This is a genomic window from Pseudoduganella sp. GW821-FHT11H04, assembly GCF_058807935.1.
Genome location: NZ_JBXARE010000003.1, coordinates 448,116 through 563,458 on the forward strand (window position 1 = coordinate 448,116; position 115,343 = coordinate 563,458).

At 61.8% G+C, this 115,343-nt stretch carries 98 protein-coding genes and 1 pseudogene (1 of these 99 only partly in view); 61 read left to right on the forward strand and 38 right to left on the reverse strand.

The features are described 5' to 3' along the window. The first annotated feature begins 391 nt into the window (after nt 1-391). Nucleotides 392-1,591: a PfkB family carbohydrate kinase gene (locus AC1RTP_RS09155; RefSeq protein ID WP_498606704.1), complete on the forward strand. Its 1,200-nt coding sequence runs from the start codon at nt 392-394 to the stop codon at nt 1,589-1,591. Continuing rightward, nucleotides 1,588-2,184, forward strand: coding sequence for a 7-cyano-7-deazaguanine synthase (locus tag AC1RTP_RS09160; RefSeq protein ID WP_498606707.1), 597 nt, complete (start codon nt 1,588-1,590; stop codon nt 2,182-2,184). Before AC1RTP_RS09155 ends, AC1RTP_RS09160 begins: the two co-directional genes overlap by 4 nt. A gap of 663 nt (nt 2,185-2,847) precedes the next feature. On the opposite strand, the gene AC1RTP_RS09165 is transcribed toward AC1RTP_RS09160, so the two are convergent. Further along, a complete protein-coding gene (locus tag AC1RTP_RS09165; protein ID WP_498606711.1) occupies nt 2,848-3,639 on the reverse strand; it encodes an 8-oxoguanine DNA glycosylase in 792 nt (263 codons plus the stop codon). Between the two features lie 259 nt (nt 3,640-3,898). Beyond that, entirely contained in the window at nt 3,899-4,081 is a 183-nt protein-coding gene (locus tag AC1RTP_RS09170; protein WP_498606714.1) for an H-NS histone family protein, read from the reverse strand. A gap of 42 nt (nt 4,082-4,123) precedes the next feature. Between AC1RTP_RS09170 and AC1RTP_RS09175 the strand changes: the two genes are divergently transcribed. The 3 genes from AC1RTP_RS09175 to AC1RTP_RS09185 all read left to right on the forward strand — a co-directional run bounded on the left by AC1RTP_RS09175 (nt 4,124) and on the right by AC1RTP_RS09185 (nt 5,725). Next, a complete protein-coding gene (locus AC1RTP_RS09175; protein WP_498606716.1) occupies nt 4,124-4,300 on the forward strand; it encodes a hypothetical protein in 177 nt (58 codons plus the stop codon). 90 nt (nt 4,301-4,390) lie between these two features. Continuing rightward, a complete protein-coding gene (locus tag AC1RTP_RS09180; RefSeq protein ID WP_498606718.1) occupies nt 4,391-5,236 on the forward strand; it encodes a type IV toxin-antitoxin system AbiEi family antitoxin in 846 nt (281 codons plus the stop codon). A gap of 117 nt (nt 5,237-5,353) precedes the next feature. Beyond that, the gene (locus AC1RTP_RS09185) at nt 5,354-5,725 is read left to right on the forward strand and encodes a hypothetical protein (RefSeq protein ID WP_498606721.1); all 372 of its coding nucleotides are present in this window, start codon (nt 5,354-5,356) and stop codon (nt 5,723-5,725) included. Nucleotides 5,726-5,759: 34 nt separating this feature from the next. On the opposite strand, the gene AC1RTP_RS09190 is transcribed toward AC1RTP_RS09185, so the two are convergent. From AC1RTP_RS09190 to AC1RTP_RS09200, 3 genes are all read right to left on the reverse strand, one after another. After that, on the reverse strand, nt 5,760-7,064 hold the full coding sequence (locus tag AC1RTP_RS09190) for a hypothetical protein (protein ID WP_498606722.1): 1,305 nt from the start codon (nt 7,062-7,064) through the stop codon (nt 5,760-5,762). Nucleotides 7,065-7,460: 396 nt separating this feature from the next. Then, the gene (locus AC1RTP_RS09195) at nt 7,461-7,649 is read right to left on the reverse strand and encodes a hypothetical protein (RefSeq protein ID WP_498606726.1); all 189 of its coding nucleotides are present in this window, start codon (nt 7,647-7,649) and stop codon (nt 7,461-7,463) included. 35 nt (nt 7,650-7,684) lie between these two features. Then, a complete protein-coding gene (locus AC1RTP_RS09200; protein WP_498606729.1) occupies nt 7,685-8,065 on the reverse strand; it encodes a hypothetical protein in 381 nt (126 codons plus the stop codon). Nucleotides 8,066-8,200: 135 nt separating this feature from the next. Here AC1RTP_RS09200 and AC1RTP_RS09205 point away from each other — a divergent pair, with 135 nt between their 5' ends. Then, on the forward strand, nt 8,201-8,434 hold the full coding sequence (locus AC1RTP_RS09205; protein ID WP_498606731.1) for a helix-turn-helix domain-containing protein: 234 nt from the start codon (nt 8,201-8,203) through the stop codon (nt 8,432-8,434). Nucleotides 8,435-8,567: 133 nt separating this feature from the next. On the opposite strand, the gene AC1RTP_RS09210 is transcribed toward AC1RTP_RS09205, so the two are convergent. After that, nucleotides 8,568-9,758, reverse strand: a complete 1,191-nt coding sequence (locus AC1RTP_RS09210; protein ID WP_498606733.1) for a hypothetical protein — start codon at nt 9,756-9,758, stop codon at nt 8,568-8,570. Nucleotides 9,759-9,929: 171 nt separating this feature from the next. Here AC1RTP_RS09210 and AC1RTP_RS09215 point away from each other — a divergent pair, with 171 nt between their 5' ends. Next, nucleotides 9,930-10,427, forward strand: coding sequence for a hypothetical protein (locus AC1RTP_RS09215; RefSeq protein ID WP_498606737.1), 498 nt, complete (start codon nt 9,930-9,932; stop codon nt 10,425-10,427). Continuing rightward, nucleotides 10,327-10,958 (forward strand): annotated as a pseudogene (locus tag AC1RTP_RS09220) (DUF7665 family protein). The gene AC1RTP_RS09215 and the pseudogene AC1RTP_RS09220 overlap by 101 nt, the downstream one beginning before the upstream one ends. A 277-nt stretch (nt 10,959-11,235) precedes the next feature. On the opposite strand, the gene AC1RTP_RS09225 reads toward AC1RTP_RS09220, so the two are convergent. Next, nucleotides 11,236-12,177: an AAC(3) family N-acetyltransferase gene (locus tag AC1RTP_RS09225; protein WP_498606740.1), complete on the reverse strand. Its 942-nt coding sequence runs from the start codon at nt 12,175-12,177 to the stop codon at nt 11,236-11,238. Nucleotides 12,178-12,368: 191 nt separating this feature from the next. Between AC1RTP_RS09225 and AC1RTP_RS09230 the strand changes: the two genes are divergently transcribed. From AC1RTP_RS09230 to AC1RTP_RS09245, 4 genes are read left to right on the forward strand one after another with little or no spacing between them, the layout of a single operon-like run. Beyond that, entirely contained in the window at nt 12,369-13,328 is a 960-nt protein-coding gene (locus AC1RTP_RS09230) for a polysaccharide deacetylase family protein (protein ID WP_498606742.1), read from the forward strand. Continuing rightward, nucleotides 13,325-14,275: a GNAT family N-acetyltransferase gene (locus AC1RTP_RS09235; RefSeq protein ID WP_498606744.1), complete on the forward strand. Its 951-nt coding sequence runs from the start codon at nt 13,325-13,327 to the stop codon at nt 14,273-14,275. The genes AC1RTP_RS09230 and AC1RTP_RS09235 overlap by 4 nt, the downstream gene beginning before the upstream one ends. Further along, complete coding sequence (locus AC1RTP_RS09240) at nt 14,272-14,838, forward strand: GNAT family N-acetyltransferase (protein WP_498606747.1); 567 nt, start codon at nt 14,272-14,274, stop codon at nt 14,836-14,838. The genes AC1RTP_RS09235 and AC1RTP_RS09240 overlap by 4 nt, the downstream gene beginning before the upstream one ends. Before the next feature lie 52 nt (nt 14,839-14,890). Beyond that, nucleotides 14,891-15,892 (forward strand): acyltransferase family protein, encoded by a 1,002-nt coding sequence (locus AC1RTP_RS09245; protein ID WP_498606750.1) that lies wholly within the window; start codon nt 14,891-14,893, stop codon nt 15,890-15,892. Here AC1RTP_RS09245 and AC1RTP_RS09250 read toward each other — a convergent pair. Continuing rightward, nucleotides 15,842-16,762, reverse strand: a complete 921-nt coding sequence (locus AC1RTP_RS09250) for an AAC(3) family N-acetyltransferase (RefSeq protein WP_498606754.1) — start codon at nt 16,760-16,762, stop codon at nt 15,842-15,844. The two genes, AC1RTP_RS09245 and AC1RTP_RS09250, sit on opposite strands and share 51 nt — an antisense overlap. Nucleotides 16,763-16,968: 206 nt before the next feature. Between AC1RTP_RS09250 and AC1RTP_RS09255 the strand changes: the two genes are divergently transcribed. The 11 genes from AC1RTP_RS09255 to AC1RTP_RS09305 all read left to right on the forward strand — a co-directional run bounded on the left by AC1RTP_RS09255 (nt 16,969) and on the right by AC1RTP_RS09305 (nt 32,885). After that, entirely contained in the window at nt 16,969-18,702 is a 1,734-nt protein-coding gene (locus tag AC1RTP_RS09255) for an asparagine synthase-related protein (protein WP_498606756.1), read from the forward strand. After that, on the forward strand, nt 18,699-20,141 hold the full coding sequence (locus AC1RTP_RS09260) for a lipopolysaccharide biosynthesis protein (protein ID WP_498606759.1): 1,443 nt from the start codon (nt 18,699-18,701) through the stop codon (nt 20,139-20,141). Before AC1RTP_RS09255 ends, AC1RTP_RS09260 begins: the two co-directional genes overlap by 4 nt. 142 nt (nt 20,142-20,283) lie before the next feature. Continuing rightward, entirely contained in the window at nt 20,284-21,726 is a 1,443-nt protein-coding gene (locus tag AC1RTP_RS09265; RefSeq protein WP_498606761.1) for a lipopolysaccharide biosynthesis protein, read from the forward strand. Between the two features lie 172 nt (nt 21,727-21,898). Continuing rightward, a complete protein-coding gene (locus AC1RTP_RS09270; protein WP_498606762.1) occupies nt 21,899-23,545 on the forward strand; it encodes a methyl-accepting chemotaxis protein in 1,647 nt (548 codons plus the stop codon). A gap of 329 nt (nt 23,546-23,874) precedes the next feature. After that, on the forward strand, nt 23,875-25,164 hold the full coding sequence (locus AC1RTP_RS09275) for a nucleotide sugar dehydrogenase (protein ID WP_498606764.1): 1,290 nt from the start codon (nt 23,875-23,877) through the stop codon (nt 25,162-25,164). Between the two features lie 35 nt (nt 25,165-25,199). Then, nucleotides 25,200-26,237, forward strand: a complete 1,038-nt coding sequence (locus AC1RTP_RS09280) for an SDR family oxidoreductase (protein WP_498606766.1) — start codon at nt 25,200-25,202, stop codon at nt 26,235-26,237. A 74-nt stretch (nt 26,238-26,311) separates the two neighbouring features. Next, the gene (locus AC1RTP_RS09285; RefSeq protein WP_498606767.1) at nt 26,312-27,715 is read left to right on the forward strand and encodes a TIGR03013 family XrtA/PEP-CTERM system glycosyltransferase; all 1,404 of its coding nucleotides are present in this window, start codon (nt 26,312-26,314) and stop codon (nt 27,713-27,715) included. 15 nt (nt 27,716-27,730) lie between these two features. After that, the gene (prsK, locus tag AC1RTP_RS09290; protein WP_498606768.1) at nt 27,731-29,755 is read left to right on the forward strand and encodes an XrtA/PEP-CTERM system histidine kinase PrsK; all 2,025 of its coding nucleotides are present in this window, start codon (nt 27,731-27,733) and stop codon (nt 29,753-29,755) included. Between the two features lie 17 nt (nt 29,756-29,772). Further along, nucleotides 29,773-31,134 carry a PEP-CTERM-box response regulator transcription factor gene (prsR, locus tag AC1RTP_RS09295; RefSeq protein WP_498606771.1) on the forward strand — a complete coding sequence of 454 codons (1,362 nt, stop codon included), beginning with the start codon at nt 29,773-29,775 and terminating at the stop codon, nt 31,132-31,134. Nucleotides 31,135-31,411: 277 nt separating this feature from the next. Continuing rightward, complete coding sequence (locus AC1RTP_RS09300) at nt 31,412-31,834, forward strand: PEP-CTERM sorting domain-containing protein (protein ID WP_498606773.1); 423 nt, start codon at nt 31,412-31,414, stop codon at nt 31,832-31,834. Then, entirely contained in the window at nt 31,827-32,885 is a 1,059-nt protein-coding gene (locus AC1RTP_RS09305; protein ID WP_498606776.1) for a hypothetical protein, read from the forward strand. The genes AC1RTP_RS09300 and AC1RTP_RS09305 overlap by 8 nt, the downstream gene beginning before the upstream one ends. Nucleotides 32,886-32,931: 46 nt before the next feature. Here AC1RTP_RS09305 and AC1RTP_RS09310 read toward each other — a convergent pair whose 3' ends face one another. The 12 genes from AC1RTP_RS09310 to AC1RTP_RS09365 all read right to left on the reverse strand — a co-directional run bounded on the left by AC1RTP_RS09310 (nt 32,932) and on the right by AC1RTP_RS09365 (nt 46,208). Then, complete coding sequence (locus tag AC1RTP_RS09310; RefSeq protein WP_498606778.1) at nt 32,932-34,047, reverse strand: TIGR03118 family protein; 1,116 nt, start codon at nt 34,045-34,047, stop codon at nt 32,932-32,934. Between the two features lie 54 nt (nt 34,048-34,101). Next, nucleotides 34,102-34,851 (reverse strand): TorF family putative porin, encoded by a 750-nt coding sequence (locus AC1RTP_RS09315; protein ID WP_498606781.1) that lies wholly within the window; start codon nt 34,849-34,851, stop codon nt 34,102-34,104. Further along, nucleotides 34,809-36,053 (reverse strand): S8 family peptidase, encoded by a 1,245-nt coding sequence (locus AC1RTP_RS09320; RefSeq protein WP_498606783.1) that lies wholly within the window; start codon nt 36,051-36,053, stop codon nt 34,809-34,811. Before AC1RTP_RS09320 ends, AC1RTP_RS09315 begins: the two co-directional genes overlap by 43 nt. Continuing rightward, complete coding sequence (locus AC1RTP_RS09325; protein ID WP_498606785.1) at nt 36,050-36,703, reverse strand: zf-HC2 domain-containing protein; 654 nt, start codon at nt 36,701-36,703, stop codon at nt 36,050-36,052. The genes AC1RTP_RS09320 and AC1RTP_RS09325 overlap by 4 nt, the downstream gene beginning before the upstream one ends. Continuing rightward, complete coding sequence (locus AC1RTP_RS09330) at nt 36,700-37,245, reverse strand: RNA polymerase sigma factor (protein WP_498606787.1); 546 nt, start codon at nt 37,243-37,245, stop codon at nt 36,700-36,702. The genes AC1RTP_RS09325 and AC1RTP_RS09330 overlap by 4 nt, the downstream gene beginning before the upstream one ends. Before the next feature lie 137 nt (nt 37,246-37,382). Beyond that, nucleotides 37,383-39,815 (reverse strand): hypothetical protein, encoded by a 2,433-nt coding sequence (locus tag AC1RTP_RS09335; protein WP_498606789.1) that lies wholly within the window; start codon nt 39,813-39,815, stop codon nt 37,383-37,385. Continuing rightward, nucleotides 39,812-40,546: a tetratricopeptide repeat protein gene (locus tag AC1RTP_RS09340; protein WP_498606791.1), complete on the reverse strand. Its 735-nt coding sequence runs from the start codon at nt 40,544-40,546 to the stop codon at nt 39,812-39,814. Before AC1RTP_RS09340 ends, AC1RTP_RS09335 begins: the two co-directional genes overlap by 4 nt. Beyond that, nucleotides 40,543-41,847, reverse strand: a complete 1,305-nt coding sequence (locus AC1RTP_RS09345; RefSeq protein ID WP_498606793.1) for a glycosyltransferase — start codon at nt 41,845-41,847, stop codon at nt 40,543-40,545. The genes AC1RTP_RS09340 and AC1RTP_RS09345 overlap by 4 nt, the downstream gene beginning before the upstream one ends. Continuing rightward, on the reverse strand, nt 41,829-42,728 hold the full coding sequence (locus tag AC1RTP_RS09350) for a hydrolase 1, exosortase A system-associated (protein WP_498606796.1): 900 nt from the start codon (nt 42,726-42,728) through the stop codon (nt 41,829-41,831). Before AC1RTP_RS09350 ends, AC1RTP_RS09345 begins: the two co-directional genes overlap by 19 nt. Continuing rightward, entirely contained in the window at nt 42,721-43,569 is an 849-nt protein-coding gene (locus tag AC1RTP_RS09355) for a hydrolase 2, exosortase A system-associated (RefSeq protein WP_498606798.1), read from the reverse strand. Before AC1RTP_RS09355 ends, AC1RTP_RS09350 begins: the two co-directional genes overlap by 8 nt. Further along, on the reverse strand, nt 43,566-43,814 hold the full coding sequence (locus tag AC1RTP_RS09360) for an acyl carrier protein (RefSeq protein ID WP_498606800.1): 249 nt from the start codon (nt 43,812-43,814) through the stop codon (nt 43,566-43,568). The genes AC1RTP_RS09355 and AC1RTP_RS09360 overlap by 4 nt, the downstream gene beginning before the upstream one ends. A gap of 96 nt (nt 43,815-43,910) precedes the next feature. Beyond that, nucleotides 43,911-46,208, reverse strand: coding sequence for a GNAT family N-acetyltransferase (locus AC1RTP_RS09365; protein WP_498606802.1), 2,298 nt, complete (start codon nt 46,206-46,208; stop codon nt 43,911-43,913). A gap of 164 nt (nt 46,209-46,372) precedes the next feature. Between AC1RTP_RS09365 and AC1RTP_RS09370 the strand changes: the two genes are divergently transcribed. The 8 genes from AC1RTP_RS09370 to AC1RTP_RS09405 all read left to right on the forward strand — a co-directional run bounded on the left by AC1RTP_RS09370 (nt 46,373) and on the right by AC1RTP_RS09405 (nt 58,019). After that, a complete protein-coding gene (locus AC1RTP_RS09370; protein ID WP_498606803.1) occupies nt 46,373-47,956 on the forward strand; it encodes an acyl-CoA ligase (AMP-forming), exosortase A system-associated in 1,584 nt (527 codons plus the stop codon). Further along, complete coding sequence (locus tag AC1RTP_RS09375) at nt 47,953-49,200, forward strand: pyridoxal-dependent decarboxylase, exosortase A system-associated (protein ID WP_498606805.1); 1,248 nt, start codon at nt 47,953-47,955, stop codon at nt 49,198-49,200. The genes AC1RTP_RS09370 and AC1RTP_RS09375 overlap by 4 nt, the downstream gene beginning before the upstream one ends. Nucleotides 49,201-49,212: 12 nt before the next feature. Beyond that, nucleotides 49,213-51,048 (forward strand): asparagine synthetase B family protein, encoded by a 1,836-nt coding sequence (locus AC1RTP_RS09380; RefSeq protein ID WP_498606807.1) that lies wholly within the window; start codon nt 49,213-49,215, stop codon nt 51,046-51,048. A 30-nt stretch (nt 51,049-51,078) separates the two neighbouring features. After that, nucleotides 51,079-53,835 (forward strand): XrtA/PEP-CTERM system TPR-repeat protein PrsT, encoded by a 2,757-nt coding sequence (gene prsT / locus AC1RTP_RS09385; RefSeq protein ID WP_498606809.1) that lies wholly within the window; start codon nt 51,079-51,081, stop codon nt 53,833-53,835. 332 nt (nt 53,836-54,167) lie between these two features. Then, nucleotides 54,168-54,935, forward strand: coding sequence for an N-acyl amino acid synthase FeeM domain-containing protein (locus AC1RTP_RS09390; protein WP_498606811.1), 768 nt, complete (start codon nt 54,168-54,170; stop codon nt 54,933-54,935). An 11-nt stretch (nt 54,936-54,946) separates the two neighbouring features. Further along, nucleotides 54,947-55,825 carry a ThiF family adenylyltransferase gene (locus tag AC1RTP_RS09395; RefSeq protein ID WP_498606813.1) on the forward strand — a complete coding sequence of 293 codons (879 nt, stop codon included), beginning with the start codon at nt 54,947-54,949 and terminating at the stop codon, nt 55,823-55,825. Nucleotides 55,826-56,008: 183 nt separating this feature from the next. Continuing rightward, on the forward strand, nt 56,009-56,878 hold the full coding sequence (locus tag AC1RTP_RS09400) for a PEP-CTERM sorting domain-containing protein (protein WP_498606814.1): 870 nt from the start codon (nt 56,009-56,011) through the stop codon (nt 56,876-56,878). Between the two features lie 64 nt (nt 56,879-56,942). Further along, nucleotides 56,943-58,019 (forward strand): nitroreductase family protein, encoded by a 1,077-nt coding sequence (locus AC1RTP_RS09405; protein ID WP_498606816.1) that lies wholly within the window; start codon nt 56,943-56,945, stop codon nt 58,017-58,019. On the opposite strand, the gene prsT (AC1RTP_RS09410) is transcribed toward AC1RTP_RS09405, so the two are convergent. The 8 genes from prsT (AC1RTP_RS09410) to AC1RTP_RS09445 form a co-directional block, all read right to left on the reverse strand. After that, on the reverse strand, nt 57,980-60,754 hold the full coding sequence (gene prsT, locus AC1RTP_RS09410; RefSeq protein ID WP_498606818.1) for an XrtA/PEP-CTERM system TPR-repeat protein PrsT: 2,775 nt from the start codon (nt 60,752-60,754) through the stop codon (nt 57,980-57,982). The two genes, AC1RTP_RS09405 and prsT (AC1RTP_RS09410), sit on opposite strands and share 40 nt — an antisense overlap. Before the next feature lie 130 nt (nt 60,755-60,884). Next, nucleotides 60,885-61,700: a lytic transglycosylase domain-containing protein gene (locus tag AC1RTP_RS09415; protein ID WP_498606820.1), complete on the reverse strand. Its 816-nt coding sequence runs from the start codon at nt 61,698-61,700 to the stop codon at nt 60,885-60,887. A gap of 64 nt (nt 61,701-61,764) precedes the next feature. Then, nucleotides 61,765-62,907 (reverse strand): nucleotidyltransferase family protein, encoded by a 1,143-nt coding sequence (locus AC1RTP_RS09420; protein WP_498606823.1) that lies wholly within the window; start codon nt 62,905-62,907, stop codon nt 61,765-61,767. Beyond that, on the reverse strand, nt 62,861-63,772 hold the full coding sequence (locus AC1RTP_RS09425) for an HprK-related kinase A (RefSeq protein WP_498607155.1): 912 nt from the start codon (nt 63,770-63,772) through the stop codon (nt 62,861-62,863). The genes AC1RTP_RS09420 and AC1RTP_RS09425 overlap by 47 nt, the downstream gene beginning before the upstream one ends. A 2-nt stretch (nt 63,773-63,774) precedes the next feature. Further along, complete coding sequence (locus AC1RTP_RS09430) at nt 63,775-64,008, reverse strand: HPr-rel-A system PqqD family peptide chaperone (protein ID WP_498606825.1); 234 nt, start codon at nt 64,006-64,008, stop codon at nt 63,775-63,777. Further along, on the reverse strand, nt 64,008-64,586 hold the full coding sequence (locus AC1RTP_RS09435; protein WP_498606828.1) for a hypothetical protein: 579 nt from the start codon (nt 64,584-64,586) through the stop codon (nt 64,008-64,010). Before AC1RTP_RS09435 ends, AC1RTP_RS09430 begins: the two co-directional genes overlap by 1 nt. Before the next feature lie 244 nt (nt 64,587-64,830). Beyond that, nucleotides 64,831-65,433, reverse strand: a complete 603-nt coding sequence (locus AC1RTP_RS09440; protein WP_498607157.1) for an XrtA/PEP-CTERM system exopolysaccharide export protein — start codon at nt 65,431-65,433, stop codon at nt 64,831-64,833. A 79-nt stretch (nt 65,434-65,512) separates the two neighbouring features. Continuing rightward, a complete protein-coding gene (locus AC1RTP_RS09445; RefSeq protein WP_498606832.1) occupies nt 65,513-66,274 on the reverse strand; it encodes a S1 family peptidase in 762 nt (253 codons plus the stop codon). Between the two features lie 190 nt (nt 66,275-66,464). Here AC1RTP_RS09445 and AC1RTP_RS09450 point away from each other — a divergent pair, with 190 nt between their 5' ends. The 16 genes from AC1RTP_RS09450 to AC1RTP_RS09525 are packed head-to-tail and all read left to right on the forward strand — an operon-like array spanning nt 66,465 to nt 86,602. Continuing rightward, complete coding sequence (locus AC1RTP_RS09450) at nt 66,465-67,988, forward strand: XrtA system polysaccharide chain length determinant (protein ID WP_498606836.1); 1,524 nt, start codon at nt 66,465-66,467, stop codon at nt 67,986-67,988. 28 nt (nt 67,989-68,016) lie between these two features. Further along, nucleotides 68,017-69,018 (forward strand): XrtA-associated tyrosine autokinase, encoded by a 1,002-nt coding sequence (locus AC1RTP_RS09455; protein ID WP_498606838.1) that lies wholly within the window; start codon nt 68,017-68,019, stop codon nt 69,016-69,018. Beyond that, complete coding sequence (locus AC1RTP_RS09460; protein WP_498606841.1) at nt 69,011-70,567, forward strand: TIGR03016 family PEP-CTERM system-associated outer membrane protein; 1,557 nt, start codon at nt 69,011-69,013, stop codon at nt 70,565-70,567. The genes AC1RTP_RS09455 and AC1RTP_RS09460 overlap by 8 nt, the downstream gene beginning before the upstream one ends. A gap of 15 nt (nt 70,568-70,582) precedes the next feature. Continuing rightward, nucleotides 70,583-71,614 (forward strand): XrtA/PEP-CTERM system-associated ATPase, encoded by a 1,032-nt coding sequence (locus AC1RTP_RS09465; RefSeq protein ID WP_498606843.1) that lies wholly within the window; start codon nt 70,583-70,585, stop codon nt 71,612-71,614. Further along, entirely contained in the window at nt 71,611-72,741 is a 1,131-nt protein-coding gene (gene wecB, locus AC1RTP_RS09470; protein ID WP_498606844.1) for a non-hydrolyzing UDP-N-acetylglucosamine 2-epimerase, read from the forward strand. Before AC1RTP_RS09465 ends, wecB begins: the two co-directional genes overlap by 4 nt. Before the next feature lie 2 nt (nt 72,742-72,743). After that, nucleotides 72,744-73,589 carry an XrtA system polysaccharide deacetylase gene (locus AC1RTP_RS09475; RefSeq protein ID WP_498606847.1) on the forward strand — a complete coding sequence of 282 codons (846 nt, stop codon included), beginning with the start codon at nt 72,744-72,746 and terminating at the stop codon, nt 73,587-73,589. Continuing rightward, a complete protein-coding gene (locus AC1RTP_RS09480; protein ID WP_498606849.1) occupies nt 73,586-74,812 on the forward strand; it encodes a FemAB family XrtA/PEP-CTERM system-associated protein in 1,227 nt (408 codons plus the stop codon). The genes AC1RTP_RS09475 and AC1RTP_RS09480 overlap by 4 nt, the downstream gene beginning before the upstream one ends. Before the next feature lie 3 nt (nt 74,813-74,815). Further along, nucleotides 74,816-76,060 carry a TIGR03087 family PEP-CTERM/XrtA system glycosyltransferase gene (locus AC1RTP_RS09485; protein ID WP_498606852.1) on the forward strand — a complete coding sequence of 415 codons (1,245 nt, stop codon included), beginning with the start codon at nt 74,816-74,818 and terminating at the stop codon, nt 76,058-76,060. After that, nucleotides 76,057-77,604, forward strand: coding sequence for an exosortase A (gene xrtA, locus AC1RTP_RS09490; protein WP_498606855.1), 1,548 nt, complete (start codon nt 76,057-76,059; stop codon nt 77,602-77,604). Before AC1RTP_RS09485 ends, xrtA begins: the two co-directional genes overlap by 4 nt. 8 nt (nt 77,605-77,612) lie before the next feature. Next, the gene (locus tag AC1RTP_RS09495; RefSeq protein WP_498606857.1) at nt 77,613-78,782 is read left to right on the forward strand and encodes a TIGR03088 family PEP-CTERM/XrtA system glycosyltransferase; all 1,170 of its coding nucleotides are present in this window, start codon (nt 77,613-77,615) and stop codon (nt 78,780-78,782) included. Then, on the forward strand, nt 78,770-80,665 hold the full coding sequence (locus AC1RTP_RS09500) for an XrtA/PEP-CTERM system amidotransferase (protein WP_498606859.1): 1,896 nt from the start codon (nt 78,770-78,772) through the stop codon (nt 80,663-80,665). The genes AC1RTP_RS09495 and AC1RTP_RS09500 overlap by 13 nt, the downstream gene beginning before the upstream one ends. A gap of 2 nt (nt 80,666-80,667) precedes the next feature. Further along, nucleotides 80,668-81,903 (forward strand): TIGR04063 family PEP-CTERM/XrtA system glycosyltransferase, encoded by a 1,236-nt coding sequence (locus tag AC1RTP_RS09505; protein WP_498607159.1) that lies wholly within the window; start codon nt 80,668-80,670, stop codon nt 81,901-81,903. Nucleotides 81,904-81,914: 11 nt separating this feature from the next. Beyond that, nucleotides 81,915-82,991 (forward strand): glycosyltransferase family 4 protein, encoded by a 1,077-nt coding sequence (locus AC1RTP_RS09510; protein WP_498606861.1) that lies wholly within the window; start codon nt 81,915-81,917, stop codon nt 82,989-82,991. Beyond that, entirely contained in the window at nt 82,988-84,337 is a 1,350-nt protein-coding gene (locus AC1RTP_RS09515) for a phenylacetate--CoA ligase family protein (RefSeq protein WP_498606863.1), read from the forward strand. Before AC1RTP_RS09510 ends, AC1RTP_RS09515 begins: the two co-directional genes overlap by 4 nt. Next, nucleotides 84,334-85,620 carry a putative O-glycosylation ligase, exosortase A system-associated gene (locus AC1RTP_RS09520; protein ID WP_498606866.1) on the forward strand — a complete coding sequence of 429 codons (1,287 nt, stop codon included), beginning with the start codon at nt 84,334-84,336 and terminating at the stop codon, nt 85,618-85,620. Before AC1RTP_RS09515 ends, AC1RTP_RS09520 begins: the two co-directional genes overlap by 4 nt. Further along, the gene (locus AC1RTP_RS09525; protein ID WP_498606868.1) at nt 85,607-86,602 is read left to right on the forward strand and encodes a polysaccharide deacetylase family protein; all 996 of its coding nucleotides are present in this window, start codon (nt 85,607-85,609) and stop codon (nt 86,600-86,602) included. The genes AC1RTP_RS09520 and AC1RTP_RS09525 overlap by 14 nt, the downstream gene beginning before the upstream one ends. On the opposite strand, the gene AC1RTP_RS09530 is transcribed toward AC1RTP_RS09525, so the two are convergent. After that, on the reverse strand, nt 86,599-86,910 hold the full coding sequence (locus AC1RTP_RS09530) for a hypothetical protein (protein WP_498606869.1): 312 nt from the start codon (nt 86,908-86,910) through the stop codon (nt 86,599-86,601). The genes AC1RTP_RS09525 and AC1RTP_RS09530 overlap by 4 nt on opposite strands. A gap of 62 nt (nt 86,911-86,972) precedes the next feature. Here AC1RTP_RS09530 and AC1RTP_RS09535 point away from each other — a divergent pair, with 62 nt between their 5' ends. Further along, entirely contained in the window at nt 86,973-87,230 is a 258-nt protein-coding gene (locus AC1RTP_RS09535; RefSeq protein ID WP_498606871.1) for a ubiquitin family protein, read from the forward strand. Nucleotide 87,231: 1 nt separating this feature from the next. Then, nucleotides 87,232-88,320 (forward strand): WD40/YVTN/BNR-like repeat-containing protein, encoded by a 1,089-nt coding sequence (locus AC1RTP_RS09540; RefSeq protein WP_498606872.1) that lies wholly within the window; start codon nt 87,232-87,234, stop codon nt 88,318-88,320. On the opposite strand, the gene AC1RTP_RS09545 is transcribed toward AC1RTP_RS09540, so the two are convergent. Next, on the reverse strand, nt 88,313-88,924 hold the full coding sequence (locus AC1RTP_RS09545; protein WP_498606875.1) for a TetR/AcrR family transcriptional regulator: 612 nt from the start codon (nt 88,922-88,924) through the stop codon (nt 88,313-88,315). The genes AC1RTP_RS09540 and AC1RTP_RS09545 overlap by 8 nt on opposite strands. 88 nt (nt 88,925-89,012) lie before the next feature. On the opposite strand from AC1RTP_RS09545, the gene AC1RTP_RS09550 reads away from it, so the two are divergent. Further along, nucleotides 89,013-89,999, forward strand: coding sequence for an MBL fold metallo-hydrolase (locus tag AC1RTP_RS09550; RefSeq protein WP_498606877.1), 987 nt, complete (start codon nt 89,013-89,015; stop codon nt 89,997-89,999). A 54-nt stretch (nt 90,000-90,053) separates the two neighbouring features. Further along, nucleotides 90,054-90,908: a TonB family protein gene (locus AC1RTP_RS09555; RefSeq protein WP_498606878.1), complete on the forward strand. Its 855-nt coding sequence runs from the start codon at nt 90,054-90,056 to the stop codon at nt 90,906-90,908. 22 nt (nt 90,909-90,930) lie between these two features. On the opposite strand, the gene AC1RTP_RS09560 is transcribed toward AC1RTP_RS09555, so the two are convergent. The 4 genes from AC1RTP_RS09560 to AC1RTP_RS09575 all read right to left on the reverse strand — a co-directional run bounded on the left by AC1RTP_RS09560 (nt 90,931) and on the right by AC1RTP_RS09575 (nt 94,890). After that, nucleotides 90,931-91,251: a hypothetical protein gene (locus AC1RTP_RS09560; protein WP_498606880.1), complete on the reverse strand. Its 321-nt coding sequence runs from the start codon at nt 91,249-91,251 to the stop codon at nt 90,931-90,933. Between the two features lie 86 nt (nt 91,252-91,337). Further along, on the reverse strand, nt 91,338-91,700 hold the full coding sequence (locus AC1RTP_RS09565; RefSeq protein WP_498606882.1) for a DUF4351 domain-containing protein: 363 nt from the start codon (nt 91,698-91,700) through the stop codon (nt 91,338-91,340). 5 nt (nt 91,701-91,705) lie between these two features. Beyond that, nucleotides 91,706-92,326: a hypothetical protein gene (locus AC1RTP_RS09570; protein ID WP_498606884.1), complete on the reverse strand. Its 621-nt coding sequence runs from the start codon at nt 92,324-92,326 to the stop codon at nt 91,706-91,708. Between the two features lie 131 nt (nt 92,327-92,457). Continuing rightward, a complete protein-coding gene (locus AC1RTP_RS09575; protein WP_498606886.1) occupies nt 92,458-94,890 on the reverse strand; it encodes a TonB-dependent siderophore receptor in 2,433 nt (810 codons plus the stop codon). Nucleotides 94,891-95,028: 138 nt separating this feature from the next. On the opposite strand from AC1RTP_RS09575, the gene AC1RTP_RS09580 reads away from it, so the two are divergent. From AC1RTP_RS09580 to AC1RTP_RS09605, 6 genes are read left to right on the forward strand one after another with little or no spacing between them, the layout of a single operon-like run. Beyond that, nucleotides 95,029-96,006, forward strand: a complete 978-nt coding sequence (locus tag AC1RTP_RS09580) for a LacI family DNA-binding transcriptional regulator (protein WP_498606888.1) — start codon at nt 95,029-95,031, stop codon at nt 96,004-96,006. Between the two features lie 51 nt (nt 96,007-96,057). Continuing rightward, complete coding sequence (locus tag AC1RTP_RS09585) at nt 96,058-98,370, forward strand: glycoside hydrolase family 65 protein (protein WP_498606892.1); 2,313 nt, start codon at nt 96,058-96,060, stop codon at nt 98,368-98,370. After that, on the forward strand, nt 98,367-99,038 hold the full coding sequence (gene pgmB, locus AC1RTP_RS09590; protein WP_498606894.1) for a beta-phosphoglucomutase: 672 nt from the start codon (nt 98,367-98,369) through the stop codon (nt 99,036-99,038). The genes AC1RTP_RS09585 and pgmB overlap by 4 nt, the downstream gene beginning before the upstream one ends. Beyond that, nucleotides 99,002-100,264: an MFS transporter gene (locus AC1RTP_RS09595; RefSeq protein WP_498606897.1), complete on the forward strand. Its 1,263-nt coding sequence runs from the start codon at nt 99,002-99,004 to the stop codon at nt 100,262-100,264. Before pgmB ends, AC1RTP_RS09595 begins: the two co-directional genes overlap by 37 nt. Next, on the forward strand, nt 100,261-101,268 hold the full coding sequence (locus AC1RTP_RS09600; protein WP_498606899.1) for a substrate-binding domain-containing protein: 1,008 nt from the start codon (nt 100,261-100,263) through the stop codon (nt 101,266-101,268). Before AC1RTP_RS09595 ends, AC1RTP_RS09600 begins: the two co-directional genes overlap by 4 nt. A 28-nt stretch (nt 101,269-101,296) precedes the next feature. After that, complete coding sequence (locus AC1RTP_RS09605) at nt 101,297-102,277, forward strand: CE1 family esterase (protein ID WP_498606901.1); 981 nt, start codon at nt 101,297-101,299, stop codon at nt 102,275-102,277. Between the two features lie 203 nt (nt 102,278-102,480). On the opposite strand, the gene icmF is transcribed toward AC1RTP_RS09605, so the two are convergent. The 3 genes from icmF to AC1RTP_RS09620 all read right to left on the reverse strand — a co-directional run bounded on the left by icmF (nt 102,481) and on the right by AC1RTP_RS09620 (nt 110,725). Then, entirely contained in the window at nt 102,481-105,774 is a 3,294-nt protein-coding gene (icmF, locus tag AC1RTP_RS09610) for a fused isobutyryl-CoA mutase/GTPase IcmF (protein ID WP_498606904.1), read from the reverse strand. A gap of 170 nt (nt 105,775-105,944) precedes the next feature. Next, the gene (locus tag AC1RTP_RS09615; protein ID WP_498606906.1) at nt 105,945-109,478 is read right to left on the reverse strand and encodes an indolepyruvate ferredoxin oxidoreductase family protein; all 3,534 of its coding nucleotides are present in this window, start codon (nt 109,476-109,478) and stop codon (nt 105,945-105,947) included. A 317-nt stretch (nt 109,479-109,795) separates the two neighbouring features. Next, nucleotides 109,796-110,725 (reverse strand): LysR substrate-binding domain-containing protein, encoded by a 930-nt coding sequence (locus tag AC1RTP_RS09620; protein ID WP_498606908.1) that lies wholly within the window; start codon nt 110,723-110,725, stop codon nt 109,796-109,798. Nucleotides 110,726-110,794: 69 nt separating this feature from the next. On the opposite strand from AC1RTP_RS09620, the gene AC1RTP_RS09625 reads away from it, so the two are divergent. Beyond that, nucleotides 110,795-112,021: an HD-GYP domain-containing protein gene (locus AC1RTP_RS09625; RefSeq protein ID WP_498606911.1), complete on the forward strand. Its 1,227-nt coding sequence runs from the start codon at nt 110,795-110,797 to the stop codon at nt 112,019-112,021. A gap of 10 nt (nt 112,022-112,031) precedes the next feature. Here the strand turns inward: AC1RTP_RS09625 and AC1RTP_RS09630 are convergent, their stop codons facing one another. Beyond that, complete coding sequence (locus AC1RTP_RS09630; protein WP_498606912.1) at nt 112,032-113,078, reverse strand: GGDEF domain-containing protein; 1,047 nt, start codon at nt 113,076-113,078, stop codon at nt 112,032-112,034. Nucleotides 113,079-113,376: 298 nt separating this feature from the next. Here AC1RTP_RS09630 and AC1RTP_RS09635 point away from each other — a divergent pair, with 298 nt between their 5' ends. The 3 genes in view from AC1RTP_RS09635 to AC1RTP_RS09645 are tightly spaced (at most 50 nt apart) and all read left to right on the forward strand, a layout consistent with a single transcriptional unit that may run on beyond the window. After that, entirely contained in the window at nt 113,377-113,553 is a 177-nt protein-coding gene (locus AC1RTP_RS09635) for a Flp family type IVb pilin (RefSeq protein WP_498606915.1), read from the forward strand. 50 nt (nt 113,554-113,603) lie between these two features. Further along, nucleotides 113,604-114,041, forward strand: coding sequence for an A24 family peptidase (locus AC1RTP_RS09640; protein WP_498606917.1), 438 nt, complete (start codon nt 113,604-113,606; stop codon nt 114,039-114,041). Nucleotides 114,042-114,075: 34 nt separating this feature from the next. Then, nucleotides 114,076-115,343 carry the 5' portion of a DUF8689 domain-containing protein gene (locus AC1RTP_RS09645; protein WP_498606920.1) on the forward strand. It continues 55 nt past the right edge of the window, so only the first 1,268 of its 1,323 coding nucleotides appear in the window; the start codon lies at nt 114,076-114,078; its stop codon lies beyond the right edge, outside the window.

Sequence of the window (115,343 nt, forward strand, 5' to 3'; positions counted from 1 at the left end):
AATAAAGTGGAGGAAGCATGACTGGAGGCGGTGGTGGTGGTGGTGATTGGCGTCCTGTGCCGAGAATACCTGTTCCTCCTCAAGTTGGGGACGGAATTGGTGGTGGTGACATCGGGCCTGGAAACCCTTGCGCAATTGACGAGCTGACTCAGCTCAACTCTGTTTCCCCCGTAGCGTTAAGAACTTTGTCGCCGGGCTCTGTGCTCGACGTCGTCTTCATTGTGGGGCCTCCGCAAAGGCTTGTCGTGCAAGATAGTACGGGGCAAATCGTTGGGTCGATTACGTCCCGGTCAATGCTCCAAATTATCGAATGCATTCAGAGTGGCCGGCGTTACGTCGCCGAGGTAGTCAGCATTCAAGGCGGCTCCTGCCAGGTGCGAGTCAGGCTGGCATGACGACGACTCAAATAAATGTTGTGGGTGGGGTCTACTACGAGCAATGCATTTGGCCAGCATGGGACCAACTGTTCGGCTCCGGCGGCCGCGCGGCGACAGCGCTCGTTAGTCACGTCAATCGGGTTAATTTATATACCTATGCCCACCCCGATGTCGAGCAAGACTTCGCTAAGGCGGCAAAGATTTACGGGTTCGGAGTGGTTACTACACCAGCGCCGGCGGGTATGTCGTTCGATTACGTTCATTGCATGTCGACACCCATAATCCGTCCTCCCCTGGCGCGAATCACGGCGTTGGAGCCCATTTTGGTGAGTGCTGACACAGTGCTCCGATTTGGGATGCTAGAAGGCTCTGGAAAGGTCGATGCAAAATGGTGCGTATACGACCCTCAATCGGCGTTTCGGCCAGAGTCCTTCTGGGAGAACGGTAGCCAAGCCGAGCACTTGGCCATTGTAGCTAACCGCAGCGAAATTATTGCGATGGGAGGTGACCCTGACTTTGAGATGAGTGCCAAGGCTTTGCTGGCTCGCGGGGCAGAGGTTGTCGTGGTGAAGTCGGGGCCGACTGGCGCGTATGTGTACACCTGTGACAGCGCAGTCGCTCACATACCAGCATATCGGAGTGAGCTCGTATGGACTATCGGTTCGGGCGATGTGTTCGCAGCGATATTTGCCGCGCAGTGGGCGGTGCACCGAAATTCCCCGGCTACCGCAGCTGAATTAGCGTCGAAAGCCGTTTCGCACTACGCCGAGACAATGGCCCTGCCTGCTCTTCTACCGCAGCAATTAATTGACACGCCGCGCACCGCATCATCGACAGTCAAGGGACGGGTCTACTTGGCGAGTCCGTTCTTCAATCTTGGACAACGATGGCTCGTCGACGAGGCTCGCCGCAGTTTGGGGGAATTGGGCATGGAAGTATTTTCCCCGGTTCACGACGTAGGGCCGGGGCCTGCGCAGGTCGTTGGTCCTGAAGATATCAAGGCGCTGAATGAATGCGACCGTGTATTCGCCATTCTCGATGGACTCGACGCCGGCACCATCTTCGAAGTGGGTTACGCGCGTGCACGCGGCATCCCAGTGTACGCGCTTGCTCAAGCGGTCAATGAGGAGGATTTGAAAATGGTGGTCGGTTCTGACTGTAAGGTTTTCTTCGACTTTGTCACCGCACTCCATCACACGGCGTGGAAAGCATGAAAACTGCACTGCTCATTTCCGGTGGAATGGATTCGGTCGCAATCGCCTATTGGCTGCGCCCCGAAGTTGGGATAACCGTGGCGTACGGTCAACGCGCAGCGACCGCGGAGGTTCGAGCGGCCGCTCAAGTATGCGAGGTCCTGGCGATTGAGCATCATGTAATCGAAGCGGACCTTAGTGCGTTGGGCAGTGGTGATATGGCCGGTAAAGCTCCTGCAGAACTCGCACCGGTTTCCGAATGGTGGCCGTTCCGCAATCAAATGCTGGTTACCTTAGCGGCGATGAAGGCTAGCGCTCTCGGAGTTGATAGGCTTCTTATCGGCACTCTTCGTACCGACGGCGTTCACGCAGATGGAAAGCCGGAATTTTTGGAAACCATGAGCGCCGTGCTTCGCTGCCAGGAAGGCGGGATTACCCTTGAGGCACCAGCCATCATGCTAAGCGGCGCCGAGCTCATCAAAACTTCTGCGGTTCCGAGAGATGTGCTCGCTTGGGCCCACTCATGCCACGTAGCAAACGAGGGATGCGGAATGTGTCGGGGCTGCAGGAAGCACTACGAGACGTTGGAGGAGCTTGGACTTGAGCCATACTGAAGACCCCACACCATTAGGAGACAGTGCGTTTCTGGAGTACAAATGGCGTGTGGTGTCCAGCGAGATATTTGCAGCAAGTGAGGTGGCACCGAAGAGAACGTTCGCTGACGTAATCGAGCATCGCCGTTCAAGTAGAGTGCTTGCGCCTGCTTCGCTCGAGCAGACGGTTGGTGCCCTACTTTTTGCACTCAGGCCCCGCTTCTGGAAGGAAGGGGATTCGCTGAGGCGTAGCCGACGTCCTTCATTGTCGGCTGGAGCACTTCACCCCATCACGGTCCTATTGTTCCACGAGCGTCAAACCTTCCGCCTCAATGCGGAGTCATCCACACTCGAAAGGCTTCAATTTTCGGATGAAGCATACGCTGCATGGGTAAGCAAGTGTCAAGGCTTGCTCCCAGAAGCAAACGGCACATTCCTAGCGCTAGTAGCAGATACGGCTCGGCCCAGCAGTGCGTACGCCAACATCGAATCAATTGTCTGGCGCGACGCCGGCGCTATGCTTCAGACAATTGCGCTTGTGTCCGAGCTTTTTGGTTTGGGGTTTTGTCCCTTGGGCATACTGGGTCACGAGGTCGTCGCAGAGCTGCACGCGGATGGGCAGCTATTGGCCGTCGGAGCGGCTGTGATTGGGTTGCGACCTGAAGCGCGAGCCGCTGATTCCGTCTAGTGAACGCTTTGGCCTTCGCTCTCGAAGAGTTGAAGCTGCTTGTCCTGGGTGTGTGATTTCCTCATAATTGCGGAAAGGCGCCGCACATGGTCCCACATCAACCCATCGAGCGTCGCGGCAGAGACGTCGATTGCGCGGGCGAATGCGACAAAGCGCTCCTCTAGTTCACGATAATGGGTTTCGGGGCGCCATTTTTTGGGGAACAATCCTAAGTGTTGCCCGACCTTGATGATGTGAATGTCCAGGATGGCCACCTCACTTTGAGGTCGCATATTTCGGACAATCCACGACGCCGTTTTAAGGCCAATGCCTGGCAGGTCCTTTAGTTTGTCCCGAAAAGCCACATCATCTTCTGGCTGCTCGAAGTCTGGCAGTCGTGCAAGGCATCCACTAAGGTAAATTGATTTCTGCCGAATGAACCGATATTTACGCGCGCGCCCTTGCAAGACGAAGGGTTCAGTTAAAGAGTCCTCCAGCTCGCTTGCGGTTGTACCTGGACGAAGCAGGTCGCGTTCGCGCAGGCGCGAGTACGCAGCTAGTGCCAGCTCCGCTGGCATTCCCCATCCACCGAGGAGGCAAGCGGCAACCTCTTCGGCAAGGGACCGGCCAAGCCGAAAATCGCAGAACATCCCAGATTCAATGTACTGCCAGGCTTGCCCACGCCAATATGCGGGAGTCATTATTTCATCGAATGCACCCCAGCAAATGCCCGGCAAAACCTCGTCCTGAGCCGCAGGTATGGTAAGCGTCCGAAGCTCGCCTGCAATACGTGAATACATGATTTGCATAGGTTCGGATGTCCAGTAATTTGTATGGTGAATAAAATGGCTCCAAATCATACAGCAGTCTTTGGGCCGACTATCCACCTTTCCATTGGCCATTGAGTAGTCCAGCTCCAAAGCTAGACGATTCCCTTTAGTCCGTGAGGGAATGGCAGTACGACATTCAGGGCGGGCTCGCGTCGATACCAGCTCGTGATGCGAGCTGCTGACTGGACGGCAGAATCGACTAGGCCTGCGAGGTGACTCCCGCGTCAGGTTGTTATATTTACTTGATGAGGAAGTCGTCCCTGTTTTTCCCCGCCAACCATCGAGGTGCACGGCCACGGCCTGTCCAAGTCTCGCCGGTAGCCGTATCACGATATTTAGCTAGTACCGGCTGGCGAGCCTTCGCGGCCTTCGGCTTCACGCTGTTTCCGATGTCATTAATGGTCAGGCCATACGTCCGCATGATTTCAGCAATCTGTGCTTTGGCGGATGCAATCTCCGTTAAGTGAACTTCATTCTGAAGCAGGCGAAAGTGGTAAGCGAATTCCGGCTCATCGGCCTGGCTGCGGAGAAATGGCTGCAGCGCTTTGCCAATCGTGAGGCTACGTTGCTCGACTATAAAGCCAAGCTCTTGCGTGAATCAAGGTTGACTCAAGAATCGGTGCTGACTCCCATCGGTTGAACTATGCCACCCGGCCAACGGACAAAGGTCGGCTGAACCTTTTGACCTAAATCATTTGCAGATATTGGTGTTTTACGCCAATATCTGCAAATGATTCAGGACAATTCCTCACCCTCGAAAATTGTTGCTCAGCCTAGAAACAGAAAGGCGGCGCAACGGTTTATTGAATCGTGCCAAGCAAGAGGAAAAATCGCCTTTACCTTAGCCGAGTTGCAACGGGCGACAGGTTTATCCTTTATCGCAGCGCGCGACCAAGTCAAACGCTTAGGCAAGCAAGTCACCAGAATATCGCCTCGGCAGGACTTCTTTCTAATTGTTAGTCCGGTACAAGTCCCTATGGGCGCCCCGCCAGCCTTCTGGTGGCTTGATGCGTATTTTCAATCAATCGGCCAGCCTTATTACGTGGGCCTGCTCACTGCGGCAGCCGAACATGGCTCTTCGCATCAAGCCGTGCAGGTTACCCAAGTCTTAACCAATAGCCCGCTACGAGAATTGAAGGTTGGCCGGATTCGCGTGCAGTTTTTTGTAAAGAAAACGGTAGTAGATGCACCTACTTCAGATTTGCCGGCAATGTATGCGCCGCTGAAAATCAGCCCCCCGGAAGTGACGGCACTCGACCTGATTCGCTATTCCCATCGCATTGGAGGTATGGGCCGGGCCGTACATGTAATACGTGATTTACTACCCAGATTTTCTAAAAGGCGTTTTCAAACTGCTCTTGCGACTGAAGCGGAAGTATCTAACCTCCAGCGTCTTGGTTTCATCCTGGAAGAACTCAAACGGCCAGACCTAAGCGAGTTGGTCCGGGCAAGGCTTCCCCAAAGACTTAACTGGGTCTATTTGGAGCACCATAATACGCATGATATGGACCTTAAATCCGAGGAGGCCAAACTTTGGTCAGTTCGCGTAAATTCAGACATTCAACAATTATCGTGACCCAAATGATGACTTCGAAGGCCCCGGACTCGCAGCAAGCAAAGCCCAAATTCATTCTTTGAAGCCTGTTAGTTTAGCCCGAATCCACCCGGGATTTGGTGACCTAGTGTTACAGCGTTGCGATGGCTCTCAGCTTACCTTGCCATCTACCTGAATGACGTGCTGGAAGAAGTGTTCGACGCAACGCAAATCGTTGTCGAAACCGAACACTCGAATGCTGACGGCATCCGCTTCCGCGCAGCGTATGAGAGTATCGAAATCGTGGTCGGCACGACCTACATCGGCGAGGTTGACCACAAGCGTGGCCTGGGCTCGCATCGCACCGTGTTCGCCTACGATGAGGACGTTGGCATCGTTTCCATTCGCAATGAAGTCGGCAAGAATCCGCCGGCGGCGTATGTAGAGTTGGCCACGATGTCCGTGGACGACTTCATGGACTGGGCAAAACGCGTGCAGCGCAAGAAAGACGACGCAACTCAACCTGCCTAAGCAGATTCTCAGAGCCCCTTGCGAGGGGCTCTTTTCATTTCAGTCGCTTGGAAGAATGAAAATCTCGCAGGAACTCAATGAAGCTACTGAGCGGAGCTAGGGGTGGATTTTCACGTTGCAATAGATAATCGTGCAACTCGCCAAATACAACGACATGCTTAATGCTTACGTTATTAGGATGGAAATTTCGCTCAAGATATAACAAGAATTGGGCCAAGTTGGTGAATCCGCCAAACTCAAAGTCACCGGCCCGTTCGCGCGCGTACTCTGACCTCTCCTTGCCATTCTTGTGTGCGTTCGCGAGCAAGTCTGCAGAAAGGGAGCTTTGAGGGAAGAATTTCGAGGCGTCTGCATGTGCGGCTGCCTGCCCCCAAAACAGCTCGTCTTCGGGTTCATTGGAGTAGCGTGCAAGCGTCCCGTCATAAGTTTCGTTGTACCGTTCATCATGGACTTTATGAAAGCTTCCGTCCGGCATGTCCTGAATGTAGGACGGCACCTCAGAACCGTAGTAACTGTTTTCCCAGTGCTGGTTAACAGTCGCCAAGGTCAAACTCCAAATTGAATCCGAAAAGTGTGGGGATTCATTTTTCCAGATGACCGCAAAGCCAGTCTGCTGCATACGCGCACACTTTGAGCCAAGCACGTGCGCTAGCTCAGTGAAGTAGCGGTCAATCTTTAGGCCCAGCTCACATGAGGGAATCGTTATGCCAATAGTCTGTGGCACCAGTGCATAAAGAGGAGGATAATTCTGGGAGAGGTCCAACTTGAACAAGTCCTGAACAATGCTCAGTCTGAACCCTGACACATCATCCCGTTGCCATCGAAGCGGTAGAACGTATTTGCCATCTAACATGAGCGCTTGAACGGCAGAGCGTAACAAAGTGTTCCAGTTTTTCGCTACAGCGACATACACAAACTCGTTGACGAAAGGAGCCTGCAGTTTTGCTGCCGCGCTGTAGGCAAGCAGCTCTTGAACACACTGCCGTTCAGTATTAACACTCACTTTAAGTTCAACGAGAATGTAATTCGCGGCCTCGGTACAGAGAATTAGGTCCGGCCGCATTTGCGTAACCGACTTGGGCGCAATGCTTTGGTTGGCAGCAAGTAATGCCGGTTCTTGGTCGAACATTTCACAAACCTGAAGCGCCCGGTGAACGCTTTCACGGGCCAAAGCGAAAGTGCTGAGGTCATTACTGCACAATTGCGAATATTCGGCCGCTAACTCGTCACGATTACCGATGCTACCACCAAAATCAGGCGACTTGACCGCCTTCTCAAACCACGCCTGAAGTTCAGCTTCCTCAGCCTTCTCTGCATCTGAAATTTCATGTTGGCTCATACTGTCCTCAATGCTTTTTCGCGATAGTATCAGAGCATCCTTGTGGTCGCCTTACTTGCTAAAGAGCCGGCGCGGCGCCCGAACTGCTGGCGCGGGGTCGCTGGTGTAGCGAACAACCAAGCCATCTTAGTCTGTCCCGCGGAATACCGGAGACGGATTCCGTGAGGTAGCCAGGGCTTTTTTCAGGACGCGCTCGACTTCGCAGACGACTCGAATTCCAGACGACCGCTTTGACTAAAGATTGCCCCGTTCAACAAAGCCTGCGCGAACTTGGGCAGGGCTCGTCTATTTGAAAAGCTTAAGTAGATGGACCGGTTGTTTTCGTCGATTTCAGTTTCTAAGCAATCGTGCTACAGGCTCAGTGCTTGCCTTGCAGTCGCGTCTTCGGTCATCAAATTATTCATCGCAGTTAAGTAAGGCTTTAATCTGAAGAAGCGTTCGTTCCGCTGCCTCAGCTCGTTCGCGATGCTGCTGAGCATTCTTCAAGAGTGTCGCGATTTGAAGCCAATATTCCGCACCAATATCACCGTCTTCGAGCTGTAGCTGGTGAAGTTTTTTCAGTGCGGTGGCGAGGTCAAGGCTCATCTTAATGTCTGGTGTCGTAATGTTAGGGTTGTAGCTTAAGGCGCGAGCGCATGAAGCAGCTTTTGAATTCTCGCATCGAAAGAATATTTATAAACCTCAAAAAACACGCGTTCGTCTTTAACATCTACCTCTCTGAGAATTTGCCAGCTGGCATATGGTGAGTCATCGGTATCTGGCTCACCCAACACAACCGTATCAATTATTCCCAAAGCCTTTCGCGCATTCAGAAGTAGCGCAACCATATCGCTTTCGCTTGTTGGGGGAAGGCCTGCACGGCGGCAGAAGTCGTCAAGTGGAACTATGTGCTTGCCAATATCAGCATTTCGAAATCCGTGAATTGCTGCAGCTTTCAACACCTTTAACGCTGAGACCGTTAGCGGGCTTACGTCGATTTCTGCAATTTCAATTTCTGCCATGTATATCCAAATTTTGGTAGTCAGCTCTGCCGAGCATCCACCGGAATCAGTCGCATCAGCTTGTATACTATAGTATAAAGACGCGGTTGTGTTGGTTCACTAGACTTTTCTACTCATTGTGAGCAAAGGAATGTCGTGGACCCTGCATTGGCATTTGGGATAGTTTTGCGGCAAAAGCGGTTAGCGGCCGAGTTCACCCAGGAGCAATTGGCGCTCGAAGCGGGACTCGAGCGTGTCTTCATTAGTTGGATGGAAAATGGGAAAAAGCAGCCAACCTTCGAAACTATACTTAAGCTAGCACGTGCCTTGGACTGCCCAGCCTCTACGTTGGTTGGTGAAGCAGAAGACTTAATTCAAGCAACTGGTTGAATCAGCCTCGACGTTCATGATGCCGGCTTATGGTTACAACTCAAGGATGGTCGATGTTCGTTCTTCTGTGGACGACGGGGCACCTGCAGGGCTAAGTGCTCCAGCCTTTGCTCAGGTCGGGACGATGGTTAAGCTAGAAAAAAGGCCGCTTAGGTTCAGGAGCGTCAAGTATGGGGTCCGAAACTAGCACAAAGGGGTCAAGCCAATCTGCTTTGGCCCGAGTCCAAGCAAGCCAGTTCGCTTGCCCTTCGGACAGAGGTCCTGCCGCAATTGCATTTTGCTCAAACGCGTCAGCGAACGCTCGCAGCTTGACAGCACGCTCCCAATTGACTGCGTCATTTTCTAAGGACTTGAATCGTGCCGCTTCAGATGCGCGTCGCTTCAAAACAAACTCGTAGCGAGCTTGAGCCAGACGAAGAGCCTCTTGTCGACGAATCTCTTCTTGTTCTTTGGCGAAGGTCTCCTGGGCCAGTGCCACAATTCCCGCAACCACTTCGCCAAGACGTTGTTCAAGATTCTTGTTCGGAGTGTCCTTCCAGGTGCGTTGAGGCCAGCGCCCGACTTGGATAGTGAGCACACCGGTGGGCGCATAGTCATACATTGGAATGTGCGGGTAGGTTGAGGTCCCATCCCATCGTGAACGCTCCCAATAGCGTTTTTGTGCTCGCTCTTCAGCGGGAGTGGCTTCATGCCTGGTTCGACGAATATGCTCAACCAAAGTGAATTCTAGTTTGGTGTCAGTCTCAACTCTGCGAAAGAGTGATGCGGCCCGCGCTTCGTCGACTTCAACTTCGAATCCCTGCCTGGCCATTGTCTTCAGAAGCAAATCAATGAATCCTAGGGAACGGTCGAGGGCAGACCGGGTTACTGCGATATTGAGAACTTCTTTCGGCGCCGAGCGAATCAAAGTGTCAGTTGGCCAACCATCTCTTTTACGCAGTCGTTTGGACGCCGCCCGAACCAGTGGATGTTCAGGAGATGCAGTCACTTCATCTAGCGGTACCGCGAGCACCTCCTCACGGATGCGTGCATGCACCTCTTTAGCGGCTTTTCGAGCAGCTAGCTGCTCCGGAGGAAGTTTGACCAAATTTGGGAAGCGTCGAACCGGTTGTTCAAGTGCCGGGAGAGGTATTTGTCTCATAATTCGCCCAGCGTTTACTTTCGCCCAATAGCCCCTGCTTGGTAGCGGAATGGCCCACGTACGGCAAATTTTCGCGAGTCCTACGTCGGAGAGCCCATAGCGAGCAGCGACAACCGAAACTGGCTCTAACCATACTTCGTTATAGAGCGATTCGCGGTCAACAGGCTTTTTCGTCTCTTGCATAACAATCCCGACAAGACATCGCTCAGTCATTCTTGATTGAGCGAAGAGACAGAACTTTTGGCAGGCTCATCGGCCCTCATTAGAGTGCTTTCCGATTTTTCAAAGCTTTTGCGACTTACCTGGTATGAGTCGCGCATTTCGCGCGGCGAAAATCCCGAAAGGACCGCAGAAATGCAAACCCGAGTATATATCCAATCCGAGCACTTCCCTGACGTGAAGCTAGTCGAAATTGACGACCATGCGACTATCGAAGAACTCAAACATGCCGTTATTGCGCTGCTGTCGCAAGGTACCGATGCAACCGACCTGACCTTGTCTGTTGAAGATGACGACGACGATGCTCAGAACCATGCGACCCACGTTAAGCACTTGAAGAAGGAGCATGGCGTCCGTGTTCATCTCCACCGCTGCAAACATGTGACCACGATGGTTCGCTTCAACGGCCAAGTGGTGGAACATGAGTTTCGTCCCGCAACGACGGTAGGTCGCGTGCGTGATTTGGCCGGACACAAGCTGCACATGCAGCCTGGCGACATCGCAGAGCACGTGCTGCAGATTGCAGGTACCAATGAGCAGCCAGACATCGACGTCCACATCGGCACGCTCACGAAGTGCCCGCAATGTTCGGTCACGTTCGACCTGGTCCCAGCCCACCGTATCAACGGCTAAAGGAGGAGGCGCGAAGGCACAGGATGAACTGTCGCTGCGCGCCGACCTCGTGTCGCCGCGCTTCCTCTCTGGCGAAGACCGTGGTCGCTGGCAGCTTAAAAAGCTCGAGTGGCCGTACCTTTACGTGAACGTCGTAGCGCGCGATGGACGCGAGTTCACGCTGCGGCTGAATTGCAGCGGCTTTCCTGCCTCCCCCCAACGGGCACCTTTTGGAAACTAGCCACCGAAAGCCGCCTGGAATTTGATAAATGGCCCACCGGTGGTGAACGCATCCAATTGGCTCTGAAACTGGGCTGGAAGAATGGCGACGCGCTATACATTCCCTGCGACCGAGAGAGCATTGGCATCAGTCTGAAGCTGTTGTGGAGCCAAAACAGATGCCGTGTCCGAGTCGGACACGAAGAATTCCCTGGTCAGGGAATCTGGGTGTTGTCGTGTCCGACTCGGACACGAAGTCTCAGGTCAGCACGCATGCCTGGCCTGGTAGCCAATATTTGGCGCGTTATACCAGTCGCGGATAATGCGGTATAACGCCGCAAATTGTGCGTTTGGAGCTATATTCTAAGAGGTCATCTTTCCGTGTTAGCGCCGGGGATTCTTGGGGAAAATCTTGGGGAAAATTTCCTTTGATTTTCTTCCCACATCTTCCTCATCTTGCCCAACACTGCCTGTATCGAATATGATGGGAATTCAAAGAGTTGCGGTAAAACGAGCTACTTTTCCAAAACGCGAAAACGGCCTCCGAAGCCGAGGGTCGTGGGTTCGATCCCCGCCAGCCGCGCCACATTCCCCTAATAAGAAGTCCCGCTCATGTGACTGGCATTGCGCCGCCATGTGGCCGTGCGGCCAGTTGCTCCGGACCGGAGTAGATGGTCAGGCCCTGGCAGGCCAGTAGCTGCAAGTGCTCGACGAAACCGCGTGCCGGAATCCACCATGACTGCGCTTCGCCAACCTGGCCTTGGCGCAGCAGGCCGACGCGCCTGAATTCTTCCTTGAAGTAGGCCCGCAAATCCTCGCGCGAACGATGGTCGATGCGTTGCGGCATAAGATCCGGATCGAAGGGACGCACCGGGACTTCGCACAGCTTGCCATCCTGGTCGATGCAAGGCAGGCGATAGTTATCCTCGGCCCAGACACGTACGGGAAAGTCGTCCCCCATGGCGTCTTCCAGCACATGGTAAAACGTGACCGGCCCCATCGAAATGCCCAAGCCCAGCACCTTGGCATTCGCCAGGCCGACAAAGCGCTGCCAAGGTGAGCCCTCGCCAAAAATCGATGGAGCGCGATGGTGGGCTTCAGTCAGGTAGGCGGCGTAGCGGCCCCAGGCTGACACGGAATGGGTCGGATGCACGCTGCGATGGATGCCGGGACTGTCGAGAAAGGCTTTCGGCAGGCGTCCGATATTGGTGCCATGTTGGCGCACATCGAAGACATACTCCGGCATGCGGCAGGTGGCGCGGGTCGTTCCACCGGGCATATAGTAGGTGGGCATCACGAGCGTACCCGTCGGGCCGACGGCTTCCTTCAAAGCCTGTACCACTGCTGCCGCGCCTCCTTCCACATGGCCCAAGCCCTTCAGCGAGGAATGGACGAAGACGGCATCGCCCTTGGCAATGCCGAGCTTGGCCAGTCCGGCCAACAGCTCAGCGCGGCCGATAGGGCGCTGTGTTTTCCTGGCCTGTGTCGCGTTGTTGCGGTTGTGTAATGATTCGATCAGCGCTTTGGCCAGTCGCTTGGCGGGTGTGAGCATTAATTACTTCCTGCAAGTCTCTTTCCGGAAGGTTAGCACTGATGCAGAAATTCGCCGCCCAATTGGCGATGCCGGCTGTGCCAAAAATTCCTCAAAATGTAAGCGTTTCCAACCGAAATGTAAGGGTTTCACTTGCAGCGACCCCTTGCTTTCGTTAATATTATGTAAATTTTGTTAACCCGGGTTCGTGCATGCTTGATGTATTCATAACAGTCGATGTGGAAATCTGGTGTGACGGCTGGCGCGATATCGACGCCCGCTTCCCAGACGCATTTCGACGCTACATCCACGGCCCCACTGCCAGCGGCGACTTCGGACTGGCCTATCAGTTGAAGGTTTTGTCCGATCACGGCCTGAAAGGCGTGTTCTTCGTCGAACCCCTGTTTTCTGCGCGCTTTGGGCCTGAGCCCCTTGCGGAAATCGTCGGCATGATCGAAGCGGCCGGGCACGAAGTGCAGCTGCATATGCATACCGAATGGGTGGACGAGGCGCGCGAACCGCTGCTGCCAAACGTCGACCGCAAACGCCAGCACCTGCGCTATTACTCCCGCGAGGAGCAAGCGATCCTGATCCGCAAAGGCAAGGCGATGCTGGAACGCGCGGGAGCTGGCCAGGTGAATGCCTTCCGTGCTGGCAGCTTCGGCTTCAACCGCGACACCTTGCATGCGCTAGCGGTCAATGGCCTGGAATTTGACAGCAGCTATAACGCCATCCTGTTTGGACCGGACAGCGGCGTGATGCCGGGCACCATGCTGACGGACCCGGTGCGCTGTGACAACGTCGAAGAATACCCAATGACCGTGTTCCGCGATGGACGCGGCCTGCACCACGCCCAGCTGACATCCTGTTCGTCGGCTGAAACGGAAGGCTTGCTGTGGCAGGCATTGCAGCAGGGCCGCGAGGCTTTTGTCCTGCTATCGCATAACTTCGAATTGCTCAACAAGGCTAAGACGCAGAGCGACCCGGTGGTTGTAGAACGCTTCCGCCGACTGTGCGCGTTTCTCGAACGAAACCGTGATAATTTCCGTACCAGCGGCTTTCGCGGCCGCCAGCAAGCAGCGGCCGGTGTCCAGCGCGGCCCACTGAGTTCCCCGTGGCACCGGACAGGTTTGCGTATGCTTGAACAGGCATACCGGCGGAGGTATGGATGAGTCACTGGGAGTTGCGCCAAGTTCCGTTCGAGTTCAAGCTCAGCGACCTGACACTCGGCAGCTTGGCGATGGAGTTGCAGGTCCGTCCAAAACGAATGGGCGCGCCGGTTCGAAACGCGCAGGCCTTGCATGACCCGGCTCTGGAGCTGCTGCCCGGCAGCCAGGGCTTTGTGGAGCGCGGCGTTCCGCTCGACGAACATGCGCCGGTATTCATGGCCGTTGGCCAATACCTGTACTACGTGCCGCATCATTACAGCCATTGCTTTATCGACCTGACCATGGGCTTTGAGGCGTACCAGGCCAAGTTCTCGTCGAAAACCCGCAGCACCATCCTGCGCAAGGTGCGCAAATTCGCCGAGCAGACTGGTGGCACCGCACGCTGGCAGCTGTACCGCACGCCGTCCGAGGTTGCAGAGTTCCTGAAGCTGGCCATGCCGCTTTCGCGCCGCACCTACCAGGATCGCTTGCTCGATGCCGGCTTGCCGGATACGGATGAATTCCGCGCCCAGGCCATGGGTTGGGCGGCGCATGACGCCGTGCGGGCCTACCTGTTGTTCGATGGCGACCGCCCCGTTTCCTACCTGTTCTGTCCTGGCAGCGAAGGGGTGTTGACCTACTCCTACCAGGGCTATGACCCTGATTACATGAAGCTTTCGGTCGGCACAGTGCTGCAATGGATCGCGCTGGAGCACTTGTTCAACGAAGGTAAGTTCCGCTTCTTCGACTTCGACGAGGGCGAGTCGGATCACAAGCGCTTGTTCGCCACCGAGCAGCGGCTGTGCGCCAATATCTATATGGTGCGGCGCAACTGGACCAACAGCATGGTGTTGCACGCGCATCACTCCATGAACCAGTTTTCCGCCTATATGGGCCGTGTCGTTGACCGTTTTGGCCTGAAAGCGCGCCTGAAGCGGGTGATGCGCCACGGCAGCGCCGGCATGCTATGAAGGCGCTGCTCAAGCGATTCGCCCACGCCGTTCTCGGCGACTATTCCATTTATCGCGTGCTGCAGCGGCCTGCAGGCGCAGGCCCTGTGTCGCTGCCGCCGCAGGCAGCCGGTTTCACGATCGGCCTGGTGCAGCGTGCCGAGATCGAGGCTTGCGCCGACCAGGTCCTGCGCGAACAGGCTTTCTACGCGGGCGAGGGCGCGCGTGCCTATGCTTGCCGTGATGGCGAGCGTATCGTCGGCTTGTGTTTCTATTGGTATGGCGAGCGTTACCGTCCGCGCGGCTTCTGGCCGCTTCAGGATGGCCAGGCCAAGCTGGTGCAAATCATCACTTCGCCCGATATGCGCGGCCGTAAGGTGGCGCCGGCACTGATCGCCGCGTCCAGCGCCGATATGGCGGCGCAAGGTTTCGAGACCTTGTTTGCACGCGTCTGGCATAACAACTATCCCTCCTTACGCGCCTTTGCAGCAGCCGGCTGGAGTCCCTGCGCCGTGGTGGTGGAACTCAATCCCATGCGCCGCGCGCGGCCGTGGCGCTGGCGCATGATGCAGCGCAAAGTGTAGGCGCTGGCCGTCGGGCAGACTAGAGTTCCTGCCCGCTGCGACCGGAGCCGACATGCTCAAGCCGAACCTCGACTTCCTGCGCGCGCTTGCCGTGCTGCTGGTACTGGCTGCGCATGTGGCCGGCTACACCATCCAGACCAATCGCATGACCTTTGCGCTCGGCCAGTTGGGCGTAATGATGTTCTTCGTGCATACCAGCCTGGTGTTGATGCAATCGCTGGAACGGCAGCAACTGGCAGGCGCGGCGCTGCTGCGTGCTTTCTACCTGCAGCGCGCTTGCCGTATTTATCCGCTGTGCGCTGTCATGCTGCTGGCGATCTACCTCTTCATGGATGCGCAATGGACGCCGTTTGAACTACTGGCCAACCTTCTGCTGGTGCAGAACCTGGTGTATGCGCGCTATATGTCCACGGTGCTGTGGTCCTTGTGCCTGGAAGTGCAGATGTATTTGGCGCTGCCCTTGTTATTCCTTTTCTTCCGGCGCCGTCCGCAGCGCTGGCTGCTCGCGCTGTGGTTGCTGTCGGTTCCGCTGGCTATGCTGCAGCCCCTGCTCAGCGCGCGGCTCAATGTGTTCGAGTTCGCCCCTTGCTTCCTGGCTGGCGTGATTGCGTGGCGCATGCAAGGGCGCCAGCATTTGCCGTCGTGGCTATGGCCAGTGCTGCTGGCGCTGGTCGGCGCTTTATTTGTCGCTTACGCCGAGCCGCGCGCGAATAACTATGGGCGCTGGTCGGCGTGCCTTGCCCTCGGACTGGCGCTTCCCTGGCTGCGCGAGCTGGCAACGCCGCGCCTGAATCGCGCTTGCCAGTTCATCGCCAAATATAGCTATGGTATTTACCTGTTCCACCCGCTGCTGCTGTGGCTGTCGTTCCGCACGCTGGCGGGTCTGCATCCAGTGTGGCAGTGGACTCTGTTCCTGGCGCTGCTGATTGGGTTGACTGGACTGGGCTATCACTTGGTGGAGTTGCCGATGATACGTCTGGGGGCGCGCTGGAGCGCTCGCGCCTCAGTTCAGCGGGCGAGCGGCCAGCTGGCTGGGCGTGGAGTAGATGGTTAAACCTTCGCTGGCCAATTGCTGCAGGTGCTGGTAAAAACCGCGCGCAGGAATCCACCAGGAGGGTGCGAGGCCGACCTGGCCGCTGTGCAGCAGGCCGGCGCGCCGGAATTCGGCCATGAAATAGTTGCGCAAGTCTTCGCGCGAAGGATGGTCGATGCGGCGTTGCGCGAGCGCCGGGTCGAAAGGTCGCAGTGGCACTTCGCAGCGCTGGCCCGCGCGGTTGATACATGGCAAGCGGAAAGTCTGCTCTCCCCATACCGGGAGCGGAAACGCTTCGCCCATTGTGTCTTCCAGCACATGGTAAAAAGTGACCGGCCCCATCGAAATGCCCAGGCCCAGCACCTTGGCCTGCTCCAGGTTGAGCAAGCGCTGCCAGGGCGAGCCTTCGCCGAATATCGACGGTGCTTGGTGATGAGCCTCGGTCAGGTAGGCCGCGTGGCGACCCCAGGCAGAGACGGAATGGGTCGGATGCACACTGCGCTCAATGCCGGCGCTGGCGAGGAAGGCTTCCGGCAAGCGCCCCGTATCGCTACCGTGCTTGCGCACATCGAAGACATAGTCCTGCATCGCGCACGTGCCGAGGACCGTCCCGCCCGGCATGTAATAGGTGGGCAGCAGCAGGGTGCCTTCGGGGCCGACAGCGTGTTGCAGCGCCTGCACCACGGTGGCGGCGCCACCTTCCACAAAGCCCAGGCTTTTCAGCGAAGAATGGACGAACACGGTATCGCCGCTGACAATGCCCAGCGTCGCCAGGCCGGCGCTCAGGTCTTTGCGGCTGAGGTGGGGCTGTGCCTGGCTTAATGCCTTGGCGCTGCTGTGCCGGCGCCAGGCTTCAGCCAAGGTTTTGAACGAACTGAACAGTTGGTGCATATTACCCCCTGACCAATGTTGCCAATTGCCCATCATCAGCGTGCCAGCAAGGCTTGCAGCTGTCAATTGAGTTTGCTTGATGTATGTCAATCAGATAATATAGTGGATGTTTTGACAATACCGTTCGGCAACATCGTGCGCTTGCGGCGGCAGGCCAACTCACATATGCTGAAGCGCGCCGAGAACCTCGCTTACCGATAACAACCATGTCTATATTTGCCGGAATTGTTGCCCGCGATCCCGCAGCATCCTTACCTGCCGACCTGATTGACCAGTTGCGCCGCCATCTGTCGCGCCACCCTGGCGACCAGGGGCGCGTACGTGAAATCAATACCGACCGCAGTTTTGTCGCCAGCCTGGAGCTTGGTGCACTGGGCGGTAGCGGCGCTTATGCGGCGGATGGCTTGCATGCCTTCGTGGCTGGCGCGCCACTATTGCAGCCCGCCGGTGAAAAGGCCAAGGGCCGTGATGAAAGCCTGGCGCAACTGGCGCGCGAACTGGCGGCGGGGCGGCTTGAAGGCTTGCGCGCCAGCCGCGGCACATACTGCCTGGTAGTGGCTGAAGACAATGGCCGCCTGCACCTGGCGACCGACAAATGCGGCGTACGCCCTTTGTATTGCTGGGTCCAGCGCGACTACGTGATCTTCGCCACCGCGCTGCGCATCCTGGAAGCTTTGCAGGGCATGCCGCGCGAACTCGATTTGCAAGGCGTGGCGGAATCGGCCTGCTTCGGTTTCCCGCTGGCCGACCGCACCCCTTACCGCGACATCGTGTGCCTGCACGCCGGCGAAGTGCTGACGGTGGATGGCGCCGAACTGCAACGCAAGCGCTACTGGCGCTGGGATGAAGTCGCGCCGCGCACCGACAGCGAGCCGGGCCCGCAGCGCCTGTACCGGATTTTCCGCGAAGCCTTGCGCTCACGCCTGGGCGACGATCATGCGGCCGCAGCCTTCCTGAGCGGCGGATTGGACTCGCGCGCCATCGTAGCCGCCCTGCGTGATGAAAACGTGGCTGTGGCGACCGCCAATTTCGGCTGGCCGAATAGCCAGGACGAGCGCTTCGGCGCCATGGTTGCCGAGCGCCTGGGCGCCAGCCATAGCCACCTGGTACAGCGTCCTTTGGTGGAAGGCGACGCCTACAGCAAGGCTACCGTGCTGGATTGGCTGGAACAGGCCCGGACTTCCGCCGGCGCGCTGCCGCGTCCAAAAGTGATCTGGTCCGGCGACGGCGGCAGCGTTTGCATGGGCGCGGTCTACCTTACCGAACCAATGTACGCGGCCCTGCGCGAAGGCAAGCCCGACCAGGCGCTCAGTATTTTCCGCGACTTTAACCGTTGCCACTTGTCGACGCGCCTGCTGAAGCCCGGGCTGGGCCGCCAGATGCAGCAGCAGGTGGAGCAGGGCATGCGCGCCGAACTGGACGGCCTCAAGCCGCACGACCCGGCACACAAGATGTACCTGTTCCTGCTGCTGAACGACCAACGCCGCCACCTGTCTAACCACTTCGAAACGCTGGACACTACGCGCGTTGAATTCGAGTTGCCGTTCTTTGATGCTGATTTGATCGAAGGGGTGCTGGCTGAAGCCGCCGATCCTTTCCTGCGCCATGTGTTCTATATGGACTGGCTGGTCTGCTTCGGCGGCGGCGTGCTGGAAGTCCCTTGGCAAGCGTATCCCGGCCATGTGCAGTGCCCGCTGCCGGTGCCGGAAGGCATCACCTACCAATGGCGCGGGGCCGACGATGAACAATTGCGCCAGCGCGCGCAGCGCGAGGCCGACAGCCTGCGCAAGCTGCTCAAGGCGCCCGGCTTTGCCGGCAAATACCTGAGCCTTTTGACCAGCTATGCCTTCCTGCTGGCGATGCGCCTGGGCCGCGGCCGCCTGAGTTTCCACCTGCAGTTGCCGAACAGCCTGCACCGCTATTGGGTACGTACGCAATGAATCTGCAGTCCGAAGTCGCGCGCGGCGTGAAATGGGTCGCCAGCGCCAAGTTGGGCAGCCAGCTGATCACCTGGGGTATCACGATTTATGTGATGCGCCTGCTGGCGCCGGCCGACTACGGCTTGCTGGCCATGGCCACCGTCGTGCTGGGCTTGCTGCTGATGTTTGCAGAAGCGGGCCTTGGCCCGGCGCTTGTGCAGCGCAAGGAAGTCAGCGAGCAGGAATTCCGCCAGGCGCTGGGCGTGATCTGGATGTTCAACCTGGTGCTGTTCGCGCTGACCAATGCCGTCGCACCGGCCCTGGCGGTGTTCTATCATGAGCCGCGCCTGCAAACTCTGGTGCATGTGCTGTCGCTCCAATTCCTCCTGTTGCCGCTGATCGTGCTGCCTGATGCGCAGCTGCAGCGCCGCCTGGACTTCCGCGTGCGCTCCCTGATTGAACTGGGTAGCGCGCTGGCAAGCAGCCTCACCACACTGGGCCTGGCCCTTGCGGGCGCGGGCGTGTGGGCGCTGGCGCTGGGCCAGCTGGCGACCCTGGTGGCGCGCGCGCTGGCGCTGAATATCTGTGCGCCAAGCTATTGGCGGCCGCGCTGGCCGGGCCAGGGCCTGGGCGCCTTGCTCGGCATGGGCGGCAGCATGGCGGCGGCACGCCTGCTGTGGTACTGCTTCACGCAGGCCGATATGCTGATCGTGGGCCGCACCCTGGGCGACCAGTTGCTGGGCCTGTATTCCGTCTCGATGCACCTGGCCTCGCTGCCAATGCAGCGCATCATGTCCATCCTGAACCAGGCCCTGTACCCGGTGCTGTCGCGCGCCCAGCATGATTTGCCGGCCATCCGCGCCGGCGCGCTGAAGATGCTGGGCTATGTCGGTTTGCTGGCCTTCCCGATGATGTGGGGCATGGCCAGCGTGGCGCCCGAACTTGTGCACGTGGTGCTAGGGGCGGACTGGGCAGGCGCGGTGCTGCCTTTGCAGGTGCTGTGCCTGATCATGCCGTTTCGCGCCCTGGCGCAGCTGTTGCCGACCGTCACCGATGCCTTGGGCAAGCCGAATGTGGGCCTGAACAATGTGCTTTTGAGCTGTATCGTAATGCCGCCCGCCTTCTACATCGGCAGCCGCTGGGGTATCGCGGGCATCGCTTATGCATGGCTGCTGGCCTATCCGCTGGTGCTGCTGACAAATATGCGCCGCATGCTGAAGGTGATCGGCATCGGAGCCGGCGATGTGGCGCGCCGCGCCGGCCCTGCCGTGCTGTGTTCTGCGCTCATGTATGGCGCGGTCAGCCTGTTGCGCGCCCCGCTGGCGGAGCAGCCGCGGGCCTGGGCTTTGATGGCGGAAGTGTTTACCGGCGTGCTCGCCTATAGCCTGGCCAGCCTGGTCCTCAATCGCACCCTGGTGGCGGAATTGCGCGGCATGCTGCGCGGCCGCGCCGCAACCTGATCATTTCACGCAACAGAAGTTCATTGAATTTCGCTATTGTGACTTTTGGTGAGTTTCATTTGCGCAGCGACTTCCTAAACTTCAACAGAAGGTTCCGTCGTTAAACTTGCCCTCGGGCAGTGGGTTTCTCGGAGCACGACTGATGAATCTGCAGTCCGAAGTCGCGCGCGGCGTGAAATGGGTTGCGGGCGCCAAACTGGGCAGCCAGTTGATCACGTGGGGCATCACGATTTATGTGATGCGCCTGCTGGAGCCGGCCGACTATGGCTTGCTGGCCATGGCCACCGTTGCCATGGGCTTGCTGCTGACATTTGCCGAAGCGGGGCTGGGGCCGGCGCTCGTGCAGCGCAAGGACGTCAGCGAGGAGCAGTTTCGACAAGCCTTGGGCTTTACCTGGCTATTCAACCTGGTGCTGTTCGCACTGACCAATGCCGCGGCGCCCTCCCTGGCTGCTTTTTACCGCGAGCCGCGCCTGCAAGCCCTGGTGCATGTGCTATCCATTCAATTTCTGCTCTTGCCTTTGATTGTGCTGCCGGACGCGCAGCTGCAGCGGAGCCTGGACTTCCGCAAGCGCTCGATGGCCGAACTGGGCGGCGCGTTGGCGAGCAGCCTGGCCACCCTTGGCCTGGCCATGGGGGGCGCCGGCGTGTGGGCGCTGGTTGCGGGTCCTTTGGCAGGCCTGCTGGCGCGCGCCCTGGTGCTGAACCTGAGCGCGCCTGGCTATTGGCGGCCGCGTTGGCCGGGACAGGGCATCGCTGCCCTGGTGGGCATGGGCGGCAGTATGGCGGCGACCCGCCTGCTGTGGTTCTGCTACGGGCAGGCAGACATGCTGATTGTGGGGCGGATGCTGGGCGAGCAAATGCTCGGCTTGTATTCGGTGTCGATGGACCTGGCCTCGCTGCCGATGCAGCGCATCATGTCGATTATGAACCAGGCCCTTTACCCGGTGATGGCGCGCGCCCAACATGACCTGCCGGCGATCCGCGCCGGCGCGCTGCAGGTGCTCGGCTATGTCGGCTTGCTTGCCTTCCCGATGATGTGGGGCATGGCCAGCGTGGCGCCGGAGCTGGTGCATGTCGTCCTGGGGCCGAATTGGGAAGGCGCCGTGATGCCATTGCAGGTGCTGTGCCTGATCATGCCCTTCCGCGCGCTGGCGCAGTTGCTGCCGACGGTAACGGACGCACTGGGCAAACCGAACGTTGGCTTGAACAATATGATCTTGAGCTGTGCCGTGATGCCGCCCGCCTTCTACTTTGGCAGCCGTTGGGGCATCCGCGGCATCGCCCTTGCCTGGCTGCTGGTCTATCCCCTGGTGCTGGTGTTGAATATGCGCTGCATGCTGAAGGCGATCGGGGTCAGCGCCGCCGAGGTGGCGCGCCGCGCCGGTCCGGCCGTGCTGTGTGCTGGATTGATGTTTGCGGCGGTTACCCTGTTGCGCAGCTCGCTCGAGGACCAGCCGCGTGCGTGGGCCCTGGTGGCCGAGGTACTGACGGGCGTGCTGGCTTACGGCCTGGCCAGCCTGCTGCTCAACCGCACCCTGGTGGCGGAAGTGCGCGGCTTCTTGCGTCCGCATGCCGTCACCTGATTGTATTTTCCTATTGAAACTTTTGGTGAGTTTCCCAGATGCACCAAGTTTCTATACTCAACACATGACATGGCTCGGGACGCCCCAACTCGCGTCCCATTTCGGCCATGCGGACCCCAATCCCCCGGTTCGTGCGACATCCTTTCCCCTATAGCTGACTAGGAGCACCGCCATGCGCCTGAACACCCCTGTCACCAGCCAGGAGTTCATCCTGGACGACGGCAAGACCATTGTTTCGACCACCGACCTCAAGGGCAAGATCACCTACGCCAATCCCTACTTCATTGAAGTGAGCGGATTTACCGAAGAGGAATTGATCGGCGCGCCGCAGAACATCCTGCGCCATCCCGATATGCCGGTGGAAGCGTTTGCCGACCTGTGGACCACCATCAAGGCCGGCATGCCCTGGAGCGGCATGGTGAAGAACCGCTGCAAGAATGGCGATTTCTATTGGGTGTATGCAAACGTGACACCGGTGATCGAAGCGGGGCGCCCGGTTGGTTATATGTCGGTGCGCACCAAGCCCAGCCGCGAACAGGTGTCGCAAGCCGATCAGCTCTACCGCGAAATCCGCGAAGGCAATCCGCGCCGACTGCGCCTTGAGCGCGGCCGCCTGCGCCAGCGCGGCTTGCGCAACTGGAGCGACAAGCTGCGCGATATTTCGCTGGCCAAGCACATCGGCATCGGCATGGGTGCGCTGACCAGCCTGCTGGTCTTCCTGGCTGTCTCAGGCGCTATCGCTGGTGCGCCGCTGTGGCTGACATTGACCAATGCCGGCTTCGTCGCTGCCGCCCTGTATTTCTGGTATTCGCTGCACCGCGCGATCATCCGGCCGCTGCGCCAGGCCACGACTTTTGCCCGCAAGATGGCGGGCGGTGACCTGACCGGCGCAATCGAGATTGGCGCCGACAATGAAATGGGCCAGTTGCTGGCCGCGCTGCGCCAGACCAACGTCAACCTGCACAGCATCATCGGCGACGTGCGCAGCAACTTCGACGAAATCCAGACCGCCACCAGCGAAATCGCCAGCGGTAACCTGGACTTGTCGGGCCGTACCGAATCGCAGGCATCCAGCCTGCAGCAGACCGCCGCCAGCATGGAGCAACTGACCAGCAATGTGCAGCAAAGCGCGGCCAGCGTGCACAGCGCTAATGAACTGGCTGGGCAGGCTTCGAATGTGGCTGCGGCCGGTGGCAATATCGTGTCGCAAGTGGTGCAGACCATGGACGATATCAGCCAGTCCTCGCGCAAGATCCTCGACATCATCGGCATGATCGACGGCATTGCCTTCCAGACCAATATCCTGGCCCTTAACGCGGCTGTGGAAGCGGCCCGCGCCGGCGAACACGGCAAGGGCTTCGCCGTGGTGGCCACCGAGGTGCGCAGCCTGGCCCAGCGCTCGGCCACTGCCGCCAAGGAAGTAAAGCAGCTGATCGACAGCTCGATCGCCAAGGTCGACGCCGGCGCCAAGCTGACCAATAATGCCGGCGCCACCATGAGCGAGGTGATTGAATCGGTGGGCCGCGTGACCCGCGTCATGGATGAGATCCACAACGCCACCCAGGAACAAAGCCGGGGTATCGGCCAAGTCAACCAGGCGGTGGTGCATATTGATGACATCACCCAGCAAAATGCCGCCCTGGTCGAGCAGGCTGCTGCGGCGGCCAACAGCCTGGCACGGCAGGCGGAGTGGGTGGCGCAGGCCATTGCGGTGTTCAAACTGCAGGAAATTGCTGAGCGCAGCGCCGGACCGGCGCCGGCGGCGCGGCCGCAGCCGCAAGTTCAATCCAAACGAACGGTCATGGCCTTGCCACAATAGTAATTTAATGTTTAGATAACGCAGGCGGCCCGCAGGCCGCCTTCGTTGCTTTATGGTGTAGCGCGATTGAAAGGCTGTGACAGCTTGGGGTGTTCCGTGTAAAATTGACAAGCCGTATCAAATCAACAATTTAATTGGCAAATAGTTCATACATCACTGTCGCATTTGACCAACGGCAAATCCAGCAAATTGTTACACGCGCCATAGGGCAGAGGTGTCTTTTTCCCTTCGGCAATAGGGGCGGATTGTGAACTGGACATTGTAGTTGCTGGGCTTCTGATATATATTATTAGCATAATGCAAATAGGTAATTCTCACTGGAACCGGACATGGAAGACAACAAAGTTGTAGCAGTCGTAGGCTTGGGCTATGTAGGCCTGCCGCTGGCGGTTGAATTCGGCAAAAAGCGCAAGACCATCGGGTTCGACCTGTCGCAGTCCAAGATTGAGAATTACCGCAAATTCTGCGATCCGACCGGCGAAGTCTCGGAAGAAGAACTGCGCGCTGCAACCCAGTTGCACGTGACCTACGACCCGGCCGCCCTGGCCGAAGCCGATTACATCGTCGTCGCCGTGCCAACCCCGGTCGACAACGCGCACTCGCCCGATTTCAGCCCGCTGGTCGGCGCCTCGACCACCGTCGGCAAGAACATGAAGAAGGGCGCCATCGTCGTGTATGAATCGACGGTTTATCCTGGCGCCACCGAGGAAGTCTGCATCCCCGTGCTGGAAAAGCATTCCGGCCTGAAGTGGAAGCAGGATTTCAACGTCGGCTACTCGCCAGAGCGCATCAACCCGGGCGACAAGCTGCACCGACTGACTACTATCCTGAAAGTAGTATCTGGAGATAATCCTGCAACTCTCGACGCAGTGGCTAAACTGTATGAATCGATAGTGACTGCTGGGGTGTACCGCGCGTCTTCCGTCAAAGTGGCGGAAGCGGCGAAGGTCATCGAAAACACCCAGCGCGACTTGAATATCGCGCTGATGAACGAGCTGGCGATCATTTTCGACAAGGTCGGCATCGATACGCTGGAAGTGCTGCAGGCGGCAGGCACCAAGTGGAATTTCCTGCCGTTCCGCCCCGGCCTGGTTGGCGGCCATTGCATCGGCGTCGATCCTTACTACCTGACCCACAAGGCCGACATGATCGGCTACCACCCGCAGGTGATCCTGGCGGGGCGCCGCATCAACGACGGCATGGCCAAGTTCGTGGCCGAGAAAACCGTCAAGCAAATGATCGCGGCGGGCTGCCACATCAAGGGTGCGAAAGTGAACGTGCTGGGCCTGACCTTCAAGGAAGACTGCCCGGACTTGCGCAATTCGAAGGTGGCGGACGTGGTGTTTGAGCTGCAGTCGTATGGCCTGGACGTGCATGTGCACGACCCTGTGGCCGATGCCGAGGAATCGGTTCACGAATACGGCATCCGCCTGGAAACCTGGAACAATCTGCCGCAAGCTGATGCCTTGGTGGCGGCCGTGTCGCACAAGGAATTGCTGGCGCTGTCGCTGGGCGAACTGTCTGCCAAGCTGAATCCGGGCGGCGTCTTCATCGACGTCAAGTCGGCATTTAATATGGCAGGCCTGGAAGAAGCTGGCTACAGCGTCTGGCGTCTGTAAAAAAAGAATATCAGGGAAACCTGGGAGGGGTTGAAGTGGGCAAGTTTGACGATGTACGGCTGCAATTGCGTGGCCGGAGCTACCATTGGCTGGTGACCGGTGCGGCCGGTTTTATCGGTTCCAATCTGGTGGAGACGTTGCTCAAACTTGGGCAGCAGGTGACGGGACTGGACAACTTTGCCACCGGCCACCAGCACAACCTGGACCAGGTGCACGAAGCAGTCGGCTCCGAAGCCTGGAGCCGTTTCAGTTTTATCGAAGGCGATATCCGCGACCTGGCGACCTGCCAGCAAGCCTGCGCCGGCATCGATTACGTATTGCACGAGGCCGCACTGGGTTCCGTCAGCCGCTCGCTCGACGACCCCCTGCTTAGCCACGGCACCAATGTCACCGGCTTCCTGAACATGCTGGTAGCGGCGCGCGACGCGAAAGTGAAGCGCTTCATCTACGCGGCATCCAGCTCCACCTACGGCGACCATCCGGCCTTGCCGAAAGTGGAAGACACCATCGGCCGGCCGCTCTCGCCGTACGCCGTCACCAAGTACGCCAACGAGCTGTATGCGGATGTCTTCTCGCGCAGCTATGGCATGGAAACCATCGGCCTTCGCTACTTCAACGTGTTCGGTCCCCGCCAGGACCCGAACGGCGCCTATGCGGCGGTGATTCCGCAATGGGTGTCAGCCCTGATCGACAACCGTCCCCTGTTCATCAATGGAGACGGCGAAACCAGCCGCGATTTCTGCTTCATCGATAACGTGGTGCAAGCCAACCTGCTGGCGGCCATGGCCGACAAGCCGGAGGCCGTCAACCAGGTGTACAACGTGGCGCTCAACGAGCGCACCAGTCTCAACCAGCTGTACCTGATGATGCGCGAGCTGCTGCAGGAACGCTTTCCGCAGCTGCGCGAGCACCAGGCGCAACACCAAGGATTCCGGGCCGGCGACGTGCGCCATTCGCAGGCCGACATCACCAAGGCGCGAGAGCTATTGGGATTCGAGCCGACTCACCGTATTGGCGAGGGCTTGAAAGAGGCCATGGATTGGTACGTTCGCAACCTGGCCCCGCAAAACTAACGACGCACGACACGGCCGGAAAGCTCCGCTCACTTTCGCGGCCGGCATAAGCAGTAAAGCGGGAGGGAATAAAAATGCTAAGAATTTCCAATCACTACATCTCCAAGGTGGTTTTCAGCCTGCTGTTTCTGGAGGTGGTGATCCTGATTGGCTCGTTCTACGCTGGCGCTGGTCTGCGTTTTTTCGACGGTGAGCAGTTTGCCATACCGAAGCTCGACCACTTCTTCATGTCGGCCTGTATTTTTGCGGCCGCTATCGTGTTCAGCATGTCAGCGCTGGGCATGTACCAGATCAATTTCCAGGAAGGCTTGCGCAATCCCTTCTTCCTGCAATTGATGCCTTCGTTCGCCATGGGTTTCTGCATCCTGACCCTGGTCTTTTACCTGGCTCCCGACCTGTATTTCGGGCGTGGCATCCTGGTCCTGGTGTTCATGATTGCCGGCACCGGCATCCTGCTGGCGCGCGCCATGTTCATGAAAACATCGCGCACGCATTTCCTGTCGACCCGCATTATTTTCCTGGGCGGTGGATCGATGGCCAAGGAGTGCGGCGAGCTGGCGACGCGCGACACCAATTACCGCCGTTATGACATCGCCGGCTACGTGGCGGTGCCGTCGGAAGAAACCTGCGTACCGCAAAACCAGCTGCTGCACCTGCCTGAAGGTGGTTCACTGGTAGCGCTGGCAAACGCCCAGCGTGTATCGGAAATCGTGGTCTCGGTGCAAAACCGCCGCGGCGGCGCCTTCCCGATCCGCGAACTGCTGGAGTGCAAGCTGTACGGCATCCAGGTCACTGACGCTTCGACTTTCTTCGAACGCGAGACTTACCAGATCCGTGTTGAATCGCTGCAGCCATCGTGGCTGGTGTTCGGCGGCGGTTTCGACCAGAGTTTCATGCGTACCTTCATGAAGCGCGCGGTCGACGTGGTCGCCAGCGTATCGCTGCTGATTGTGTCGCTGCCGGTGATGCTGATTACCGCGCTGGCCATCGTGATCGAAGATGGCGCGCCGATCTTCTACTCGCAGGAGCGGGTAGGCAAGGATGGCCATGTGTTCCGTGTCCTGAAATTCCGCAGCATGTTCAAGAACGCGGAAAAGAATGGCACGCCGCAATGGGCATCCCGTAACGACCCGCGCATCACCCGCGTGGGCAATATCATCCGCAAGCTGCGCATTGACGAACTGCCGCAAATCCTCAATGTGCTGAAGGGCGAAATGTCCTTCGTCGGCCCGCGCCCCGAGCGTCCTTATTTCGTCGAGCAATTGACGGAGCGCGTGCCCTACTACAACGTGCGCCACAGCATCAAGCCGGGCATTACCGGCTGGGCCCAGGTGCGCTATGGCTATGGCGATACGGTCGAAGACGCACTGCAGAAACTGCAGTTCGACCTGTACTACGTCAAGAACAACAGCCTTCTGCTCGATGTGCTGGTCCTGATCGATACCATCAAGGTGGTCATGTTCAGGGGAGGCCGTTAAGGACATGGAGGCCTGATGCCGACCAGCACCACCGCCTTCAGCTACGCCAGCGCCGCGCTGGCGTTTCTCTTATTTAGCCTGCTTTTGCTGACAAGCTGGCGCCAGCGCCCGCACCGGCGCTGGCTGCTGGCCGCCTCGCTGCTGACCGTGCTGTGGGGCGTGGTGATGGCTTGCGCCACCGTGGTGCCGTGGGCGGCATGGGTGCTGCACGGCGCCGAGTGGCTGCGCAACGCCGCTTGGACCGGATTGCTGCTCACCATGCTGGGCCTGTGGCAGCGCAGCGCACGCACGTTCCAGGTCAGTGTCGCCGTCTACGTGCTGATGGTCGTCATTGGCCCGCTGTCCTCGCTGTTGCCGCCGGGCCTGACCTTCCACCTGCTGTCCGTTGGCCGCCTCGGCATGGCGGTGCTGGGCATGTTGCTGGTCGAGCAGCTGTACCGTGACCGCAGCGTGCAAGTGCGCTGGGCCATCAAGTTCGCCTGCCTGGGCCTGGGCGGCATGTTCGCCTACGATTTCTACCTGTATAGCGATATGCTGCTGCTGCGCGAGCTTGACCCCGAACTGTGGGCGGCGCGCGGCCTGGTCAATGCACTGACGGTGCCGCTGCTGGCGGTGTCGCTGCTGCGCAGCCAATCCTGGCCGGCCCAGCTGGCCGTCTCGCGCCGCGTGGCCTTCCATTCGGCCGCCTTGCTTGGCTCCGCCGTCTACCTGCTGGCCATGAGCATGGCCGCCTACTACCTGCGCTTCGTAGGCGGTTCGTGGGGCGGCCTGATGCAGCTGGCCTTCCTGTTCGGCGCCAGTTTCCTGCTGGTGGGGGTGCTGTTCTCGGGCAGCTTCCGCGCCTGGCTGAAAGTGTTCATCAGCAAGCATTTCTACCGCTACAACTACGACTACCGCGAAGAGTGGCTGGCCTTCACCCGTACCTTGTCGGCCACCGGACCCAACCTGGGCGAACGCAGCATCTCCGCGTTGGGCGAACTGGTGCAAAGCCAGGGTGGCGCGCTGTGGCTGCGCCGCGAGCAGCGCTTCGAGCCACACGCTTGCTGGCATGTGGCGGCCCAGACCGAGGGGGAGCCGGCCGATTCGCCGTTTTGCCAGCTGATGGAAAGCAAACAATGGCTGGTGGAAGTGGCGGCCCACGACTTGCATGATCCGGAAGTGCCGCTGCCGGCCTGGCTGCAGTCCTTCCCGCGCGCCTGGCTGGTGGTGCCGTTGCTGTTGCAAGGCCGCTTGGTGGGCTTCGTGGTGCTGCAGGAGGCGCGCAGCGCCGTCAAACTGAATTGGGAAGTGCTGGACCTGCTGAAAATCGCCGGCACCCAGGCCGCTTCCTACCTGGCGCAGCAAGAGGCCGACAGCGCCCTGATGCTGGCGCGCCAGTTCGATTCCTTCAACCGCCTGTCCACCTTCGTGGTGCACGACTTGAAGAATTTGGTGGCCCAGCTGTCGTTGATGACCGCCAACGCCGAAAAGCATGCCGACAATCCTGAGTTCCAACGCGATATGATGGAAACCGTGAACCTGTCGGTGCAAAAAATGAAGCTGATGCTGCAAAAGCTGAGCCGTACCGCTTCGCCAGAACGCGCCGTGCCGCAGGAGCTGGGGCCGTTGCTGGCGCAGGCTGTGGCGCTCAAGGCCGCATTCGAGCCCAAGCCGACGCTGCAGCTGTCCGAGCCGGGCTTGCGCGTACTGGCCGAAGGCGAGCGCCTGGAACGCGTGCTGGGCCATCTGATCCAGAACGCGATCGAAGCCACGCCGCGCGATGGCAAGGTCACGGTACGCCTGGCATTGGCCGGCGAGCAAGTGCAAGTCGAGGTCACCGACACCGGCTGCGGCATGAGCGAAGAATTTGTGCGTGAGCGCCTGTTCAAGCCCTTCGACTCCACCAAGTCGGCCGGCATGGGCATCGGTGCGTTTGAAAGCCGGGAGTACATCCACCAATTGGGTGGTACGCTGCAAGTGCGCAGTGCGCCGGACCAAGGCACTACATTCACGGTCAGCCTGCCGCTGTACCGCCAGCAAACTATTGAACAAGCCGCCTGACGGCACAAGGACACGTTGTGAGCCAGAGCAAACCCAAGCTGTTGATCATTGAAGACGACCCCGGCCTGCAAAAGCAGCTGAAGTGGAGTTTCGACGACTACGACGTGGTGGTAGCGGGCGACCGCGAGGCCGCCCTGGCCCAGCTGCGCCGCCACGAACCCGCCGTCTGCACCATGGACCTGGGCCTGCCGCCCGACCCGGACGGCGCCACCGAAGGCCTGGCCACTTTACAGCAGATTCTGGCGCTGGCGCCGGACACCAAGGTCATCGTCCTGACCGGCAACCAGGATCGCAGCCACGCCGTGCAAGCCATCGCCATGGGTGCATATGACTTCCACCAGAAGCCCTGCGAGCCGGAGCTTCTGGCCCTGGTGATCAAGCGCGCCTTTGTCTTGCATGGCCTGCAGCAGGAAAACCGCCGCATGCAGCAAAGCGGCGCCGACACGCCGCTGTCCGGCATTATTTCGCGCGACCCCGGCATGCAGAAGGTCTGCCGCCAGGTCGAGAAAGTGGCGCCGAGCACTGCCACCACCATGGTGCTGGGCGAGTCGGGCACCGGCAAGGAAGTGATCGCACGCGCCCTGCACCAGGGCAGCCCGCGCGCCAAGGAACGCTTCATGGCGATCAACTGCGCCGCGATTCCCGAGACCTTGCTTGAATCGGAACTATTTGGCTACGAGAAGGGCGCCTTTACCGGCGCGGTAAAACAGACCAAGGGCAAGGTGGAAGCAGCCAACGGCGGCACCTTCTTCCTCGATGAAGTGGGCGACCTTCCGATGCCGCTGCAAGCGAAGCTGCTGCGCTTCCTGCAGGAGCGCGTGATCGAGCGCGTCGGCGGCCATGAGGAAATCCCGGTCGATGTGCGCATCGTTTGCGCGACCCACCAGAACCTGAAGGAGCTGGTGAAAGCGGGACGCTTCCGTGAAGACTTGTATTACCGTTTGTCCGAAATCGTGCTGACCATCCCGCCGCTGCGCGAGCGCGAAGGCGATGCCGTGCTGCTGGCGCAGCACTTCAAGAACCGCTTCTGCGCACAGGAAGGCCGCGGCAACCTGCATTTCAGCCCGGACGCGCTGGCGCAAATCGCCCACCATGACTGGCCGGGCAATGTGCGCGAAATGGAAAACTGCATCAAGCGCGCCATCATCATGGCCGACGGCCCGGCAATCACGGCCGACGACCTGGGCTTGTCCGGTGCACCGGTGGAAGAGGAACCGTTCAACCTGCGCCAGGTGCGCGACGAAGCGGAGTACCGCGCAATCGTGCGCGCGCTGGCCCGCGTCGAGGGTAATATTGTCAAAGCGTCGGAACTCTTGGGTGTCTCCCGCCCAACCCTGTACGACTTGCTGGAACGCCACGCCATCAAAGCTTCATCCTGATCCTAAGGCAGGCGCTGCGTTCCGCTGCGCCTGCATCCTCGTCCGCTTTTTTGCCTGGCTTTCCTGCCCCAGGCTAGACCTCTTCGCCCCGCCTTTTTTGACATTTGCCGGCCTTCGGTAAAGGTTAATTTTCCTAATTGCAAACTTCACTGTCGTAAAATTTAACACATGGCTTAGCTGAGGTTTTGCGATGTCAGCATAATCAATGACTTAGCGAGTAGGCATGTTTGATGCTTCTTTGTGTTTGTAGATCCTAACTTACTACATGGAGCGCATAATGAAAGCTATCTCGCTGATTAAGCCTTGCCTGCTGGCCTGCTCCGTTCTGGCAGGCGCTCACGCGGTTGCCGGACCGCTCACCATCAACAGTATTGAATTCAGTTTCATGAGTTACAGCAGCATGCCGCCGTCTGTTTTCAGCAGTTCCTCTGGCAGTAGTCTCGGCAACATGCCAACCGTGCTGCCAACCCCGACGGAAGACATGTCCTCGGTGGTAGTTCCCATGCCGGCCCAAATCACGCCCATCATCGAGGTGTTCGTGCCGTCCGAGCCCGGCAGTACTGCGCCGGTGATCGAAGTCTCGCAGCCAGCCACCGACGCTGCAGCGGCGGCGGCAGTTCCTGAGCCTGGTACCCTGGCACTGCTCGGCCTAGGACTTGGCATGCTGGTCATGCGCCGCCGAGGGGAATCACATGCTTAAGTCCAGGCAAGTCCCGGGACTGGCATTGGCGTTGTTGTTGGCGGCTTGTGGAGGCGGTGGCGGCGGGTCGGGGGGGGCGCCGGTTGCATCGAACAATCCGCCCGTCACCGCGCCGACACCAACGCCATCACCCACGGTCGAGGGCAATATCGTCACGTCGGTGCCAACGCCCACTTATGCCGTGGGCAGCGGCGCTTATTCCGTGTTCAACGCCATCAATGCCTTGCGCGGCAAGATCGGTTCCGGCTTGCTGGCGCAAAGCCTGTTGCTCGACAAGTCGGCCGATGCGCACTGGAGCTACATCAACCAGAACGGCATCACTGAATTGCATGGCGAGACAGCAGGCAAGCCCGGCTACACCGGAGCCCGCGCGGCCGACAGGATCAGCGCTGCAGGGTATAGCGCCGCAGTGTCCGGCGAAGCAATCTTCAGTACCGGCGGCACGGACAAGTACTCCACCTGCGTAGCGGAATGGGCCAATTCGGTCTATCACGCGGCCTTGCTGTTTGCCAGCACGATCGACATCGGGGTATCGGCGAACAACTTCAATCCGCCTGATGGCGCGTCAACGCTGTGCGTAGTCGACGTCGCGACCAGCGTGACGCAATCGGCGCAGTTGCCCGGTACGGGAAGCATCCGTGCTTTTCCTTACGCCAACCAGGCCGAGGTGCCGTTCGTGTTCTTGAACCGCAGCGAAATGCCGACGCCAGTGCCGGACTTGCTCGAAGTGGGCACGCCAATCACGGTCAGCTTTGAAACCAGGGGCATGACGATCGCAACGCCCATTGCGATCAGCCAGTTCAGCCTGACGCCTGCCGGTGGCACTGCGGTTGACGCCAGGATCCTGGTCAACCGAGGTGGCAAACTGGGACCGGTCATTTCCTCCAACGGCCCCGCGCTGACGGATGACGGCAATATGCAGGGCTTTACTGCAACGCTGGTACCGGTGCAAAGGCTCAAGCCAAGTACCACGTACAATGTGGCAGTGATGGCTGTGGTCGATGGCAAAAATATCGACAAGAGCTGGAGCTTCACTACCGCAGCACAGTAAGGAAGGTCCCCGGCACGCGCTACCGGGGACTTTCAAGCGCCTGTCCCTAAGGCATATCGATGCGGCCATACAAGCCGTGCTTCTCATCGGAAGGACCGGCTGCGAAGAACAGGGTATTGGTGGGCTGGCTGTTGACGCCCGGCCCGAACGCGATACCCCACAAGCCCTCGATCACGATCGCCGTGCTGTCCGCCTTGGCCAGTGCACCGGCATACGCGCCGGTCGAGGGATTGTAGACATTGATCTTGCCGTCGCCGAAGTTACCCACCAGGAGCATATTACTGGCTGCGCCGAAATTGGCCGGCGCCATCGCCAGTCCCCACGGTGCGTTGAGCGCACCGCCGTACGCCAACTGCCTGACGAAGTTGCCGCCGGTGTCAAAGACGCTGACAACGCCAAAGCCGGCGCCCGCCTGCTCATCGTCGCCGCTAGCCGCGCGTTTCGCATAAGCCACATAAAGCTTATCGCCGATGGCCTGGATGTTGAACGGCGCATAGCCTACTGGCAGGCCGGGATCCTTGAACTTACCCGGAAGCACAGCCGGCGCGAAAGTGCTGTCGAAGACGTCGATCGCATTGTTATGGAAGTCGGCCGCGTACAGGTAATTCAGGCCGAGGTAGCTGGCAGTAGCAAGGCCTTTGTAAACCTTGTTGGCCGAGCTGCCATCGAACACGTTCACTACGCCGGTGTGGCTCACCGTCGGCGACCACGCTGAAATAATGCCGCCCTCGCTCGCGAAGACAAAGGGGCTGGCGGCCGTTACCCCGCCCAGTGTGATTTTGAAATCCTGCGAGCCGTTGAAGATGATGCCGGTAGGGCTGGCCTGCGTGGTCACCACCAGCGATTGCGGCACGCCGTTGCCGTCATACAGGGTAGAGGTGCCAGTGCCGTTATTCGCGACCCAGACGAAGCCGGCCGGGTTGAAGGCGATGCCCCATGCGTTGACCAGTTTCGCATCGGTATTGGCCACGCCTGCCGTGGCGGTATCGGTCACCAGACTGGTGGACTTGTAGCCTGCAACGACGGTGGGCATCGGTGTTGGGGCTGGCGGCATATAGCTTGCGCCGCCGCCACCACCGTAACCACCGCCGCAAGCGGCCAGCATGGCGCTAGCAAACGCGGCCGCGACGCAGGCCGGGACGAACGGGAATCGGATTTTCATGGCTGCTCCTTTCGATTGTGAGTGGAGGTTGATTCCCCACCGCGCACGAAAGGTTCAAAAGGAATACGAGGCGCTGAGTACAAAGGCGCGCGGCTGCCGTCCTTTGTAAGGCGGGTAGCCGGGATAGCTGGGATAGCGGTAGGCGGCACGCGTGACGCGCGCCAGCTGCAAATCGATATCGCCTACTTGTGTCGCCAGGCCAAGCCGGTAATCGTAGCGGTGGCCGGAGAGTGGGCCAATATTGTCTTCCCCACCCAATGCGCGCAGCAGCCCGATGTGTCCAACCAGTCGCAGCGTCTCGCCCAGCCGCAGGAAGCCGTTAGCCTCGGCATACAAGGTCTGTGTCGCGCTGCCGAAGTAGCGCGGCGAATAGTACAGGCGCGCGCTCAGCTGTTCGCCCGATAAGCCGACATAGGCTTCGACATAATTGTCCGCGCCAACGCGCGTGAAGATTGTCTGCGTGGCGCCTGCTTCCCATCCCAAGCCGCCCGGCAGGCGCTGTGCATAGCCGCCGTAGGTCACCAGTTGCGCTGTGCTAGTTTCTTCCAGCGTGGCATGGCTGGCCATGGCGCCCGCGTACCAGCCCGTGTTGCTGTCGTAGTTCACGGTGAGCTGCGGAGCCGCGCTGTTGTTGCTGAGGGATAGTCCGCGCAAGCGGTAGTCCGACAGCACGGCCACGCTGCCGCTGAATTGTGCGAAGGCTGCGGTTGCGTTCAGGGCGCAGGCAAGGCCTAGCAGCAAGCCTGCCATGGTGTGGCGGCTCAAGGGACGGCGCTGGTCTTCAGTGTCGTGGTAAGGGCGCATGAACAGATGCACATGTTCCGGATGCGCGCCAGGCTGGCGCACGCATCGATCTTACCAGCGTTCAAGCCATCCGCAGGCTGCAGCGCTTGGCGGATCTGGGCCGGCGTTGCGGCGGGCTGTAATTCGTCGATCAGCGCGACCACGCCTGCCACATGCGCGGCGGCATAGGAGGAGCCGCTGAAGAAGTTCCAGTGGCCATCCGGTGTAGCGGACGGAATGTCGCGGCCTGGTGCATACAGCGCGCCGGCAATGGGGGCGGCGCCGGGCATGCCGACAGCCAGCACGCCGGGGTGCGAGGCGGGGAATCCCCGCCGGCCATGTGCATCCAGGGCTGCCACCACACTGATTCCATGCTCCAGTGCCACGTCGAGCAAGCGCGCCAGCAGGCGGTCGGGTGGCCCGCCCAGGCTCAGGTTGATGACCTTGGGCTGGCGCAGGATCGCGAAATTCAACGCCTTCGCCAGGCTGAAGCTGTTGCAGGCCGCTGCTTGCCCGGCTTGCTGCCAGCAGGCACGCAGCGCGATGAGGTGTGCCCCCGGTGCTACGCCGACCATCCCGCCCTGACCGCTGCGCGCGGCGATGATGGCGCCGACCGCCGTGCCATGCGCCTCGCCGGCATAGGGGTTCTCATCGACGAAGTTTTCCTGCTCCACTACTTGTCCTTTGAGGGCGGGATGCTGGCTCGCGATGCCGCTGTCGATGACTGCGATCGCTACATTGCGGCCGGTGGCACTGCGGTGCAGCTCCCGCAAGTCCCAACTGCGGGCCGCCGGCTGCACCGGGTAGAGCGGATCGCCATCACCCAGGCCACGGAACTCCCCCATCGGCTGCGCCCACTCGACGCGCGGATCGGCTGCCAGTTTGGCTGAAACTTGTTCGGCCTGGTCGCCCTCCGTGATTTGCAAGACATAGCAGTCGAGGCCTAGCACCGGCATGGCCCAGCTGTTCAGGACTTTGAGCTTGTGGCGTTGCGCCAGCTCTTCAGCGATACGGCGACGCGCGCCGCGGCCGCCGTCATCGATGTAATTGCCGCCATAGCTGCCGTCGGGGCGGAAGTGCGGAGCGGGCAGGCGCAACAGCAAGAGCAACTGGCCAGCGCTCGCGTTGGCTTGCTTGTCGGATGCCGCCGCCGGCACTGCCGGAAGCAGCATGGCCACACCCAGCAAAAGCGCCGTCAGCAACCTGGCTGCGGCGGATTTCATTGCGGGTCTCCATCGCCGCTGCCACCCAAAGGTTCGGCCAGCTTGATGCTGGCTTCCGTTCGCAGCCGCTGCAGGATTTCGTCGCGCTTGGCGCCCGGCACGGCCAGCAGATAGGCATCGGTTTCGGTGGGCCCGCCGACCAGGCGAGCGCTATTGGCCTGGAGGATGCCGCGCAGCTCGCTTTCCCGCGTCCCCGGCTGGAACACCACGACCAGGTTTGCCTGCGTTTGTGCCGCCGTGCCAAGAAGTTCATAACGCGGCGTCGCCGTCGGGCGCGCAAGCATCAAGGCCAGCACTGCGATCACCAGGCATTGCGCGGCCAAGGCCCAGCGCATCCAGCGCGGTTCATTGGCCGCTGCCCGGCGCCACCAGGGCAGTCCGGGTTTCGCCTGCGCAGCTGGCGCCTCGCTCAAATGCGGCGCCAGCTTCGCCAGGGCGCGCTCCATGTCCAAGCCCTCAACCAGCGGCGGCGAAGCGGAGCGCAGTTTGCGCTGCCATGCCAGTTCTTCCTGGCAGAGTGCACAGGACTGAAGGTGCTGCTGCAGCTTTGCGCTCGCAGTCTCATCCAGGCGCCCCGCCAGGTACAGCGGCATTTGTTCCTGCATGGCATGGTGCACGGCCACTTCCAGGTTCACGATACGACTGTTCATGACAATCCCTCCCATCCGTCCGCCAGCAAATCCTTCAGCTTGCGGCGCGCATGAAACATCCGGGTTTTCACGGTGTTGACCGGGCAGCCCGTCACCTCGGCGATTTCGGCGTAATCCATGTCGTGATAGAAGGCCAGGATCACTGCGATGCGATGCGCAACGGGCAGCCGGTCCAGCGCCTGCGCCACTACCTCGTGCAACTCCCGCCGTAGCGCCAGGGGCTCCGGAGCGAACTCCTCACTGGCCAATTGCGCAAGATCAGTCTCCACTGGAGGGTCCTCCCACTTGAGCGCCTTGAGCGCCCTGCGGTAAGCGATGGCAAAGACCCAGGTCGACACCTTGCAACTCGCGTTATAGCTGGCAGCCTTTTGCCAAACAACAAGCATCGTGTCGTTGATGACCTCTTCGATCAGCAGCGGGTTGCGTGCCATGCGGCCAAGGAAACGTGCCAGGCGAGGGAAATATTGCCGGTAGAGTTGCTCAAACGCCTGGCGATCGCCCGCGGCGACACGGGCCAGCAGCGTGGCCTCAGCCGCTTCCATGGCCTCGCCCGTCACTGGCAACCGTTCTTCCTGTGTCCTACGCTGCGGCATCCACTAGTCCCCGTTGTTTGCCGTTAATACCTCCTGGCGGCATTCAGGTTCAATCGACTAGTTCAGTGTACGCGTTCCCTAGTGGGTCAGGTAGCCAGGGCATCGGCATCCTGGTCTTCTGCATCGGGCCGCTTGCGGCGTACCTTGATGCGTTTGCGGGCGGGCGTCAGGCTGCCGGCGAGGGCGATCAGGAGGAAGACGATCGACAGGCGCGGCACGTCGGTGATGGAGTCGAACAGGCCTACCATCATGCAGCCCGTCAGCGCCGCCAGGCTCACCACGGCAAAGCTGTCGCCGGCCAGGCCGCGCGCAACCATGCGGCCGCCAATGGCCAGCAGCAGGAAAGCAGTCGCAACCACGCCCACCAAGCCCAGCTCGAACAGCTGGTTGACCGCGAAATTCTTCACGTGCCAGGGCATGTGATTGCGGTCGCTGCTGAAGAACCAGTAATCGTTAGCGTTGCTGAAGCTGCCATTGCGGATCAGTTCACGCCCGGTTTCGACTTCAAGCAGGCTGACGTTATCGATCGCCAGCTGCCCCTGGCGCCCGTTGTTGTACAGCTCCAGGATCAACGGGGCGCCCCAGCGGTTGCGCGTGCCGCGTACAGGCAGTTGGGCTTCCAGCGTGACCCAGTCAGCTGTCACCGCCGGCACTTTGCCGAAATTGGCGACCGTGCAGTCTTCCGGATAGATCAACCAGCGCTGGCACACCATCACCACCGGCCAGGCATCGGGCGTCTTACGGCGGATGTCGAGCTTGAGCGTATAGCGATAGGCGACTTTCACGTCCACATGCTGCAGCATGCGCAGCACTTCGCCGTAGCCGATCGCATACTGCGCTGCACCCAGCACCAGGAAGCGGTTGCGCGGTTCATCGGCATAACTGAACGTGCCAGGGATTTCGCCGTGCGTGTTTTGCCAGGCATAAGTACGCGGGAAGGCGCCAAGGCCCTCGCCGAAGAGGCTGGTCGAAGCATTGTCGCCCATCATATGCAGGGCCTCGCTCCAGTGCGCCAGGCGCACGCCGAGGTCGCTGCCCACGGTGGAGAAGCGGCTGCCGGTGTAATAGCTGGAGGTAATCGGGATCAGGGCGGCAAAAACGATGGCGCTGAAAAAACTCACGGTCAGCGTGCCGCGATCAAGCTTCCACGGCGGCTGGGGCAGCAGGCGGCAGGCGCCCATCGCGAGCGCCAGCACCACGGCAATCGCGATGCCGGGCAGGGCGTCGTTGCCGCCGTAATGGCGCGCCACCAGCGCCGCTGCCAGCGCCTGCGCCGGCAAGGCCGCTGCCAGCAACAGCACGCCCCACGGACGCTGCGCCACAGGGGCGACCGCCAGCATTGCCGCACCGCCGGCCGCGCACAGCAGGGCCAGGCCATAAGCGACATAGGCTCCCTTGGCATTGGCGCCGCTTGAGCCCAGCATACCGATGCCGGCGACAAGCAACAGAAGCAGCAGCGCCAGTGCGCCGGCCGCCATCGGCTTGGGCATGCGTGGCGCCGCGCCCGACAGTAGCATGGCCGTCGCCAGCAGGCCCAGTGCGGCAGCCAGTCCGCGATAACCGCCGAAGGTGAACACTTGTCCAAGCACCCAATAGGTCAGTACGAGCAGGATCAGTGAGGCTGCCATGCTGCGCACGGACAGTGAGCCAGAGCGCAGGTGCTGTGCCGATCCAATGACGGCAATGATGGCGCCGGCCGCAGCGTAAGCCAGGTAGATGTCGCGCGAGAAGGTGGTCAAGCCGGCGAACAATCCCAGGCTCAATGCCAGCAAGCCAAGCGCCAGGCGGCGCGGTGGCGGATGGTTGATCAGCCACAGCGTAACGAAGGGGAAGGTCATCGCCAGGTAGGCGTCAAGCGCGGCGCCGCCCGTATGCATGGCGGAAAACGGCGCGGTTGGACGGTAGTCGCTGGAGAAATTGAACAGGCCGGGGAAGGCCAGGCGTTCCCACACCACAGCCAGGCTGCAAGCGGCCAGGCCGAGCAGCATGCCCGGCACCAATAGGCGCTGCAGGTTGCTGCCGTTCTCGCCCGCCGTGCCGCGCAGCAGCGGCAGCAGCAGCACCGGCCACAGCACGCCTTTCAGCACACGCAGGCCGTTATAGGGGCTGGTGTAGTTGGCGAAGGAATTGGCGTCGAGCGGCGCCAGCGGCGTGATGCCGCGCCAGGCGGAAATCACATAGCACAGCATGAACAGGCCCAGCGCAAAGCCGGCCAGGGTCGGCAGCTTGGTGGGCGCACGTTCGCGGCCCAGGCGCCAGTAGCCGGCGGCGCAGGTGGCCAGCAGCAGCAGATCCAGTTCCTCCAGGAAGAACCAGCCGTTCCAGGGGGCGAAGTCGAGTACGGGAAGCAGGGCAGGCACGGCGACCAGCCAGGCTTGCGGACGCCACAGCAGCAGGGCCATATAGCCGCCCAGCAGCACAGCCAGCAGCAGCTTGGGCGCCGGATACACGCTGGCCGCCGCCAGCAGCAGGCCAAAGGCGGCGAGCGCGGCGCCGCGTCGCCACAGCAGGCGCATCATGGCTTGACGGGCGGGATTGAAGCTGCCGGTTGCTGGTTTGGCGCTGCTTGCGCGGTCTTGTCGTTCTGTTCCGGCTTGGCGGCCTTGTCAGCCTTGTCTTCGGCCGGCGGCGCGGGCGGCGGTTCGACCCACTTGCCAGCCTTGATCAGGTTCTGCTTCAGGCCCGGCAGCGGGAAATTCGCAGCATAGGCTTTCTGGGCATGGGGCAGGGCTTCGTCGTATTTCTTTTGCTTGGCCAGCAGCAGGCCAAGGTTGTAATTGATGGTCGGATCGTCCGGCGACAGTTCGACGGCCTTATTCAGCATGCTCAGTGCGTCGCCATCCTTGCCCGTCATGAATTTATAGCGCGCGTACATCAGCCAGGCGGTGCTGTCGTCGGGGAAAACGCGCACGGCGCGCTCGAAGAAGCATTCGTTCGCCAGCTTGGAGCCAGGCATCCAGCCGGCCGGGAAGCGCGGCACCACGCGCAGTATCGTATTCAGTGCACGGTAATGATTGGGGAATACGCGCAGGGTGTACTCCAAATCGTTGCCCAGCGTGCCGGTGCTGCCGCGGACGCCTTGCTCGACTTCTTCGGTGAAATGGCGGTTGTTCACCATGTCGATCATGTCACCGCTCGGAAGCCGGTAGTCGTATTCGCGGCCGGTCAGGGTGCCGCAATAAGTCTTGGCGCTGCCGGGAAGGGTAAACGTGCACAGCATGGCGGCAAGCGCCAGGGAACGGTAATTCATGCTTCCTCCGTTGAGCCGGCCTTGGCCGGCAGGGCCTGCGATTGGGGCAAAACGCTATCGAGCATGCGTGCCAGTTCGACCGTGCGCGCCTGGCGTGAAGCACCAGCCACGGCGGCCTGTGTCGGCAGCGGCGCCTGGCCGGCGCGCGCCAGCTGCAGGAAGTGCAGCAGGCCGCGCTTGATGCCGGCGCTGTCGTCGAGTGGCGCAATGGTGTCGACACCGGCGGCGCGCAAGGTGGCGGCGGTATCGCCGGTGGCATCGGTCAGGGCCAGGATCGGCCGGCCGGCACGCAAGTACTCATACAGTTTGGCCGGGATCTGGTGGTTGCAGTTGGTCGCTTGCAGTACCAGCAGGCCGTCGGCCGTCAGCATTTCCGCCAACGCATCCTGATAGGGGATGTGCGGCGCGATGCTGACCATGTCGGCGATCCCGTGTGCGGCCAGCAGGCCGCCTACATAGTCGTCATGCGCCGTGGCGCGCAGCACGATGTGCAGTTGGCTGGCGTCGATCGCGCCTTCCGCCTTCAGTTCCGCCAGGGCGCGCACCAGCGGCACCGGGTCGCGCTCGGACGGGTAGATGATGCCGCTATGGATCAGGGTGAACGGCTGTCCGGCCGGGCGCACCTTGCTTTGCGCCAGCGTGGCGGCATTGCGGAAGTTCTCCTCGTCGTAGCCGTTTTCAAGCTTGGTGAAGCGGTTGCGCGGCAGTTCCGGGTAGCGTGTGGTGTAGGTCACCACGGCGCTCGGCGTGTTGCAGATCACCAGGGAAGCACTTTCCACCGCCTTGCGTTCGATCCAGCACCAGATCGAGCGCACGCGCGGATCGCGTGGGTAGTTGGTGTCGGTCATGGGGTCGCGCAAATCGACCACCAGCGGCAGGCGTGTCAGTTTGTGGAGCAGCAAGCCGATCAGGATGGCGCTGGCCACAGGGTGCGTGGCCCAGATCACTTGCGGGCGGTACTTGCGTACCAGCGACAGTCCGGCCGGCACGGCGCCCAGCACCCAGCCGACAAAGCGGTCGGGCCAGGCGGTAAAACTCAGGTAGCGGCCGCGCCAGGCCAGGTGGCGAGCCGAATCGAGGGCGAAGGCGCGTTTGACCACGGCTTCCGCTGGGATTTCCGCCAACTGGTCGGGACCCTGGTTGGCGTAGGCGCGCGGATGGGCCGACAGCACCAGCGGCTGCCAGCCCAGCGGCGGCAGGTATTGCGCGAACTTGAGCGTGCGCTGGATGCCGCTGCTGCCGCGCAGCGGCGGGAAGTGGAAGGCCACCATCAGCACACGCTTTACCATGCTTGCACCCATGTCGCGGTCCAGTCGGCCACCTGGTCGCGCCAGGCGCGGGTGGAGAAGGTATGGTCGGCGGTCGCCAGCGTTTGCTGCTGCACGGTGGGTGCCGCCAGCAACTGCTGCCAGCGGCGCGAAGCCTTGGTCATGTCGATGAACTCCTGCGCCGTCAAGTCGGCGCCACTGAAAATGAACAGGACACGGCCGCGGAAGCGCTGCATGGCTTCCAGTAAGCGCGCCGGCAAGTCGTGACTGAGGGGAGGTGCGCTGCCGTCGCGCGGGCAGAGGAGCGGCGGCGGCAGCGCGGGCTGAGCCGCAGCATCCGGGGCCGCCGAGCCTTTGCGCGCAGCGTCTACCAGGCCGAACAGCGAGCGCAGCGATGCGCCAAGCGCGAAGCGTCCGCTGAACACCTTGCGCCACAGTTCGGGGTCGCGCAGGCGCTGCAAGTAATAGTGTTTCAGCGTGCTGCGCGCCAGTCCTTCCGCCGTGCGGGCCCAGGGATTGAGCAGCACCAGGCCGGCGACGCGCGGGTCGCGGTGGCCGTAGAACAGGGCGGCGGCGGCGGCGTCGCACAGGCCCCACAACACCACCTCGCGCAAGCCTGGCACGGCGGCCTGGAAAGCATCGATGGCGGCCGCCACGTCTTCCGCCACATGTTCGAAAGTGCGCGCGTCGCCGCTGCTGTCGCCCATGCCGCGCACATCGAAGCGCAGCACTGGAATGCCGCGCGCCGCCAGCTCGCGCGCCAGCAAGGTGAACTGGCGATGGCTGCCGGCGCGGTATTGCGGACCGCCGACGATCACCAGCACGCCGCGCGTGGCAGGGCCATTCGTCGGGCTGAGGATGCCGACCAGGCTGTCGCCCTGGCAAGGAATCGTGAGAGCGCGTTCGTCAGGCATGGCATGCCTCATTGAGCGCAGCGCAAGTGGCCGCCAGCAGGGCAGGCGCCTCGGCGATTTCCTGGGTCGCCCAGAATTGCGGTCCGGCTGCGGTGCGCGCCTCGGCGGCGATGCCGGCATCCTGCCAGGCTTTCAGCACGCGCGCGGCGGCTGGCGGCAAAGCACGGCCAGCCTCGGGCACCACTTCGCACCATTGCACCGGGCAGGCCGGCGCCAGGCGGTTCGCATCCAGGCTGTCGAAGCCCAGGGCCAGGGCGGGCGAGAGCGTGTAGCCGGCAATTTCCAGCGGTTCGCCGCGCGCCAGGGTCGCCCGCAAGCTGGCGGTACCGCCTTCGGCCTTCTCGTCGCCCAGCATCTGGGCTGCTACTTTCAGGCGCAGGAATTGGGTCAGGTGGGCGCTGCCTTGCAGCACCGGTTGCCACAGCAGCAGGCTGCCGGGCGGCGTAGCGGCGCGGCTCGCATAGTCGAGCGCGAGCAGGGCGCCCAGGCGCAAGCCCCACAGGCCGGGTGCTTGCGGCAGCGCCGGCCCCAGGGTGTCGGATAGCCATTGCAGGCCGGTGGCGACATCCGCCAGCCAGCTGTCCCAGCTGGCATCGCCGAAATCGCCGGCGCTATCGCCGCAGCCATGCAGGTCCAGCTGCAGCACGCCATAGCCCAGGCGCGCCAGTTCGGCCGCCTGCAGGGCAGCCATGCGGCGCGCCTTGTTCATTTCTTCGCCGAACGGCGCCAGGTAGAGGAAGGCGCCGCGGCAGGGTTGCTCAGCGGCCGGCGCATGGTACATCCCGAAGCGGGCGGCATCGCCCTGGCCCAGGAATAGTGGCTGCGCCGGCGCTTCCATCATGCGGTGAGCTTATGCTTGACGAAGGCAGCCAGGCTGCCCAGGGTGGCAAAGGTGGCGGCGTCGATTTCATCGTCTTCGATGGTGAAGCCGAATTGTTCTTCCAGCGCGCCGATGAGCTGCACTACCGCCATCGAATCGAGTTCCGGCAGGCTGCCCAGCAGAGCAGAGTGCTCATCCAGGCTGCGGCCGGATGGACCGAGGGCGAGGACGTCGATCAGGATGGTCTTAACTTCTTCCAAGTACATGCATTACTCCGTGGCAGCTAATAAAAATGACATGGTACACCAGCGGCCGCTGCCCGCCGCCCAGCAAGATTGCATATTATGCATCACTGTTGTCGATTATGGAACGGTGGGCGCCAGTACTTCCGCTTGTTCGCCACGCCGCTGGCGCAACAGGGCGCGCGCCGACAGGTAAAGGCGCAGGGCCGGCGCCAACAGGTGGTCCTGGTTCAGCACTTCCAGCGTGTAGTAGGGGCGTTTCTGTTCCATCCACAAACCCTTGTAGGCATCGTGGCCCAGCATGAAATCGATGCGTTCGACCTGGTCGTGCTGGAAGACGTGGTCGATCAGGTGCTCGGTCAGCAGGCTGCCGGGCGAAAACTTGTCGGCCTGGCGGTCTTGCGCCAGCTTGAAGATGTGGGCCACACCGCCGTTCACCAGCCACAGCTGGCTGGCAACGACCTTGCCGTCGAGGTACAGCAGGCCCAGGCGCAGGTGGCCGCGCTCGGCGCTCCAGCGCATCAGCCAGTCGATGAAGGAGCGCGAAGGTTCGCGTTCCTTCCAGCTGTGGCTGTAGGTCGACCAATAATCCTCCACCTGTTCCGGGCTGGGCGTCGTCACGACCTCGAAACGATGGTCGCTGCGCGTCAGTGCCTTGCCCTTGCGCTTGAGGGTATTGAGCAGCTGGGACGGCCGCTTGGCCCAGTAGCTGGCGCGATCCGTCGCATGGGCCGAGAAATTGGCCGACAGCGGTACCCGCACCGTGGTGTGGCCGGCCTGCGTGGCGCCGCTGCCGGCGTGCTCGGCCTGCTGGGTGCTGACAGGGGAGGCGCTCAGCTTGAGCCAGCCCTTGTCGAGTTGGTCCAGCGCGCGCAGCAGCACATCCCAGCTTTCGGCCTGCGGCAGTAGCTGGCGGTCGACGAACAGGTCGACAAACGGTGAATAGAAATTGCTCAGCAGCCGCACTTCCATGCTGCGCAGCAGGCCTGGCTGGCGCTCGAGCGGCGCGGCCAGGCACAGTTGCTCGCCACGCCAGACGAAGAGCCAGCTGAAGCGGCGGCCCGGCGCTTCCGGATGGGTCTCGCGCTCGAAGCGCACCAGCGCGTCATACCATTCGGGTGTGCAGAATAGGGGATCAGGCTGGTGGGCTTTGAGCCAGGCCGCCAGTTCGGGCGGCAGCGGCTGTTCCATCGGCAGTTCGCGCACGCGCAAATTGCCGGGGCGGCGGCGCAGGCTCGCGCCCATGCGTGCCAGGCGCGACGTGGTGTGGAAGGCCAGGCTGGCGGCGCAGGCGCGCAGGAAGGGGCGCTGGTCGCCGCGGCGCCAATAAGTGAACATTGGGCGCTTGCCGCCATAGGGGCGCAGGGTGCCCTGGGCCAGGACCGCCTTCCAATACGCCAGGATGTCGCGTTCGGCATCGAACCAAGTGACCGGGCCGCGCAGCGCGGTTGGCTGTGCCTTTTGACCGAGCGCCAGCTGGAATTCCTGGTAGACCTGGTTGAAACCGGCCGCCACGCACAACTCAAGCCAGAAGTCGGTCCGGCCGACGGTGGGCTCGATGACCCAGAAGCTGCCATCGGGCGCGCGCTTGAGTTCGAGCGAGACCGGGCCGGACATGTTCAGGCCGGCGAAGAATTGGCGGGTCAGGGCCAGCACTTGCGGTTCGTCGACCGTCTCGGCGACCGTGGTCTGGCCGCGCGCGGGCGGGAAGGAGGCAATCTTGCGGCCTACCATTTCCTGCACCACTTCACCGCGGTCCATGACCAGGGCGCCGAAGTACAGGCTCTCGTCGCCGCCGGCAATATATTCCTGGGCCAGGATGGGCAGGTCGCCCTGGTATTGCTGCAAACGGGCTTGCAGTTCAGCAAGGTCCTGCGCCAGCGCCGTCTTGAACGACGACATGGGGCGCGCCGGCTTCAGGATCACCGGGTAGCGGAAGCCGGCCACGGCATCTTCAGCCTCGGCCACGCTGCGCAAGGTGGCCGAGCGCGGGTAGTTCAGGCCCTGCTCGCGCGCTGCCAGCTCCAGTTCATTCTTGCGTTGCAGGCGCAGCACGTGCGGCGCGCAATCGGCCCAGCTCAACAGGTAATCGGCGCGCAATTGTTCCACGCCTTCGCCCATCATGCGTACATGGGTATCATTGGTGGGGAAGAGCACCACCTGCCGGTCCTGCGGCAATTTGGCGCGCAGCGCGCTCAGGGTCACGACCAGGTCGGCCATTTCCGCTTCGCTGCACAGGAAAGTCTGTACGATGGCGTTGCTGCGTACGCCCGGCAGGCCGGCTTCCTTTTCCAGGGCGTACACGGACACCCCCGCGTCGCGCAGGCCGCGCACCACGGACAAGCCATGGCTGCACAGGCCGACAACCAGGGCAATAGGTGGCTTGGCCGGGGATGGGAAGCTAGCAGGGTTTTTCACAACGCAGATTGATTTTGCACAGATAACCGTATATTAAATGCAATACTGTGGCTTGTGCGCGGATTGTTGCAACAATCCTGCAAGATGCTCTGGAAGGGCCGTGTTAGCTCAGCCATACTGTTGTTTTGCAATATAATTAATGCAATCCTTATTAACTAAGTAACATGAGCGATCTGATTCATCAATTCATCTTTGCCTCGGCCCAGCGCACGCCGCAAGCCGAAGCACTGGTCTACGGCGAGCGCCGCCTCGATTATGCGTCCCTGGCCGCCGCCGTCCAGGGCGCCGCCCATGGCTTGCTGGCGCGCGGACTGCAGCGCAGCGAACGGGTCGCGGTCTACCTGGAAAAGAATATCGAGAACGTGGCCGCCATGTTCGGCGCCGCAGCCGCCGGCGGTGTGTTCGTGCCGGTCAATCCCTTGCTCAAGCCGGAGCAGGTCGGCTATATCCTGTCGGACTGCAATGTGCGCGTGCTGGTCACGTCAAGCGACCGCCTGCGCCTGCTGGCCGACACCCTGCGGTCCTGCCCCGACCTGCACACCGTGATCGTGACCGGCCGCGCCGACGAGTTGCCAAGCTTCCCGCACCTGCACGTGCTGCCCTGGGCCGCCGCCATGCAGGATGCGCCGCCGGCCGCTGCGCACCGCTGCATCGACACCGATATGGCCGCCATCCTCTACACCTCCGGCAGCACCGGCCGCCCGAAAGGCGTGGTGCTGTCGCACCGGAATATGGTGGCGGGCGCCGTCAGCGTGTCGACTTACCTGGAAAATACGCCGGCCGACCGCCTGCTGGCCGTGCTGCCGCTGTCCTTCGACTATGGCCTGTCGCAGCTGACCACCGCCTTCCGCGTCGGCGCCACTGCCGTCCTGATCAACCACCTGTTCGCCAACGACGTGCTGAAAGCCGTGGTGGCGGAAAAAATCACCGGCCTGGCGGCAGTACCGCCGCTGTGGATCCAGCTGGCGCCTTTGGCCTGGCCGGCCGACTGCACCTTGCGCTACCTGACCAATTCCGGCGGCGCCATGCAGCGCGCCACGCTCGATGCGCTGCGCGCGGCCCTGCCGTATGCCAAGCCGTTCCTGATGTATGGCCTGACCGAGGCTTTCCGCTCCACCTACCTGCCGCCGTCCGAACTGGAGCGCCGTCCCGACTCCATGGGCAAGGCCATCCCGAACGCGGAGGTGATGGTGCTGCGTCCTGACGGCAGCGAATGCGCGCCGAACGAACCGGGCGAACTGGTGCACCGCGGCGCACTGGTGTCGCTGGGCTACTGGAACGACAAGGCAAAGACCGCCGAGCGCTTCAAGCAGTACGCTTCGCCGCAATACGGCTTGCCGCTGGTGGAAATGGCCGTGTGGTCGGGCGATATCGTGCGCCGCGATGAGGAAGGCTTCCTTTACTTCATCAGCCGCAACGATGAAATGATCAAGACTTCGGGCTACCGCGTCAGCCCGACCGAAGTGGAAGAAGTCGTGTACGCGCGCGACAAGGTGGGCGAGGCCGCAGCGCTGGGCGTCAAGCATCCGACCCTGGGCCAGGCCATCGTGCTGCTGGCTTTCCCGCGCGCAGGCGAAAGCTTGACTGACGCCGAACTGCTGGCGGCTGTCAAGCCGCACCTGCCGGCCTATATGCTGCCGCAAAAAGTGATCGTGTCGGCCACGCCTTTGCCGCGCAACCCGAACGGCAAGATCGACCGCAAAGCGCTGTCGACCCAGTACGAGAATATCTTCGCGGAGGGTGCATGAGCATGGATGCACCGCGCCCTCGCCCGCAGCACGCCCCGCTGCTGCAATTTGCCGTTGAAGACGACTGCCTGCTGATCGGCGGCATCCCGCTGCCGCGCCTGGCGGCCCGTGTCGGCCAGACCCCGTTCTACGTCTACTCGCGCGCCGCCATGACGCAGCGCGTGGCCGAGCTGCGCGCCGCGCTGCCGGAGGACGTGCACCTGCACTACGCCATGAAGGCGAATCCGATGCCGGCCGTGGTGCAGCACATGGCGACCCTGGTCGATGGCATCGACGTCGCTTCCGGCGGCGAACTGCGCGTGGCGCTTGATACCGTGATGGACCCGTCTAATATCAGCTTCGCCGGCCCGGGCAAGGGCGAAGCCGAACTGTCCTGCGCGATCGCCGCCGGCATTGTGCTGAACCTGGAATCGGAAGGCGAGATGGAGCGCGCCGCCGTGATCGGCCGGCGCCTGGACATTGTGCCGAAAGTGAATGTGCGCGTGAACCCGGACTTCGAGCTGAAGTCCTCCGGCATGAAAATGGGCGGCGGCCCGAAACAATTCGGCGTCGATGCCGAGCGCGTGCCCGCCATGCTGGCGCGGATTGGCGAGCTAGGCCTGGATTTCCACGGCTTCCACATCTTCAGCGGCTCGCAGAACCTGAAGGCCGCTGCGCTGCAGGACGCGCATGAAAAAACCTTCGCCCTGGCCCTGCGCCTGGCGGAAGCGGCGCCGCGCGCGCCGCGCATCTTGAATATCGGCGGCGGTTTCGGCATCCCTTATTTCCCGGGCGAGGAACGGCTGGACCTGGCGGCCGTGGGCGAGAACCTGGCGCGCATCATGGATGACGTGCGGCCGCGCCTGCAGGGCGCAGAAGTGGTGATCGAGCTGGGCCGTTACCTGGTGGGCGAGGCCGGCGCCTACGTCTGCCGCGTGGTCGACCGCAAGGAATCGCGTGGCCAGGTCTTCCTGGTCACCGATGGCGGCCTGCACCACCACCTGTCCGCCTCCGGCAATTTCGGCCAGGTGATCCGCAAGAATTATCCTGTGGTGGTCGGTACCAAAGTGGCCGGCGGCCCGCGCGAGATGGCCTCGGTGGTCGGCCCGCTTTGCACCCCGCTCGACCTGCTGGCCGACCAGATGGAGCTGGGCCAGGCGCAGGCGGGCGACCTGGTGGTGGTATTGCAATCGGGCGCATATGGCGCCACGGCCAGCCCGGCGGCTTTCCTCAGCCACCCGGCCGCAGTCGAAGTCTTCGTGTAAAAAGGGAAGCGTATGAGCGGTATCTGTGGATGGATTGGGTTTGCCGGCGCGCCGGAATTGCTGGAGACGATGGCGGCGCCGCTGTCCCGTTTCGACCAGGGCCAGCTGCATGCGCGTTCCGGCCAGCGCAGCGGCTTGGCCGTTGCCGCCCAGGCCGGCAGCGCTGACATTTTCCAACGTGACGGCTTGCTGGTCGCCCTGTGGGGCCAGCCGCGCCTGGACGATCCGGCGCTGGCCGCCCAAGCTGCGGCGCAAGGCGTGGCCGCCACCGTCGCGACGCTGTGGCAGCAAGGCCCGCAGCGCACCTGCTCCCAGATCCACGGCTGCTTTACGCTAGCCATCATCGATGAACGCAGCGGCGAAGCCCTGCTGGCCACCGACCGCATGGGCGTGCAGCCTTTGACCTGGCAACTGGCCGGCGAGACCCTGGTCTTCGCCAGTTCGGCCGATGCCATGGTGCGCCACCCGCTCACGCCTGGCGTGCTCGACCACCAGGGCTTGTACAACTACGTCTACTTCCACATGGTGCCGTCGCCGGCCACCGTGTACCAGGGCCAGCAGCGCCTGCTGCCCGGCCATTACCTGCATTACCGCCAGGGCCGCGTCGAAGAACAAGCCTACTGGCGCATGCAGTTCGAAGAAGACGGCAAACGCTCCTTCGGCGAACTGAAGGAAGAATTCCTGTCCGTACTGCGCCACAGCGTGAAGGAAGCAGCCGGTGACCGCAAGGTCGGCGCCTTCCTTTCCGGCGGCACCGATAGCTCGACCATCGCCGGCATGCTGACCCAGGTTGGCGGCGTCGCGGCCGACACCTACTCGATCGGTTTCGAAGCCCAGGGCTACGACGAAATGGAATACGCGCGCACCGCTTCGCGTCATTTCGGCACCAGGCACCATGAATATTATGTGACGCCGGAAGACGTCGCCAATGCCATCCCGCAGGTGGCGGCCGTGTTCGACCAGCCATTCGGCAATGCTTCGGCGGTGCCGGCCTTCTACTGCGCGCGCATGGCGCAAGCCGACGGCGTGCAGCGCATGTTCGGCGGCGACGGCGGCGACGAACTTTTCGGCGGCAATGAGCGCTACGCCAAGCAGCATGTGTTCGAACTGTACGAGCGCGTGCCGCGCCTGGTGCGCAAGGCGCTGCTGGAACCAGCCGTCTTCAACTTCCCAGGCGGCGAAAGCGTGCGTCTTCTGCGCAAAGCACGCAGCTATATCGAGCAAGCCTCGGTCGGCATGCCGGCGCGCCTGGAAACCTATAACCTGCTGGGCCGCTACGGCGCGCAGCAAGTGTTCACCGACGAATTCCTGGCCGCGGCCGACATCGGCAACCCGATTGCCACGCTGGAGCGCAACTACGGCCGCAGCGAAGCGCGTTCCCTGATCAACCGCATGCTGGCGCTGGACCTGCAGGTGACCCTGGCCGACAACGACTTGCCGAAAGTGATGAAGGCATGCGAACTGGCCGGCGTCGAAGTGGCTTTCCCCTTCCTGAACGACAAGGTCGTGCAATTCTCGGCCGGCCTGACGCCGCAGCAAAAGCTGAACGGCACGCAATTACGCTGGTTCTTCAAAGAGGCATTGCGCGGCTTCCTGCCCGATGCCATCATCACCAAGCAGAAGCACGGGTTCGGCCTGCCATTCGGGGTTTGGCTGCAGGAACACGCGCAGCTGCAGCAGCTCGCGGCCGACAGCTTGAGCGACCTGAAGGCACGCAAAGTCGTGCGCGGTGAATTCATTGAGCAGCTGGTCGGCACCCACCTGAAAGAGCATGCCGGCTACCACGGCACCATGGTGTGGGTGCTGATGATGCTGGAACAATGGTTCCGCGCGCACCGCAACGTATAACAACGACTTACCAAAAACTAGAGGGACAATATGGCATATCGCGTAACCCGGCTGGCTGTCGCCGCCACCCTGGCCGCCAGCGCAATGCTGGCAGGCTGCAAATCGGACACCCCGGAAAGCCTGTTGGCCGACGCCAAGCAGCAACTGGTGAAAGGCGACAAGAAGGCCGCCCAGATCCAGCTGAAGAATGTACTGGCCAAGGACCCGAACAACGGTGAGGCGCGCTTCGAGCTGGCCAAGCTGTCGCTGGCCGGGAACGATCCTTTGTCGGCTGAAAAAGAGGCGCGCCGCGCGGTCGACTTGAAATACAAGCCGCAGGAAAGTGAACAGTTGCTGGCGGAAGCCCTGCTGCGCCTGGGCGACTTCCAGAAAATGCTGGACGAGACTGAAAAATTCCAGCGCACCCCGGCCCTGCTGGCGCTGCGCGGCGACGCCCTGATCGGCCTGCGCAAGCTGGATGACGCGAAGAAGGAATTCCAGGGCGCCCTCGACGCCCAGCCAAACAGCGCCGACGCGCTGACCGGCATGGCGCGCCTGGCCGCCATCGGCAACGATATGGAGGGCGCGCGCGCGCTGGCCGACCAGGCCGTCTCCAAGGATGCCGCCAACATCAATGCGCTGACCTTCAAGGGCGAGCTGCTGCGCGCCCAGCAAAAACCGGAAGAGGCGCGCGCCGCCTACGCCGAAGTGCTCAAGCTGGATCCAACCAATAGCAACGCCAATCTGGAAAAGGCTTACCTCGATATCGTGGCCGGCAAGCTCGACTCGGCGCAGGCGGCCGTGAACATGGCCAAGAAATCGGCGCCGCGCAGCCTGCCGACTTTGTACACCCAGGCCCTGATCGACTATACGAAGGGCAATTACAAGGCGGCGCGCGACGGCCTGCAAGCCATCGCTAAGGGCGCGCCAAGCCACCTGCCGAGCATGCTGCTCTCCGCTTCGGTTGACTTCCACCTTGGCAACCTGCACGCCGGCGAAGCCAAGCTGCGCACCTACCTCGATGCGATGCCGGGCAATCCTTATGCGCGCAAGATCCTGGCCGCCACGCTGCTGCGTGAAAACCAGCCGGCCGAAGCGCTGAAAGTGCTGGAGCCGGTGCTGAAGGACAAAGTCAGCGACGGCAGCATGCTGGAACTGGCGGCCCAGGCCAATATGATGACGCGCCAGCCGGCCAAGGCCGCCGCATTGCTGGAGCAATCCATCGCCCTCAACCCTGATCGCAGCCCGGCTTATATCGCCTTGGGCGGCGCCCGCATCGCGCTGGGCGAACAGGACAAGGGCCTGGCCATGCTGAACAAAGCGCTGGAGCTGGAGCCGGATTCGCTGCCGGCCGCGATGGCGTTAGCGCGTACCCGCCTGGGCATGCGCGATTTCGACCAGGCGCTGGCGGTGCTGGCCAAGCAGGATGCCAAGCATGGCAAGGAGCCTGAGCTGCACATCCTGAAGGGCCAGGTGCTGCTGGCCAAGCAGGACCCGGCGGGCGCCCGCGCCGCCTTCACCAAGGCGGTTGAACTGGCGCCGACCAGCTACCCTACCGTGGTCGCCCTGGCCCAGCTGGAACTGGTGGAGAAAAAGCCGGAAGCGGCGCGCGCCCATATGCTGAAGCTGCTGGAGCGCGACAAGGGCAATGTGGGGGCAATGACTGCCATGGCCCAACTGGCCGACGGCGCCAAGAAGCGTGAAGAAGCGGCGCAATGGCTGGAAAAGGCGGCTGCCGTCGATCCGGAAGCGCTGGCGCCGTCCGTGCGCCTGGCCGGCTATTACATCCAATCGCGCCAGCCGAACAAGGCGGTCGAGCATTTGCGCAAGGTGCTGGTGACCCATGCTTCCGTGCCGATCGTGCTGGAATTGATGGGCCGCGCCCAGCAAATGTCGGGCGACTTGCCTGGCGCTTATGAAACCTTCAGCAAGCTGGCTGGCGCGATGCCGAAAGCGCCACAACCGCAGCTGTTCCTGGCCGGTGTCCAGGTGCAAAAGCAGGACTTGTCTGGCGCCCAGGCCAGCGTCAAGAAAGCGCTGGGCCTGGCTCCCGACTTTATCCCGGCCTACCTAATGCAAGCCGACCTGGCCCTGCTGCAAAACAAGCCTGACGATGCCTTGGCCGTCGCGCGCGGCCTGCAGAAATCGCAGCCTAAGCAAGCCGCCGGCTTCGTGATGGAAGGCGAGCTGCAGATGAAGCTCGGCAAGCCGGCCCAAGCCGTGACGCCCTACCAGCAAGCCTTTGCCCTGCAGGCGCGCCCGGAACTCTTGATGAAACTGGCGAGCGCGCTGCGCGGGTCCAATCGTGCGGCCGAGGCTGATGCCCAGGTCGCTTCTTGGCGCAAGGCCCACCCGGACGAACCGTTGGGCATGATGTACTCGGCCGAGCTCAGCATCGCGGCCAAACAGTACAAGCAGGCCATTGGCCAACTGGAAGCCGTGATCGGCAAGGCGCCGGATAATGTGGCTGCACTCAACAACCTGGCCTGGTCCTACCAGCAGGAAAAGGACAAGCGCGCCCTGCCGACGGCGGAAAAAGCCAGCCAGCTGGCGGGCGAAAACCCGACCGTCATGGACACCTTGGGCTGGATTTTGGCTGAGCAAAACCAGCTCGACCGTGCGGTGCCCATGCTGAAGAAGGCCAGCGATCTGGCGCCCAAAGCCAGCGAGATCCGCGGCCACTATGCGGCCGCGCTCTGGAAAAAAGGCGACAAAGCCGGCGCCCGCAAGGAATTGCAGGAAGCCATGACCGATACCCGCTTCGCTCAAACCGAAGAAGCACGTAACTTGCAAAAGCAGTTTGAATAAGTAGCAACTCTTCGCCCCCCGCGCCATCTGCTGCGCGGGGGCATTCCCCTCTGCATTCGTTGTTTATTTGAAAACAATGGAGTCTTTTTCGCAATAACCGCGTGCCGGGTATTGTGTGTCGAACGCCTCCGTGCCAACATGAGATGTTGGTATTTTTTACATAGCTCGCTTGCATTTCGATACATTTTCGTCTCGGCATCAATCGTGCGCGCATTGCCCACCGGATTGGAATGCACTATATTTTGCCGATGAGTCCGGTGTCCGCGCCGCTCGCTGGACTCATTGGTAAATGCTCGCCGAAAGGCTAGCGGGTGCCAAAGGAGGATAGAGCCATGAATGGAACAGCTGTCCCAGTGCTGGAAGGTGAGCCCGTCAGGGCCATGCCAGCCGATTCCCATGCCCATGCGCGCGCCACGCTCGAAGACCTGCTTCCGGAGAATATGGAAGATCTGGTCACCGACGAAAAATCTTTTGGTATCCGCATGATTGATACGCTCGAAGGCCGAAGCAAGGCCAGCTTGCTAATAAACAAGATGTACTCCTGGCGAGGTTATGCCGGGACCCATAAACTGACCGACGATCCGAACCGGATCACGCTCACCGCCAGCGACAAAGGCGAGGTAGTCGGCACCCTGACGCTAGGACTGGACTCTTCAATCGGCATCATGGCCGATGAAATTTTCAAGGAAGAAGTCGACACGGTGCGCATGATTCCGGGCGCCCGTGTGTGTGAAATCACCAAGCTGGCATTCGACAATGGCGGCAGCAAATCGCAGATGGCTTCGCTATTCCACCTGTCGGTGATTTATGCGCGCGACTTGCACAACTGCACACATATCTTTATCGAGATCAACCCGCGCCATCGCCGTTTTTACGAAGCCATGCTTGGCTTCAAGCGCCTGGGCGAGTTGAAGACCAATCCGCGTGTCGACGCCCCTGCTTACTTGCTGGTGGTGGACCTGGCCTATGTTTCTGAACAGATCGAAAAGCTGGGCGGCCAGGGTGCGGACGCGGCAATGGCAGCGCGCTCGTTTTATCCAATGTTCTACTCGCCGCGTGAAGAGCGCGGCATTATCAGTCGCCTGAAAAACATTCAATAGCGGGGAGCCCTATGGCGGACGCCTTCTCATTCTCGTATGACGTGGCGTTCTCGCGAAATATTGGTTGGGTGACCCCGGACGAACAGGCACAGCTCAAGAATAAGCGCGTGGCGATCGCCGGCGTGGGCGGAGTCGGGGGCGTGCATTTGCTGACCCTGGCCCGCCTGGGCATTACGCACTTTCATATTGCAGATTTCGATGCCTTTGATATTGCCAACCTGAACCGACAGGCGGCGGCCTTCATGTCGACCATGGGCCTGCCCAAGGCCGACGTGGCGGCGCGCATTGCGCGCGACATCAATCCCGAGGCGCAGATCGAAGTGTTTGGCCAGGGCGTTGACGCCGGCAATATGGCGCAGTTCCTGGATGGGATCGACCTCTACATTGACGGGCTCGATTTCTTCGCCTTCGATGCGCGACAGCAAATGTTTGCCATGTGCGCGGCGCGCGGCATTCCCGCCGTAACGGTGGCGCCGCTGGGCATGGGCGCCGCTTGCATGACCTTCATGCCGGGCGGCATGACGTTTGAAGAATACTTCGGCTGGGGCGACCGGCCGGAATTGGAGAAGGCGCTGCGCTTCATGGTGGGCGTGGCTCCGGCGGGCCTGCACCGGCCTTATCTCGTATGGCCGGAAGCGGTCAACCTGGCCGAACGGCGCGGGCCTTCGACCATCATGGCCTGCCAGCTTTGCGCCGGCGTGGCGGGCACCCAGGCATTGAAAATCCTGCTCAAACGCGGCACGGTACTGGCCGCCCCGCGCGGCTTCCAGTACGACGCTTACCGCGACAAACTCGTGCGCACTTGGCGCCCAGGCGGTCATCGAAATCCATTGACGCAACTAGCATTGCAAGTGGGCAAACGCGTGTTCGCCAAGGCCCTGCTCAAGTAGTGACTGTCGTTGATAAAAGCTCTATGTCGAAAAAATTGACAACGCCAAATCGCTCATCCCGCTTGTCTCACCTAAGTAATTGAAAATTCGCGACATTCAAAAGCTGGCCCGATTAATGCTTAATAGCTAACAGCGCACAGATACATCATGAAAAAGCGAATTCCAATTTAAATGGAGAAACACATGATTAAGTTTAAGAAACACCTGCTGGCACTGACCTTAGCAATTGGCAGTGCACCAGCATTTGCAGGCTATGTCGGCGGCATCAATATTGGTAATGCAGGCACGCCGCACTTCGAAGCTGCTGAAGTTTATGAGCGCTTTGTTTCCGACTACAGCGGCGGTACCGCTCCAGGCGCAACGACCTTGGGAACCGCGGGCGTTCCATCGTTCGGCGCTGGTGCGCAGATCGCAGGTTATGGCCGCGTCAACTCGATTAACGGCAACCTGAACTACTGCCAGGGCGGTCCACTTACTTGTGAACTGACTTTCCGCTTCTGGGGCTTCACCGCTAAGGCAGGCGGCAGCCCAACCGACCTCGACTTCACCGGCGGCTTCGTGAATTTCTACGTCGGCACCGGCGCGACGATGGACTTTAATCCGTTTGCCAACGCCACTGAAGCACAATTACTGTCCCAAGCGACCAACGGCACCCTGTGGCTGTCACTGGCCGGGTCCGACTTCCTGGACCTGTTGTCTGGCCGGACCGGTACCCTGCAAGCGACCGGTACCAATTTCGGTTCGGGCTCGACCGATTCCGGTACCGGCATCGGCCAGCTGAACATCATTGGCGGCCTGGCTGCAGTGATCGCGGCACTGGATACGAACGCGGTCGACAACCATAAAGGTTGCGTCCTTGGTTCGACCTGCTCCGATTTCGACCTGACTACGTCGTTCAGCCTGGTCGGCCGTCCACCTGCTGGCTACCTGCCTCTAGCCGGTGTGGCCTCGCTGGCTGGCCGCGTTGCAGCGGTTCCTGAACCAGCAAGCCTGGCACTGATGGCCCTTGGCCTGCTCGGCCTTGGCACCATTCGCCGCCGCCGCGCCAAATAAGCAGTAGGCGCAAACTTTGCAAAGCCCGTCTTGCGAGTCGGGCTTTTTTCATTGGGAGAGGGGAATGACGGCAACACCCGATTTCATTGTCCGGCTTGCCGAGACGGGCGCGCTGGCGCCGACAGCCGATAACGGCCAGGCTTTCTACATCGATTGGGACGGCAGCGCTTTAGGACTGGCCTTTGCGCAGCGGCATGCCGCCACCGCTGTGTTTGGCCCGGAAAGTCATGCCACCTTGCTCGGCATCGGCGGCGTCGCGCAAAATATCAGCGCCGCGCTCGCTGCCAATGGCCTCGACGCTCAATGGCATTGGAGCGCGGCGGGCGAGCAGCCGTATGGCACCCTGGCGCTGCCTTCGCAGCCGGGGCACTTCAACGCGCCGGCAGGACCGGCGGCGCGGCACACCAATCGCTTTCCCTACCGTACCGATCCCTTGCCACCGACCCTGCTCGACATGCTGCGTGCCAGCAGCGAAGGCAGCAACCGGATTTCGGTGCTCACCGATGCGGCGGCCAGGAAGCAATTGGTACAGCAGGTGCGTGCCAGCGCCGAAGCGCGCTTTTGTAATCCCGGCTTGCACCGCTGGCTGTTCGACTGCCTGCGCCATACACCGGATGAAGTGGCGCGGGGCGACGGCCTCGATATGAAGACGCTGGGCTTGCCGCCCGGCGGTGACGCGTTGATGCGCTTCATTTCCAACTGGGAGCGGATGGCCACCTTGAATCGCTTTGGCATGTACAAGCTGATGGCGCTGGCTGAGATAGGCCAGATCTCGACCGCGCCGGCCCTGGTCTGCATCTCCGGAGGAAGCGGCCGGGGCGACGTGATCGATGCCGGGCGCTTGCTGACGCGCGTGTGGAGCGAGATGAATCTGGCCGGCGCTGCGGTACAGCCGTTTTATGTGGTCCCGGACCAGCTGAACCGCCTGCATGAGGGCAGCTTGCCCGCAGGTTTCGAAGGCAAGATCAGTGCGGTCGAAGCGGCAGTCGGCGAGCTGCTGGCGCTGTCGCCGGGCCAGCAGCTGCATATGATCTTGCGCGTGGGCTTGCCGACGGTCGACCCGGTGCGTTCACGCAGGCTGCCGCTGGACAAGATATTGCGTCAAAGAGTTTTCAGTAAAGATTTGGCATCGTCCAGCTGAGGGAAATCCTTGGTATCGGCAAGCAGCCGATCGAGTTCCTGGCGGGCGGCTTTCTTGTCGCCCGCCTGGTTCAGCGCAAACGCCAGGTGATAACGCGGTTCCGGCATTGTTGGGGCAAGCTCAACTGCTTTTCGCAGCAGCGGCAGGGCACGCTGGACATCGCCTTGCTGCGCCAGCATCCACCCAAGCGTATCAATGATCCCGGCGCTCTTCGGCGCCAGTTTCATCGCCCGCTCGGCCGTGGCCAGGGCGCGCGGATCCTTCTGCGCCTGGTAAGCCAGGGCCAGGTTGTTGAGCACGGCCGGATTGTCCGGGTCGGATTTGAGCACGAGTTCAAACAGCGCGGCAGCGGGCTTGTACTGCTTATCAACCAGCGCGCTTTCGCCCATATAGATCACGATGACCGGATCAGTGCCGTGCTCCTTCTGCCATTGCATCAGCCTGGCGTCCGATTCCTTGCCCTTGCCTAAAGACCTCATCGAAGAGGCTAGCCGGACCGCCAGCAATGGCGTCTCAGCCAGGGCAAAAGCGCGCTCATATGCCTTGAGCGCGGCCTCGGGCTTTTTTTGCGCCGTCAGGATGGTGCCCTCCAGGATCAGCGGCTCGGCCGCTTTCGGCGCGACCTCCTGGATCTTGCGCGCCAGCGACAGCGCTTCATCAGTCGGCCCCTTCAACATTGCCAGTTCCAGCTGGGCATAGCGTGCGGGCAGGGAGGTTGGATCCACCGCGAGCGCTTTCTTCAGCTCGCCCTCGGCTGCCGGCAGGTTTTTCAGTTTGGCGTGGACGGAAGCCAGGCGCAGGTGCGGGTCGGCCGACTTCGGCACCACATTGACCAGTTTGCTATAGGTCTCGAGCGCACCTTGTGCATTGTTGGTGGCGAGCTGGGCCTGGCCCAACAGGTCGAGCACTTCGGCATCGGTTGGATGCTCGGTCTGCAGCTTGCGCAAAAGGGTGATGGCCTTGGCCACTTCCTTGGTGCGAAGGTAGTGCGTCGCCAACATCCGCGCCGGACCGACTGCTTGCGGATTGGCGGCGTATGCCTTTTCGAGCCAGATCCTGCTTTGTTCCGGGCGATTCTGGCTCGTCTCCAACTGCGACAGCGTCACCATCGCTTCGCTGTCCCGCTGGTTTTTCTCAACGAAGGCCGCCAGGCGCTTCCTTGCCGCATCCACTTGCTTGTCTTGCACATCCATCAGCGCCAGGTTGCGCACCGGCACCAGCAAGTCCGCCTTTAGGCTGGCTGCTTTTTCGAAGCTGGCGCGCGCCGCGGCGCGGTCGCCTTTGCTGATGTAGACGCTGCCTTCCAGATTGCGCGCCGTGGCGCTCTGCGGTTGCGCCGCAATCAGCTTCTGTGCCGCCGCCAGCGCCTTGTCGTAATGCTTCAGCCGCAGCTCGGTGGTGACCAGGGTAGTCGCCGTCTCTTCCGATTTCGGATCGAGCGCCGTGGCCCGTTCCAGCTCGGCGACGCCGCCTTGCTGGTCGCCCTGGCCCAGCTTGGTCATGCCCAGCGAGGTGTGCAAAGCGGCTGTCTGCGGCGCCAGCGAGCTGGCCTTCTCGAAGTACTGCCGGGCTTTGCCGAAGTCGCCTGAGCGCATCGACGATTCGCCGGCCAGTGCCAGCAGCTGGGTGTCGTCGGTATCACCCTTGAGCAGGGGCGTCAGGGTGGCGGCAGCATCCAGGGGCTGGCGGTTTTTCAGCTGGATCTGCGCCAGCAGCTTGAGCGCGTACTTGTTGTTCGGGAAGCTGGCGAGGTAGAAGCGCGTATGCATTTCGGCTTGCTCGAAATTGCCCATCGCTGCCGAGGCCGAGCCTAACAGCAGGATCGAGGGCAGATGGTCCGGCACCGCGCTCAGCACTTTTTGCAGCGACTCCTGGGCGGCCGGGTAATCGCCCTGGGTGAATTCAAGCAGGCCTTGTGCGAACAAGGCCATCGGTGCGTTAGGCGCGAACTTCAGTACTGCCTCGATGTCGGCCTGCGCCGCTTCGAAATTCTTGGCGCCGATTTCCAGCACGGCGCGTTCAACCCGGGCATTGATATGGTCGGGTTTGAGCTTGATGGCTTCGCCGAAGGTGGCGAGCGCCTCCGCCGGTTTGCCTTGGGCGCGCAGCAGCCTTGCCTTGAAGAAGGGCACCGACGCATCCTTGGGGTTGGATTTGGCCGCCTCGTCAGTGAAGCGAATCGCGCTGTCTAAGTCTTTGTTCAATGCCGCTACGCGGGCCTTGCCGATCAGCGCATCGATATAGCCCGGCCGGGCCGCCAGCGCTTTTTCGAACGACTCCTGTGCGTTGGCCGCCTTGTTCAGTGCCAGCCAGGCGTCGCCGCGCGCGGCCAGCAGCTCGGGACTTTGCTTCGCCGCATTGCTTTCGTCGATCGCCTTCTGTGCCTGGCCTTGCGCGTTGAGCGCCTTGACCAGTTCCGGCGCCGTGCGTGCGCTGTCCATGCCCAGGGTTATTGCCTTGCGCACTTCCTTCTCGGCCGTTACGGGATCTCCAGTGAGGTTGTAGAGGCGCGCCAGTTGTACGCGCACTTCGGCGTCTTCCGGCGCCTTGAGGGCGGCGTTCTTCAGCTGGATCAGGGCCGCCTCGAAATTGCCTTTCTCCTGGTATTGACGGGCCTCTGCCATCAGCGAAGCACTGTTGTCGTTGCGTCCGCAGCCGGATAGTCCGGCGCCAAGCAGCAGGCAGGTGAGCAAAAGGGAGGCACTTACAGCTGGGCGGAGGGCGCGACGCGGCATGACTCATTTCCTCGGTTGGGCGCCGCGCTGCGCTAGGCATGCGGCAGGGTTGGCACAACTTTAATAGTTGTCAATAATATCTCACGGAATGGCTAATTTCCCTACGTTTCCAGTACTGTTGCAAAAAAAGCTACTGGAATTGCGGGGACGCTGAATACTCGTGGAAGGTGCGCCGGTACAGGCGCTTTACCTTGAGCACATAATCGCGCGTTTCCGCATAGGGCGGCACGCCGCCGTAACGCTGCACGGCCTGCTCACCGGCGTTGTAGGCGGCCGCCACCAGGGTCACGTCGCCGCGGAAATTGGCCAACAGCCAGCGCAGGTAGGCCATGCCGCCGCGGATGTTCTGTTCCGGGTTAAAGCTGTCGCGCACATTGAAACGCTGGGCGGTGGCCGGGATCAGCTGCATCAGGCCGCGCGCATTCTTGCTCGAGACGGATTGGGGATTGAAGCCCGACTCGACGGCGATGATGGCCATCACCAGCTCAGGGTCGAGACCGAAGCCGGGCGCCAGTCGCTCGACCAGCGGGCGCACCCGCTGCGCTGCTTCGCTAAAGACGGGCGCCGGGCCATCGTCGTCCAGCAGCAGGGCCGGCTCGGGCGCCATGCAGTCGGGCAGGGCGGCGTCCGGTGCGGCCGGCAGCAGCGCCTGCATGCGCGTGCCGGCGGCATAGCCTTGCTCGGCGGCCAGGCCAAACAGGCGCCAAGCCATGCGGTCATCATGCGGCACGCCTCGGCCGTTGGCATACATCCAGCCCAGCGCATATTGGGCGTCGGGGGCGCCCAGGCGGGCAGCGCGGCAGTACAGCGCTGCGGCCTGGTCCAGGTCACGCGTCACGCCTTCGCCGTGTTCCAGGCGCTGGGCTTGGTCGAAAAGGGTGGCGGCATTCTGCGCGCAGGCAGCGTGGGCCAGCAGGGTGGCCGCCACGACAGCTGGAAATCGCATGCAAGCTCCGGTGCAAAGCGACGACCCAACAATTGTAGCGTCGGGGCGCTGGCAGTTGCTGCCGTTATGCGGGCGCGCCTTGCGAGTTTTTCGGCGTCAAAAATGCCTTATGGAACAGGTGGCGCGCCAGGCGCAGCGGTGGCATGCGCAGCCAGTTGCCGCGTACATACAGGAAAAAGTCGGCAAGTGCAGCGCCGGCGCCGCGGCAGCTGGCGTGGTGCGGCAGCAGGGAGCGCAGGAACAGCGCATCCATCACGGCTTGCAGGGCGGGCGCCGGGCCGTCCGGCGCCAGGGCCGCGAAGGTGGCGGGTGGTACCGGCGTGCCGAGCAGCATGCTGCTATAGCGCAAGCCGTAGAACATGAAGCGTTGCAATTCCAACTGGCGCGCTCGCGCCGGCAGCGCTTCCCAGAAGCCCGTCTCGTGCTGGCCGAAATGGGTCAGCAGGCGGTGCAGGTCCCACAAGTCACGCATGCCTTTGTCGAATTCGCCGTCCGCGAACAAATGGGTGGCGCTGTGCAGCACCATATCGAGCGGAGACAGGATGGCGGCGCCGGGCGGCGCCGCGTCGCCAGTGAGCTGCCGGGCGGCTGCGCGCAGCAAGCGCGCATCGGGGCGCTGGGCAGCCGTGCGCGGCAGGATGGTGTGGTGCACATCGATCGAGGTCTGGCGCAGCATATGGGTCATGGGCGGGAGCTCATGCATCCATTCGCGGTAGTAGCGCTGGTCATAGGCGTCGTGCAGGGTACCGACCCAGCCGTGGGACATGAGGGCCGCTTCCACTTGGGGCAGGCTTTCCTCCGGCACCAGGATGTCGATGTCGGAGAACAGGCGGCCGGCGGCGGGCGGCAAGCCGGCTGCGGCATAAGCGCCGCCCTTGAGCAGCAGGAGCGGCAGCCCAAGCCCCGCCAGCGCCTCGCCGATCAGACGGATTTCCCAGTAGGTGGCCTGGCTGTGGCGGCGTGCCTGCACCGAGTTCCACCACAGTTGCTCGCGTGCTTGCGGCAGGGCTTGCGCGAGCATGCCGTGCTGCTCCAGCCAATAGTGCAGGGTGGCGCCGAGGTTGGCGCTGTCGGCCTGGCGCAACAGCAATTCCCAGGCAGCCGGCGACAGGCTGGCCGTGTGCTGCGGCTCGCGCAGGACGCGCAACAGCAGCGGCAAATCAGCGGGCAAAGTCATCGAGGCGGGCAAAGGTGTCCAGGGCTTCATCCAGCGCACTATAGCGGAAACGGAAGCCGGCGGCGCTGTCGATCACTCGGCCCAGGGTGTCGAAGCCCGCTGCGCCCAGCACGCTGTAATTGAAGCTGTTGCCGGCCAATTCCATGAAGGTCGCCGCGCGCGGCAGTGCTTCCAGCGTGGTGGCGGCGCCTGCCTGGTAGTGCGGGAAGACGATCCAGGCTGGCACGGCCGTATCGGCAGCGCGCTGGACGGCCAGGCCGGGCGCGCGCATATGGGCTACCGTGCCCTTCAGCGTATCGCGCACTGGCGTGCTGAGCACCGCATCCGGCACGTAGGAGCGGATGATGTCGATGGAGGCGTTCTTCAGGCTGATCGGGCGCGGGTTGGGCACGACCAGGCCGCTCTCCATATCGATCATGGTCAGCTCGTCCGACAGCAGGCGCCAGCCGCCCTTGCCGGCCAGCGCGGCGGTCAGCGTGCTCTTGCCCGAGCCGGGCGGCGCCGGCAGGATTACGGCGCGGCCTTCGCGTTCGAGCACTGCCGCATGCACGATCAGGTAGCGGTGGGCGCGGCCCGAGACACACCAGTTCAAGCCCCATTCAAACATCGGGAAGGCATGCTGCAGCGGCATCGGCTGGTACATATCGTAGCCGTCGCATTCCAGGCGCACCTGTGGCCGCAGCCAGCGGCGCGGCGAAAGCGGGCGCACCAGGCGCAGGTGGAAATCGGTGAAGTCGCTGTCGTCCAGCAGCGGGTAGTCGCCGTAGAGCTGGCCGATGCCGGCTGTTACGCTTGGCACATTGGCTTGCAGGCGCACGGCAAAGCGGCCGGTGCGCAGGCATAAGCCATCACCGGCCAGGCGCGCGTGCAGCGCACCGTGCGACAAGGAAGCCACGGTCAGCAAGGATGCACCAAGTAGAGTTTGGAGAGTTCAGCCAGGGTTTGCTGGAGTTCGGGATCGTCCCACTCCTCCGGCGTCAAGGCGCCGTCGCGCAGGGCATGCAGCAGCTCGAGGGTTGGTTCGTCGAGCAGGTGGGTGGCGCCCGAGACTTCGTTGTAGAGCACGCTTTGTCCGTCCCAGCTGCGGCTGCGCAGCAACTGGCCCGGCACGATACACCACTGCTGCGCCATCAAAGCATCGTGCTGCGCAGGTATTCGACGACGTCCTTGCCCTTCCAGTCCACGCCGGCGGTTGGGTGGTACACGCCATAGTCGCGCAGGTTGTTCCAGATATTGACCAGCATGTATTCATTCTGGAAGCTGGAGCGGCCCGCCAGTACGTTCAGGTAGGCAGCGACCAGGTGGGCGCCCAGGTTGTTCGGGTCGAAGACCGGGTCGTTATTGCCCAGCACTTGCTCAAACGTGGCCTGGCCGATCGATTTGCCGGTGGTGAAGAGCGTGCCGAACTTCTTGTCCTTGCTGATTGGCCAGCTCAGGTGGCCCGGCGTATTTCCGTTCTTGCCGCGCGGCTGGAGCGACTGGGACCACACGCCTGGGCTCAGGCCGGAGCAGCTGAGAGCATCGGGATTGCGCGCGCTGATCAGGGCCGAAGCATGGCCCGACGGTGTGGCGCAAACGATCGCAGCCATGCCTGGCTGGCTGTGCAGCGTCATCAGGACGCCGGATGCGGCGGCACCGGCACGGGTGAAGCGGCGGCGTGCGGCGCCTTTCGCGCTCAATTGCTTGCCTGGCTGTTGTTCGTTGGCCACGTGGTCATCCTTGCGATATTGGTATTGGGCTAATCTTGCCCCATGAGACTTGGTGAGCTAGCAAGTATTGTTCCAGTTACTAGCCAGTATCACGGAATGCCTGAGAAATCAGGCGTTTAGATGAGCTAACTCAGGCATGACAAATGCCAGCCTTGCTATCATATCTTGAGTTGTAAGAATTTTCGACACTTCCAGGCAACTAGCGAAGCCTTGCGGCATCGCTAGTTGATTGATAGTTACAGCCTTAGAAGAAGCTTTCCGGGATCACCAGGATATCGCCAGGGCGCATCGGTACGTTGGCCGAAATATCGCCATCCTTGATCAGGTCGTTCAGGCGCACCGTGAATTGCTGCTGCTTGCCATCGACCGAGCGGATGATGCTGGCTTTGTTGCCGGCAGCGAATTCGGTGACGCCGCCGACGGCAATCATCACGTCCAGGATCGACATATCGCGGCGGTAAGGCAGCGATTGCGGCTTGGCGGCCTGGCCGATTACGCGGATCTGCTCGCCGTAAGTGCCGACAAAGCCGGTCACGATGACGGTCACGACAGGTTGCTGGATGAACTTGGCCAGCGCCTTTTCAATATCGCGCGCCAGTTCGGTGGACGTTTTGCCGCTGGCTGGCAAGTCTTCGACCAGCGGGGTGGTGATCTTGCCGTCAGGGCGCACAGGCACCACTTGCGACACTTCCGGGTTACGCCAGACGATGATGCTCAGGTTGTCGCCTGGACCGATCAGGTAATCCGTTTGTGGCACGACGCCGACATCGGCTGGGGCACCGCTATGCGGAGTGGCGCAGCCACCAAGGCCCAGCATACCGAGGGCGACGGCGGTAGCAGCAAGCATCTTATAGAAATTCACTTTATTCTCCTTGTTTGCATTTTGGCATTGCCTGTTATACCACGACTCTTGTCATCCTTGCCTGCTATTTTTGCTGCAACAGCTCCAGCACATGCCTTACAGGGATGGCGTAACTGATGCCGCTCGGGGCGGTGATCGCGCTTTCCTTAGTGCCCTTGACCAGGGTCATATTGATTACTGCAACAACAGTCCCGGTTTCCGGATCATACACGGGGCTGCCACTATTGCTGGGGTATGCCGTACCGTCCAGCTGGTAAATCGTGAACGGCGCGCCACGCTGCAATTGCATCACGGCACGTGGATTGAGGCCGCGCGAGGTGGGTGTCGGCAGGATGGCCGGGGTTTGCGCCGCCAGCAGGGCGCGATGGGTGACTGGGTTGAGACCCAGCAGGATGCCCAACGGATAACCGGTAAACACCAGATTGCTCCCTTCTTCCAGCAACTCACTATTGCCCAGGTTCAGCGCCGGCAGCGGGGTGCCCGTCAGGCGCAAGTGCACCAGGTCGTGCGCGCGGTCGATATTGACCACCGTGGCTTCGCGAAATTGCAGCTGGTCGCCTTTGCCGAGCACGATGCCCAGAGTTTCCAGCTTTTCGGTATCGAGCATGGTCACCGCATGTGCATTGGTGATAACCGAAAGTCCATCGCCCACCACAAAGCCGGTGGCATGGAATACGATGGCAGGACTGCGGGTGCGGTTGAACGTGCCGATACCGACCACGCTGGGCTTCACGGCGGCAATCGTGCGCGTCAGTGGCATTGCCTCTGCAATAGTGCTGGCGCAGCACAGGCAGGCCGCCAGGAATAGTGAAATCAGCTTAGCCATGAGGCCTCCGCAAGGGTGAATTTCCAGGGGGAAATGTTAAATTCTTTTAGTCAGCTGCACGCAACAAGCATAAATTAATAGTAACAGGCGGCGTGTTCTGCTGTATGATAGAGATTAGATGTTATTTAGGCAATATTAGAAGTGGGCATTGCGATAGTTTGCCTGCCTAACCCAAGGATGAGTGATCAAAATGGCAGAATTAACCGCCTTGCTGTTGACCTTTTTTAAGGCAATCGGAAAATACCGCTGGTATGCAGTGGCCATCGCTTGGGTGGTGGCCCTGGTCGGCTGGGCTGTAGTGTATAAGCTGCCGGCCGATTACCAGGCTTCGGCCCGGGTGTATGTCGATACCCAAAGTATCCTGAAACCGCTGATGTCGGGCATGACCACCACGCCTAACGTGGAACAGCAGGTCATGTTCATGCGCCGCACCCTGATCAGCCGTCCCAATGTCGAGCGCGTCATGCGCATGGTGGACCTGGACATCAAGGCCAAGGACACCAAGGAACACGAGAAGCAGGTCGACGAGCTGATGGCCGCCATCAAAGTGACCGGCACTGAGCGCGACGATATCTACACGATTTCCTACAACAACGAGAATCCGAAAATCGCCAAGGACGTTGTGCAGTCGCTGCTGACCATCTTCGTCGAAGGTTCCTTTGGCGGCAAAAAGCAGGATTCTGAAAAGGCCGTGCAGTTCATCGAAGACCAGATCAAGATGTATGAAGAGCGTCTGGCTGCCGGCGAGAACTCGCTGAAGGAATTCAAGATCCGCCACATGGGCTTGCTGCCTCGCCAGGGCACCGATTATTCGAGCAACCTGGGCGACCTGGCCGACAAGCTGGCCCAGGCACGCCTGGAACTGACCGAAGCGGAGCAGGCGCGCAATGCCATCAAGCGCCAGATCGCCGGTGAAGACATGGCGCCGGCCACCGAGCAGCAGATCGCCAATCCGGAAATCGACGGCCGCATCGCCGTCCTGGAAAAACAGCTCGACGCCCTGCGCATGCAGTACACCGAAGAGCATCCGGACATTGTCTCGGCCAAGCGCCTGATCGCTTCGCTGCAGCAGCGCAAGAAAGATGAAGCCAAGAAGGCCGCCAAGAATGGCGACCCGGGCGCCAACTACAGCCCGATGCTGCAGCAGATGAACGTGGCGCTGTCGGTGGAAGAAGCACGCGTGGCATCGCTGCGTGCCCGCGTCGGCGAATATGCGGCGCGCATGGATCGCATGCGTTCGCAAAGCACGGCGGCGCCGGAAGTGGAAGCCCAGTTGGCTCAGCTCAACCGCGACTACACGATCAATAAGGAAAACTACGAGAAACTGGTGCAGCGCCGCGAATCGGCCAAGCTGTCCGGCGACCTCAGCTCGGCGACCGACATGATGAGCTTCCGCGTGATCGATCCGCCTATCGTGCCGCAAACCCCAGTGGGCCCGAACCGCCCGCGCTTCTACTCGCTGGTCTTCGTAGCCTCGCTGCTGGCCGGCCTGGGCAGCGCTTTCCTGATGAGCCAAGTTCGTCCGACCTTCCTCAGCCAGCACAGCCTGCGTGAAGTCACGGGCGTGCCTATCCTGGGCAGCATCGGCATGAACTGGACCGAGCAGCAAAAATCGTCGCGCCGGCGTCGCCTGTACGGCTTCGGCCTGGCAGTGGCCTCGTTGTTAACCGCATTTGGCGGTGTCGTCACCATGACCTTGCTGCGCGCTGGCTGAGCGCCGCAACACTTAGGGAGTCCATCAAGTGAGCATTATTGAAAAAGCAGCCAACCGCCTCGGCCACCCGCGTCCTGCCGACGCCGCCGCCGATGAAAACGCCGCGCAAGCCGCTGCGCCAGTCGCCGCACCCGTAGCAGAAGCCGCCCAGCCGGCGCCAGCCGTTGCCGCCCCCGCAGCGGCAGCTGCTCCTGTAGCAGCTCCGGCCGCCGCCGCCGCCCCAAGCCCAGCGCCTGCCGCCCCGGTTGAACCGGTAGCGCCTGTACTGGCTACGCTGCAGCCGCACGGCGACCACACCCGCCGCACCGCCCACACTGTCGAATTGGACCTGATGCGCATGCATGAAGCCGGCCTGGTCACCGCCGCCGGCGGACGCACCTCGCTGGTGGAAGACTTCCGTATCATCAAACGTCCGCTGATCAAGCGCGCCTTCGCCGCCCGCAAGCCAGGCGACAACCCAGGCAACCTGATCATGATCACCAGCTCGCTGCCGGGCGAAGGCAAGACCTTCTGCTCGATCAACCTGGCGATGAGCATTGCAATGGAACTGGACCACACCGTGCTGCTGGTTGACGCTGACGTGGCGCGCCCTTCGGTGTTGCGCACGCTTGGCCTGCCAGCCCAGCGCGGCCTGATGGACATCCTGCTGGACGACAAGCTCGACATGGCCGACGTCATGCTGCGCACCAACGTCAACACGCTGTCGATCCTGCCTGCCGGCACCAGCTCCCCGCGCGCCACCGAGCTGCTGGCATCGCACATGATGAAGAACCTGGTCACCGAGATCGCGAACCGCTACCCGGACCGTATTGTGATCTTCGATTCGCCGCCGCTGCTGCTGACTTCCGAATCGCACGTCCTGGCGTCGAATATGGGCCAGATCGTGCTGGTGGTGGAGTCGGAACGCACGACCCAGCACGCGGTCAAGGAATCGCTGCGCCAGTTGGAAGGCTTGAACAACGTCAACCTGATCTACAACAAGTCGCGCGAATTCCCGGGTACCGAATCTTATGACTATCACTATGGCTAAGAGCCGCCGCCTGGCCCTGCTGCCTCTGGTGGCGGGCCTGTGTGCGGCTTTTCCTGCCCATGCTGCATGGGATTTCACCCCGCTCGCCAACGCTCGCGCCACCTACTCGGACAACGTCGCGCTGCAGGCTGATGAGAATGCCAAAAGCGGCTTCGTGATGCAGCTGACGCCAGGGTTTGAGTTGGTCAACCGCTCGCAGCGCTTCGAGTTCAGGATGGCCTATATGCTCAACCTGTACACGTATTCGGGCGGCCGCCCCAACGGCGCCCAGCGCCACAGCCAGGACCTGGACAGCACGCTGAAGTCGCGCCTGGTGGAAGACCTGCTCTTCCTCGATGCGCAGGCCACCGTGCACCAGCAAGCCTTGTCCGCCTTCGGCCCGCAGTCGAGCGGCAATGGCTACGTCAGCAACAACAGCAATGAAGTACGCACCTACCGCATCAGCCCTTACCTGGTGCACCGCTTTGGCGCCTTTGCCAACGGCGAGCTGCGCTATACGCGCGACTCGGTCAGCACCGACCACCTGGGCATGCGCCGCAGCGACGGCAATACCCTCAGCACCCACGTCAGCAGCGGCCCGACCTTCCGCCGCTTTGGCTGGGACCTGACCCTGGCGCGCGCAGTCTACGATGAGCAATTGCCGGTCAGCGGCGGCGGCGAGCAATCGCAAACGACCAGCTCCAAGAATGCCAACCTGAACTTGCGTTATGCCGTCACGCCCCAGCTGAACATGGGCGTGTACGGCGGCTACGACGCCTTCGATTACAGCGGCTTGGGCGGTTCCCAGTCCGGCACCGCTTATGGCGGCAACCTGGCGTGGACGCCGTCGGCGCGCACCTCGATCGAGGCATCGGCCGGCCACCGCTTCTACGGCCCGAGCTACAGCCTGAACCTGCAGCACCGCAGTCGCAGCACGGTGTGGAATGTGCTCTACAGCGATGCCGTGAGCACCAGCCGCAGCCAGTTCCTGCTGCCGCAGGCGGTCGATACCGCCTCCATGCTGGACCGCCTGTTCCGTGGCCAGATCACCGACCCGCTGCTGCGCGCTGCCGCCGTGCAAGCGTATATGAAGCAGGCCGACTTGCCGCCTACGCTGGCGACCGCCGTCAACTTCCTGAGCAACCGCTATTCGCTGGTCAAGCAGCTGAATGCGTCGGTGGCCTGGCAGCTGGCGCGCACTACCACGACCTTCAGCCTGTACAAGAACAAACGCGAAATGCTGTCCAGCCAACAAGTGGATAGTGTCCTGCTGGGCAATTCGCTGCTGACGCTGAACGACAATACCGAACAGGTCGGCGCGATGGCGACCGTCAGCTACAAGCCTGGCGCGCAAACCGTGCTGACCCTGATCGGCAATGCTTCCAACACCAAATCGCTGAGCGATGACCGCCACGCCAATCACCGCGATGTACGCCTGAACCTGGCGCGTACCTATAGCGCGCGCCTGAGCGCCAGCGTGGAATTGCGGCACGTGAAAGGTGCTACGGGCCTGGGCAGCGTGCGTTACACGGAGAATGCCGTGTCCGCGATGCTGGCATCCAAATTCTAAGCACTAGGGTTTCTCATGTATGAAAGTTATTATGGGCTGAGCGACAAGCCCTTCCGCCTGCGGCCCGACCCGCACTTCTTCTATGGCAGCAAGGGCCACAAGCGGGCCATGGCTTACCTGGAATACGGCCTGTCGCAAGGCGAGGGCTTCATCGTCATCACCGGCGAAGTCGGTGCCGGCAAGACCACCCTGGTGCGCAACCTGTTCAACCAGATCGAGTCGGACAAGATCGTCACCTGCCACCTGGTCAACACCCACCTCGATTCCGACGATGTGCTGCGCGGCGTGGTGGGCGGCTTCGGCCTGTCCTGTGAGGACACGGCCAGCAAGACCACCCTGCTGGGACGTCTGGAACTGTTCCTGCGCCAATGCGAGCAGGACGGCCGGCGTGCACTGCTGGTGGTTGACGAAGCGCAGAACCTGACGCCGAAAGTGGTGGAAGAATTGCGCATGCTGTCCAACTTCCAGACCGACGACAAATCGCTGCTGCAGACCTTCCTGCTGGGCCAGCCGGAATTCCGCGCCACCCTGCACAGCCCCGGCATGTCGCAGCTGCGCCAGCGCGTGATCGCGACTTACCACCTGGGGCCGATGGACAGTACAGAGAGCCAGGCCTATATCGAGCACCGCATGCGCACCGTGGGCTGGAGCGGCAATCCGCACCTGACTCCGGCCGCCTATGCCGCCGTGTTCGAATACACCGGCGGCATCCCGCGCAAGACCAATCATTTGATGGACCGCCTGCTGTTGATGGGATTCCTGGAAGAGATGACGGAATTCACCGATTCCGACGTCGACACCGTAATCCGCGATATCGCGCAGGAATTCCAGCCGCCGCCAGCCGATGCGGCGCCGGCCGAGCCGGGCCACAACGGTGCGCATCATCCTGGCGCAGAGCCTGAAATGACGCTTGGCGGCCAATACCCGGCCGTGCTGGACGAGCGCATGATGCGCGTCGAGAAATCCCTGACGTCGGTACTGTCGATCCTGAAGAAGATCGTGCGTTCGCCGTCGTCCTATAACATCCATCAGGACAGCAACGAATGAGTCCCTTCCGTATCCTGTGCGTCGTCGGCGCGCGGCCGAATTTCATGAAGATGGCGCCGATCATGGCCGCCTTCGCGCAGCTCAAGCCACAAGTGGAAGCGCTGCTGGTGCACACCGGCCAGCACTACGACGTGGCCATGAACCAGCAATATTTTGATGCCCTCGGCATTCCAAGCCCGGACATCAACCTGGAAGTCGGCTCCGGCAGCCACGCCCAGCAAACCGCCGAAGTGATGAAGCGCTTCGAACCGGCCATGGACGAAGTGCAGCCGGCCGCCGTGCTGGTGGTGGGCGACGTCAATTCCACCATCGCCTGTGCGCTGGTGGCGGCCAAGAAGGGCGTGCCCGTGATCCACGTGGAAGCGGGCCTGCGCAGCTTCGACCGCGCCATGCCGGAAGAAATCAACCGCCTGCTGACCGACCAGCTGTCGGACCTGCTGTTCACCACGGAGGAAAGCGGCGCCGAGAACCTGGCCAAGGAAGGCATTGGCGGCGAACGCGTGCACTTCGTCGGCAACGTGATGATCGACACCCTGCGCGCCAACCTGGCGCGCGCCATCCCGGCCGGCAAAATCGCCGCCGACGCCGGCCGCCCGGACTTCAAAGCCGGCAAGGGCGAATACGCGGTGTTGACCCTGCACCGTCCATCGAATGTGGACGACAAGGCCGTGCTGCAAGGCTTGCTGGAAACCGTCGCGAAAATTTCGACCACCACGCCGGTGCTGTTCCCTGTGCACCCCCGCACCCGCGCCACCATCGAGAAGTTTGGCCTGAGCCACCTGCTCGACCGTCCGGAAGTGCTGCTGCTGCCGCCTATGGGTTACCTGGAGATGCTGGGCCTGATGAAGGATGCGCGCGTCGTGCTGACCGACTCCGGCGGTATCCAGGAAGAGACCACGGCGCTGGGCACTGCGTGCATCACGCTGCGCAATAACACCGAGCGTCCGATCACGGTCGACGAGGGCACCAACACCATCGCCGGCAACGACCCGGCGCACATTCTGGCCGCGTACGAAGCGCAGATGGCAGGCGCCGGCAAGGCCGGCCGCATCCCGCATTTCTGGGATGGCCGCGCCGCCGAACGCATCGCCGCCATCGTCCTGGATTGGCTGAAGGCGCGGAGCTGAACATGGGTACGGCAGTACGCAATGCGATGACCATCGATGTGGAAGACTACTTCCAGGTGTCGGCGTTCGCGCCGCATATCAGCCGCGAAAGCTGGCCGCAGCGCGAGTGCCGCGTAGAAGCGAATATCGACCGCGTGCTGTCCATCCTGGAGGCGGGTAATGCCAAGGGGACCTTCTTCACCCTGGGCTGGATCGCCGAGCGCTATCCGGAGATGGTGCGGCGTATCGTGGCCGGCGGCCACGAACTGGCCAGCCACGGCTACGGCCACCTGCGCGCCTCCGACCAGTCGCGCGAGCAGTTCATGGAAGACATCTCGAGCAGCAAGGAGATCCTCGAGGATATCGGCGGCCAGCAGGTAATCGGTTATCGCGCGCCGAGCTTTTCCATCGGCCCCGGTAACCTGTGGGCGCTGGATGCGCTGCAGGAGGCGGGCTACCGCTACAGCTCCTCGATTTATCCGATTGCGCATGACCACTACGGCATGCCGGACGCGCCGCGCTTTGCCTTCCATCCGAATGGCGAGCAGGGATTACTGGAAGTGCCGATCACCACGGTGCGTATCGGCCAGCGCAACTTGCCCGCGGGCGGCGGCGGCTATTTCCGCCTGCTGCCTTATGCGCTGTCGCGCGCCATGATGCGCCGCGTGAACAAGGAAGATGGGCAGGCGGCGATTTTCTACTGCCATCCGTGGGAACTCGACCCGGGCCAGCCGCGGCCTGAAGGACTGGGGCTGAAGACGCGCTTCCGGCATTACGTCAACCTGCACCGCATGGAGTCGCGCATCAGGGCTTTGACGCGCGATTTCGCGTGGGACCGCATGGATCGTATTTTCCTGGGGCAGCCATGACGTCGATTATTGAAGCGGCTGCGGAACGACGCGCAGCGCGGGCCAAGGCGGAAGCGGAAGCTGCGACTGCATTAGCGGTCGCAGCCGGAAAACCGGCAAACCAGTGTCAGGCACAAGAGCCTGACACTTGCCACGCGGCCGCCGCGGACGGGTGTCAGGCTCTTGTGCCTGACACCGGGTTACCGGTTTTAGTCCAACTGCTAGGAACAGGCGCCGAAGAACGCGCCCGCTGGGACGCCTTCATCCAAGCCTGCCCCGAAGCCACCTTCTTCCACCGCGCCGGCTGGCAAACCATCCTCGAGCAATGCTACGGCAAGCAAACCTGGTTCTTCTACGTTGAAGAGGGCGGCGTGATCACCGGCGTGCTGCCGCTGGCGCGCATGAAAAGCCGCATGTTCGGCCACTACCTCGCGTCCTTGCCTTTCTGCGTCTATGGCGGCGTGGCCGCGACCACCGACACCGCCCGCAAGCTGCTCGACCAGGCCGCCGAAGAACTGGCCGCCTCGCTGAACGTCGGCCACCTCGAATACCGCAACTACGCGCCCGCCCACCCGAACGATCCGAGGTGGCAAGGCAAGGACCTGTACTACACTTTCCGCAAAGAGATCAGCAGCGACGACGAAGCCAATATGAACGCCATTCCGCGCAAGCAGCGCGCGATGGTGCGCAAGGGCATCAAGTGCAATCTCGAAGGCGTGGTGGACGATAATGTCGATCGCATGTTTACCGCCTATGCGCATAGCGTGCATCGCCTCGGCACCCCGGTCTTCCCGAAAAAATACTTCGCCATGCTGAAGGAAGTGTTCAAGGACGACTGCGAAGTGCGCGTCATCCAGCAGGACGGCAAATTGGTGGCCGCCGTACTGAGTTTCTTCTTCCGCGACGAAGTGCTGCCTTATTACGGCGGCGGCATGGACATTGCACGCGACGTTGCCGGCAATGACTTCATGTACTGGAACCTGATGCAGGCTTCCGCCGCCAAGGGCTACCGCGTATTTGATTTCGGCCGCAGCAAGAAGGGCACCGGCGCTTTCGACTTCAAGAAGAACTGGGGCTTCACCGCCCAGCCGATTCCTTACGAATACCAGCTGTTCGCTTCCGACACCATGCCCGACGTGAACCCGCTCAATCCGAAATTCCAGCTCTTCATCAAGCTGTGGAAGACGATGCCGATCCCGCTGGCCAATGCGCTCGGCCCATTCATCGTCAAGCACCTGGGATAAATCGTGGAAGACCTGCTGTTATTGGTGCATCGTATGCCCTATCCGCCCAATAAGGGCGACAAGATCCGTTCCTGGCACCTGCTCAAGCACCTGGCGCAACGCTATCGCGTGCACCTGGCGACCTTCGTCGACGACCCGGACGACTGGCAGCACGTGCCGGTGCTGCAGGAGATCTGCGCCTCGACTCATTTCGTCGGCCTTGCACCGCGCGCCGCGCGCGTGCGCAGCCTGGGCGCGCTGCTGCGCAACCGCTCGCTGTCCTACGACTATTACCGCAACGCCGGCATGCAGCGCTGGGTCGACGGCACGATGCGGCAGCATGGCATCGGCCGCATCGTGGTGTTCTCTTCGCCAATGGCGCAGTATGCCGACGCCTGGCCGCAAGCGCGCCGCGTGATTGATTTCGTCGACGTCGATTCCGACAAATGGCGCCAGTATGCCGAGCGCAAGGTATGGCCTGCCAGCATGGTATTCAGCTATGAAGCGAGCCGCCTGCTGCGCTATGAGCGCGAGATTGCCGCCAGTTTCGATGCCTCGCTGTTCGTATCCGAGCCTGAAGCGCAGCTGTTCCGCAGCCTGGCGCCGGAAAGCGCCGCGCGCATCGGCAGTTTCAGCAACGGCGTTGATACCGCTTTCTTTGCGCCGAATGACTATGCCAATCCATATGCCGCCGGCGAGAAAGCGCTGGTGTTCTGCGGCGCCATGGACTACTGGCCGAATATCGACGCCGTGCAATGGTTCGCCGCCGAAGTGCTGCCGGCCTTGCGCGCGCGCGACCCGGCCGTGCGCTTTGTGATCGTCGGCGCCCGACCGGCGGCCGAAGTGCAGGCGCTCGCCAGCCAGCCCGGCATCACCGTGACCGGCACCGTGCCCGACGTACGCGCCTACGTGGCGCACGCTACCCTGTCAGTGGCTCCGCTGCGTGTGGCGCGCGGCATCCAGAACAAAGTACTGGAAGCGATGGCCATGGCGCGCCCGATCCTGGTCACGCCTCAGGCGCTGGAAGGCATCGAGGCTGAAGTCGGCCGCGAACTGCTGCTGGCCGCAGATGCGCAGCAATGGATAGACGCCGCGACGCAAGCGCTGGCCGGCCCGCAAGCGGCGCTGGATGCGCTGGGCCAGGCGGCACGTGAGCGCGTGCTGTCGGCTTACAGCTGGGACGCCCGGCTGTCGCCGTTGGACCGAATGATCGAAACCCAGGCTGCGCCAGCTACTGCGCCAGCCCCAGCCCTGTGGACGACCGCATGAATACCCTACCTTCCTCCGGACCGGCTGCCGCGGCAGTCGAGGCGCCCGCGCCGCAAGCAGGAGCGCGCAATGCGCTGCTGGTGGCGCTGGTCATGTTGCTGCCGCTGCTGGTGTTCCATGCGACCGCGCTGGACCTGGCCAGCATCTGGCATCGCTCCGAAACTTTCGCGCACGGCTTCCTGATCCTGCCGATCAGCCTGTGGCTGGTGTGGCGCCAACGCGCCGCGCTGGCGCAACTGCCGCTGCAACCTTACTGGCCTGCCTTGCTGGGATTGGCCGCCTGCGGCGCCGCCTGGCTGTTGGCCGACCTGGTCGAAGTGGGCATCGTGCGTCAGTATGCGCTGGCCTTCATGTTGCCGTTGACGGTGATGGCGGTGCTGGGCAAGCGCATCGCCTGGGCCCTGCTGTTCCCGCTGTTCTTCATCCTGTTCGCGGTACCGGTAGGCGAGGGCTTGATCCCGCCGCTGATCGACATGACCGCCAATTTCACCATCGATGCTTTGCGCTTGACGGGCATCCCGGTCCTGCGCGACGGCAATAGCTTCTCCATCCCGACCGGCAATTGGTCGGTGGTGGAAGCGTGCAGCGGCCTGCGCTACCTGATTTCCTCGATCACCCTGGGCTGCCTGTTTGCCTACCTGAGCTATCGCACCGCGTGGCGCCGCGCCGCCTTCGTGCTGGCCTCGGTGATTGTGCCGCTGGTGGCCAACGGCCTGCGCGCCTATATGATCGTGATGATGGGGCACCTGAGCGGCATGACCATGGCAGTCGGCGTCGACCACCTGATTTACGGCTGGGTGTTCTTCGGCATCGTGATGCTGCTGCTGTTCTGGATTGGCGGTTTCTGGCGCGAAGACCACCAAGCTGCCGCCGCTGCTTCGGCCACGGCGGTTCCACTGCTGCCGCTGCCAATGCGTTCACTGGCCGGTGGCGCCGTTGCGGTCCTGGCCGTGCTGGCAGTATGGCCGGCCGTGGCAGGCCGTGTCGACCAGGCCGGCCCGCAGGCTGCGCCCGTCACGCTGGCGCTGGCCTCGCCGACGCCCGCTGGCGAAGAGTTCACTGCGTGGGAACCGGACTTCCCGGCCGCTACGACTACCTTGCGCAAGAGCTTTGCCGGCAAGCAGCCGGTTGGCGTGACCGTGCTGTTCTACCGCGACACCCCGGGCGGCGCCAAGCTGGTCAGCTCCACCAATCGCATCGGCATGAACAAGAATGAATTCCGCGAAAACAGCAGCGCCCTGCGCGACGAGAACTTCGCCGGCCACCACATGGCCGTGCGCGAAGCCCTGCTCGGCGTGGAAGGACGGCGCCTGCTGGTGTGGCAGTGGTACTGGGTCAATGGCAGCATGACTAGCAGCAACTATGTTGGCAAATTGTTACAAGCGCAGGCGAAATTACTGGCGGGCAGCGGTGACGGTGCTGCCGTAATGGTATTCTCGCCCTACGATGAAGACCCAGCCGTGGCGCGCACTGCCTTGCGTGCCTTCCTGGACAGCAACCTGAAGCCACTGGAGCAAACCCTGGCCAGTACCCGGCGTCCCTGATTCTTGCCATGAACGACATTCCTCTCATCGTCCACCTGACGTATACGCTTGATTTTGGCGGCATGGAAAACCTCATGGTGGAGCGCATCAACCGCATGCCGGCCGAGCGCTATCGCCACGCCATCGTATGCCTGACGCGCATCAACCCTGAGTTCGTGAAGCGCATCAACCGGCCTGGCGTCACCGTCTGTTCCCTGGAAAAACAGCCCGGCCTCTCGCTTGCCACGCATGCCGCGCTATGGCGCCTGCTGCGCCAGATGCAGCCCACTGTGCTGCATAGCTATAACTTCTCGGCCATCGAATATGCACCGGCTGCACTGCTGGCCGGCGTGCCGGTGCGCGTGAACGGCGCCCATGGCCGCGACCACACCGACCCGGACGGCAGCAACCGCAAACATAATTTCCTGCGCCGCCTGATGCTGCCTTTCTACGACGTGTGCTACGCCAATTCGGCCGCCATGGAAAAGTGGAACCGTGACGTGATCGGCGTATCGAAGGATAAGAGCCGCATGCTGGCCAACGGCACCGATGCGGAACGCTTCCGCGTACGCCGCGATGGCGAAGCGCGCCCCTTCTTCAATAACGGCGAGGTGGTGATCGGCACCGTCGGCCGCGCGCAGGACGTGAAAGACCACGCCACCCTGGTCGACGCCTTCCTGCTGCTGCGCGAGCTCATGCCGCAGTACCGTGAAAAGCTGCGCCTTGCCATCGTCGGCGACGGGCCGCTGCTGCAAAAGCTGCGCGATAAGGTGGCAGCTGCCGGCGCGGCCGACGTGGTGTGGCTGCCGGGCGCGCGCAACGACGTGCCGGAAATCCTGCGCAGCTTCGATATCTTTGCCATGTCGTCGATCGCAGAAGGCACACCCGGCTCCGCGCTGGAAGCCATGGCCAGCGGCCTGCCCATCGTGGGCACGCGCGTAGGCGGCATCCCGGAAGTGATCGACAACGGTATCACCGGCCAGCTCGTGCCGGCATCGAATGCGGCAGCCATGGCGTCGGCGCTGAAACACTATGTGGAGGCGCCGGCTCTTGCGCGCCGCCACGGCCAGGCGGGCCGCGACAAGGTGCTGCGCAAATACAGCATGCCGGCCATGGTGGCCGCCTACCAGGACATGTACGACAGCTTGTGCGAACGCAAGCTCAAAATAAGAAGGCCAGTACCATCATGTGCGGAATAACAGGGATCATGGATGCGCGCGGCGGGCGCGCGGTCGACGAGGCGCTGCTGCGCCGCATGAACGACACCCAGCACCATCGCGGACCCGACGAGGGCGACACCTATATCGAACCAGGCATTGGCTTCGGCCACCGCCGCCTGTCGGTGATCGACATCGCCATGGGCCAGCAGCCGCTCGGCAACGAGGATGGCAGCGTCATGGTCTGCTACAACGGCGAAATCTACAACTACCGCGAATTGACCGCTGAGCTGAAAGAACTGGGCCATACATTCAAGACCAAGAGCGACACCGAAGTCATCGTGCACGCCTGGGAGCAATGGGGCGAGGATTGCGTGCACCACTTCCGCGGCATGTTCGCCATCGGCCTGTGGGACCGCAACAAGCAGGTGATGTTCCTGGCGCGCGACCGCCTGGGCGTCAAGCCGCTGTTCTACGCCATGACTCCGGACGGCTGGTTCGCTTTCAGCTCCGAATTGAAGGCGCTGCGCATGCATCCGTCGCTGCCGCGCGAGATCGATCCGCGCGCCGTGGAAGACTACTTCGCCTACGGTTATGTACCGGAGCCGAAGACCATTTACAAGGGCGCGCTCAAACTGTCGCCGGGCTTCCGCCTGACCCAGAAAGTCGGCGCGCCATTGGCCCAGCCCGAGCAGTTCTGGGACGTGCCGTTCAAGCTGCACGAAAAGATGACCGAGAGCGACGCCCAGGGCGAGCTGGTTGAGCGCCTGCGCGAAGCGGTGAAGATCCGTCTGGTGGCGGAAGTGCCGCTGGGCGCTTTCCTGTCCGGCGGCGTCGATTCCTCCGCCGTGGTGGCGATGATGGCAGGCCTTGGCGACGGCCCGGTACACACCTGCTCGATCGCCTTCAAGGACAAGGCTTTCGACGAATCCGAATATGCGCAGAAGGTCGCGCAGCAGTACAAGACCGATCACTTCGTCGAAACCGTCGACACCGACGACTACGGCCTGCTCGACACCCTGGCCGGCCTGTACGATGAACCGTATGCCGACAGCTCCGCCATCCCGACCTACCGCGTGTGCCAGCTGGCGCGCAAGCGCGTGACGGTGGCCCTGTCCGGCGACGGCGGCGACGAGAACCTGGCCGGCTACCGCCGCTACCGCTATGCGATGGCGGAGGAGAGCGTGCGCGGACGCATCCCGCACGGCCTGCGCAAGCCGGTGTTCGGCACCCTGGGCCGCTTGTACCCGAAGGCCGACTGGGCGCCGCGCGTGTTCCGCGCCAAGACTACCTTCGAAGCGTTGTCGCGCGACCTGGTGGAAGGCTATTTCCACGGCGTCTCGATCATGTCCGACGCGATGCGTGCGCAGCTGTTCTCGGACAAGTTCCGCCAGCAGCTGCAAGGCTACCGCGCCATCGAGGTGATGCGCGGCCATGCGGACAAGTCGCCGACCGACGATCCGCTGTCGATGATCCAGTACCTGGACATGAAGACCTACCTGCCGGGCGATATCCTGACCAAGGTGGACCGCGCCTCGATGGCGCACGCGCTGGAAGTGCGGGTGCCGCTGCTGGACCACAAGCTGGTGGAGTGGATTTCCGGCTTGCCGCCGGAAATGAAGCTGCGCGGCAGCGAGGGCAAATACATCTTCAAGAAGGCGATGGAGAAATACCTGCCGGAAGATATCCTGTACCGCAAGAAGCAAGGCTTTGCGGTGCCCCTTGCAGCATGGTTCCGCGGCCCGTTGCGCGAGCGCGTGCAACAAGCCTTGCTGGGCCCAAACCTGGCTGCCACCGGCATCTTCAACCAGCAGTTCCTGCGCCAGATGGTGGAGCAGCATTTGAGCGGTCGCCGCGATTACAGCGCCCCGATTTGGACGGTGCTGATGTTCGAAGCCTTCCTGCGCAAGGAAATGGCAGCATGAGCATCCGCATCCTCCACGTTCTCGATCACTCGATTCCGCTGCACAGCGGCTATACCTTCCGCACACGCTCCATCCTGCGCGAACAGCGTGCGCTGGGCTGGCAGACTTTCCATATCACCGGCCCGAAACAAGGTAAGGTCGACGTGCTGCGCGAAACCGTGGACGGCCTGGACTTCTTCCGCACCCAACCTGCAACGGGCCTGATGGCGAAACTGCCGGTACTGAACCAGGTGGCCGTCATCGACGCCCTGGCCGCACGCCTGCTGGAAGTTGCGAAAGAGGTCAAGCCGGACGTGCTGCACGCCCATTCGCCGGCCCTGAACGCCGTCGCTGCGCTGCGCGTGGGCCGCAAGCTGGGCATCCCGGTGGTGTACGAAATCCGCGCCTTCTGGGAAGACGCAGCGGTGGACCACGGCACCAGCAAGGAATGGGGCCTGCGCTACCGCATGACGCGCGCGCTGGAAACCTGGGCCCTGCAGCGCGTGGACTTTGCCACCACGATTTGCGAAGGCTTGCGCGCCGAAATCGCCGGCACGCGCGGCATCCCGGCCAGCAGGATCGAAGTGATCCCGAACGCAGTCGACATCGCGGACTTCGCGGTGGGCGGCCAGCCCGAGCCGCAACTGGCCGCCAGCCTGGGCCTGGAAGGCAAGACGGTGCTGGGCTTTATCGGCTCCTTCTATGCCTATGAAGGCCTGGACCTGCTGCTCGACGCGGTGCCGGCCATGCTGGCCCAGCGTCCCGAATTGCGCGTGCTGCTGGTGGGCGGCGGGCCGCAGGACCAGGCTTTGCGCGCCCAGGCCGAACGCCTCGGTATTGCCGGCCAGGTAGTGTTCACCGGCCGCGTGCCGCACAGCGAAGTGCAGCGCTATTACGACCTGGTCGACGTGCTGTGCTACCCGCGCCACAAGATGCGCCTGACCGACCTGGTGACGCCGCTCAAGCCGCTGGAAGCGATGGCGCAAGGGCGCCTGATGGCCGCCTCCGATGTCGGCGGCCACAAGGAATTGATCGAGGACGGCCGCACCGGTGTGCTGTTTAAGGCGGAAGATCCGCGGGCGCTGGCCAGCAAGGTCCTGGCGCTGCTCGATGCGCCGCACACATGGCAGGAATTCCGCCTGCAGGGGCGCCGCTTCGTGGAAGCTGAGCGCAACTGGGCCGCCAGCGTGGCGCGCTACCGCCATGTCTATGGAAGTGTGCTTGGCGCCGGCGCCGCACGCGATGCGGTGGCGGCATGAGGGATACGGCTATGGATCGCCTGAAAGTCGGGTTGGTGGGGCCGCTGCCACCGCCCTCGGGCGGCATGGCCAACCAGACTTTGCAACTGGCCTCGCTGCTGCGCAGTGAAGGCGTGGAAGTGGAAACGATCCAGGTCAATGCCCCCTACAAGCCGGCGTGGGCGGCCAGGCTGAAAGGCGTGCGCGCACTGTTCCGCATGCTGCCCTACCTTGGCGCGCTGTGGTCGGCCGCCGGCCGCGTTCAGGTCTTCCATGTGATGGCCAATTCCGGCTGGTCCTGGCATTTGTTCGCAGCACCGGCAATCTGGATCGCGCGCCTGCGCGGCAAGCCGGTGGTAATCAATTACAGGGGAGGGGAGGCCGATGCCTTCTTGTCCCGCTCACGCCGCGCGGTGGGCGCCAGCCTGGCCCGCGCCGATGCGCTGATCGTGCCGTCCGGTTTCCTGGAAGCGGTGTTCGGCAAATACGGCTTTGCCGCAAGCGTGGTACCCAACATCATCAACCTGGAGCGCTTCAATCACGCTCCCGCCGCGCCGGGCGCGGGCCCGCGCCTGCTGGTAGCACGCAACTTGGAACCTATCTACGACAACGCCACGGCGCTGCGCGCCTTCGCCCTGGTGCGCGCCGCGCAGCCGCACGCCACCCTGGTGATCGCCGGCTCGGGCCCGCAGCGCGCCGAGCTGGAAATCCTGGCGCGCGAGCTGGGCGTGGCCGACCGCGTCACTTTCACCGGCCGCGTCGACAACCACGCCATGGCGCAGTTGTACCGCAATGCCGACATGATGCTGAACTGCAGCCTGGTCGACAATATGCCCAATTCCGTGCTGGAGTCGCTGGCCTGCGGTGTGCCGGTTGTCAGTACCAATGTGGGCGGCGTACCCTACCTGGTGGAAGACGGCCGCACCGCGCTGCTGGTGCCTGCCGCCGCGCCGGAGCAGATGGCGCAAGCCGTGCTGCGCCTGTGCGCCGAGCCGGCGCTGGCCGCCAGCCTGCGTGAAGCCGGCCTGCACCAGGTGCAGCAATACACCTGGCACAATGTACGTCCGCGCCTGCTGGACGTCTACCGCAGCGTAATGAGCCCGACATGATGTACACCGCCCTCGTATCCAAGCTGATCTTCCCGCTGCAGGAGCGCTTCAAGCAGCACCGCAGCGTATCCGTGCGGCGCCAGATGGAGCAATCGCAGTATTGGCCCGAAACCCGCCTGCGCGAGCTGCAGCTTGAACGCCTGCGCACTTTATTGCAGAAGGTGCAGGCCAAGGTGCCGTATTACCGCGACCTGTTCCGCGAGCTGGGCTTCGACCCGGCGCGCGACCTGCAATCGCTGGACGACCTGCGCCGCCTGCCGCTGACCGACAAGGCCACCATCCGCAAGGCCGGCGAACGCATGAAGGCGGAAGATGCCGTCGGCCTGGCGCGCTTCAACACCGGCGGCTCCAGCGGCGAGCCGCTGATTTTCTTCATCGGCAAAGAGCGTGTCAGCCACGACGTTGCCGCCAAGTGGCGCGCCACGCGCTGGTGGGGCGTGGATATCGGCGACCCGGAAATCGTGGTGTGGGGCTCGCCCATCGAACTGGGGGCGCAGGACCGCATGCGCGCCTGGCGCGACCGCGTGATGCGCACCCGCCTGCTGCCTGCCTTTGAAATGTCGGCGCCCAAGCTGGACGGCTTCGTGGACGCCATCCGCGAGCGCCGCCCGCGCATGCTGTTCGGCTATCCGTCGGCGCTGTCGCACATCGCACGTTACGCGCGCGGCAAGGGGCAGCGCATGGACGACCTGGGTGTTAAAGTGGCCTTCGTCACCTCCGAGCGCCTGTACGACGAACAGCGGCAGCAGATCGAGCAAACCTTCGGCTGCCCGGTGGCCAATGGCTACGGCGGGCGCGACGCGGGCTTCATCGCCCACCAATGCCCTGATGGCGGCATGCACATCACGGCCGAGGACATCATCGTGGAAACCATCGGCGCCGACGGCCAACCGGTGGCGCGCGGCACGCCGGGCGAAATCGTGGTGACCCACCTGGCAACGGGCGACTTCCCCTTCATCCGCTACCGCACCGGCGACGTCGGCGTGCTCGATACCGAGCCATGCCGCTGCGGCCGCGGCTTGCCGCTGCTGAAGGAAATCCAGGGCCGCTCCACCGACTTCCTGGTGGCGCAGGACGGCACCGTGATGCACGGCCTGGCCCTGATCTACATCCTGCGCGACCTGCCGCAGGTAAAGGCATTCAAGATCGTGCAGGAAAGCCTGCAGCACACGAACGTGCAAGTGGTGCTGGAGGGCGCGCTGGACGAAGCGCTGCGCGACAAGATCGTGGCCGGTTTCCGCGCCCGCCTCGGAGCGGGCGTTGAAGTGGCGGTCGAACAGGTGGCGCAAATCGCGCCGGAAAAATCGGGCAAGTTCCGTTACGTAATCAGCAAGGTGTCGACATGAGGGACGTACTCATTACCCTGATGGTGTTTGGCTCGCTGCCCTTCATCCTGCGCAACCCGTCGTACGGCATGGCGGCCTGGATCTGGATCAGCGTGATGAATCCGCATATGCAGGGCTGGGGCTTTGCGCGCACCTTCCCGTTCGCCGCGATTATTGCCGTGGTCACCATGGTGTCGATCCTGATCAACCGCGAGCGTTTCCGGCTGCCGATGACTGGCGTGGTGTGGGCCTTCCTGGCCTTCGTCGCCTGGATGACGTTAGGCACGCTGTTCGCCTTCTACCCCGACCGGGTCGGCGAGCAGCTGAACAAAGTCCTCAAGATCATGGGCATGTCGCTGATCGTGCTGATGCTGCTGAAGAACCGCGAACACGTCAAATGGCTGATCTGGACCGTGGTGATTTCGCTCGGCTTCTACGGCGTCAAGGGCGGCATCTTCACCCTGGTGAACGGCGGCGCCTACCGCGTGTGGGGGCCGACCGGCACCTTCATCGACGGCAATAACGAAATTGCGCTGGCGCTGGTAATGAACATCCCGCTGATGTATTACCTGATGGACCAGATCGAAAACAAATGGGGCAAGCGCGCCATGCTGGCGTCGATCGGCCTGTGCGCGATCGCCTCGCTCGGTTCTTATTCGCGCGGCGCGGCGCTGGCGCTGGCAGCCATGCTGGCCTTCATGTGGCTGAAGAGCAAGCACAAGATCAAGCTTGGCCTGGTGCTGGCCATCGTGGTGCCGCTGGCGCTGATGTTCATGCCGGAGCAGTGGCACTCGCGCATCGACACCATCAACAGCTATGAGCAGGATGCTTCAGCCATGGGCCGCATCAATGCCTGGAGGATGGCGTTCAATCTTGCCAATGATCGCCCGCTGTTTGGCGGCAGCTTCGAGGTCTACACGCGTGAAATCTTCTCGCGCTACGCGCCGGTGCCGGACGATATCCACGCGGCCCACTCGATTTATTTCCAGGTGCTGGGCGAGCATGGCTGGGTGGGCCTTGGCCTGTACCTCCTGCTTGGCTTGATGACCTGGCGCGCCGGCACCTGGGTGCTGCAACACGCGCGTTATGTGGATGAACTCCAGTGGGCATGCGATATGGTGCGCATGATCCAGGTTTCGCTGTTGGGCTTCATGGTGGGTGGCGCCTTCCTTAGCCTGGCGTATTTCGACGTGCCGTATTACCTGATGGCGGCGCTGGTGGCGATACGTTTGCTGGTCGAGAAAGAGCTGACGCAGCGCGCCAGCCAGGCCGTGATAAGGAGCGAAGCCGATGCCGTGGCTTGACTCCCTGGCCGGTCCGCTGGAACGCCGCCTGCTGGATTGGCTCTCGCCCGGCGGCGCCCACGGCTTGTCCATCCTGATTTACCATCGCGTACTTCCGCAGCCCGACCCGCTGTTCCCGGGTGAAGTGGACCGCGTGGAATTCGATAAGCAGCTGGCGCTGCTCAAATCGCGCTTCACTGTGCTGCCCCTGCTGGAAGCGGTGCGCCTGGCGCGCTCGGGTCGCCTGCCTGCGCGCGCGGCCTGCATCACCTTTGACGACGGCTATGCCGACAATGCGGAAGTGGCGCTGCCGCTGCTCCAACAGCATGGCCTGCATGCCACCTTCTTTATCGCCACCGGTTTCCTGAACGGCGGCCGCATGTGGAATGACAGCGTCATCGAAACCGTGCGCATGGCGCCGGCCGGCGTGCTTGATGCGCGCCACCTGGGCCTGGGCAGCCACCCGGTCAACACGCTGGACGAGCGCCGCGCCGCCATCGGCGCCCTGATCGGCCAGCTCAAATACCTGCCGATCGCGGAGCGGCAGGAGCAGGTCGACAAATTGGCCCTGTTGGCTGGCGGCCCGTTGCCGACGCGGTTGATGATGGATGATGAACAAGTGCGCCAGCTGCACCGCGCCGGCATGGGCATCGGCGGCCACACCGTCAACCACCCGATCCTCGCGCGCCTGCCGGCCGACGAGGCGCGCGCGGAAATCGCCGCCGGCAAGGCTGCATTGGAACAGTTGACCGGGGCGCCGGTACCATTGTTCGCCTATCCGAACGGCAAGCCGGGCACCGACTACCAGGCCGAGCACGTAGCAATGGTGCGCGAACTAGGTTTCGAGGCGGCAGTGTCCACCGCTTGGGGCGCCAGCCACGCGCCCGACTTTTTCCAGCTGCCGCGCTTTACGCCGTGGGACCGCAGCCCGCGCCGCTTCACGCTGCGACTGGCGCGCAACTTGCGGCTGGCGGCGCAGACGGTGCAAGCGGCAGCCGCTTAAGCGTCCGGGTTCTTACGCAATCGTGAAAGCAGGGCGGCGGTTTGCTCACTGAGCGGCAAGCCGTGCCGCCGCAACAGCTGCACATGCAGCACCAGGTTTTCCAGCACCAGCTTGGCTGATACCGCAAGTAATGTCAGGCGGCGGTCCTCCTCGCTGAAGGTCTCCATCGCGTCGGCCATTTCGCACAGATGGTTGGCCACCAGCTCGCGCAAAGCCTGTTCATCAAAGGGCAGGTCGGCGAAATCGATCGGGTCTTCCTGCTCCACTTCATGCATCAACAGCTCGAGTTCTTGCGGGGTGATACCCATGCGTGGCTCCGGTTATGCACACGGGTTTATTGTAGGCCAAAGCGCGCTAGAATAGCTTTCCCATGGCCCAGATCATCTTCACCCAGCAGTTAGCACGCTTCCTGCCGGTCCCGACGCTCGAGACTGACGCCGCCACCTTGCGCGCCGCCCTGGACGGAGCTTTTGCCGTCAATCCGCGCCTGGGCGCGTATGTGCTGGACGACCAAGGCCGCCTGCGCGCCAACGTGGTGGTGTTCATCGATGGTAAACGCAGCGAACTGGATGTACCGCTGCGCCATGATTCCAAGATCTACGTGTTGCAAGCCTTATCCGGAGGATGACATGTCAGACCGCGCTTTTATTGCAACCCGTAAGGGCTTGTTCGAGCTGGCCTACCGCAATGGCGAATGGCAGCTGGATGAGCGCAAGTCCTTCTACGGCGATCCGGTGTCGATGGTGCTGCACGATGCGCGCGACGGCGCCACGTATGCCTGCCTGAATCTGGGCCATTTCGGTGCGAAAATGCACCGGCGAGATGCCGGCAGCGAAGAGTGGAAGGAAATCGCGGTGCCGGCCTATCCGTCCAAGCCGGAATCCAGCACCGACAAGATCGACTGGACCCTCAAGCAAATCTGGTCGCTGGAAGCGGGCGGTCCCGACCAACCCGGCGTGCTCTGGGCCGGCACCTTGCCCGGAGGCCTGTTCCGTTCGAACGACCGCGGCGAAAGCTGGCAATTGGTGGAGTCGCTGTGGAATGTCCCCGAGCGCGCACAATGGTTTGGCGGCGGCTACGACGTACCCGGCATCCACAGCATTTGCGTCGATCCGCGCGACAGCAAGTCGGTGCTGGTGGGCGTGTCCTGCGGCGGCGCCTGGGTGACGAACGATGGCGGCTCCAATTGGCAGCTGCAAACCAAGGGCATGGCAGCGCGCTATATGCCGCCCGATATGCAGGATGTGGGCGCGGTGCAGGACCCGCACCGCATCGTGCGCTGCGCAGCCGAACCGGATGTGCTGTGGTGCCAGCACCATAACGGCATCTGGCAGTCCCGCAATAATGCCGAGACCTGGGAAGAGGTGACGGCGCCGCTATCGAGTTTCGGATTCGCCGTGGCCGTGCATCCACGCGACGGCAAGTCCGCCTGGTTCGCGCCTGCAGTGGCCGACCAGCAGCGGGTGCCGGTGGAAGCGGCGCTGGCCGTCAACCGTACGGCTGATGGCGGCGCCAGCTTCGCCACCTTGCGCGACGGCCTGCCGCAAGAGCACTGCTACGACCTGGTGTACCGCCATGGCTTGGAGGTGGCCGACGATGGCAAGACCTTGCTGATGGCGTCCACCACCGGCGGCGCCTGGCTGTCCAGCAATGGCGGCGACCATTGGCAAACCATTTCCACCACGCTGCCGCCGGTGTACGCGGTGCGCTTTAATTAATGCCGTAGTAGGACAGGAACATTTCGACGGTGGCGGTGATGACCGCCTCCTGTTCCTGCTGCGTGAGCGGCGTTTTGCCCATGGCTACCTGAGGCCATAGGGCGAAAGACTTCAACTGGCCCTGCAGCATGTGCGACATGAAGGCCGGGTCGCCTGCCTTCAGCACCTTGTCTTCCTGTGCCGCACGCAGGAAGCTGGCCACGCCTTCTTCCTTCTTGCCTAGTTTGGTCATCATGTCGCCTGCACGCTGCGGCGCGTGGATCGCTTCCGCAATCGCCACCCGCACCAGGTCCAGGAAGTATTCGTCGCGCAGCATCGCCATCTTCTGGCGCATCAACTCCATCAGCTGCGGCTTGAGCGGTTTGCCTTGCTGGTAGCCGATCGCGTTCAGCACCGCGCTGCAGTCCCATAGCTCTTGCAGGATCTGCTCGAACAAATCGTCCTTGCTGGGGAAGTGGTTGTAGACCGTGCGCTTGGAGACGCCGGCGGCGGCCGCGATGCGGTCCATGCTGGTCGCCTCGAAACCGCGCGCGCGGAATTCGGCGATGGCGGCCGTGACGATGGCGGCGCGCTTGCGGTCGGTGAGTTTGTCGGCTTGGTTCATAAAGAATATTTTACACCGGGTAGTTTACTTTTCCCAAAACAGAAACTACACTGTGTAGTGTAATTCATCTACTTGGAGCCTGCTTGCCATGACCTTCACAGCCACCGAAACCCGTCCCGCCTACCGGAATGAAGCGCCGCGCCAGCAGCCAGGCTTTCTCAAGGCGCTGAAGATTTTCTGGGACTTCACTTTCAATAAACCGGCTGATACCGTGCCTGGCCAGGCTTTGCCAGTGCAAGTGCTCACTCGCGAGCAATTGCTTGCTGCGCCTGACAATACCCTGTACCGCCTGGGCCATTCGACTATCCTGATGAAGCTAAATGGCGAGTTCTGGCTGACCGATCCGGTGTTCTCCAAGCGCGCTTCGCCGGTGCAGTGGGCAGGCCCGGCGCGCTTCCATGCGCCTCCGATCAGCATCGCCGAACTGCCTCCGATCAAGGGCGTGATCCTGTCGCATAACCACTACGATCACCTCGACTACGCCGCCATCCGTCAGTTGGCGGATAAGACCGAATACTTCCTGGCGCCGCTAGGCGTGGGCGACACCCTGGTGTCCTGGGGCGTGCCAGTGGACAAGGTGCGGCAGCTGGGCTGGTGGGAATCGGTGTCGGCCGGCAGCCTGAAGCTGACCGCCACCCCGGCCCAGCACTTCTCCGGCCGCACGCTGTGGGACGGCAACAAGACGCTGTGGGGATCGTGGGTGATCGAAAGCGACGACCTGCGCGTGTTCTTCAGCGGCGATACCGGCTACTTCAAGGGTTTCAAGGAAATCGGCGACAAGTTCGGCCCCTTCGACCTGACCCTGATGGAAACCGGCGCCTACGACCCGAAATGGCCCGACATCCACATGCAGCCGAAGGAAACCATGCAGGCCCACATCGACCTGCGCGGCAAAGTCATGCTGCCGATCCACAACGGCACTTTCGACTTGGCCATGCACAGCTGGGACGACCCCTTCGAACAAATCACAGCCCTGGCCGAAGCCCGTGGTCAAACCCTGGCAACGCCGATGATCGGCGAAGCCCTCAATATCGCCCAGCCGCAAGCCACGGGCCCCTGGTGGAGGATGCCATGAAACCGTACCAGCAATTTCTCGCGCAATGGCCAATTGGGCCTTTAGAATTGCGGCATGAAAAAACTGACAATAGCACTATCAATGGCATTTTTGGCGATCGGCACGGCGATGGCGCAGACGCCCATTACTGTGCAGTCCCCGCCGCCCGTCAAGAAAGTGCCTGCGATGGTCAGGTTCGAGACCTGCGTCAAGCCGGAATGGCCTAGAGAGGCCTTACGCAAAGAACAAACCGGTGCTGTTACCTTGTCATTCTTAATTGATGCCGAAGGTAAAGTCGCAGAGAGCAAAATTCTCGAGTCGAGTGGTTTCGAGTTGCTTGATAACGCGGCGCGAAACGGCATAGAGAAATGCCGCTTTACTCCCGCGATAATTGACGGAAAGCCGACAGTCGGCTGGCAAATCATGAAATACATCTGGACCCTCGAAGAGGGTGAAGAGATGCTGCCGGACGAACGACGAGCGCTGGAAAAGCTCGCGAAAAAAGATTATGCCGAGGCTGCCGTTGGATTCCGGGTAGCTGCGGAAGAAGGAAGTCCCGAATCCCAGTTTCAATTGGCGAGGCTTCTGTTCCTTGGCGCTGGCATTGAAAAAAATACGGCGGAAGCGAGGAAATGGGTTGAGAAGGCTGCCAGCCGTGGCCATGTACTTGCGAACGCAGCTTTCGGTCAGCTGCTGTTCGATGACGGAGACCGAGACGAAGATGCTTTCCGTATGCTGATGATGGCGTCAACGAATGGTGTTCCTTCTGCAGCCTATTACCTTGGCATGTGTTTGGAAGATGGACGCGGAACCGCCCGTGATATCGAGCGCGCAAAGATCTTTTATCGTATTGCGGCCAAGGGCGGAATTTCACAGGCAAAAGAAGCCCTCGACGAGTTGGAGGCGGGAAGTAATTCCCTGTCACATTGAATCTGTAAAAAGAGGGGACGACTCAGGCTGCGACATGAATAAGTTTGCCGATAGTCTGGCCTAGCGTATTGACGGTAGGTGACTGAGGCAGCAAGCCGGAAGGGACGCGCTGTTCGATGGCGCTGTCCAGGCGAGGAGCTTTCAGGGATGGCGTCGCGGCGGCTTGGGCGCGTGTGCTGTCTTGCTGGGACTTGGTAAGGGTTTGGTTGTCGAGCTGCAGTTGCGAGCGGCTGGCGTCCAGCCGGTCTTCGTCCTGCGCGACCTGGTCGCGGTCTTGCTGGACCTTACGTTGGGCCGAGGCTACGGCAGTTTGCAGCGAATTGATGGAATTCAGGGAAACCACGGAGCAACCTTTCGCTAAGGCACTAATCTCAGGATAGGCGAAAACATGATCGAATGCTAGAGATCAGTGCGTTTTTGATAACGTTGCTAGCCGAATACTTGTTTAAGGCTTTGCGCGCTGAGCAATGATCTACTCCAAGATGTTAGCTGTTCCAGATTCGCCTTCGATAGTTTTCGACGCGTGGTTTGCGAAATGGGGCCAAAGCGTTGGGCAAGTAGCTCTTCAAGTAGTAGCGCTGCTCCTTCTTCGCGACCTTGCTCAAGACCTTGCTCAAGGCCTTGCCTCATCCCCTTCTTCATTCCTTTTTTTTCGCCCTTGTCGATGAACATTTGCTCCAGCGAGCTGACGTATTCCATTTTGCGCTCCCGTTCAAGTAAGCGGATATTTCGCCAGTAGCGCTCTTCAAGCTCTACCGGAAGGGTCATCATCCAGTTGATCGCTTTGAACAAAATTATTATGCGCTTCTTGCTCCAGCCTCGCTGGAAAAGCAGCTTGGTAAGTTGCCATTTCGCGGCGTGCGGTCGTGGGCGTTTTGCCGTGTCTGTTGCGTGTATAGGTGGGCCAATGTGACTAAGGCAAATGGGTTGCGCGATGCATTGAGCAATCCGATCCGCCCCGTGTAGTCCGCCAGCTTGGCGATGGCGTAGGAAATGCCCATCGTTGTTCCGAGCAGTTCGTTGTGGAACGAGCTCGGGCGCCAGCGGGGATCGCTGTCGGCCAATACAACCAGGCTCGCGACGGGCCGGCCATGCTGCTCGAAAATTCGGTAGTTGTAGGCTAGAACCCGGCGTGCGAGCGCATCGTCGCGCTGGGCCTGGACTTCAATGTGTACCAGCACCCAATGTTCGCTGCCATCGCCCAGGTAGACGGCGACAAGCTTGTCGGCGACGCGGCCGGCAGGGGAGTCACTGAAGCCGGCCTGCGCCAATTCCTTATCGAGGAACTGAGGGCGACGCGACCAGTCGATCTGCTCGCATAACTCGGGGAAGTAGAACTGCATGAAAGCGTGGAAGGCATGTGTCAGCACGTCTTTCCAGGGCGAGTCGTAACAGGCGATGGGGGAGCGTTGCGGCATGTAGCCAGTCTGCGGGAGGCTAGCGCTGGCAAGTTTGACGAAACACAAAAAAAGGGCGCCGCAGCCTTGGAAAATCCTGCGACGCCCGGAGGGGAACTTCGAACTACAAGGGAGGGTTACAACACAAACTCTTAGAAGCGATAGGCCAGCGACAGCTCCCAGCTGCGGCCGAACAGTGGGCGGGCGTTGATCGGGCCGCTGCTGCCGCCGGTCAGGCGGGAATTGCCTTCGGTCAGACCGAGCTCGTTGGTGATGTTGTTGCCGCTCAGGCGGATCTCGATCTTCTCGCCGATGGTGAACAGCGCACCCAGGTCAACGGTGTTGTATGAAGGCAGGTACTGCTGGTTGGCTTGGTCAGCCCAGCGGTCGCCCACGTGGGTGTAAGTGCCATACAGCTTGAGTGCATTGCCTTCACCCATCGGGATGCGGTAAGTCGGGGTGAAGCGGTATTGCAGCTTAGGCTGGCGCTGCACCAGTTTGCCTTCGGTCAGCGGATTGTCCTTGTACTTGGAATCCTGCCAGTTGCCGGACAGGCTCAGCGACAGGTCGCGGATCGGGCGTACCGCCAGTTCGACTTCCACGCCATCACCCTTGGAACCCGACACCGAATTCAGGATGGTGCCGTTAGAAAGGATCTGCTGGAAGGCGATGCCTTCAAAGTCAGTGTGGAAGTAGTTGATGTAGGCGCTGTACAGCTGGCCCGCAGTTTTGAAGCCCACTTCGTACTGCTTGATCTTCGGTGTCGGCAGGAAGTTGCGGTCATCGACCTTCGCCTGGCTGCCGGCATTGCGCAGGTCGTCGAAAGCGACGAAAGTGTGGCCCATATTGGCGCGCGCAAATACGCTGGCATCCTTCGCCAGCTTGTAGTTGCCGCCGACTGTGAAGCTGGTAGCGGAATCGCTGCGATTAAGCGCCGCGTTGGAGCCGCTCGGCATCGACGTATTGTTGTTGTACACGGTCAGCGGGTTGTTGTCCGTGTCGCCGCTGGTCAGGTTCGAGATAGTGGCGTTCAGCTTTTGGCGCTCACGGCGCACACCGCCGTCGATCTTGATCTTGTCGTTGACCTTCCATTCATTGGCCGCGAACAGTGCGGTGTTGCTGCCATCATAGGAAGCGTTTGGCGCATAGAACACGCCGCCATCGGTGCCATTGTTGGAAACGATCACGCCGTTATTCAGCTTCACGTTGATCAGTCGCGCGTTCGGGACGGCGGTCATCAGGTGGCTATTGCCCAGGTACCACACATCATCCGACGAGTAGTTGGCGAAGTAGCCGCCCACGGTCAGGGTATTGTCTTGGATCCACTCCTTGCTGACGCGGATTTCGTCGGTGAAGGATTTCAGTTTTTTCTCGACAGCCCACAAGCCGGCCTGCACAACTTGCTGGTTGGCTGCGACCGGCGTGCCGTCCAGATAAGTAGCGGTGGCGGTGGTGCCGCCATTAGCTGCCAGCGCGGCATTGTTGTAGTCCGACATGCTCAGCGGGTTATTACCGGTGAACATAGCGATGGTGTTCAGCTTGCCATCGAAGTGATTGAACTTGTTGGACACATTCCAGCCATTGAAGTTCTGGTCGAATTCCATGCCAAGCACGGTGGACTTCAAGCCGCGGCCATCGCCCAGGTCGTAGTTCAGGGTTTTGCCTGGTGCGGCTTCCACGGTGAAGCGCCGCATTTCATTGCTCATCAGCGTGCCCTTGAGCGGATCGAAGCCCGGGAATTCGCTGATGGTGCGGCCTTCGTGGCTGGAGATTAGCGGCACGCCGGTGTAGAAGGCGTTCTTGTCATCGGTGCGGCGTACATAGAAAGTGGCTTCGCCCTGGTCCAGTTTCTTTGTCAGGGTAGCGGTGACCTGGCCGCCGTCATCCGATGGGAAGCCGGAATTGCGAACGCCATGGGTGTTGCGGTAGAAGCCGCCGATGGTGCCGTACCAGCCATCCGAGATCTTGCCGCCGTAGAAGACGTCAACGCGGCGCAGCTCGCCGGTGCCAGTGGTGAAGCGTACCGAACCCTCCGGCGTATCCGTACCCTTTTTCAAGATGAAGTTCATGGTCGCGCCCGGTTGGCCGCTGGAGAAGATGGTGCTTGGGCCGCCGCGCAGCACTTCCACGCGCTCGATGGTGTCATCCAGGCGGAAGGCCGACGAGCCTTCAAAGAAAGACAGGGTGGAAACCGGATACAGCGGATTGCCCTGCATCTGCACCGACACGAACGGGGAGTCGGAGCCGGAAGGGAAGCCGCGCACCTGGATATTGGCGCCGGACTGGCCGCCGGTCGATTCGGCAAATGCGCCTGGCACCAGTTTCATGACGTCGGCAGTGCTGATCGGGGCGGCTTGTTTGAGCTGTTCTTCGGAGGCGGTGGTAATGGAGAATGCGGAGTCCAGCTTGCGCACGCCGCGGGCAGAGGCCACACCGGTCACGACCACTTGCTGGATTTCTTTCTGTACTGCATCTGCTGGTGCAGGAGCTGGTGCTGCTTCCTGTCCAGCGGCCTGGGCCTGGCCGATCAGGGTCAGTACAGCGATGGAAATGGACGACAACAGGAACTTCCGATGGTTTTTCATGTCTCTCTTCTTTCGATTTATGTGATTCGGCTTTCCAAGGCCTGACCATTGAAACAAGAAATGATATCGATGTCAATCTAAATGTTATCGATGTCATTTTGTTGTTGCGTCGTTTGGAAATCTGTCATAATGCCCCGCATGGCTGTCAATAAAACTATGGAAGACCTCGCCAAGCTGGCAGGGGTTTCAAAAATTACCGTGTCGCGCGCCCTGCGTGGCAGTCCCCTCGTGACGGAAGAAACGCGGGAGAAAGTGCGTCAGATCGCGGAAGCCCAGGGCTACCGCCTTAACGTGAGCGCACGCAACCTGCGTATGGGGCGTTCGTATTCGGTGGCAGTTGTGGTGGAAATGACACCCGAGAAGGGCCGGCCTATGTCCGACCCTTACCCGCTGGAACTGTTGGGCGGGATCACGCAGGAGCTGACGACATCGGGCTACAGCGTGGTGCTGACCTCGCGCCAGCTGCTGGATACGGCCCCGGTGCAAGGCGCTGACGGCTTGATCCTGCTGGGCCAGGGTTCGCATGGCGAAGCGGTGACCGCGCTCAAAAAACGCAGCCAGCCACTGGTGGTGTGGGGCGCGCCGGAAGCGGGCGCCGACACCGTGGTGGTCGGCAGTGACAACCGCAAAGGTGGCGCCAGTGTCGCCCAGCGCTTCATCGACCTTGGGCGCAAGAAGGTTTTGTTCCTTGGCGACGTGGATCACGCCGAGGTGCAGGAACGCTGCGCGGGCTTTATCGACGCGCTGGGAGGGCAGGGCAATGTGCACATCATGCGGCCGAAGGCATTTACCTTTGAAGCCGGCTTTGATTGTGTCGATTCCCTGTTGAAGAAGAAGGGCTTGTCGTTCGACGGCGTGTTTGCCGCCAGCGATTTGCTTGCGATGGGCGCGATCCGCGCACTGGCTGAACGCGATGTGCGCGTGCCGGAGCAGGTGTCGGTCATCGGCTATGACGATACGCCGGGCGCTGTGAGTTTTGTGCCGCCGCTGTCCAGCGTGCACCAGTACTTGCGCGATGGCGGCGTGTTGTTGGCGAAGAAGATGCTGGATTTGCTGGAGGGGCGCCCAGTAGCTTCCGAAACCCTGCCGACCGCTCTGATCGTTCGCAGTACCTGATATTTTTTTACACCGGTTCCAAACCGGTTTGAATCGAGAAAAAGGATGCAGATGCAGCACACTTACCCTCTTGACTCCTGGTGTATCCGCGAAACATCCTTCGATGTGGCGTCGAATTTCCTGGATGAGACCCTCTTTGCGCTGGGCAATGGCTATATCGGCCTGCGCGGCACGCCGGAAGAGGGCTATTCCGGCCCGGCCGGCACTTCGCTGGACGGCACTTACCTGAATGGCTTCTACGAATCGGAGCCGATCCAGTACCCGGAGAACGCCTTCGGCCTGGCGCGCAACAACCAGTTCATGCTGAACGTGCCGAACGCCAAAGGCATCGCCCTGTGGCTGGGCGATGAGCGCTTCGACCTGCTGCAAGGCCGGGTGGAAAGCTATGAGCGCCGCCTTGACCTCCGCACTGGCCTGCTGGAACGTGAAATAGTCTGGCAGGCGCCATCCGGCCGTCGCGTGCAGCTGCACAGCCGCCGCCTGGTCAGCTTCGCCAGCAAGCACCTGTTCGCGATCGAATTCACCGCGACGCTACTGGGCGCCGACGCTGTGCTGCGTTTCGACTGCACCGTGGATGGCGCCGTGCGCAACCAGGAAGCGGGCGACGATCCGCGCGTAGGCTCGGCCACGACCGGACCGGCGCTGGTACTGGTCGGCACCGAGCTGGCGCCGCACTTCGCAGCGCTTCAGCAACGCACCCACAACAGCGGCTTCACGCTGGTCAGCGCAGCGGCGCAGGTGGTGGATGCCATGCACGTGCAGGAGCTGGGCCAGGATGGCTCGCGCCTGGTGCAGTCATACACCGTCTCCGCACAGGCCGGGCAAGCCGTGCGCCTGGTGAAGTACGGCTGCTATTACAGCTCGCGCGACTATGCCTCCGACGAATTGATGGCCCGCGCTCGCGCCGAACTGGAAGCCGCGCGAGGCCTGGGCTTCGACAAGCTGGCCGCGCAGCAGGAAGCCTACCTGGCCGACTTCTGGGCGCAAGCCGACGTCGAAGTGGCGGGCGACGACGCGCTCCAGCAAGGCATCCGCTTCAACCAGTTCCACCTGCTGCAATCGGTGGGCCGAGACGGCAAGACCAATATTTCGGCCAAGGGCGTGACGGGCGAGGGCTACGAAGGCCACTACTTCTGGGACACCGAGATCTACATCTTCCCCTTCTTCCTGTACAACAAGCCCGAGATCGCGCGCAAGCTGCTGGAATACCGCTACGCCGGCCTGCCCGCTGCGCGTGAACGTGCGCGCCAGATGTCGCACGCCAAGGGCGCGCTCTATCCATGGCGCACCATCGCGGGCGAAGAATGCTCGGCCTACTTCCCGGCCGGTACCGCGCAGTACCATATCAACGCCGACGTGGCCTACTCCATCAAGCAGTATATGGACGCTACTGGCGATGATGCCTACCTGCTGCAATACGGCGCAGAAATCCTGATCGAAACCGCGCGCATCTGGCTTGGTATCGGCGGCTACAACCGCGCTGGCGCCTTCGTGATCAACGAAGTGACGGGTCCGGATGAATACACCGCGCTGGTGAATAACAACTACTACACCAATGCGATGGCCAAGCTGCACATGCAGTTTGCCGCCTCCGTGGCGGAGCGTATCGCCCGCGAGCACCCGCTGGAATGGGCACGTATTTCCACAGCCGTGGCGCTGGCCGATGGCGAGCTGGAAGAATTCCGCCGCGCCGCCGCAGCGATGTTGCTGCCCTACGACGCGGCGCTCGGCATCCACCCGCAAGACGACAGCTTCCTCGACAAGAAGGTGTGGGACTTCGCCGGCACGCCGGACGACAAATATCCGCTGCTGCTGAACTACCACCCAATGGTGATATACCGCCACCAGGTTTGCAAGCAGGCGGATGTGGTGCTGGCGCTGCTGCTCCTCAGCGAGCAGTTCACGCTGGAGGACAAGCAGCGCGACTTCGATTACTACGAGGCGGTGACGACGCACGACTCCTCGCTGTCGTCCTGCATCTTCAGCATCATCGCCTCCGAAGTGGGCTACCAGGACAAGGCCTACGACTACTTCATGGAGACCGCGCGCCTGGACCTGGACGACACGCACGGCAACACCCACTATGGCGTGCACACTGCCGCCATGGCCGGCACCTGGCTCGGCGTCGCTTACGGCTTTGGCGGCATGCGAGTCGTGAACGGCGACGTACGTTTTTCGCCAACGCTGCCGAAGCAGTGGCAGCACTACCAGTTCCGCATCCACCTGCACGGCAGCTTGCTGCAAGTGCGCGTCAGCTCGTCCGGCACGGAGTACACCCTGCTGCGCGGCGAAGAGCTGGCATTCCAGCATCGCGGCACTCTGGTGACGCTCACCCCAGCTGCACCGAAAAAGGAGCTCGCATGAAAGCCGTTATCTTCGACCTCGATGGCGTGATCACCGATACCGCGCACTATCACTTCCTCGCCTGGCAAAAGCTGGCGCAATCGCAGGACGTGCACTTTGACGAAGCCTTCAACGAAAACCTGAAGGGCATCGACCGCATGGGCTCACTTGACCTGATATTGGCCGGTGCGCCGCGCAGCTACAGCGACGCCGAAAAGCTGGCGCTGGCAGACACCAAGAACGAGCATTACAAGACGCTGATCGCGGAAATGTCTCCGGCCGACCTGCTGCCCGGTGCGGTCGCCGCGCTGGATTGGTGCCGCGCGCAAGGTTTGAAGGTGGGCCTTGCGTCAGTCAGCAAGAACGCCTTCACGGTGCTGGAAAGCCTCGGCATCACTCAGAAGTTCGACTATGTCGTAGACGCGGCGACGATCGCGCGCGGCAAACCCGATCCCGAAATCTTCCTGCGCGCCGCGTCGGAACTGGGCGTAGACCCGGCCGATTGCGTTGGCGTGGAGGACGCTGTTGCCGGCGTTAGCGCCATCAAGGCGGCCGGCATGTTTGCCATTGGTGTTGGCCAGGCGGCTACGCTGTGGCAGGCAGACACGGTGATTCCGGGGCTGGAACAATTCAAAAATATAATGGAGACACTATGCAAAACCGGCGCATCATCTGGGTCCTGTTCCTGATCTATTTCACCTTCGCCATCCTGTTGAACAGCGTTGGCACGGTGATCCTGCAGGTCATCAACAACTACGGTGTCAGCAAGTCCGCCGCCAGCGTGCTGGAAGGCTTCAAGGACTTGCCGATTGCCGTGGTTTCCTTCCTGGTGGCGAGCTTCCTGCCGCGCATCGGGTATAAGAAGGCGATGCTGACCGGGCTCGCCATTGTCACCGTGGCCTGCCTGTCCATGCCCCTGCTGCCGTCTTTCTTCACCACGAAGATGCTGTTCCTGTGCGTCGGCGTTTCCTTCGCGCTGGTGAAAGTGTCGGTCTACTCCACGCTTGGCCTGGTTGCCGCCGACCGCCGCCAGCACGCGGGCATCATGAACACGCTGGAAGGCTTCTTCATGGTGGGCGTGCTGTGCGCCTACTGGGTGTTCAGCTTCTTCATCGACTCCAACGACCTGCGCTCGCAAACCTGGCTGCATGTGTATTGGGTGCTGGCCGCCCTGTGCGCGCTGACCTTCTTTCTGCTGCTGGCGACACCTTTCGACGAGCGGCTCGCGGCGCCGCCGGAAGCGCGCAGCCTGCCGCAGGAATTCGCCGCCATGCTCAAGCTGTTCTTCAAGCCGCTGGTATGTGTATTCGTGCTGACCGCCTTCCTCTATGTGCTGATCGAACAAAGCGTCGGCACCTGGCTGCCAACCTTCAACAACGAGATCCTGCATCTGCCTGCGGCGATGAGCGTGCAGGTGACCAGTATCTTTGCCGCCTGCCTCGCTGCGGGCCGCCTCTCGGCCGGTGTGCTGATGCGTCGGATGAACTGGTATCCCGTGATGAACGGCTGCCTGCTCGGCATGGGGGCGGTGGTGCTGATTGCGCTGCCGATGACGCATGACGTGGTTGTCACGCCGGGCGCGGGATGGCGCGATGCGCCGCTGGCGGCCTTCCTGTTCCCCTTGATTGGACTGTTCATGGCGCCTGTCTACCCGGGAATCAACTCGGTGATGCTCAGCTCCCTGCCCAAGCACCAGCATTCGGCCATGACAGGCCTGCTGGTGATCTTCTCCGCGCTGGGCGGCACAACCGGCTCGCTGATTACCGGCTATGTGTTCGGCGCCTTCAGCGGCCACTTCGCCTTCTACCTGACGCTGGTGCCGATTGCGATCGTACTGGTCACGCTGTACTTCTTCAAGCGCGCTGTCGACGGCAGCGATGGCGGGCTGGAAGCTCCAGCTATAATTTCGTCATGAACCTGAAGAGCCTCGCCGACAAACTCGGCATGTCGAAGACGACCGTCAGCCGTGCGCTGAACGGCTATCCCGAAGTCAGCGAGTTGACGCGCGAGCGTGTGATGCGCGCTGCGCGCGAGGCCGGCTACGAGGCCAACCCGATGGCGCGCAGCCTGGCCGTTGGACGCAGCAATGTGCTCGGCACGATCTACCCGCTGCTGCCGGCGGACCTGGGTGACTCCATGTTCCTGGAAGTCGTGGGCGGCATGTCGGAAGCGCTGGAGCGGCAGCGCATGAACTTCATCATCGCGCCGGTCACGCCTGCCAACGAGATGCCGTCATATGAGCAGATGGTGCGTGGACGCCGTGTCGATGGACTGGTGGTGAGCCGCACGCAGGTGCATGATGAACGCATCGCCTATCTGGCGCGTGTCGGGTTCCCCTTCATCGCCCACGGCCGTACCCAGCTCGACGCTCCGTATGCATGGTTTGATTACGACAACCAGGCAGGAATCCGCATGGCGGTTGAGCGCTTACTGGCCCTTGGCCACCAGCGCATTGCCATGATCAGCGCGCCCTTGTCCATGAACTTCGCCACGCAGCGCCGCGCCAGTTTCTTCGCGACGTTGGCCGGCGCAGGCCTGTCCGTAGATCCGCGCTATTTGATTGATGACTGCATCGACCGCCGCACCGGATACAGCGCCGTGCAGACGCTGCTGCACGCCTCGCCGCGCCCAACCGCCATCGTTGTCGACAACCACCTGGCCGGCGTCGGCGCCGTACGCGCGCTGCTCGACGCCGGCATCGTCATTGGCCGCGACATTTCCCTCATCGTCTGGGGCAGCATGGCCGACACCCTGGCCGACATCGACGTCACCACCATTGACCAGCCCAACGCCCGCGCCGCCGGCGCCAAGATGGCCGACATGCTGCTCGCCCTCATCAACGGCAAACCTGCCGCTAAGCTGCAGGAGCTGTGGCAGCCGGAACTGACAGTTGGAGCCACGGTGGGGCGCGCGGTGTAGACTTAGCGGCCGAACGAAGGAGGCCAACATGATGCTGAAGATTGTTGTCGCTTTTGTCTCTGCACTATTTCTTTCGCAGCTTTCCAAGGCCGCGCCGCCAATCGAGTCGCGCACCATTGCGCGGCCGGAAGGCCCGCGCAATTACCTGGTGATGCAACCGCCTGCCGCTGCAAATACGTTGCATCCCCTCGTTATTGTGTTGCACGGCCATGGCGGCTCGGCTGAATTCATGCTCGGCCAAAAGCCGATCCTCGGCTACACCGCACCGGCTTGGCGGCTATTGGCTCAACGCGAGGGCTTCCTGCTCATAGCGCCTAATGGTGTCGATGGCGCTGATGGAAATAGCGCCTGGAACGATTGCCGCGCCGATGCCGCAAGCAATTCAACAGCGGATGATGTGGGTTTTATCTCGGCCTTGATTGATCGGGCGGTCTCGGAAGATCACGCTGATCCAAGGCGCATCTATGTTTTCGGTCACTCCAACGGCGGAGGCATGGCCTATCGGCTTGGAATCGAGCTGGGACCGCGCCTGGCGGCCATCGGCGTGCAGAGTATGCTGATGCCGGCGCATAGCAGCTGCAAGCCTGCCGCTTTCCCGCTGCCGGTATTCGTCAGCCATGGAACGCAGGATAAGGTCATTCCCTATGGTGGTGGGGCATTGGGCGGCGCGGTGCTGGCAGGCCGGGGAACCGGTGTCAGTGCCGAGGAATCGGTCGCGATGTGGCGGCGCCTGGCTGCATTGCCTGAGAAGCCCGTCATTTATCAATTTCCCCATCTGAATCCAGCTGACCCGACGTCGGCTGCGCGTTTTGTCTGGGGGAGCGATCCGTATGGATTGCAAGTCTGCTTCCTGCGTATTGAGGGCGGTGGCCATGTACATGCGTCGAAGACAGAGGAATTTCCTCTTGAGCTGCGCAAGCTTGTGGGGGAAATGAACCATGACGTCGATACTGCGGAAGAGGTATGGTCCTTCTTCAAGGATAAGCGTGCTGCGGGGCTGAATCGCTGACGTTGGAGGTGCTGTAGCTAACTGACGGCCTGCGGTGTGGGCTTTAGCCTGATGACAAACTCTTTTCAATGGAGGCTGTCATGGGGAAGTATTTCTTGGCTTGGATATTGGGGGTGCCGGGGATTGTGTTGTTGCTGGTGTGGCTGTTCTTCCATTAAACCCGGTAAATCTGGGTCAGACCCAAGGGTCTGACCCTTCCTGCTTTACATGTTGCGGCGATATTGGCCGCCGACTTCGAATAGCGCGGTCGTGATCTGGCCCAGCGAGCAGACGCGGGCTGCGTCCATCAGCTTGGCGAACACGTTTTCGTTGTCGATGGCGGCTTTTTGCAGCGCTGCCAGGGCGGCAGGTGCAGCGTCCGCATTGCGGGCGTGGAAGTCTGCCAGGCGGGTCAACTGCGATTGCTTTTCATCGTCGGTGGAGCGGGCCAGTTCGATGGTGGCGGGGGCTTCCGAACCCTTCGGATTGCGGAAGGTGTTCACGCCGATGATAGGCAGCGAGCCGTCGTGCTTCTTGTGCTCGTACAGCAGCGATTCCTCTTGGATTTTGCCGCGCTGGTAGCCGGTTTCCATTGCACCCAGCACGCCGCCACGTTCGGCGATGCGTTCGAATTCCTGCAGAACGGCTTCCTCTACCAGATCGGTCAGTTCTTCGATGATGAAGGCGCCCTGGTTCGGGTTTTCGTTCTTCGCCAGGCCCCATTCGCGGTTGATGATCAGCTGGATTGCCAGTGCGCGGCGGACGGATTCGTCGGTCGGCGTGGTGATCGCTTCATCGTAGGCGTTGGTATGCAGCGAGTTGCAGTTGTCGTAAATCGCGATCAGCGCCTGCAGCGTGGTGCGGATGTCGTTGAAGTCGATTTCCTGCGCGTGCAGCGAGCGGCCGGAAGTCTGGATGTGGTACTTCAGCTTCTGCGAACGGTCGTTGGCGCCGTACTTCTCCTTCATTGCCACCGCCCACAGGCGGCGTGCCACGCGGCCGAGGACCGTGTATTCCGGATCCATGCCGTTGGAGAAGAAGAACGACAGGTTCGGTGCGAAATCGTCGATGTGCATGCCGCGCGCCAGGTAGGCTTCCACGAAGGTGAAGCCGTTGGACAGCGTGAAGGCCAGCTGCGAGATCGGGTTCGCGCCCGCTTCCGCGATGTGGTAGCCGGAGATCGACACCGAGTAGAAGTTGCGCACCTGGTGGTGCACGAAGTATTCCTGGATGTCGCCCATCACCTTCAGCGAGAACTCGGTCGAGAAGATGCAGGTGTTCTGGCCCTGGTCTTCCTTCAGGATGTCGGCCTGCACGGTGCCGCGCACATTCATCAGCACCCAGTCCTTGATCTTCTGGAATTCGTCTTCCGAAGGCTGGCGATGGTTCTCTTCAACGAACTTGGCGATCTGCTGGTCAATGGCGGTGTTCATGAACATCGCCAGGATCGCAGGCGCAGGGCCGTTGATGGTCATCGAGACCGAGGTGCTCGGGTTGCACAGGTCGAAGCCGTCGTACAGCACCTTCATGTCGTCCAGGGTCGCGATGGACACGCCGGAGTTGCCGATCTTGCCGTAGATGTCGGGACGGATCGCCGGGTCGGCGCCGTACAGGGTGACGGAGTCGAAGGCGGTGGACAGGCGCTTCGCATCCATGCCGGTGGACACCAGCTTGAAGCGGCGGTTGGTACGGAATGCATCGCCTTCGCCCGCGAACATACGGGTTGGGTCTTCGCCTTCACGCTTGAACGCGAACACGCCAGCGGTGAACGGGTAGGAGCCTGGGACGTTTTCCAGCATCAGCCAGCGCAGCAGCTCGCCGTGGTCTTCATATTTCGGCAGCGAGACCTTGCGGATCTTGGTGCCGGACAGGGTGTGCTGTACCAGGCCGGTGCGGATTTCCTTGTCGCGGATTTTCACGACGTATTCATCGCCGGCGTAGGCGGCCTGCATGTCCGGCCATTGGGCCAGCAGCTTCTTGGAGCCGCCGTCCATGGCGTGATCGCGTTCGATGATCAGGTCGTCGAAGTCGGCGACGGACTTGCCGGCGACAGCCATCATGCGCTTGGATTCCTGCAGCTGCTGGCGTTCGCGCGCCAGCTTGGCTTGTGCATGGGTCTTCTTGTGGTAGCCGCGCACGGTGTCCGAGATCTCGGCCAGGTAGCGCGCGCGTGCCGGCGGCACGATCACGTTCTTGGCGGAGCTGAAGCGCACATCGGTCGCGCCCAGCAGGCCTGGCTTGGTGTTCAGGCCTTTCTCGGCCAGCTTAGGCAGCAGGCCTTGATACAGCGCGGTCACACCGTCATCGTTGAAGCGGGAAGCCTGGGTGCCGAACACCGGCATTTCTTCCGGACGCTTGGTCCACATTTCGCGGTTGCGCTGGTACTGCTTGGCCACGTCGCGCAGTGCATCCTGCGCGCCCTTGCGGTCGAATTTGTTGATCGCGATGAAGTCGGCGAAGTCCAACATGTCGATCTTTTCCAGCTGCGATGCGGCGCCGAATTCCGGCGTCATCACATACATGGATACGTCGACGTGCGGCACGATCGCGGCGTCGCCCTGGCCGATGCCGGAGGTTTCCACGATCACCATGTCGAAGCCCGCCACTTTGCAGGCTGCGATCACGTCAGGCAGGGCCTGGGAGATTTCGGAACCGGCTTCGCGGGTCGCCAGGGAGCGCATGAAGACGCGGGTCTTGCCGTTCCAAGGGTTGATCGCGTTCATGCGGATACGGTCGCCCAGCAGCGCACCGCCGGATTTGCGGCGGGACGGGTCGATCGAGATCACGGCGATGTTCAGCGCGTCGCCCTGGTCCAGGCGGATACGGCGGATCAGTTCATCGGTCAGCGAGGATTTACCTGCGCCGCCGGTGCCGGTGATGCCCAGGGTTGGGGCGGTGACGGCTTTCGCTGCGTCGGCCAGTTCGGCGCGCAGCTTGTCGGAAGCCTTGCCGTTTTCCAGCGCGGTGATCAGCTGGGCCAGAGGGCGATGGCGTTGTTCGATATCGCCGGCGCGGATGGCGTCCAGCTGGGTCGGGGAGTAGGTGGACAGGTCGACGTCGCACTGCTGCACCATCCACTGGATCATGCCCACCAGACCCATACGCTGGCCGTCTTCCGGGGAGAAGATGCGGGTCACGCCGTAGTCGTGCAGGTCAGCGATTTCGCTCGGGACGATCACGCCGCCACCGCCGCCGAAGACCTTGATGTGCGAGCCGCCGCGCTGGCGCAGCAGGTCGATCATGTACTTGAAGTATTCGACATGGCCGCCCTGGTAGGAAGAGATGGCGATGCCTTGCACGTCTTCGGTCAGGGCCGCGGTCACCACTTCGTCCACCGAGCGGTTGTGGCCCAGGTGGATCACTTCGGCGCCCTGCGATTGCAGGATGCGGCGCATGATGTTGATCGAGGCGTCGTGGCCGTCGAACAGGGACGCGGCGGTAACAAAGCGGACTTTGTTCGCGGTCTTGGCCTGCTCTGGCTCAGCGGACAGTTTCTTGGCGTTGGCGATATCGTTCATGTTTTGTTCCTTGGAACGGAGGATTTTTGATTATATGACGTTTACGTTAACGTCAAGTCAAGCGATTCTAAACCGGTAAACCGATGTCTGACCCGCAGGGTCAGACACCCGCCACGCGGCCGTCGCGTCATAAGTGTCTGACCCTGCGGGTCAGACACTGGTTTACCGGTTTAAGCAGCGTGCGCCTGGCCAGCGCCCTCAAACGCAGCCATCATCTTCGCCTTATTCACCTGGTACTCAGCCACAGCCTTTTCCTTCACATGGCCAAAGCCACGGATTTTCTCCGGCAGGTTGGCAATCGCCACAGCCTGCTCGTGGTTACCAGCCGACAGCCCAGCCAACAGCTCAGCAATAACGCCGCGGAACTCAGTGATCAGGGCACGTTCCATCTTACGCTCCTCGGTATAACCGAAGATGTCAAACGTACCACCGCGCAGACCCTTGAACTTGGCCAGCAGGGTGAACGCCTTCCACATCCACGAACCGTATTCCGCCTTGACCAGGTGGCCCTTGGCATCCTTCTTCGCGAACATTGGCGGCGCCAGGTTGAACTTCAGCGAGAAATCGCCTTCGAACTGGGTCTTCAGCTGCTCAACGAAACGGCCATCGGTGTACAAGCGCGCCACTTCATATTCATCTTTATAGGACATCAGCTTGAACAGCGACTTGGCAATCGCGGTCGACAGCTTGTTGCCCAGGCCCAGCGCGGTCTCTTTCGCACGCACTTCCGACACCAGCTGCTCGTAAGACGCAGCGTAGGCCGCATCCTGGTAACCAGTCAGGAACTCAACGCGTTTCTTGATCACGTTTTCCAGCGACTGTGGCATCTGCACTACGACAGCCTGGGTCGGGGTCGCGGTCTTCTCAACGCGCTTGAAGTCCACAGCGGCGCGGCGGCCCCACAGGAAGGAGCGTTTGTTCGATTCAACCGCCACGCCATTCAGTTCGATCGCACGCAGCAGGGCCGCTTCGCTCAGAGGGATGCGGCCTTTCTGCCATGCGTAACCCATCATGAACAGGTTGGAAGCAATCGAATCGCCCATCAGCGCGGTCGCCAGCTTGGTTGCGTTGATGAAGTCCACGGACTGCGCGCCGCCGACGGATTCGGTGATCAGGGCTTCCACGCTTTCAGCCGGGTACTGCCAGTCGGCGTTCTGCGCGAAGGTGCCTGGCGGCTGCTCGTGCTGGTTGACGATGGCGAAGGTACGGCCAGGGCGCATCTTCGACACAGCGTCGTAGGCGCCGGAAGTCAGCATGTCGCAACCCAGGATCAGGTCTGCTTCGCCGGTGGCGATACGCTGCGCACGCAGGTGGGCCGGGGTCTTCGCCACTTTGACGTGGGAAGTCACGGAGCCGTTCTTCTGCGACATGCCGGTCATGTCCAGCACGGAAGCGCCTTTGCCTTCCAGGTGCGCGGCCATGCCCATCAGCGCGCCGACGGTGATCACGCCGGTGCCGCCGATACCGTTGATCAGGATGTTGTATGGGTGCTCAAGGCTAGGCAGTACCGGTGCCGGGATATCGCCCCAGTCATCGGTCTTCGCGGCGCCGGTCTTGGTCTTTTTCAGCGTGCCGCCTTCGACGGTAACGAAGGATGGGCAGAAGCCCTTGGTGCAGGAGAAGTCCTTGTTGCAGGAAGACTGGTCGATGGTGCGCTTGCGGCCGAATTCAGTTTCCTTCGGCAGGATCGACACGCAATTGGACTGGATGCCGCAATCGCCGCAGCCTTCGCACACGGCTTCGTTGATGACCATGCGCTTCGCTGGGTCAGGGAACTCGCCCTTCTTGCGGCGACGACGCTTCTCGGCGGCGCAGGTCTGGTCGTAAATGATGACGGTGCAGCCAGGCAGCTCACGCAGTTCGCGCTGCACGGCATCCATCTCCTTGCGGTCGTGCAGGGAAACGATGGTCGGCAGGGCGGAACGATCGGTATAGCGCGACAGGTCTTCGGTCACCAGGGCGATACGCTTGATGCCTTCGGCCGCCATCTGTTGCGCGATCATCGGCACGGAAACCGTGCCGTCGACGGGCTGGCCGCCGGTCATTGCCACAGCGTCGTTGTATAGGATCTTGTAGGTGATGTTCACCTTCGCAGCAACGGCGGCGCGGATCGCCAGGTAGCCGGAGTGGAAGTAGGTGCCGTCGCCCAGGTTCTGGAACACGTGCGGCACTTTGCTGAATGCCGCCTGGCCGATCCAAGGCGTGCCTTCACCGCCCATATGGGTGGTCAGCTTGTTCATCTCAGGGTAGATCGAAGTCGCCATCACGTGGCAGCCGATGCCGGCCAGCGCGAAGGAACCTTCAGGTACCTTGGTCGAAGTGTTGTGCGGGCAGCCGGAGCAATAGAAGGCTGGACGGAACGGCGTCTCGATCGCCTTCTTCAGCACTGCGTCTTTCGCTTCCAGGAAGGACAGGCGTGCCTTGATCTGGTCCTGGATCGAAGTGTCGGCGATGTAGCGGGCCACGCGGCCGGCGATCACGCGCGCAACCTGCGAGACGGAGAAGTCAGCCTTCGGCGGCAGCAGCCATTCGCCGCGCGGAGCAACCCACTCGCCCTTGTCGTCGAACTTGCCGATGATGTGCGGACGCACGTCGTCGCGCCAGTTGTACAGCTGTTCCTTCAGCTGGTACTCAACGAACTGGCGCTTCTCTTCCACCACCAGGATCTCGTCCAGGCCTTGCGCAAATTCGCGCACCGAATCCGGCTCCAGCGGCCAAGGCATGGAAACCTTGAACAGACGCAGGCCAACCTTGGCGGCCATGGCTTCGTCGATGCCCAGTTCTTCCAGCGCTTCCAGCACGTCCAGGTAAGACTTGCCGGAGGCGATGATGCCCAGTTTTGCATCCTTGGAATCGATGGTGGTGTGATTCAGCTTGTTCTCGCGGGCGTAAGCCAAGGCCGCGTAGATCTTATAGTCCTGCATCAGCGCTTCCTGATTACGCGCTTGCTGGCCCAGAGGGATGGATGACAGGCGGGCATTCAGGCCGCCTTCAGGCATCACAAAGTCTTGCGGGATTTTCACTTCGACGCGGAACGGATCGGCATCGATCGAAGCGCTCGACTCCACGGTGTCAGCCAGCGCCTTGAAGGCAACGGCGCAACCGGAGAAGCGCGACATGGCCCAGCCGTGGATACCGAGGTCGATGTACTCCTGCACATTGCACGGATACAGGACCGGGATCATGCAGGCCGAGAAGATGTGGTCCGACTGGTGCGGCAGGGTGGAGGAGTAAGCGCCGTGGTCATCGCCCGCCACCAGCAGGATGCCGCCGTTCTTCGACGTACCGGCATGGTTCATGTGCTTGAAGACGTCGCCGCAACGGTCCACGCCCGGGCCTTTGCCGTACCACATGGCGAACACGCCGTCGTACTTGGCCGGGCCGATCAGGTCAACCTGCTGCGAACCCCAGACAGCGGTCGCCGCCAGGTCCTCGTTCACGCCTGGTACGAATTGCACATTGTGCTTGACCAGGTGCTTCTGCGCCTTCCACAGGGTCTCGTCCAGGCCGCCTAGCGGAGAACCGCGGTAGCCGGAGATGAAACCGCCGGTGTTCAGGCCGTCGCGTGCATCGCGCAGCTGTTGCATCATTGGCAAGCGCACCAGCGCCTGGATGCCGGACAGGAAAACCTTACCGTTGGTGGAAGTGTATTTGTCGTCGAGGCTGACGTCGTTCAGTACAGGCGAGTTGCTGCCGTCTGGCATGGTGGCTGTCTCCAAAATTCATGATTCGGTGCGTGCCTGGCATCGGTAAGCGCCGGGTAAGCGCGTCCTTGCCTAAGTCACAACGCCTGCGGATGTGCAGGCCTTTTCAACGTCGAAGTTTACGTTTTACTTTACGTATACGGAAATACGGTTTGGGGATGGGGGTATAAGCAAAAGTGATGGCAAGGCCAACTGTCGAGCCCGTGTCCCACCTTGGGGTCACACCCGTTTCGGGACACGAGCTCTGCAATGCTACGGCCGCGCCCGTGTCCCATTTCGGGTGTGACCCCATGGTGGGACACGGGCTCGGCGGTAGATCAGGTGATGATGCGGGCGCCGGGCCAGGTGCCGGTGCGGCAGAGGTCGGCGGCGACTTGCTGGGTCAGGGCGGCGATGGCGTTGGCGGCGTTGGTGAGGGGGATGTTGCGCGAGGCGCAGAGCACCACGGTGCGGCTGATGGCGGGGCTGTTGATGCGTACGCTGCGCATCTGGCCGTGCTCGATTTCGGGCAATACAGGGGCAACCGGCAGAATCGTCGCGCCCATGCCGGCCATGATGGCGGACTTCAAAATCGCGATCGAGTTGATCTCAATGACGTTGCCGGTTACGAGGCCAGCAGCACGGGCCATGGCCTCGATGCGCGGGCGCACGCCGTGCTGCAGGCCGGGCAGGATCAGGGTGGTGTTCAGGGCTTGTTGCAACGGGACTGTCTCGCGGTCGCTGAACCATACGGCGTCGTGGCGGCAAATGAAACGTAGTTCTTCTTCCGCCAGCGGGGTGGCGGCGAAGGGGGTCAACTGGCCGTCGTCAAACAGCACGGCCAGGTTCACGCGGCCGCTTTTGAGCTGTTCTGCCAGGTTTCCGGTCAGTTCTTCGGTCAACTGCAGCGTAATGTCGGGATATTGCTCGCGCGCGGCGGTCAGCAGCGGCAGGGCAAGGGCGCCGGAAATGCTGTGCGGCAGGCCCATGGTCACGCTGCCGGCGGGACGGGCGGATTGTGTGACGGCGGAACGGGCGTCGGCTACCTGCTTCAGGATTGCCTGGGCGTGGTCGTAAAAGACTTTACCGGCATCGGTACTGACCACGCCTTGCGCGCTGCGGTGCAGCAGCTGGGCGCCCAGCTCTTCTTCAAGCTGACGCAGTTGCTGGGTCAGGGCAGGCTGGGCCACATGCAATACCAACGCCGCACGCGACAGTGATCCGTGGTCGACGATTGCGACGAAGTAACGCAGTTGGCGAAGTTCCATAATGCCCTAGATTAACATTGTGTATACTTATTTTAACGTTTTTTACGTTTTATCTTTCCGGAAGCCTCCATGTTAAAGAAAGTCGATTCATCGCAGTTAAAGGTCGGCATGTATATTCATGACCTTAGTTGCGATTGGATGACCCACCCTTTCGTTCGCAACCGCTTCGTCATCGGCAGCCAGGATGAGATCCAGAAGATCGTCAAGGCCGGCATCCATGACGTGGTGATCGATGCGTCCAAGGGTTTGGATGTGGAGGATGCGCCATCGCTGGCCGAAGCCCAGGCCGCGACCGAACGCGAGCTGGAGCAAATCGCTCGCCAGCCGGCGCGTGTCGCGAAAACCACGCTGGGCGAGGAGTTGCAGCGCGCGGCCCAGATCCGTCACCAGGCCGCCGGTGTGGTGCGCAATGTCATGGCCGATGCGCGACTTGGCAAGGCGATTGAAATCGGCTCGGTGCAGCCGGTTGTACAGAACATTACGGAATCCATCCTGCGCAACCCGGGCGCTTTGCTCGGCCTGCTGCGCATCAAGTCGAAGGATGATTACACCTTCCTGCATTCGGTCAGCGTCTGTGCGCTGCTCGTGGCCTTCGCCAATGCGCGCGGCATGGCGCCGGAGGTTGTGCGCGAAGCGGGACTAGGCGGCCTGCTGCACGACACCGGCAAAGCCATGGTGCCGGACGCGATCCTGAACAAGCCGGGCCCGTTGACCGACGAAGAATTCGCCATCATCAAGAAGCATCCGCTGGATGGCTTCAACATACTCAAGCAATCGCCCGATGTGCCGCAATTGGCGCTGGATATCACGCTGCATCATCATGAGCGGCGCGACGGCACGGGCTATCCGGACAAGCTGGCTGGCGACGATATCAGCGAAATGGCGCAGATGGCGGCAATTGTCGATGTATACGATGCCATTACCGCCGATCGCGTTTATCACAAAGGCCTGCCTGCCGCTGCGGCGCTGCGTAAGATCTATGAGTGGAGCAAGCACCACTTCAACCAGCAGCTGGTGCAGGAGTTCATGCGCTGCGTCGGCATCTATCCGGTCGGCACTCTGGTCATGCTGGAATCGGGCCGCCTTGGCGTGGTGGTCGAGGCGCACGAAAGCAACCTGCTGGCGCCTAAGGTGAACGTGTTCTTCAACACGAAGAATAATGTCTATATCAAGCCGGAAACGGTGGACCTGGCGCGCGGCCTGGGCTTTGGTGGCGGCGACAAGATCGTCGGCCATGAGTCGCCATCGAAATGGCAGGTGGACCCGATGCGCTTCCTGACCCTGGCGGGCGGGTAAGCATCAGGCCTTAGAAGAATTCAGCGGTATCGTTGGATTCGACGGTCTGCAACTGGCCGCCGCTGACCAGCTCGTCGTAATGGCAGGCCATATTGCGGCCATGGCTCTTGGCGTAGTACAGGGCCTGGTCGGCGCGGCCGAGAATAATCACCGGCGCTTCATAGGCGCTGATGCTGACGAAGCCCACACTCACCGTGACGCGTCCCACTTGAGGGAATTCGTGCTGCTCCACATTCATGCGGAAGCGCTCGATGATCTTCTTGGCGTTCTCCAGCGTTGAGGAGCGCAGCAGCACCACGAACTCTTCGCCGCCGAAACGGAACACACGGTCCTGGGCGCGGAAGGACGATTGCAGCAGGTTGGCGATCAGGATCAGCACTTCGTCGCCGTACAGGTGGCCGAACTTGTCGTTGACTGCCTTGAAGTGGTCGACGTCGACCACGGCCAGCCATTGTTTTTCCTGTTCGTGCGGGGTGCGGCGCTCGCGGCCGTCCGGCGGCACTGACAGCATGTCATGCTCGATCGTGGCCTGCAGCATCTTGGCCAGCTGGTCGTCGAAAGTCTTGCGGTTCAGCAGGCCGGTCAGCGAGTCGCGTTCGCTGTAGTCCAGCAGGTTCTGGAAATTCCTGTACACGCTGACAATGCCACCGATGATGTGGATGGTGTCGCTGGTGTAGGGGGTTGGATTGATGATTTCCAGGCAGGTATCGGCCTTGTCGCCCATCCAAATCGGCAGCCAGAGTGTGTGCTCACCATCGGGCGACATGTAGTCAGCGCTCGATTCGTGGTGGGCCAGGCAGCGCGCTAGCGCCGGGAACAGGCTGACAGGATCGCCCGGGGTTGCCGGATCCACATACTCTTCCATGCGCGCAGGACGGCCGCGCTCGATCACGGCGCGCGGACGCACGTACAACTGGCCTCGTACATTGACGATGCTCAGCACACGTGCCTGCGTGGCGGACGCCAATTCCGCTACCGCCGAGATCACAGAGATGTCGAGCATCGTGTGATCGCGGTGGCCGGTCATGTCCACCATATGTTTCAGTAGGGAATCCATGTGAGTGTCCGATAACTAGGCGCTCAGTGGCAAAGCAAAGGGGCTTTCTTAAGGATAGCTGATCAGCATAAATCTTTTTTGTTTTCTCGGCAATTAACTTTGCGCAATTTCATGCAAAACGCGACCTCGTTGCAACAAACTCCGCGTAACACCAGTGTGACATAGAACAGGGAACTGTGAGGAAAAGTTCTGTGCGGAAAGCTTGCGTAATATCAACTTGCTCGTAGGAATGGCTCCTATAGTGAAGCCAATGATGCGCTGCACAGGCGTCAGAGTTTTCCTAGCGAAGGAGATCATCATGAATGCACTTTCCGCAGTAAGGCGTTTCATCAGGGATGAGCGGGGCGTAACGGCCATCGAGTACGGCTTGATCGCTTCCGTGATTGCAGTGGCTGTTGCTGCTGCGCTGCAACCAGTCAGGGATGCGCTGTCAGCCGTCTTCACTTCGGTGCAGACGGCACTGGGCTCAACCTAAGCGGGCAGGCCAGCAGCCCGGCGGCGGCCGGGCTGCTGGCCATTTTTCCCATGAGCGGACTCGAAGTCATCTTGCTGTGCCTGGTGTTCCAGGCGGCGGCATCGGACCTGGCCTGGCGCCGGATTCCTAACGTGCTGGTGCTGGCGGGCATGCTGCTGGCGCTGGCGCTCCACTGGCGCCTGGGCGGTGGCGGCGCCTTGCTGGCACAAGGATTGGCCGGCGCCGGTGTTGGCCTCGTGTTGTTCCTGCCGATGTATGTGTTGGGCGGCATGGCGGCAGGCGACGTCAAGCTGCTGGCGATGACGGGCAGCTTTGTCGGGCCCTGGCAGGCGCTGCAGGTTGCCTGGCTCAGTGCAATGGCTGGCGGCGTGCTGGCCCTCGCTTGCTTGCAGCTGGCGCGCTGGCGCGGCAGCAAGGCCGATGGCATGCCGTACGCGGTGGCGATTGCCGCCGGCACGATTGCAAGCGTTGCGTTGGCGCATCGCTGACATTTGCTCCGCCTCAATATCCACCTGGAAACCCATGGCTATCATCGTTTCCAACAAGGAGGTCACCATGATCGATTTTGCAGACGATGAGCAGCCGCTGTTGCCGCCTCCTCCGCGCAGCGTGCAAGACACGGGGCTGGAGCCGGCCATGCTGGCGCAGCTGGCGGGCAAGCATTTGCTGGGCGCCGGCAAATGCCATTTGTCGGTGCTGACCAGCCGCTTGCGGCTGTCGATCAATGTGCTGCGCGAAGTGCTGGACGGCCTGCAGCGCGAGCAAGTGGTGGAAGTGGCCTGGCGCGGAGATTCCGACATCGACGTGCAGTACCAGCTGACCGGTATCGGCCGCCAGCGCGCCACGGAATGGCTGGACCGCTCGCCATATATTGGTCCGGCGCCGGTGCCGCTGGATGCCTGGCGCTCCCAGTTGCAGCGCCAGGCGATGCAGCTGCCGCCGGTGCTGGCTTCCGATGTTGCGGCGGTCTTCGGCGATGATTGCCTGCCGCCGCGCATCCACGAACTGGTGGGAGCGGCCATGCATGCCGGGCGTTCGCTATGCCTGTACGGTCCGTCCGGCAGCGGCAAGAGCACATTGGCGCGTAAGCTGGGGCGCCTGCTGCAAGGCTTGGTGGCTGTGCCGTATACGGTGGCGGTGGGCCGCACCGTGATCCAGGTGTATGACGAAGCGCTGCATCTGGCGCCGCCACCGTTGCCGGGTCGCCTGTCCGGTGCGCGCGGCGGAGACTCGCGCTGGCTGCTTTGCCAGCGTCCCGTGGTGCAACTGGGTGCGGAACTCGAAAGCTCCACGCTGGACTTGCGCCACGATCCCGCCGGCGGCTGCTACCTGGCGCCGCCGCAGATCAAGGCTTGCCATGGTTTGCTGATCATTGATGACCTGGGGCGCCAGCGTTTGCCGGCCAACGCGCTGTTGAACCGCCTGACCCAATTGCTCGACACGGGCACCGACCAGCTCACGCTGCCCGGCGGCCATACCTTCAGCGTACCGTGCCAGGCCGCGCTGGCTTTCGCCACCAATATGGAACCGCACACGCTGCTCGATGGCGCGGCGCTGCGCCGCATCGGCTACAAGGTGGCGCTTGGCCCCTTGCCCGAGGCGAGCTACCGCAGCCTGCTGCGCCAGCAATGCCGGGCGCGCGGCATCGAAGCCGATGAAGGTGCGCTGGCTTACCTGGTGGGCGAACTGCATCGCGGCAGCGGCCAGCCGTTGCTGGCAAGCCTGCCGCGCGAGATCGTTGCGCGTGTCGCCGAATTCGCGGGCTTCGCCGGCACTGTGCCTAGCCTGAA

Coding starts and splice junctions, on each gene's coding strand:
- AC1RTP_RS09635 (WP_498606915.1), top strand. CDS start 113,377: ATGAATGCACTTTCCGCAGTAAGGCGTTTCATCAGGGATGAGCGGGGC.
- AC1RTP_RS09340 (WP_498606791.1), bottom strand. CDS start 40,546: ATGAATTACCGTTCCCTGGCGCTTGCCGCCATGCTGTGCACGTTTACC.
- AC1RTP_RS09625 (WP_498606911.1), top strand. CDS start 110,795: ATGTTAAAGAAAGTCGATTCATCGCAGTTAAAGGTCGGCATGTATATT.
- AC1RTP_RS09630 (WP_498606912.1), bottom strand. CDS start 113,078: ATGGATTCCCTACTGAAACATATGGTGGACATGACCGGCCACCGCGAT.
- AC1RTP_RS09600 (WP_498606899.1), top strand. CDS start 100,261: ATGAACCTGAAGAGCCTCGCCGACAAACTCGGCATGTCGAAGACGACC.
- AC1RTP_RS09555 (WP_498606878.1), top strand. CDS start 90,054: ATGAAAAAACTGACAATAGCACTATCAATGGCATTTTTGGCGATCGGC.
- AC1RTP_RS09500 (WP_498606859.1), top strand. CDS start 78,770: ATGTGCGGAATAACAGGGATCATGGATGCGCGCGGCGGGCGCGCGGTC.
- AC1RTP_RS09230 (WP_498606742.1), top strand. CDS start 12,369: ATGCTTGATGTATTCATAACAGTCGATGTGGAAATCTGGTGTGACGGC.
- AC1RTP_RS09465 (WP_498606843.1), top strand. CDS start 70,583: ATGTATGAAAGTTATTATGGGCTGAGCGACAAGCCCTTCCGCCTGCGG.
- AC1RTP_RS09440 (WP_498607157.1), bottom strand. CDS start 65,433: ATGCTTGCTGCTACCGCCGTCGCCCTCGGTATGCTGGGCCTTGGTGGC.
- prsT (WP_498606809.1), top strand. CDS start 51,079: ATGGCATATCGCGTAACCCGGCTGGCTGTCGCCGCCACCCTGGCCGCC.
- AC1RTP_RS09270 (WP_498606762.1), top strand. CDS start 21,899: ATGCGCCTGAACACCCCTGTCACCAGCCAGGAGTTCATCCTGGACGAC.
- AC1RTP_RS09420 (WP_498606823.1), bottom strand. CDS start 62,907: ATGAAGCCCTGGACACCTTTGCCCGCCTCGATGACTTTGCCCGCTGAT.
- AC1RTP_RS09605 (WP_498606901.1), top strand. CDS start 101,297: ATGATGCTGAAGATTGTTGTCGCTTTTGTCTCTGCACTATTTCTTTCG.
- AC1RTP_RS09180 (WP_498606718.1), top strand. CDS start 4,391: ATGATTCAGGACAATTCCTCACCCTCGAAAATTGTTGCTCAGCCTAGA.
- AC1RTP_RS09345 (WP_498606793.1), bottom strand. CDS start 41,847: ATGGGTGCAAGCATGGTAAAGCGTGTGCTGATGGTGGCCTTCCACTTC.
- AC1RTP_RS09545 (WP_498606875.1), bottom strand. CDS start 88,924: ATGAACCAAGCCGACAAACTCACCGACCGCAAGCGCGCCGCCATCGTC.
- AC1RTP_RS09595 (WP_498606897.1), top strand. CDS start 99,002: ATGCAAAACCGGCGCATCATCTGGGTCCTGTTCCTGATCTATTTCACC.
- AC1RTP_RS09195 (WP_498606726.1), bottom strand. CDS start 7,649: ATGAGCCTTGACCTCGCCACCGCACTGAAAAAACTTCACCAGCTACAG.
- AC1RTP_RS09475 (WP_498606847.1), top strand. CDS start 72,744: ATGGGTACGGCAGTACGCAATGCGATGACCATCGATGTGGAAGACTAC.
- prsT (WP_498606818.1), bottom strand. CDS start 60,754: ATGCCGCGTCGCGCCCTCCGCCCAGCTGTAAGTGCCTCCCTTTTGCTC.
- AC1RTP_RS09515 (WP_498606863.1), top strand. CDS start 82,988: ATGATGTACACCGCCCTCGTATCCAAGCTGATCTTCCCGCTGCAGGAG.
- AC1RTP_RS09300 (WP_498606773.1), top strand. CDS start 31,412: ATGAAAGCTATCTCGCTGATTAAGCCTTGCCTGCTGGCCTGCTCCGTT.
- AC1RTP_RS09430 (WP_498606825.1), bottom strand. CDS start 64,008: ATGGCGCAGCAGTGGTGTATCGTGCCGGGCCAGTTGCTGCGCAGCCGC.
- AC1RTP_RS09260 (WP_498606759.1), top strand. CDS start 18,699: ATGAATCTGCAGTCCGAAGTCGCGCGCGGCGTGAAATGGGTCGCCAGC.
- AC1RTP_RS09360 (WP_498606800.1), bottom strand. CDS start 43,814: ATGTACTTGGAAGAAGTTAAGACCATCCTGATCGACGTCCTCGCCCTC.
- prsK (WP_498606768.1), top strand. CDS start 27,731: ATGCCGACCAGCACCACCGCCTTCAGCTACGCCAGCGCCGCGCTGGCG.
- AC1RTP_RS09170 (WP_498606714.1), bottom strand. CDS start 4,081: ATGCGGACGTATGGCCTGACCATTAATGACATCGGAAACAGCGTGAAG.
- AC1RTP_RS09445 (WP_498606832.1), bottom strand. CDS start 66,274: ATGGCTAAGCTGATTTCACTATTCCTGGCGGCCTGCCTGTGCTGCGCC.
- AC1RTP_RS09315 (WP_498606781.1), bottom strand. CDS start 34,851: ATGCGCCCTTACCACGACACTGAAGACCAGCGCCGTCCCTTGAGCCGC.
- AC1RTP_RS09640 (WP_498606917.1), top strand. CDS start 113,604: ATGAGCGGACTCGAAGTCATCTTGCTGTGCCTGGTGTTCCAGGCGGCG.
- AC1RTP_RS09380 (WP_498606807.1), top strand. CDS start 49,213: ATGAGCGGTATCTGTGGATGGATTGGGTTTGCCGGCGCGCCGGAATTG.
- AC1RTP_RS09460 (WP_498606841.1), top strand. CDS start 69,011: ATGGCTAAGAGCCGCCGCCTGGCCCTGCTGCCTCTGGTGGCGGGCCTG.
- AC1RTP_RS09620 (WP_498606908.1), bottom strand. CDS start 110,725: ATGGAACTTCGCCAACTGCGTTACTTCGTCGCAATCGTCGACCACGGA.
- AC1RTP_RS09240 (WP_498606747.1), top strand. CDS start 14,272: ATGAAGGCGCTGCTCAAGCGATTCGCCCACGCCGTTCTCGGCGACTAT.
- AC1RTP_RS09350 (WP_498606796.1), bottom strand. CDS start 42,728: ATGCCTGACGAACGCGCTCTCACGATTCCTTGCCAGGGCGACAGCCTG.
- AC1RTP_RS09585 (WP_498606892.1), top strand. CDS start 96,058: ATGCAGCACACTTACCCTCTTGACTCCTGGTGTATCCGCGAAACATCC.
- AC1RTP_RS09520 (WP_498606866.1), top strand. CDS start 84,334: ATGAGGGACGTACTCATTACCCTGATGGTGTTTGGCTCGCTGCCCTTC.
- AC1RTP_RS09330 (WP_498606787.1), bottom strand. CDS start 37,245: ATGGAAGCGGCTGAGGCCACGCTGCTGGCCCGTGTCGCCGCGGGCGAT.
- AC1RTP_RS09265 (WP_498606761.1), top strand. CDS start 20,284: ATGAATCTGCAGTCCGAAGTCGCGCGCGGCGTGAAATGGGTTGCGGGC.
- AC1RTP_RS09480 (WP_498606849.1), top strand. CDS start 73,586: ATGACGTCGATTATTGAAGCGGCTGCGGAACGACGCGCAGCGCGGGCC.
- AC1RTP_RS09215 (WP_498606737.1), top strand. CDS start 9,930: ATGCAAACCCGAGTATATATCCAATCCGAGCACTTCCCTGACGTGAAG.
- AC1RTP_RS09390 (WP_498606811.1), top strand. CDS start 54,168: ATGAATGGAACAGCTGTCCCAGTGCTGGAAGGTGAGCCCGTCAGGGCC.
- icmF (WP_498606904.1), bottom strand. CDS start 105,774: ATGAACGATATCGCCAACGCCAAGAAACTGTCCGCTGAGCCAGAGCAG.
- AC1RTP_RS09310 (WP_498606778.1), bottom strand. CDS start 34,047: ATGAAAATCCGATTCCCGTTCGTCCCGGCCTGCGTCGCGGCCGCGTTT.
- AC1RTP_RS09450 (WP_498606836.1), top strand. CDS start 66,465: ATGGCAGAATTAACCGCCTTGCTGTTGACCTTTTTTAAGGCAATCGGA.
- AC1RTP_RS09395 (WP_498606813.1), top strand. CDS start 54,947: ATGGCGGACGCCTTCTCATTCTCGTATGACGTGGCGTTCTCGCGAAAT.
- AC1RTP_RS09540 (WP_498606872.1), top strand. CDS start 87,232: ATGTCAGACCGCGCTTTTATTGCAACCCGTAAGGGCTTGTTCGAGCTG.
- AC1RTP_RS09405 (WP_498606816.1), top strand. CDS start 56,943: ATGACGGCAACACCCGATTTCATTGTCCGGCTTGCCGAGACGGGCGCG.
- AC1RTP_RS09400 (WP_498606814.1), top strand. CDS start 56,009: ATGATTAAGTTTAAGAAACACCTGCTGGCACTGACCTTAGCAATTGGC.
- AC1RTP_RS09225 (WP_498606740.1), bottom strand. CDS start 12,177: ATGCTCACACCCGCCAAGCGACTGGCCAAAGCGCTGATCGAATCATTA.
- AC1RTP_RS09160 (WP_498606707.1), top strand. CDS start 1,588: ATGAAAACTGCACTGCTCATTTCCGGTGGAATGGATTCGGTCGCAATC.
- AC1RTP_RS09375 (WP_498606805.1), top strand. CDS start 47,953: ATGAGCATGGATGCACCGCGCCCTCGCCCGCAGCACGCCCCGCTGCTG.
- AC1RTP_RS09165 (WP_498606711.1), bottom strand. CDS start 3,639: ATGCAAATCATGTATTCACGTATTGCAGGCGAGCTTCGGACGCTTACC.
- wecB (WP_498606844.1), top strand. CDS start 71,611: ATGAGTCCCTTCCGTATCCTGTGCGTCGTCGGCGCGCGGCCGAATTTC.
- AC1RTP_RS09415 (WP_498606820.1), bottom strand. CDS start 61,700: ATGCGATTTCCAGCTGTCGTGGCGGCCACCCTGCTGGCCCACGCTGCC.
- AC1RTP_RS09530 (WP_498606869.1), bottom strand. CDS start 86,910: ATGGGTATCACCCCGCAAGAACTCGAGCTGTTGATGCATGAAGTGGAG.
- AC1RTP_RS09320 (WP_498606783.1), bottom strand. CDS start 36,053: ATGAAATCCGCCGCAGCCAGGTTGCTGACGGCGCTTTTGCTGGGTGTG.
- AC1RTP_RS09510 (WP_498606861.1), top strand. CDS start 81,915: ATGGATCGCCTGAAAGTCGGGTTGGTGGGGCCGCTGCCACCGCCCTCG.
- AC1RTP_RS09335 (WP_498606789.1), bottom strand. CDS start 39,815: ATGATGCGCCTGCTGTGGCGACGCGGCGCCGCGCTCGCCGCCTTTGGC.
- AC1RTP_RS09305 (WP_498606776.1), top strand. CDS start 31,827: ATGCTTAAGTCCAGGCAAGTCCCGGGACTGGCATTGGCGTTGTTGTTG.
- AC1RTP_RS09525 (WP_498606868.1), top strand. CDS start 85,607: ATGCCGTGGCTTGACTCCCTGGCCGGTCCGCTGGAACGCCGCCTGCTG.
- AC1RTP_RS09550 (WP_498606877.1), top strand. CDS start 89,013: ATGACCTTCACAGCCACCGAAACCCGTCCCGCCTACCGGAATGAAGCG.
- AC1RTP_RS09615 (WP_498606906.1), bottom strand. CDS start 109,478: ATGCCAGACGGCAGCAACTCGCCTGTACTGAACGACGTCAGCCTCGAC.
- AC1RTP_RS09275 (WP_498606764.1), top strand. CDS start 23,875: ATGGAAGACAACAAAGTTGTAGCAGTCGTAGGCTTGGGCTATGTAGGC.
- AC1RTP_RS09190 (WP_498606722.1), bottom strand. CDS start 7,064: ATGAGCCAACATGAAATTTCAGATGCAGAGAAGGCTGAGGAAGCTGAA.
- pgmB (WP_498606894.1), top strand. CDS start 98,367: ATGAAAGCCGTTATCTTCGACCTCGATGGCGTGATCACCGATACCGCG.
- xrtA (WP_498606855.1), top strand. CDS start 76,057: ATGAATACCCTACCTTCCTCCGGACCGGCTGCCGCGGCAGTCGAGGCG.
- AC1RTP_RS09210 (WP_498606733.1), bottom strand. CDS start 9,758: ATGCAAGAGACGAAAAAGCCTGTTGACCGCGAATCGCTCTATAACGAA.
- AC1RTP_RS09580 (WP_498606888.1), top strand. CDS start 95,029: ATGGCTGTCAATAAAACTATGGAAGACCTCGCCAAGCTGGCAGGGGTT.
- AC1RTP_RS09325 (WP_498606785.1), bottom strand. CDS start 36,703: ATGAACAGTCGTATCGTGAACCTGGAAGTGGCCGTGCACCATGCCATG.
- AC1RTP_RS09355 (WP_498606798.1), bottom strand. CDS start 43,569: ATGATGGAAGCGCCGGCGCAGCCACTATTCCTGGGCCAGGGCGATGCC.
- AC1RTP_RS09245 (WP_498606750.1), top strand. CDS start 14,891: ATGCTCAAGCCGAACCTCGACTTCCTGCGCGCGCTTGCCGTGCTGCTG.
- AC1RTP_RS09575 (WP_498606886.1), bottom strand. CDS start 94,890: ATGAAAAACCATCGGAAGTTCCTGTTGTCGTCCATTTCCATCGCTGTA.
- AC1RTP_RS09235 (WP_498606744.1), top strand. CDS start 13,325: ATGAGTCACTGGGAGTTGCGCCAAGTTCCGTTCGAGTTCAAGCTCAGC.
- AC1RTP_RS09250 (WP_498606754.1), bottom strand. CDS start 16,762: ATGCACCAACTGTTCAGTTCGTTCAAAACCTTGGCTGAAGCCTGGCGC.
- AC1RTP_RS09570 (WP_498606884.1), bottom strand. CDS start 92,326: ATGCCGCAACGCTCCCCCATCGCCTGTTACGACTCGCCCTGGAAAGAC.
- AC1RTP_RS09495 (WP_498606857.1), top strand. CDS start 77,613: ATGAACGACATTCCTCTCATCGTCCACCTGACGTATACGCTTGATTTT.
- AC1RTP_RS09535 (WP_498606871.1), top strand. CDS start 86,973: ATGGCCCAGATCATCTTCACCCAGCAGTTAGCACGCTTCCTGCCGGTC.
- AC1RTP_RS09255 (WP_498606756.1), top strand. CDS start 16,969: ATGTCTATATTTGCCGGAATTGTTGCCCGCGATCCCGCAGCATCCTTA.
- AC1RTP_RS09285 (WP_498606767.1), top strand. CDS start 26,312: ATGCTAAGAATTTCCAATCACTACATCTCCAAGGTGGTTTTCAGCCTG.
- AC1RTP_RS09370 (WP_498606803.1), top strand. CDS start 46,373: ATGAGCGATCTGATTCATCAATTCATCTTTGCCTCGGCCCAGCGCACG.
- AC1RTP_RS09155 (WP_498606704.1), top strand. CDS start 392: ATGACGACGACTCAAATAAATGTTGTGGGTGGGGTCTACTACGAGCAA.
- AC1RTP_RS09200 (WP_498606729.1), bottom strand. CDS start 8,065: ATGGCAGAAATTGAAATTGCAGAAATCGACGTAAGCCCGCTAACGGTC.